A 112,960-nucleotide genomic window follows, 5' to 3' on the forward strand; every position below is an offset into this window, starting at 1 on the left:
GAGCGCCGAGCTGCGGAAGTGGACGGGCGGCACCCCGGCGGTCAGTCCCGTGGGCCAACTGCTGGACCGTCACTGGGAAGCGGCCTGCGCCTACGCCCGGCTGTGCACCGCCGGCCCGCATCCAGCGGGGATGCTCACCACCGCGGCCTTCACCCGCCTGTTCGGGCAGACCCTGCGGCAGTCCGGTCCGGCCGCCGCCTGGCGTCCCCAACTGCTGGTCACCGTGCGCCGGATAGCGGCCGAGTGGGCTGCCGACCACCGGCTGGAGATGCTCCACCCCGACCTCAGGACCGCGGCCGGCGAGGGCGGGCGGATCGCCGCGCGGCTGCTGCCGCAGACCGACCGGCGTCTGCTCTCCCAGGCGTTCCAGCGGCTGCCCGAGACGGCCCGCGCGCTGCTCTGGCACACCGAGGTGGAGGCGGAGCCGCTCGCGGCACCGGCCCGGCTGCTCGGTCTCGACGAGGAGGGCGCGCGCATCGAACTGCGGAGGGCCCGGGAGCGGCTGCGCGAGGAGTGCCTCCAGGTCCACCGCGAACTCGCCCCCGACCAGGACTGTCTGCGCTACTTCCGGCTGCTCGACGTCACCTACCGGCGCGGCGGCGTGGCCATGGACCCCGACCTCGCGCGGCACCTCGCCGGCTGCACGCACTGCCGTCACACCGCCGGCCAGCTGGGCCGGTTCAACGCCGACCTCGGCGGGGCACTGGCCGAGGGGGTGCTCGGCTGGGGCGCCCAGGCCTATCGCGAGTCCCGCCTGGGCACCCCCGAGGAGGCGCCGGCCGGGGAGGCGGGACCGGCCCCCGCCGCGACACCGGGCGGTGGCGGGACCTTCGTACCCTCGCCCCCGGCCCCACCCGCGGGTGGCGAGGTGTTCGGGTCCGCCCCCAGGGGTGTCCCCGTGGGCGGTGAGGACTTCGGCGGCGCGTCGTCCGTGCTGCCCGGCGGCGGTGGGGACTTGGGGGTTGCTTCGTCCGTGGGGCCCGGCGGCGGTGGGGACTTGGGGGTTGCTTCGTCCGCGGGGTTCGGCGGTGGCGGGGTCTTCGGGCCCGTGCCCCCGGGTGCGACCGGAGGCGGCGAGGCCTTCGCTTCCGCGTCCCTCGCGGCGTCCGCCGGTGGCGGAGGCGCGCCGTCGCCCAGGGCCGCCGGCCGCCCGTCCCGGCGGCCCGCCGCGCCGCGCCGCGGGGCGAGGGCGGCGGCCGGGTCGGCCGAGGTGCCCGTGCCCTCGGCGTCCTTTGCGGCCGATGCCGGACCCCGGACCGCGGGCCGCCGTTCGGCCCACAGGGCCGCCCGGCGCGCCGCCCGCCGGCGCAACCTCACCATCGCCGTGGCCACCGTGAGCGGCCTGGTCGTCCTGCCGCTCGTCCTGTGGTCCGCCCTGGGCTCCGGCGACGGCGGCGCCCCGGGCACGGACGCCCGGCCCTCCGACACCCCCTCCGACACCCCGTCAGCCGGGCCCTCGTGGGCCGGGGCCGGCCGGGCCGGGCAGACCACCCTGCGCGGACGGCTGCACAACGTGGCGTCCGGGCTGTGCGTCGGCCTGGTCGGCAAGAAGGCCGTCAAGGGCGCGGAGGCCGAGCTGGCGACCTGTTCCTCTACGCCGGGCCAGCAATGGATCTACGAGAGGGACGGGTTGCTGCGCAGCGCGGCCGCACCCGGCCTGTGCCTGGACTCCCACCTCGGCTACTCGGTCCAGCTGGCCCCCTGCGCGCAAGCCGGCGGGCCGGGCGCCAAGAACGTCCGCTACGACTTCACCCCGCGCGGCCTGCTCGTCCCGCGGTTCGACCGGGACCTCGCGCTGACCCCCGCGGCCACCGACGGCGCGGGCTCCCTCGTGCTCAAGACCCGCGCGGACAGCGAGGTCCAGCGCTGGGTGATCGACACCTCGCAGCCCGGCCTGCAGATGGCGGAGGTCGACTGGGACGCGGGCGGCCGCCCCTCCTCCACCCCGGCCGCCCCCGGGCCTTCGGCGTCGGGGAAGCCGACGGCCGCACCGGCTTCGTCCGCCCCGCCGACCGGGCCGAGCGGGCAGCCCACGCCCGCCGGCTGCTCCCCGTACCGTTGCCAGGGGGACGGCCGGTACGACCACGGGCACCGCTACGGACACGGCGACGGCTCCGGCTACGGATACGACAGCGGCTCAGGGTACGGATACGACGGCGGTTCCGGCTACGGATACGACGGCGGCTATGGCGGTTACGGCTACGGGGGCCGCTGAGCGGCCTCAGTGGTGGTGGGGCGGTGGCGAAGGCAGGGTCGCCAGGCCGGGCGCCGCCTCCGGCCACACCAGCAGCACCGGGCACGGCGCGTGGTCGACGACGAACCGCGCGGCCGGCCCCAGGCTGTGCGGGCCGAGCGTGGCCCGGTCGCCGTCGCGGGCCAGCACCAGCAGATCGGCGCCCTCGGCCGCCGCCACGACCTCGCGCTCGACCCGTCCGGTCCGCTCCGTCCGGGCGCACGGCCCGCCGAGCCGGGCGGCGGCCGCCTCCATCAGCTCGGCCGCCGACGTGCCGCCGAGGTCCGTCAGCCGGTCGCCCGGGTCGCTGCCCCAGCCCCTGGCCGGGGCGTGCCCCCGGGGACGGCCACGGCCGAGCAGCCCGGCGAACGCGCCGTGCGCCACGTCGGCCACCTCCGGCCCGCTCACATGCAGCAGCACCACGTCGGACGCCCCCGGCGCATGGGTGCGCGCGGCGTCCACGCACGCGGGCCAGGTGCCCTCGACGAGCCAGACGATCACGCGCATCAGGTCGGCCTCCTCCGGTCAGCCTCACAGAACGAGCAACGAACCCCACAGTGCCACCACGGCGGGAACGAGGGCGGCGGGCACGGCCAGCAGACCGAGCCGGGTGAACTCCCGCAGGTCGACGCCGTGTTCGTGCTGGTGCACGATCCGCCGCCACAGCAGCGTCGCCAGCGAGCCCGCGTAGGTGAGGTTCGGGCCGATGTTCACCCCGAGCAGCACGGCGAGCACGGCGCCGGGCCCGGTCGGGACGGTCAGCGGCAGCAGTACCAGCACGGCGGGCAGATTGTTGATCAGGTTGGCCAGGACGGCGGCCAGCACGGCGACGCCGAGCAGTGCGGGCAGTCCCGTGCCGTCGGGCAGTACATGCCCGAGCGCGTCGGCGAGCCCGTTGTCGACCACCGCGCGCACGACGACGCCGAGCGCCAGCACGAACGCCAGGAAGGACGGCGCCGCGGCCCGCACCACCGTCGACGGGGTCGCCTTCCGCCGCAGCAGCGCCCGTACGGCGAGGACGAGCGCGCCCGCCAGCGCCGCCCACGCCGGCTCGACGCCGAACGCGGAGGTCACCACGAACCCCGCGAGCGTGCACGCCACGGTGACGAGCGCGAACAGGGGAAGCTCCGGCCGCCCGGAGGCACGGCCCGGGGGCGCCGCGGCCGACAGGTCGCGGACGAAGAAGCGGCGGAAGACCACGTACTCGGCACCGATCGCCACCAGCCACGGCAGCGCCATCAGCGCCGCGAACCGGGTGAAGCTCAGTCCGCTCGCCGCGAACGCCAGAAGGTTGGTCAGATTGGAGACAGGCAGCAGCAGCGACGCCGTGTTCGACAGATGCGTGCAGGCGTACACGTGCGGCTTGGGGCGCACCCCGGTGCGCGCGGCCGTGGCGAACACCACCGGCGTCAGCAGCACGATCGTCGCGTCCAGGCTGAGCACGGCGGTGATCGCCGAGGCCAGTGCGAACACTGCCGTCAGCAGCCGCACCGGACTGCCCCCCGCCCGGCGGGCCATCCACGCCCCGCACGCCTGGAACAGCCCCTCCACGTCGCAGAAGTGAGCCAGCACCAGGACGGCCGCCAGGAACCCCACCACGGGCCCCAGCCGCTCGGCCTCCTCCCGGGCGTGGTCCAGGGAGATCGCGCCGGTGGCGATCGCGACGCCGGCGGCCGGGACCGCCATGACCGCCTCGGGCAGGCCGAAGGGGCGGACGACGGCCCACGCGAGCACGGCGACGAGCAGGACGACGGACAGGCTCTCGGCGAGCGGGCTGTTCAGGACTCGGTCCTCCGGACGCGATCAGGTGGTGCGCGCCCATCAAAGCAAACGAGCGGGGGAGAGGCGGCGCCCGTCCCCGGCCGGGGACGGAAGGTCAGGCGCCCGTCCCCGGGCTGAAGACCGTCAGGAACACCGAGGAGGCGTTGCCGCCCACCGGCACCCGGCCTCCCTTCCAGGTGACGGTGAGATGGTCGCGCTCGTCCGGCGGGGTGACGATCAGCGCGGCGGGCGTCGCCGTCCTCGCGCCGCTGATCTCGGGGTTGGAGAAGCTCAGTCCCGCCCAGGCGCTGCGGCCCGGCTTCAGGGTGACCGTCGTGGGGCTGCCTTCCGAGCGCTTGGGGTCCGGGCCGAGCTGCCGTCCGGAGGCGTCCACGAAGGCGGCCCCGGGGTAGCCGTGCAGGGTGCAGGTCCGGCCGGAGGCGTTGGTGAGGACGATCGGGAAGTTCTCCTGACCGGCGCCCGGGTTGTTGCGGCCCACCGACGCCCGCAGTTCGGAGGTGTGACAGCGGCTGCTCGCGGCGGCGGTGGCCTTGCCGGTGCCGGTGCTCCTTCCCGCGCCCGTCCGGGCGGCGGAAGGGCCGGTGGCGGCGGCGGTGGCCGTCCGGCCCGTGCCGACGTCGCCGCTCGGCTCGGCGGGGGTGGGCGCCGTGGCGGTCGTAGGGGCATCGGTCGCGGGCGCGGCGGTGCCCGACACCTTCTGCGGGGAGCCCGTCGCGCCGCCGTCGTTGCCGCAGGCGGTCAACAGGCCCAGCACGGCGGCCGCGCTCGCGAGCAGGGCCGCCCGGTGGCGAGTCGGGGACGTGTGCGCCATGTTCCACACTCCTGGAGGTTTCGCCGCACGCGTCCGTCGCGTGCGTCCGGCGCCTCGTGCGCCGTCATGAGTGTCCGATGCCGGGATCGTGCGAAAGGTTCGCGGTTCGCCGTGATTTTTCCCGAACATGGCCGGGTCCTCCCGTACGCGGGCGGGTGATCCCGTGGGCGGTCAGGTGACCCGGAGGGAGCGGAGTACGCGGTCCGTCGGGTCGGCGCCGTCGTGCCGGCGGATCTGCACGTACACCTGGGGCCGTGCCGGGCCGTCCGCCGGGACGAGCGCGCCCTCCGTGATCCCGCCCCCACCACCGCAGCGGCTCCACCGGCGGACGCGGCCGTGCCAGTGCGCGCCGGCCCAGGCGCGGTCGCCGTCGTAGTGGCAGCCCAGGTGGGACAGCGCGCCGACCCGGGCCGTGACGTCGCCGCTCTGGCTCAGGCCGACGAACACGCCGTCCACGGGAGACCCGACGTCCTGCCACCGCGCCAGGTCGTCGGCGACGGCGAGCCCGGGTTCGTGTCCGGCGCGCAGCCCGAGCGCCGCCGGATCCCAGCCGGAGTCCCGCAATTGGCGCGCCCAGGCGCCGGGCACCTGGACCGTGATCCGGCCGGTGGCGTCCCGCACCCGTACGTCGTGCGGTGCCCGGGCCGGCTGGATCGTCAGGGAGAACATGACCACGGCGGCGGCGACCACCGCCAGGGCGGCAGCCACGGCGGCGAGCGCGATCACCGCCTCCCGGCGCCGGCGGGGACCGGCGGCCGCGGGCGCCGACGCGGCCGGCTCGGCCGCGGCGACCGTCCGGGCCGGCTCCTCCCGCGCCTCTGCCTCCTCCGCCCCCGCCTGCCGCTCCCTCGGCTCGGGCAGCTCCGCCAGTTCCTCCAGCTTCTCCGCGAACGCCTGCGCGGTGGGCCAGCGTCGTTCGCGGTCCGGTTCCAGGGCGCGCAGCACGGCCCGCCGGACCGCGGCGTCCAGGCCCGGCCGCAGCCGCTCCGGTCGCTCGACCCGGCCAGGGATGCCGGGAACCGCGCCGGTGAGGAGCCGGTAACCGACCGCGCCCAGGCCGTAGACGTCGGCGCGCGCGTCGATCCCGGCGCCCGGCTCGGCCTGCTCCGGCGGTCGGTACCCGTCCGAACCCGCGGCCTGGGTCAGACCCGACGCCTGCGCCAGGCTCTTGGCCAGCCCGAGGTCGGCGAGCAGCACCCGCCGGCTGCCGTCCGGGGCCGTGCGCAGCAGGATGTTGCTCGGCTTGACGTCCCGGTGCACGATGCCCGCCTCGTGCAGCGCGTGCGCACAGCGGGCGGCCAGGGCGGTCAGCCGCAGCGCCTCGCGGACGGGGAGGGGTCCGGCGGCCGCCCGTTCGGCGAGGGTGCCGGCGTCCGCGTACTCCATCACGAAGTACGGCCTCCCGTCGGGCAGTTCACCGATGTCGTAGACCTGCACCACCCGCTCCGAGCCGGCCCTGCGCAGCAACCGCGCCTCGGCCAGGAACCGTTCGCGGATGTCGAGCCGGTGTGCCCAGTTCTCGGCGAGGACCTTGACGGCCACCGGGGCTTCGAGCTCATCGTCGTGGGCGAGCCACACCGTGCCGAACGCGCCGGTGCCCAGGCGCCGTTCGAGACGGTAGCGGCCGATCCGCTCGAGGGACTGCATGGCACTATCATGCCCGCCCTGAGATCGACTCCGAGGGAGACCCGGCGTGCTGAACGCGGCGCTGACCGAAGACCTCGCCCGCCGGGCCGCCGCGGGCGACCGGGCCGCGCTGGAGGAGCTGCTGCGGGAGGTGCGACCCGAAGTGCTGCGGCGCTGCGGGCGCTTCCTGCCCTGCCGCGAGGACGCGGAGGAGGCGGCGCAGGACGTCCTGCTGCGGATCGCGCGGAAGATCACCGGGTTCGAGGGCCGCAGCCGTTTCAGCACCTGGCTCCACACGGTCGTCGCCAACTGCTGCCGGCAGAAGTACCGCGAGCTCAGACGCCGGGCCGTCGAGCAGCCCGCCGTCGAGCCCGCCCAGCAGGCCGACCCGCGCACCACGAGCGTGATCGCCGGGTCCCGGGTCGACCTGCTGGAGGCGCTGGACCGGCTGGAGCGGGAGCATCCGCATCTGGTGGCGCCGCTGGTGTACCGGGACGTCTGCCGGCTGGAGTACACCGAGGCCGCCGAGCGGATCGGCATTCCGCTGGGCACGTTCAAGTCGCGGCTGCACGAGGCCCGACGCCGGGTCAGACCCTGGCTGACGGACGGAACCTGACGGCGCGCCCGGCGCCGCGCACAGCTCGTGCCGGCCCGCCTCGGCGTCCCGGCCGCCGCTCTCGACCAGCCCGTCGGTGCAGAAGGAGAGCAGGGTGCCCTCCCGCAGCTCGAACTCCGCCGACTCGAACGGCAGTCCGCCCAGGCCCAGCGCCGGGCCCTCCGGCAGTTCCAGCCGCCGGGGCGGTCCGTCGGGCGGGATCATCCGCCTTCACCAAGTCGGCCACCGCCCTGCTGCCCGCCTTCGCCGGCGCCCGTCCCGAGGACTGGATCTCCCTCGGCTGGGGCCGGCCGCGCACCGTCGGCCGGGTCGCGGTCTCGTTCACGGTGGACGCCACGCACACCCTGCCCGCCGCGGTCGACGTCGCCGTCCTCGACGGCCGGGCGTACGTGCCGGTGCGGGGTGCCCAAACCGGCTGGGCCGATACCTCCGACACCCCCACGGTTATCACCTTCGACGCGGTGCGCGGCTCGCGCCTCCGGCTCACCCTGACGAGCCGGTACCCGGGCGAGCCGCGGGCGCGGTCCGCATCAGCCGCCCGGAGGTGCCGGCCGGCCTGAGCGGGGCGCCGGCGTCCGGCCGCGGCCGACGTCGGCGTCCTCGGTCCGGAGGCGGCGCGGGCCCGGCCCGCGCCGCCTCCGGACGGGGCCCGCCCCGCGCCTCCCGTACCTGGCCGGAGCGGGTTTCCAGCCAGACTCCGGTACCACCCATCCGCAGCTGTGACCTGCGGATATTTACGGCCGAACCCCCTCGCGGTACCGTGAGGTCATGCCAGCCCTGAATGTGGAGTTCAGCGACCGCGAGCTGGAGGATCTGCGGCAGATCGCCAAGGAACGCGGTACGTCGATGAAGGCGCTCGTGCGCGAGGCGGCGGCGGCCGACATAGCCCGGCACCGGGCCCTGCAGGAGGGCGCCGAGGCCTTCCGTACGTTCTTCGCGGCCCACGCCGAGGAGTTCGCGGCCGCCTTTCCCGAGGACGAGCGGCCCAGCAGCGGCGAGGGGCGGGCCGCCTGACCGATGACTCCCGTCATCCACATCGACGTGCCCTGGCTGCTTCAGCGCCATGAGGAAGTCCTGCCCGACCAGCCCACGGTGAACGACTTCTCGGCACTGGTGGCCGCCGTGGCCCGCCACCGTGTCGACCCGCCCCGCCTCGGCGTGGACTCCGACCCCGCCTGGCGGGCCGCCGCGCTCCTGCACACCCTCGCCCTGCTCAAACCGCTGCCCTCGGCCAACGCCCGCTTCGCCTGCGCCACGGCGGTGGCGTACATGTTCGTCAGCGGAGTGGGCATCGACCCGCCCTACGGCGCCCTCGTCGACCTCGCACGCGACCTGCTGTCCGGGAAGTCCGACGTCTACGGCGCCGCCGACCGGTTGCGCTCCTGGCAGATCTGACACAGCGTCCCCCGCGGCCGCCGACCGAGGGCGGGAGGAACAAGGTCGGCGGCCTTCGCGCGCGGGAGAGCCGCCGTTCCGCGCCGGGCCTGATCCGAGGGGCCGACTCCAGTGGACTCCTTGGACCGGCGGGCCGGGAGCGTGCGTGACGCGCCGGCGCGTGCGCGGTTTTCACACGGGGCGCACGGTGGGGCGCGAGTCGAACGCCCGGGACAGGGGTCGCGCTGTGTCCCGACTTTCCGTCAAAGAGGCGGATGCCGCCCCGGGTGCCTTGTTGGCCGTCGTCCCGGTGTGGAAGGGTGAGCCACCTTGTGGGGGGCAACGGCCGTTTCCGCAGAGACAGTTGGGGGATTCGAGCCGATTCGCCGCCGGGCGGAGCCTGCCCCTCGCGCCCACACCTCCTGGTTACGCACCAAAGGAATCCGCTCCGTGCCCACCCCCCACCCCCCGCTTCCCCCCTACCCGCCGCCGGGCGGGGTCCCCGAGGAGTCCGACGAGTCGCTCGCCGCCCGGCTCAGAGGCAGTACGGACGACGAGGTCGCGCACTGCGTCGCCCTGCTGATCGCACGCCACTGGCAGCCCGTCCACGACTACGCCGTCATCTGCCTCGCCTCCTCCGCCCCGATCGCCGCCATGGTCACCTCGGCCGCATTCCACCACGCTCTCGACCGGCTGACGCTGGGCGAACCGGGCACGGCGCTGCGCCCCCGGCTACTGCTCGGCGTCCGCGACACCGTGCGGCAGTGGGCCGCCGAGGACCGCGTGTCCGATGTACTGCCCGCGCTGCGCAAACCCGCCGGCGGACGCGGTATGCGCGCGGCCGTGTCCCTGACGCCGGAGAACCGCCGACTCGCGCAGCGCTCCTTCGAGAGCCTTCCCGCGGTCGCCCGCTGCCTGTTGTGGCACACCGAGGTGGAGGCCGAGCCGCTCTCCGTCCCGGCCGCCCTGCTCGGGATGGACGCCGACACCGCCTCGTTCGCCCTGGAGCAGGCGCGGGAGCAGTTCCGCGAGGGCTGCGTCCGCGCCCACCGCGAACTCGCGCCGACCGACGACTGCCGCTTCTACAACCGTCTGCTGGACGTGCCGATCCGGCGGGGCGGCGCCCTGCTCCCGGACGTCCAGCGGCACTTGGCCGAGTGCCGCTACTGCCGGGACGCGGCGGAACAGCTCGGCCAGGTGGAGCGCGGGACGGGCGCCCTGCTCGCCGAGGCGGTGCTCGGCTGGGGCGCCCGCCGCTATCTGGACTCCCGCCCCGGCAGGACCCCGTGCCGGGCGCGGACCAGGGGCGCCGCCCGGCACGGCGCCGGCCGGCCGCCCGGCACCGGCCGCCACCGGGTGCTGTCCCGCTTCCCGGCCGCCGCGCGGTTCCTGCCCGCCGGTCCTTGGTCGTCCCGGGCGCTGCGCACCGGCGTCGGGCTGGCCTCTGCCGGACTGCTGGCCACCGTGCTCGGCGTCAGCCTGTGGTCGCACGACGACGGCGGCGCCCCGGCTCCGGGGGTGACCGGCGCACGGGGCACGGCACCCGGCCCCGGCTCCCCGACTCCGACCGCCGGTTCCCCGGCGCGGCCCGGCACGGCGGGGTTGCCCACCGCCGCCCGGCAGACGCGGTTGCGCAATGCCGCCGCCGGCCTGTGCCTCGACATCCGGGGCGAGCCGAAGGCCGGGGCGGACGTCCGACTCGCCCCGTGCTCCCCGGCGTGGACCCAGCTGTGGTCGCTGGAGAACGACGGGCTGCTGCGCAGCTTCGCCGATCCCGGCCTGTGCCTGGACTCGCACGCGGACGCCGGTGTCGTCATCCTCGGCACCTGCGCGGACGCGGACGCGCGGCGCGGCCCCGACGTGCGCTACGACCTCACCGTGCGGGGCGAGTTGCTCGCCCGGTGGGACGAGCGGCTCGCGCTCGCCCCCACCACCCGCACACAGGGCGCCGACATCGTCGTCAAGGTCCGCGACGGCTCCGACGACCAGCGCTGGCTGACCGACTCGCCGTCGGCGAGCCCCGGTTCGCTGTCGATCGCGGGGACGGGCGCGCCGTTCACCCACCCGGTGGAACTCTCCCGCACCACCACATGAACGGCCGTGGCCGCCTCCCGCGTCATGGGAGGCGGCCACGCGGAACCCGGACGGTGGTCAGGCGGCGTCCTCGACCAGGTCGCCGGGGCCCACAGTGTCCGGTCCCGCGTGCCCCGCCAGGGCGAGGGTGAGGTCGAACTCCGCGAGCAGGCAGCGGATCACGTGCTCCACGCCCGCCCGGCCGTCGAGGCCGAGCCCGTACACGTACGGCCGCCCCAGCAGCACGGCGGACGCACCGAGGGCGAGCGCCTTGAAGACGTCGTCGCCGGTGCGGACGCCGCTGTCGAACAGCACGGTCAGCCGGTCGCCGACCGCCCGCGCCACCCGGGGCAGCGCGTCGGCCGCCGCGACCGACCCGGCCACCTGGCGGCCGCCGTGGTTGGAGACGACCACTCCGTCCATCCCGGCGTCGGCTGCGAGACGGGCGTCGTCCGGGTGCAGGATGCCCTTGAGGACGATCGGCCCGTCCCAGTTCTCCCGCAGGAACGCCAGGTCGGGCCACGTCTTGCCGGGGTCGGCGAACATGCCGACGAAGCGCATCACCGCCGCGTTCGGGTCCTCGTGCACCGGCTTGGCCAGACCTGCCTGGAAGGCCGGGTCGGAGAAGTAGTTGGCGGTGCCCACGCCGTGCAGGAACGGCAGGTACGCCTGGTCGAGGTCGCGCGGCCGCCACGCCAGCAGCGGCGTGTCCAGCGTGACGACCAGGACGGAGAAGCCCGACGCCTTCGCCCGGTTCAGGAAACTCCGCGTCACCTCGCGGTCCTTGGCCCAGTAGAGCTGGAACCACCGCTCGGCGTCGCCCATCGCCTCCGCGACCTGCTCCATGGGCGTGCTGGACGCCGAGGACAGGATGTACGGCACGCCCTGCGCAGCGGCGGCCCGCGCGGCCGCCGGCTCGGCCTCCGGATGCATGATCGACAGCACCCCGACCGGGGCCAGCGCCAGCGGCGCGGGCAGGTCACGCCCCAGCACCCGCACCGACAGGTCACGTTCGTGCACGTCGCGGAGCATCCGCGGGACGATCCGGCGCCGGTCCAGGGCCGCCCGGTTGGCGCGCGCCGTGCTGCCGCTGCCCGCACTGCCCGCGACGTAGCCGACCGGGCCGGGGCCGAGCCGCTGCTCGGTCAGCTCTTCAAGACGGGTCAGATCGGTGGGCAGCCGGGGTACGGCGCCCGTCATCCCGTTGAGATAGATCTCGTACTGGAAGTCCGCCCAGTGCCGCGCCATCCGTCCGTCCCGCCTCTCGTCGCTGAGCCCGCGTAGCACCCCGACGATACTGGCGGGTAGGAGCCGTCCGGAGGTCAGCCCCCGGCCGCCGTGAGGAGGACCGCGGCCAGCTCGCGCGGCCGGGAGAACATCGGCCAGTGGCCGGTGTCCAGCTCGGCCGACTCCCACCGCTCGTCGCTGAGCAGCGCGGCCACGGCGGGCGGCGGTTCGGGGCCGTCCAGCAGGCACTTGACGTAGGTGGCAGGCAGCTCGCCGAGCGGACGGTTGAGCACGGCGGGCTCGGTGAGGGTGCCGCCCGGGTGGGGCGTGCCCTCGGTGACGATGCGGTCGATCTGCGGGCCGGTCAGTTCCTGTCCCGCGTAGTCCTCCGGGCCGAGGGGCGGCCAGACGCCGTCGTGCGCCGCGAGTGCCTGCCGGACGTGCTCGCTCGGGAAGCTCGCGAGGAACGACATCCCGTCGACCGGGACGTTGGCGTCGACGAACACCACGCGCCGGAGCCGGTCGCCGATCCGCTCGGCGGCCTGGCCCACCGGGATTCCGGAGTAGCTGTGCCCCACCAGCACGACGTCCCACAGCTCGAGGCGCTCGACGTGGTCGACGATGTCCCGCACATGGGTCTGCTGTCCGGCCGGCGCGCCCTTCTTCTCGGCCAGTCCGGTGAGGGTGAGGGGATGCGCGCCGTGCCCCGCCTCGCGCAGGACGGGGACGACATCGTCCCACGCCCACCCGCCGAGCCACGCGCCTGCCACCAGTACGAAGTCCGTCATGGCCCCAACGTAGCGGCCGGGTACGACAACGGGGCTCTGCGGCGGACCGGTCGTCCAAGGGCGCGCGCTCGGCGGCCGGGTCCCTCGGCCGTGCGCGGTTCCGGTATACGGCCGACGACGGGGATCTCCTCGCGCCCCACCGTCACGCCCACATGAACACAAGAGGTCGCGAAGCGGTCCGCCGAGAGCGCAACCGGAATGTTTCAGGACGATTAACGAACGTAAGGAATCGAGCCATCCGACCTGATTCGGCGATCCAAGGCCCCGCAGTTTGGGGGTTGGAACGTTCGAACTCTGTGACTTCACGCCACTGCTTCAACACGCAAGGTTACTGAAACACATGCCTTCGATGTGAGTTTCGGCGGCGGACTCGGCAGACTCCGGGGCGCCGGTCAGGCACCGACCGTGCCGGCTCCGGTATCTCTCATCGACAAAATCTCGAGCGGAAGGAAGCACACAATGCGGAACACCGCGCGCTGGGCAGCGACTCTCGGCCTGACGGCCACCGCCGTCTGCGGACCCCTCACCGGGGCCGCGCTTGCCACCCCGTCCAGCGCCCCCGCCTCGCTCTACGCCCCCTCGGCCCTGGTACTCACCGTGGGCCACGGCGAGAGCGCGGCGGCCGCGACCCCCGAGCGTGCCGTCACCCTGGGCTGCGCCCCCACGTCCTCGGGCACCCATCCGGCGCCGGCCCTGGCCTGCGCGGAACTGCGCGCCACCGGCGGGGACTTCGACGCCCTGACGGCCAAGCGGGACGTGCTGTGCACCAAGGAGTACAACCCGGTGGTCGTCACGGCCGCCGGCGTCTGGCAGGGCAAGCGCGTCTCCTACGAGCGCACCTTCGCCAACACGTGCGTGAAGGACGCCACCATGTCGAGCGTCTTCGCGTTCTAGAGACCGGGATCGCGCCGTCCTCGTGAAACAACTGAAGGGTCCCGTAGCTGGGGAGTGCGAGCCCCTGTCGCGGGGACCACGGCGATCTCGCACCAGGGGTCGGCCGGGCGGAGTGGGGCCGCCCGCCGACCCCTGGTATCACCTTCGCTCCGTATCCCGCCGGTCCACCGGCCGGACGCGGAGCGTTCTCGTTCCCGACGGCTCAGGCCCGGTCGCGGTGGCTGGTGTCGCACCACGGGTAGCGACGGCTGCGGCGGCAGGTGCACAGGGCGACCCGGAAGCGGTCGGAGGAGACGGTGGTGCCGTCCTCCAGTTCGACCTCTACGGGGCCGTCCACGAGGATCGGCCCGCGCCGCCGCATGGTGATCCGGCGGGGCTGGTCCGGACGGGGCGGCTCCGGGCGGGGGTCGTCAGAGGGGGCGTTCGGCACGGATGACCACCAACTCTTCCCTCTCGTCGGCCGCGGAGAGCAGACCGCGCTCCCGCAGCCAGCCCCGCCGGGCCCGCAGGACGGGCCCGAGGGCGATCCATCGGCGGCGCACCACGGCGGCCTTGAGCCCGGCCGCACGCAGCCGGTCCAGGGTGTGGCCGGGCCCGCTCAGCGCGGAATGGACGATCAGCAGGACGCCTCCGGGCCGCAGCAGGGCGGGCGCGTCCCGGCAGAGCCGGTCCAGCACGAGCCGTCCGTCGTGCCCCGCGTCCCAGGCACGGGACCTGCCCCGCGGCTCGCCTCGTGCGCCGGGCGCCGGCACATAGGGCGGGTTGGCGAGGATGAGGTCGAACGATCCGCCGCGCACCGGCCCGAAGAGGTTGCCGCGCCGGATGTGGACCGGCAGTCGGGCCAGCCACGCGTTGAGCCGCGCCGTCCACACCGCCCGGCGGGAGACGTCGACGGCGGTCACCTCGGCGCCCCGCCGGGCGGCCTCGAGTGCCAGCGCACCGCTGCCGGTGCCCACGTCGAGCACCCGCGCGCCCGGCGGGAGGGTTTCGCCGGCCAGCGCCTCGGCCAGCAGGGCGGTGTCGTCCTGAGGGGCGTAGACGCCCGGGAGTACCAGTGGATGCACAGAGCGCGGGTACCCAGACAATCAGGAAATATGGCTCAGAGGGGTGGGAAGCGGGGTGCGCAGCGAGGACCGGCCCGCCCGCCAGTCGGCGAGCAGCCGGGCGGCGAAGCGGCCCTCCAGGTGTTCGGTCGCGTCGATGCCGAACGCGATGTCGGCCGCCAGATGCGGCTCCTCGGCCAGCAGCCCGCCGATGACGTCGTGGCGCACCACCTGCTCGTGCACCGCGTCCGCCTCGACGTGCTCGTCGTAGAAGAACTCCGCGGCCGGTCCGGCGCCGGTGCGGCGCATCGCCTCGGCCAGCCGCCGCGAGCCGGGGGAGGAGGTGATCTCCACCGCGGCGAAGTGGCCGACCAGGGCACCCCGCAGTTCCCGGTGCAGGCCGAACAGGGACATCATGTTCACGATGGCCAGCAGTTCCGCCGAGGCCGCGTCCAGGTGGCGGCCGTACGCCGTGTCCAGGTCCAGGTCGCTCATCAGGTCCGCGAACAGGCGGGCGTGCACCCGGTCCGCGCGGCCACCGCCGAACTCGTCGTACTCCACCGCCGCCATCGCCGCCTTGGCCCGTCCCCACAGCCGCGGCAGCACCCAGGCGTGCGGGTCGGCCTCCTTGAGGTGGTACAGGGAGCGCTGGGCCGCGTACTCGCGCAGCTGCCACAGCTCGCCCTCGTCCCGCAGGTAGTGGGAGACGCCCGTGCCCTCGACCGGTTCGACGAGGAGCGCGGCGAGCGCGTCGTCGAGGCTGGCGTGCGCGGGCGTGTCGGCGCGCAGGGCGGACAGGAAGCGCTGTTCCAGCGCCGCCCGCACCCGCAGCAGGTCCGGGTCCCATTCGCGCTCCGGGGCGACGCCCGCGAACCCGCGGTAGTGCAGCTCGTAGCAGAGGTACAGGGCGAGCTGCAGGTCGTCACCGTACGCGTCCGCGCCGCCGGTCTCCTCGGCGCCGGGCAGCGGCCCGCGACCGAGCAGATACGCGACGACGGCGGCGGAGACCGGACCCCGCGCCGGAGGCAGCTCGGGTCCTCGGAGATCGTGGTTCATGGGGCTCGTGTACCCGGGAGGCGCGGGTGACACCCGGGGCGGGATGAGACGGGGCGTCCGGCGCTTCGGTCATGGGTGGCCGTTGGGGGCCCCGGCATGGGATCGGGTCCCCGGGACGGGGCGGGGCCCGGCGTGGAGGCCCCGGCGTGGGGGCCCCGGCATGGGCCCGAGCCCCCGAGCGAGGGGGCGGGCGCGGTGGCCGTGCGGGACGCTGGTGGCGTCGGAGCCGGTCGGGGGGCGGGGGCTCCCCGGCCCGGCATGGGGTCGAGTCCCCTGAGTGAGGGCGGGTCTCCGGCGTGGGGGTTGCCCGGTGTGGGGGTTGCCCGGTGTGGGGTCGAGCCCCCGGCGTGGGGTCGAGTCCCCTGAGTGAGGGTGGGTCTCCGGAGTGAGGGCGGGTCTCCGGCGTGGGGGTCGCCCGGTGTGGGGTCGAGCCCCCCGGCATGGGGCCGCCCCGGCGAGGGGCGGGTGCCGGTGGCCGTGCCGGACGCTGGTGGCGTCGGAGCCGGTCGGGGCGGACGCCTCCCCGGCGTGTCCCCTCTCAGTTCCTGGCGGTGGCGACGCGCAGGGGAAGCGGGTCGGGCGGGCCGACCTCCTCGCTGCGGCGGGACATCTCCGCCCACCAGCCCGGGCCGTCCTCGATGTGCCGCAGCAGCACCCCCTCGCGGATGGCCCAGGGACAGATGGTGACCGCCGAGATGCCGGTGAGCTTCATCGCCGTGTGCGCGACCACCGCGCCGGCCAGGCTCTGCGCGGCGCGCGGCGCGGAGATGCCCGGGAGCGCGGCGCGGGCGGTGGCGGGCAGGGCGGCCAGCCGGTCGATCGCGTCTCTCAGGTCCGCGCGGCGCAACGGACGCTCCACGAAGGGGCCGTAACGTCCGGGCGCGGCCCCGCACAGCCGCCCGAGCTGCTGGAAGGTGCGCGAGGTCGCCACCGCGGTGCGCGGCCCCTCCCAGCGGATCCGGGCAGCCGCGTCCCGCAGCTGATGCCGGACCTCGCGCCGCAGCGCCTTGAGCCGCTCCGGGGACGGCGGGTCCTCGGGTGCGAGGAACTGATGGGTCAGCCGCCCCGCGCCCAGCGGCAGCGAGGCCACGAAGTCCGGCAGCCGGCCACGTCCGAAGGCGACTTCGAGGGAACCGCCGCCGATGTCCAGCAGGGCGAGCGGACCCGAGCGCCAGCCCATCCAGCGCCGCGCCCCGAGGAACGTGAGCTCGGCCTCGACCTCTCCGGGCAGTGTGCACAGCGCGACCCCGGTCCGCGTCCGGACCGCCCGCAGCACCTCCAGCCGGTTCGGCGCGCCGCGCACCACGGCGGTGGCGAAGGCCAGCGGGCCGGACGCGCCCCACCGGGACGCCGTCGCACTCGCCTCGGCGACCGCCTCGACCAGCCGCTCCACGGCCTCCTTCGGGATGCGCTCCCCGGGCCTGACCTGTTCGGACAGGCGAAGACGCCACTTGGCGGTGTGGACGGGCAACGGCACCCCGCCCTCCGCGTCCGCCACCATCAGCCGGACGGTGTTCGACCCCACATCCACCACGCTTGTCCGCATGGGCCGGTGGCTACCCAGTCCAGGGGATTCGTACGCCGCTCCGGGGCGGACGACGCTTCTTGCGCCCGCATCTCGCCTGATCGGGTCCCGACGGAGGCCTCCGGGCCGGTGGGCCGCGTCTGTCGGGGGTGCCCGCGGCGCCCTGACGCGCGCCGCGGGTGTCGTAGCTCCGGGCGTCGCCGCCCTACAAGCCTGGCGGCAGCGCCGAGTACGGCCGAGGTGGCGCGCTCGTGGGCGGCGGGCCCGGCTGGTACGAGGCGAGCGACCGGCCCATCACACCCTCGAGCTCGCGGTGTATGTGCAGGGCCGCGTCACGGACTCGGGCGGGCACGTCGCCGCGCTCGGCGACCAGCCGGTGGTAGATGGGGGCGTCTTGGAACACGTTGCCTGGACCTTCCTGTCTGTGCTGTGGCTGCGTTGTGTCTGCGGTTTTCACGCCGTATGGCAGCGGGTGCCCACTGTAAGGGCAGACGCGGACATCGCCCACCGCGACCGGAAGTTGACGGACCGTCGCCCCCCGCTCGGTCCTCCTCCCCTCCGGGTTCGCCGCGTGACCGAGATCGCCGAACTCGTACGGGCCGCCGGCGAGGGGGCGGCCGCGGACCTGGTCCGCGGGCCCGCCAAGGTGACGGCGCATGCGGCCGGACTCGGGATGCGGGCCCTCGGCGGCGACGTCTCGCTCACGCCAGCTGGCGGCGGACCAGTTCGTGGAGACGTCCGCCGGTTTCGGCGAGCAGTTCGGCCGGTGCCCCCTGCTGGGCGACCCTGCCGTCCTCCATCACGATGACCCGGTCGGCGTCCAGCACCGTCGACAGGCGGTGCGCGATGACGATCCGCGTCGCGTTGAGCTTGCGGGTGCTCTCGATCACCGTGCGCTGCGTGTCGTTGTCCAGGGCGCTGGTCGCCTCGTCGAAGAAGAGGATCCGCGGGCGCCGCACCAGGGCCTGGGCGATCATCAGACGCTGCCGCTGCCCGCCGGAGACCGCCCCGCTGCCCGCGACGATGGTGTGCAGCCCCATCGGCATCCGCTTGATGTCCTCGGCGAGCCCCGCCATCTCGGCCGCCGCCATGGCCTCCTCCGGCGTGCACGGCTCGGTGCCCCGGATGACGTCCAGGATCGAGCCGTTGAAGGGCTGGGCGTGCTGGAGGACCACTCCGCACTGCCGCCGCACCGCCGACTGGTCGAGGGCCGCGAGGTCCTGGCCGTCGTACAGCACCCCGCCGGACACCGGACGGTCGAAGCCGATCAGCAGGCGCAGCAGAGTGGACTTGCCGCAGCCGCTCGGGCCGACGATCGCCACGAACTCGCCCGGCCGCACCTCGAACGACACGTCGTCCAGCACCAGCGGCCCGTCGTCGGCGTACCGGAACGACAGCCGACGCGCCTCGATCGCGCCGGACAGCGGCCCGGGCCGGGTGCTCGCCTCCCGCACCTCCGGCACAGCGTCCAGCACCGGCTTGATCTCCTCGTACAGCGGCAGCGCGGCCACGGCCGAGACGAAGGCTCCGGTCAACTGGGTGACGGACGTCAGCAGCATCGTCACCGACGTGTTGAAGGTGAGGAACGCGGCCGCCGACATCGACCCGCGCGCCGGGCCCGCCAGCAGCATGAACATCAGCAGGGTGCACACCGGCAGGTAGACCGCGCCCATCACCGTGGTGAGGTTCTTGATGCGGCCCACCTTCTGCTGCAGCTCACGGCTGCGCGCGAACTCCGACGCCCAGGCCGCGTACGCGTAGTTCTCCGCCGCCGCCACCCGCAGCTTCGGCAGCCCGCGCAGCGTCTGGAAGGCCCGGTTGTTCAGCTTGTTGCCGAGCGCCACCAGCCGCCGCTGCCAGCGCACCTGCCACAGCCCGAGCCCCAGGAACACGGCGGCGATGACGACGAGCATGCCGATCGCCGCCAGAGCCATGGACGCGCTGAACCAGAACAGCAGCACCAGGTTCATCACGCCCACGGTCACCGACTGGGCGACGACCGGGCCGACGCCCGCCAGCAGACGGCGGATCGCACTGATGCCCATGGCCGCGCTCGCCAGCTCGCCCGTGGAGCGCTCGGTGAAGAACTTCGTCGGAAGCCGCAACAGCCGGTCCCAGACCGCCGGTTGCAGCGTGGCCTCGATCCGGCCCTCCAGCCGCAGGATGGTCAGGTTCTCCAGCAGCATGAAGGCCGCCGCCACCACACTGCTGATCATCACCGCCAGGCAGACCTGCACGATGAGCCCCTGCTGGGCCTTCGGCACGTACTGCCCCAGCACCTTTCCGGTGGCGACCGGCACCAGGGCGCCGATGGCGACCGTCACCAGGCCGCTGAGCAGGAGGTTGAGCACATCGCTGCCGGTGCCGCGCAGGGTGAACCGCAGCAACCCGGCCGGGCTGAGCCCGCGGTCGGGCAGCGGGCGGTAGAACATCACCGCCCGCGGCTCGAACTCCTCCGCGTTCGCCTTCTCGATCGGCGTCTCCCGGCCGGTGGCCGGATGCACCGCGACGTACCCGCCGCGCCGCCACAGCAGGGCGACCGGCGCGCCCGACAGCGCCCGGTGCCCCACCAGCGGCCCGACGTTCTCCCGCCACCAGCGGCCGTACAGGCGTACGGCACGGGTGCGCACCCGGGAGGCCAGGGCGACCTGTTCGACGGGGTCGAGACGGTCGCTCTCCGTGCCGCTCTGCGCGGGTTCGGCGAGGGTGATCCCCGCCGCGCGCGCGACCAGCCTGCAGGCGGCGTAGGTGGCGTCGGCATCGGCGGCCGTGGTCCGCTGCGCCGAGGAGCGGCCGATGGACGCCAGCAGCGTCCGGTCGGCCTGCGCGCGGACCGCCTCGCCGGCCTTGATGCCCTCCGCCGTGCGGTTCTCGTGGGTGCGCTCCAGCTGCTCGATCCAGCGGTCAAGCGCGGTCAGCAGCCGGTACTGCTGGTCGACCATGCTCTGCCACAGCGCCGGGTCCATCAGCAGGTCCGCGGCCGCCTCCGCGCCGTACAGCGCCCCGTACTGGACACTGCCCGGCGGCACCTGCATCCAGAAGACGTCGTCGTCGGTGGGCGCGGCCACCCGCTCCTCGGCCATCGGCGCCTGGAACAGGACGGACAGGCTGCGGCCGACGCCGAGCGCGACGGCGTACTCCAGCGGGCTGGTCGCCGGCGGCACGTACTGCGGGTTGCCGTACTCGTCGTACGACCAGGTCTGCGTGTTGGCCGGCTGGTACAGCTCGCGCAGCTCGACGCGGCGCACCACGCAGTCCCGCAGGGGGCGCGCGATCAGCGTGTGCTGCGGGCCGGCGACCGGGCCGAGCAGCAGCGAGCCCGCCTCCAGACGGCCCAGGTGGTGCCAGTGGCCCTGCTGCACCTCGTCGACCGCGAACAGGTCCACCGCGCCGGCCGCGACCAGCCACAGCACCTGCGGGCCCTCCAGATCGAGCCGGTTGAACCCTGCGCAGTCGACCGGCGTGCCCAGGGACCCGAGCGCGCCCAGAACCAGGTCGCCCTGGTGACCCTCGTGAAGGGACGTCATCTCATCGCTCCCTGACCAGCGCGGCGTACGCTCCGCCGCGCGCCACCAGCTCCTCGTGCCGCCCGCGTTCGACGACCGTGCCGTGCTGGAGCACGACGATCTCGTCGCTGTCGCGCACGGTGCTGAGCCGGTGCGCGATCACCACGCAGGCGCAGCCGCGCCGCCGCAGGTTGTCCATCACCAGCTGCTCGGTCTCGGCGTCCAGGGCGCTGGTCACCTCGTCGAGCACGAGGATGCTCGGCCGGCGCACCAGCGCCCGGGCGATCTCCAGGCGCTGGCGCTGCCCGCCGGAGAAGTTGCGGCCGTCCTGCTCGACCCGGCTGTGGATGCCGCCGGGCCGTCGCACGACCACGTCGTACAGTGCCGCGTCCCTGAGCGCCTCCGTCACCGCGTCGTCCGGGATGGAGGGGTCCCACAGCGCCACGTTGTCGCGGACCGTACCCTCGAACAGGAACACCTCCTGGTCGACGAAGGACACCGAGGCCGCGAGCGCGCCGCGCGGGATGTCCTCCAGTCGCTGCCCGTCGATGCGGATCACGCCCTCCCAGGGCGCGTACAGGCCCGAGATCAGGCGGGAGACCGTGGACTTGCCGCTGCCGGAGCCGCCGACCAGGGCCACCTGCTGCCCCGGCCCCACGATCAGGTCGAAACCGGTGAGCAGCGGCTTGTCCAGGGGGCTGTAGCCGAAGGTGATGTTCTCCAGCTCCACATGGCCGTGCAGCCGGCGGGTGGACTCGCCGGTGCCGGCGCGGGCGTAGAGCGGGTCCGCCTGGAAGTTCTCCACGTCCTTGAGCCGGGCCACGTCCGCCGCGAAGTCCTGGATGCGGCCGGCGACCCCGTTGAGGCGGGTGAGGGGGGCGGTGAACCGGGTCACCAGCGCCTGGAAGGCGACCAGCAGACCGACCGAGATGTGGCCCTCGACCGCGCGCATCCCGCCGATCCACAGAATCAGCGCGCTGTTGAGCGTCGCCAGGGTCGGCGCGACCACGCCCAGCCAGGCGCTCGGCACGCCGAGGCGCTGCTGCTCCTCCAGGGTGGTGGCGTGCTGCCCCGCCCACTTGCGGAAGTAGCCGTCCTCCCCGCCGGTCGCCTTCATCGTCTCGATCAACTGCAGCCCGCTGTAGGCGGTGTTGGTGAGCCGGGCGGTGTCCGCGCGCAGCTTCGCCGTCCGCGTCGCGCGCAGCCGTACGACGAACCGCATCGCCACGACGTTCAGCAGCGCGACGCCGATGCCGACGAACGTCAGCTGCGGGTCGTAGGTGTAGAGCAGGATCGCGTACAGCACCACCACGACCGCGTCCACGCCCGCCGCCGCGAGGTCGCGGGCCAGGGTCTCGGCCACCTGGTCGTTGGACTGCAGACGCTGCACCAGGTCGGCGGGGCTGCGCTGGGCGAAGAACGTCACCGGCAGGCGCAGCAGATGGCGCAGGAAGCGGGCGCTGGAGAGGGTGGAGGAGATGATCCGGCCGTGCAGCAGGTTCGCCTGCTGCAGCCAGGTCAGCACCACCGTGAGCAGCACGCACGCGCCCATCGACGCGAACAGCACGCCCAGCAGCGAGGTCTGGCCGCCGATCAGGAACATGTCGATGTAGGTGCGGCTGAGCGCGGGCACCGCCGCGCCGACCGCCACCAGCAGCAGGCTCGCCAGCACGGCGGCGGGCATCGTGCCCGCGGTGCCGCGAAGCCGGGCCGGCATGGCGCCCAGGACCCCCGGCTTGCGGCCCCCGCGCTCGAAGTCCCGGCCCGGCTCCATGACCAGCACCACGCCGGTGAAGCTGCTGTCGAAGTCCTCCATGGGGACGAAACGGCGGCCCTTCGCGGGGTCGTTGATGTACACCCCGCGCCGGCCCAGGCGGCGGCCCATGCCGTCGTAGACGACGTAGTGGTTGAACTCCCAGAACAGGACGGCCGGTGCCTTCACCTCGGCGAGGGCGGCGGTGTCCATCTGCATGCCCTTGGCGGTCAGGCCGTAACTGCGCGCCGCCTTCAGCAGGTTGCTGGCGCGCGAGCCGTCCCGCGAGACACCGCAGGCGATGCGCAGCTCCTCCAGTGGGACATGGCGGCCGTAGTGGCCGAGCACCATCGCGAGCGAGGCGGCGCCGCACTCCACGGCCTCCATCTGGAGCACGCTGGGGGTACGGACGGTCTTCCCCCGGCCCTTGGGGACCGGGCGGCGCTTGGGCGGGGCGGCGCGGCGGCGGCCGCGGGTCTCCTGGGCGGTGGTCACGGCAGCAGCCAATCGAGCGGACGCTGGTCGGCCAGGCGGATGGAGGCCGTGGCCAGGGTCATGGAGTCCAGCCGGTACGGGGGGCCGTCCGCGGAGGACCAGCGGTAGCCGCTCTTCGTGGCGGACGACGGATCGAGCCGGACGAGGACGGCGACCGGACGGCCCTTCCTCGTGAACTGCTCGCCCAGCTGGGCGTCGCCGAGGAACGCGGCGATCCGCTGGGCCGACTCGGCGGTGCGGTCGACCGACTTCACATGGCCGCGCAGCACTCCGTACCGCTGTGTGGGCACCGAGGCGACGGTCAGGTCGACGGAGGCGTCGGCGGGGATGGCGGCGGCGTTCTCGGCGGGGACGTACACGGTCGCGTACAGCGGGTCCGAGGCGTGGGCGACCTTCTCGACGGCGGCGATGTTCGCGCCGGTCCGGACGATCTGGCCGATGGTGGCGGCGAGTGCGGTGACCCGGCCCGCGGCGACCGTGCGGACGATCTGGTCGCCCCGGCCCGTACGGACCTTCACCACGGGCGCGCCTGCGGGCAACGGTTGGCCCTCCTCGGCGAGGACCGCGGTGACCTGGCCGGCGACCGGGCTCTGCAGGAGGTAACTGCCCTGCCCGTGCGTGAGGATGGCCTGCGCGCCGACCGTGGAGGCCACGGAGCCCGTCACGGCCCAGACGGAGGCGGCGGCCATGGCGACCAGCGCGACGGACAGCACGAGCCACCCCTGGGGGCGGGCGAGCCGCACCGGAAGGTCGAGTTCCTCCGGCGACTGGAGCTTGGCGAGGGCCTGTTGGCGGAACTGCACGGAACTTCCCTCACCTGTGGGGACGTGCGGGACGGATCTATCACGGCACCCGAGAGTCCCGGAACCGGCATACGGCTCCGGGACTCAACGGCAACGAGGCGCGATCAGAGACCGGCGACCAGGTTGGCGGCGGGGGCCACGTTCAGGCCGGTGACACCCTGGACGGTGCCGACGGCCGTGTCGGCCAGGCCGGAGACCGGGGCGACGCTGTCCACCACGCCGGTGGCGGTGCCCAGGGCGTTCAGGGCCAGACCGCCGGAGACGTTGTCGAGCTCGGCGTCGGAGATCTCGACGGTCTCGACCTGGGGGGTGGAGTTCATGATGGAACTTCCCTTCGTATGGATATCTCTCACAAGGGGGAGCGGCCCCCTCTGGGGACAGACGGACGCCGCCTGCGCGGGTACCGCGGGCCCGTTCCCCGAGCCCGTTGCGATTCCCGCGATGTGAGGGATCAAAGCACGCGGCGGCGCGTCGCTTCCAATCAACCAGCCCTCTCACCTGGCGACTTGTTGCCGCGCGGCGGTCATCGGTGAGGGCGTCGGCACGAGTTGTCGGCGACTTCTTCACACGCGGCACCGCATCGGCGCGCCCGGATACTTGCGAGTGCGACGGCGAATCCGGCACTCCGCGCCAAAGGACTCGCCGGGGGCGCGCGGTTGTGCAGAACCGACGAGTCCGATGACTTCGTTGAGTATTCAATGTGCAGATTCGCTGAAGCCGGGATTCCGCGCGCCGTGGACGACTCAGAGAGATCGGCCGGTCGCGGAGCGTGTCAGCCGAGCAGGGCGTACACCGTGCTCGCCCGCGCCGCGAGCGCACCGGCGCCCTCGTCCGTGAGGGTGATGTCCGCGAACGCCATCCGGCGGCCCAGCTTGGTCAGGACCGCTTCGATCAGGACATCCGAGCCGGTCACCGCCCGCTGGAACGACGTCGACTGCTGCACCGTCGTCATCGGCACGTAGCAGCCGCGCCCGGCCGAGACCGCGATCACGGTCGCCGTGTCGGCGGCGGCCATCAGCGCCTGCCCGGACAGCGCCCCGCCCTCGCGGGCCAGCCGCGCCGACCAGGGCAGTCGCAGGATCGCGCGGTCCGGGCCCAACGCCTCCACGCCCAGGCCCAGTTCCAGGACCCAGGGGGCGAAGTTGTCGTCGAGGATCTTGCCGGCTTCGGCGGTGGTCATCGTCATGAGGGGATTGTTCCCGGCACCGCCGGGCCGGGCGCGGGAGTTGGCCGATTCGGCGTGCCGCCGGGAGGGGCCGACGAGCGGAGTTGAACGCCCCGCGTGCCCCCTGCGTACCAACAGCCATCCAGGCGCCCCCCAGCAGCTGCCGAACGGCGGCACAGACCCCGTCCCTTGGAGGTCGAGAAGTTTGAGTCACAAGCGAATTCCGAAGCGCAAGGCCGCGATAGCGGCAGGCAGCGTGGCGGCGCTCGGAGCGGCGGCTCTGCTGCTCCCGAACGCCAACGCGTCTCAGGACGGCGCGGCGGACAACGCCACCCCCAAGACGCTCAAGGCGACGGACGCCTCGGACCTCGCCTCGCAGCTCGCCAAGGCGCTCGGCGACTCCATCGCCGGGTCCTACTACGACGCCGACAAGCAGCAACTCGTCGTCAACGTGGTGAGCGGCGACAAGAACGTGATCGTCCAGGCGAAGAAGGCCGGGGCCGCCGTCCGCCAGGTGCAGAACACCACCGCCGAACTCAAGTCCGCCGCGCGGACCCTGAAGGCGAAGGCCACCATCCCCGGTACGGCCTGGGCCGTCGACCCGCGCACGAACAAGGTCGTCGTCACCGCCGACAAGACCGTCACCGGCGCCAAGTGGGACAGACTGCAGTCCACCGTCCAGGGCCTCGGCTCCGGGACGGCGACCCTGAAGAAGTCCGCCGGGGCCTTCAAGACCTTCGTCTCGGGCGGCGACGCCATCTTCGCCCAGGCGCAGGGCGGCGGGGTCCGCTGCTCGCTCGGCTTCAACGTCACGGCGAGCGACGGCAGTCCCGCGTTCCTGACGGCCGGTCACTGCGGCGTCGCGGCCAAGCAGTGGTCCGACTCCCAGAACGGCCAGCCGATCGCCACGGTGGACCAGGCCACCTTCCCCGGCAGCGACTTCTCCCTCGTCAAGTACGACGACCCCGCCACCCAGGCCCCGAGCGAGGTCAACGTCGGCAACGGGCAGACCGTGCAGATCGCGAAGGCGGCCGACGCCACCGTCGGCCAGCAGGTGTTCCGGATGGGCAGCACCACCGGCCTGCACAACGGCTCGGTCACCGGTCTCGACGCCACCGTCAACTTCCAGAGCGAGACCAACCCGGGCGGCGTCGACACCGTCAACGGCCTGATCCAGACCGACGTCTGCGCCGAGGCCGGCGACAGCGGCGGCTCCCTGTTCACCCAGGACGGCAGCGCGGTCGGCCTCACCTCGGGCGGCAGCGGCGACTGCACCGCGGGTGGCGAGACCTTCTTCCAGCCGGTCACCGCCGCCCTGCAGGCGACGGGCGCGACACTCGGCGCGGGCAACGGCGCGGGCGCGGGTGGCCAGGCGGACGGTGGCCAGCAGGCGGGCGGAGGCCAGCAGGCCGGTGGAGACCAGTCCGGAACGGCCGCCCCGGGCGACCAGTCGGGCACGGCCAACCCCGGTGACCAGTCGGGCACGGCCAACCCCGGTGACCAGTCGGGGACGGCCGCCCCGGGTGATCAGTCGGGGACGGCCGACCCCGGCGGCCAGTCCGGGACGGCGAACCCGGGTGATCAGTCGGGCGCGGCGAACCCGGGTGATCAGTCGGGCGCGGCGAACCCGGGCGACCAGTCCGGCGCCGGCGACGGCTCCGGCATCGCCCAGAGCCAGTGACCGGCCGCCCGGCCCGCTGATCGCCGGGCGGGACGACCCGGCGCCAAGCACCCCCCACAGGCCACTGACCGGCCTGCCCAGCGGTTCCGGTCGGCCAGTGGACCGGTCCGGCCCTCCGGCGGGAGGGTCGGACCGTTCGCGTGTCACCGCCGTTGCACGCCACCGGTCGCGGCCGGCCGCCCGCGTCTTCCCCCCCGGTCGTCGGCCCCCCGGAGGTCACCCCGCGTGCGCCCGCAGCAGCAGCAGCGCCACGTCGTCGATCCGCTCCCGCTCCGCCGCGCCGTGCAGGATCAGGAGGTCGGCCAGATCGTCCAGGGGCGCGTCCCCGGCCTCGGCGAGCCGCTGCCCCAGTTCCACGAGCGAGTCCTCGATGTCGGCACCCGGCGACTCGACCAGTCCGTCGGTGTAGAGGGCGAGCACCGAGCCGGGGGCGAAGTCGATCAGCGTCGTCGGATACGTCGCCGACGCGTCGATGCCCAGCAGCGGGCCCACCGCCAGGTCCAGCACGCGCACCCGGCCGTCCGGCCGCCGGATCAGCGGTGGCGGATGTCCCGCGCGTGACATCACGGCGCACCCGTTCGCCGGATCGAGCCGCAGGTACAGGCAGCTGGCGAACAGTTCCACGCCGAGGTCGATCAGCAGCCGGTTGGTGCTGCGCATGACCTCCTGCGGTTCCTGCCCCACCGTCGTGTACGCCCGGACCGCGGTGCGGATCTGCCCCATCAGCCCGGCCGCGGTCACGTTGTGCCCCTGCACGTCCCCGATCACGGCGGCCGCCAGCGGGCGCCTCGGCACCAGGTCGTAGAAGTCGCCGCCGATGTCCATGCCCTGCGTCGCGGGCAGATAACGCGCGGCCGCCTCGATGCCCGGCAGGCGCGGCAGCGAGTGGGGCAGCAGCGCCTGCTGCAGACCGTGCGCCAGCCGGTGCTTGGCGTCGTACAGCCGGGCCCGCTCCAGTGCCTGTGCGATCAGCCCGCCCAGGCTCGTCAGCACCGCCCGCTCGTCCGCCGGGAACGGATGCGGCTCGGCGTACGCGAGCACACAGGTGCCGACCGGGCGGCCCGAGGCGATGAGCGGCAGGTAGGCCCAGGCCTCGAAACCGTCCGGCGTCGCGGGTTGCGCCGGATACAGCCGCTCCAGCTGCTGCAGGGAGTCGAAGAAGGCGGGCACCCCGGTGCTCAGCACGTGCGCGCCCGGTGTCGGCGCGGTCAGCGGCATGCCGTGGAACCGCTCCACGGTGTGCGGATCCTCGTACCCGCGGTGCCCCAGCACGTGCAGCCGCCCGGACTGCGAACCGAGGACCACCAGGGCCTGGCTGCCGACCGCCGGGGCGATCTCGTCCGCGACCAGCTGGACCACGTCCTGCACCCCGACGGCCTCGGTCAGCGCGCCCGCCAGGCTCAGCACGTGCGAGATGGTCACCAGGCTGGAGGGCCCGTCGCCGGGCTCCGGCGCGGACCGGCCCATCTCCGCCACCGCCCGGGCCCGGCTGATCCGCACGCTCAGACCGGTGGTGCTCGGATACAGCCGGAACGACAGCCAGTCGCCGGGCGGGCGCAGCGCCACGAAGGAGGTGACGTGCTGGCTGATCAGCGCGGCCCGGTAACGGTCCTCGTACATCGGGTCGTTCAGCCACGGCACCGACGCCCACAGGCGGGTGCCGAGCAGTTCCCGGGTGGGCAGGCCGAGCAGGTCGGCGGCCGCGGCGTTCAGGTAGGAGATCCGGCCGTGCAGATCGAGCGAGGCGAGACCGTAGGGCAGCCGCGCCACCATGCGCACCGCCTCCACCGTGCCGAGCGTGCCGGCCGCCCCGCCGGCCGGGGGCACGGCGAGCAGATCGGGCTCCGGGCCCACCGGGTGCCGCTGCGCGGCGGCCCGCTCCAGCCGCAGCGCCAGCCGGTCGCAGGCAGCGGTCAGATGCTCGCGCTCCCAGTCGGACAGCATGGGAGGGTGCGAGGCCGGCCAGGTGACGAAGACGGCGCCGTACACGGTGGTCCGGGTCGCCACCGGCAGGGCGGCGAGCGCGAACGGGTACGGCAGGACCACCGCGATCCGCGGATAGCGCCGGGCCATCTCCTCCTCGCCGCCGACCCAGACCAGCCGCCGCTCGCGCACCGCCTGGGCGACAGGGATGGGGGCGCTCAGCCCCACCCGCTCCCAGGGGGCGACGAACGCCCGCGGCATCCCCCCCGCCACCGCCATCTCCAGCACCGGCTGGTTCGGCGACAGCAGGTACACCGCACCGGAATGCGCGTGGACCTCGTCCAGCAGGGAGGCCAGGGCCAGGGAGAGCAGTGGCCGGTCGACCCCGCGGCCACCGGCCGTCGGCCCCCGTCCGGGCGTCCGACCGTCGGGCACGCCGACCACCTCCTCGCACGGCCGCGCGACGGATCCCCGGATCAAGGCTCCCCCCGCGCGACCCCCGGCGCACGGCGAGCGGTCCCCTCCCAGTTGCATACCGGACGGACTGGTTCCGGAGTGTTGGCGCGCAGGAGTACCCGCGGCGCGGTCGAGGCGGCCGGGTACCCCCTCGCCCCCGCCCCATGCCCCCACACCCGAAGCACGGGGCGGGACGCCGGCGCCCCGCGTGCGCCCCCGCGCACCCTGATGGCCGATTCTTCGCGCCCGGGGACGGTGGGAGCCCCCAACAATGGGGCACGCGCTCAACACCATCGGGGGAATCCCCACCGAGGAAGACCACCGGCGAGGAAAAGCGCCACCGACGAAAACGTGCACGGCGAGCTGAAGGGGTGGCAGTGATCCGGGTACTTCTGGTGCACGACGCGTGTCTGGTGAGATCGGTGCTGGCGGAGTGGCTCCGGCGGGAGCCCGGCCTCGGGGTGTACGACACCCCGTGGCGCACCGCGCCGGGGCGGGTGCGCACCGTGCGCCCGGACATCTGCGCGGTCGACCTCGACTGCTCCGACACCTACGGGCTGCCACCGCTGGGTGAGCTGTGCCCCCGCGGACCGGGCGCCCCGCGCCCGCGATTACTCGTACTGGCGACGGCCGGCCGCCCCGGTCTGCTGAAGCGGGCCATCGAGGCCGGAGCCCTCGGCTACGTCGACAAGGCGAGCCCGCCGGACCGGCTGGTGCGCGGCATACGGCACGTCGCCGCTGGAGAGCGTTTCGTCGACGACTCCCTGGGCTTCGGCTTCCTCAAGGCCGCCGAGATGCCCCTCACCAGGCGCGAGCTGAGCGTGCTGTCACTGGCCGCCGAGGGCGCCTCCGTCGCGGAGATCGCGGGGAGCCTGCACCTGTCCCACGGGACCGTGCGCAACTACATGGCGGCCATCACCCGCAAGACCGGCGCCCGCAACCGCATCGACGCCATCCGCATCTCGCAGGGCGAGGGGTGGCTGTGACGCCGGACCGGCCCAGCCGCCGGCCAGATCGCGATAGAGCGGGGAGCCGCGCAGCAACTCCTCGTGCGTGCCGTACGCCGTCTCCCGGCCGTCCATGACCAGGATCCGGTCCGCGCGGCGGGCGGAGCTGATGCGGTGCGCCACGACCACCAGGGTGCCGCCGGGCCGTGCGGCGAAGGCGCGCTCCGCGCGGGCCTCCGCGTCCGGGTCCAGATGACAGGTCGCCTCGTCCAGTAGGGCGAGGGGGGCGGGCGACAGGTAGGCGCGGGTCAGCGCGATCAGCTGGCGTTCCCCGGCGGACAGTGCCGCCGGATCCACCAACGCCCGCGGCCCGCCGAGCGCGCGCAGCAGCGGGGCGAGCCCGACGGCCTCCGCGGCGGCGCACAGTTCCGGCTCCGGTACGGGGTCGGGGCGCAGGAGGGCGAGATTCTCGGCGAGGGTGCCGGTGACGACGTAGGCCTCCTGCGGAATCAGCACACGCCGCGCTACGGCCCGGCGGTCCCGCGCGGGCAGCCCGCACACCCGGATCTCGCCGCGCGCGGGCACCAGCAACCCGGCCACCAGGGCGGTGAGCGTCGACTTGCCGATCCCGCTCGGCCCGACCACCGCCAGGTGGGCCCCGTGCGGCAGGGCGAGGTCGAGATCGCGCAGGACGGGGTCGCTGTGAGGGCCGTAGGCGAAGGTCACGGAGGTGAGGGTCAGGGCGGCCGAGGGGGACGGATGCGGGGATGGGGGAGGAGAGGGAGAAGGGGCCGGGGAGGGCCGGGGGAACGCCGGCTTCTCATCGGGCGTCTCCGCCCTTGTCTGATCCTGCTCCTCAGGCGGGTTGAGGCGGCGCAGGACCACCGTGAGGCGGGAGCCGCTGGTGCCGAGGCCGTGGACGAGGTTCTGGAGGGCGGGCAGGAGCGCCTGGGTGACGTAGGCGAGGGCGCCGACCAGGGCGCCCGGGGTGACGTCGTGGGCCAGGAGCCACGGCGCGGCCGCGAGCAGCAGGACGACCGGCAGGTGGCCGCCGAGCGCGAGGGAGGCCACCCGGGCGACGCCCCACCGGGCCAGGGAATCCGCCGCGCGCCGCTCGGCGTCGACGCACTCGCCGACGTCGGCGGCGACCCGGGCCTCCGCACCGGCCGCCGTGACGTCCCGCAGGCCCGGACACACCGCGCCCAGCCGCTCGGCGAGCGCCTCGTCGGCGGCGAGATACGCCTCCTGGCGCCGCGCGAGCGGCCGCAGCGTCGCCGCGAACAGTCCCACCCCGGCGACCAGCGGGGGCGCGACCACCAGCAGGAGCAGGGGCGCCAGCGAGAAGAGGCCGAGCAGGGCGCCCGCGGCGGTGAACAGGAAGGAACGCGAGACCATCACCAGCCCGGCGAAGGTGTCGCGGGCGATCTCCACCTGCTGGGTGAGCCCGGACAGGGCGCCGCTGTCCGCCTCCCGCACCCCGCGCGCGACCACCCGCCGCACCAGCCGGTCCCTGAGCGGCTCCACCAGGGCCGCGACCGCCCGGTACACCCGCCCCGTCCCGTACGCGCCGACCAGCACCCCCACCCCTGCGACCGCCAGCCACCCGAGCCCGGCCCGCGCCCGCCCGGCCAGGAACCCCGCGTCCAGGGCGCGCGCCAGCGCGTGGCCGAGCAGAAAGGCCTGCCCCGCTTCCAGCAGCGACCATCCCCCCAGCCGCGCGACGTCCCGTCCCCACGCCCGCGGAGACCCCGGCCCCCACCGTCCCGGCGTCACGACACCACCGCCCGCGGCGTGCCACCCGTGCCCGGACGGTCCTCGTCCGGCCCCTCCTGCGCACCGTCCCCGACTGCGAACACCCGCCGGTAGCAGGCGTCCCGCCACAGTTCCGCGTGCGGGGCCACCGCGCGTACGCGCCCCTCGTCCAGCCAGGCCACGGCGTCCGCGTGGGCGGCCGTCGCGGCGCGGTGGGCGACGAGGAGGCGGGTGGTGGCGGTGGTGCCGGTGGTGAGGGCGCGGGTGATGTGGTGCTCCGTGACCGTGTCCAGGCTGGAGAGTGCGTCGTCGAGGATGAGCAGACGGCCGTCGTGCGCGAAGGCGCGGGCCAGGCCGAGGCGCTGTGACTCGCCGCCGGAGCGGGGCGCGTCGGCGCAGGCGGTGGCGTAGCCGTCGGGCAGGCGGCGTACGAAGGCGTCCGCGCGGGCCGTGCGCGCGGCCTGCCGGACGCGCTCGGGGGAGGGCGTGACCAGGCCGAAGCCGATCGCGTCCTCGACGGTCGTGCCCAGCAGGGCGGGCCGTGCGAAGGCGTGGCCGACCGCGCGCCGCAGGTCGTCGTGGGTCAGCTCGCGCAGCGGCACCCCGTCGAGCAGCACCTCTCCGGTGTCCGGGTCGGCCAGCCGTCCGGCCACGGCGGCCAGTAGCGACTTGCCGGAGCCGGACCGGCCGACCACGGCGAGCGTGGTGCCGCCGGGCACGACCAGGTCCACGCCGTCGAGGACGGTCCGGCCGCCGCGCCGGGCGGTCACCGCGCGCAGCTCCAGCCGCCCGGGGCCCGGCGGCAGCCGCCGGGTGCCGTGACCGGGCGCGGGCTCGGCCAGCACCTCGCCGAGGCGTCCGGCCGCGGCCCGGGCGCGCACCAGGGACGCGAGCTGCCCGACCAGCACACCGACGCCGGTCGCGAGCACCGCGTACCGGGACGCGGCGAGCACCTCGCCCACCGTGAGCCGGTGCCGGGTCAGCAGCAGGCCCGCCACCGCGACGACGCCCAGGTGCAGCAGCGGCCCTACGGCGACGGTCTGCGCGGCGGCCCGTCCCTGGGCGCGCCACATGAGGTGACCGGCCCGGGACAGTTCGGGCAGGGGTCGCAGGATCCGCGCCGTCTCCCGGTCCGCCGTGCCCGCCGCCCTGATCGTGCGGGCGCCCCCGACGGCCTCCGCGAGTGCCGAGGCGAGGTGCCCCTGGACCTGCTGGTAACGGGCGACGCAGTCCGAGGAGTCGCGCGCGAAGACCCGCAGCACCAGGACGAGGACCGGGGCACCGGCCAGGAGGACGACCGCGAGCAGGGGGTCGATCAGGCCGAGCGCGACCACGCCGCCCACCGGGCCGGCGAGGGCGGCGAGGCAGGCGGCGAGGGCCGTGGGCGCCGTCCCGGCCTGGGTGGCACTGCCGACGAGCCGGGCGACGAGGTCGCCGGAGCCGAAACGGGCGGTGGCCCGTGGGCCGAGGGCCAGGACGTGACCGGTGAGCCGCCGGCGCAGCCGGGCGGTGGTACGGGCGTTGGTGGTGCCGTCGAGCACGGTCTCGGTGCCCTCCAGCACCGCGAGCAGCAGGACCAGCCCCGCGGAGCAGAGGATCCAGCGGGCGGCCGGCGCGTGGGCGAGCAGCAGGTCCAGGGTCCGGCCCAGCACGGCCGGCAGCAGCAGCCCGGCGCCGGTCGCGGCGGTACCGGCCACACAGAGGACGGCACAACGCGCCCCACCGAACCGCACGGCCTCCCGGAGCACGCCCCGCGCCCGGGACACCCCGCTCTCGGCTTCGGCGCCGGTACCGGATCCGGCCTCGGTTCCGGCGCCCGCCACTGCGGCCCCGGCGGTCCCGGTCACCCCCTCGGCGCCGTTCCCGGCGGCCCCCGCCCCGGTCCCGGCGTCCTCGTCAGTGTCTCCGTCCCCGCCCCGGCCCCCGGAGAAGTCGTCGATCATGCGGCTGCGCCCTCGCATCCTGCCGTGATGGCGAGGCCCCGGACGGCCCCTCCCCGTGCAGGGGAGGAAGCCGCCCGGGGCCGTGGACTCGCGGTGTCGGTCAGAGGCAGAGCGTGACGCTCGCCGCGCTGAGGCAGGAGAGCAGGCTGAGCGTGCTGGCCCCACCACCTCCGGTGTGCTCGTCGGACTCCATCGTCTGCAGGTCGAGCAGTGCCATGTCATGTCCTTTTCGTTGATGGGACGGGTCCCTCGATGGGGACGGGGGTTGGGTCACGGCTCCGTCAGTTCGCGGGGCCGCGTTCGTGGGGCCGCCTGGGCGGCGTGAGGAACGGCAGTCCGGCGGCGCTCTCGCCGTCCAGGGCCGCCGCGAGCGCGAGCAGGCACCCTGCCGTTCCGGTGGCGAGGTCCATGGAAAGCCGCATCATCTGGTGTCCGGGGAAGGCCAGTTGACCCTCGTACGCCATCGCGTACCAGCCGAGCGCGCCCACCTGTTCGGCGAGCCGCCGCTCGGTCGGGCCCGGTGTGGTGGTCCGGCTGAGGTGCAGGATCATCCCGGCGCGCCCCTGGAACAGGCCGGGCTGCGCGTAGAAGCGGGAGGCGGCGGCGGTGAGGATGTCGGCGCGGGCCCGCTCGAACCGCTCGTCGTCCGCGTGCGCGAGGAAGTCGTCGAGGACCATGCCCACGCCCACGCTGCCGTCGCCCAGGTAGGGCAGGGTCCGCCAGCCCTCGTCGACCGCCAGGCCGCCGCCGTTGGGCTGGACGACGCAGCGGTCCAGGTCCCGGCGCAGCGCGGCGGCGGCCGCCTCGAGCAGTTCGCGCTCGCCGGTCCGCTCGTACTGCCGCAGCAGGAAGAGCGCGGGCCCACTGGCGCCCCGCAGTAGCCCCGCACGCCGGCGCGAGGTGTCCGGGGCGGGCTCGGCGAGCCGCTCCACCAGGAGGTGCGCGGCCTCGGCGGCCCGGTCCCGGAGCTCTCCCTCGCCGGTCGTGCGGGCCAGCTCGCCGAGGACCAGCCCCACCCCGGCCAGCCCGCCGTGCAGGTCGGAGGAGAGCCGCTGCCAGCGCTCCCGGAGGATCCCGTCGGCCAGGTCGAGCGCGCGCTGCCGGTGCCCGAGCCGGTCCAGGACGTGGGCGATGCCCGCGAGACCGTCGTACAGGCCGAGCGGGGTCCCGACCGGTGGCGGGGCGGTACGGGCGAGCAGCCAGCGTTCGCCCTCCTCGTACCGGTCGGCGCCCGTCCCGGCCAGCGCGTACAGCACCCCGGCCGCGCCGTGCGCCAGTCCCAGTCCGCCGCCGTCGGAGAACTGTGCGATGTCGCCGGGGAAGAGCCGGTCGTCGCGCTCGGGGGTGGCCGAGGCGAGGATCGCCTTGACCATCGAGTCGCGGCTGTAGGGCCAGTCGGCCGGATCGACGAGCGAGGCGGCGGCCGGGACCCGTGCGGCCCCGCCGGTCCCGGCCCCCACCGGCCGCGCCGCCTCGCGCGTGATCTCCGCGACCGCCTCGTCGAGGAAGTCCCGCGGCACGTCGGGGAACTGCCCGGCGATCACGTCCGCCAGATGCGCGGCCTTGCCGCGGTCGACCACGAACAGGGTGGTCACCGGCAGGAACAGGGCGAGCCGCAGACAGGCCAGCGCGTACCGGTCGACGTCGGCGCCGCGGCGGTCCGGCGGAGCGAAGAACCCGGGGTGGGCCACGACCTGCCGGCCGTCTTCCGAGGCCGGTGCCGCGGCCTCGAAGTCGATCAGGACGACCGACTCCTCGTCGGGCGCGACCATGATGTTGAAGACATGCAGGTCGTTGAAGACGATCCCGCGGGCGTGCACCGCTTCGACCGCCCGCTCCACCGCCCGGTGGATGCGCAGCGCCCATTCCGTGTAGGCGGCCACCGCCCCCGGCTCGGGGTCCGGGGTGAGCAGCGGGTGCTTTTCGGCGAAGAACGAGTTCAGCGGGCGTCCCTCGACGAAGTCCATGACCAGGAACCGGTGGTCGCCCAGGGTGAACCAGTCCCGCACCTCCGGTACGACCCCGGTCCCGGCGACCCGCTCCAGCGCCTGCCGCTCCCGCTCCAGCCGGGAGATCGCGTCCGCGCCGTCGGCCGCCAGGCCCGCGTGCGGCCGCCCTTCCTTGAGGACGACCTTGCGCCCGTCGCGGGTGTCGGTGCCCGCGTAGACCCCGCCGCCGTTGGAGAAGTGCAGGGCCTTCTCGATGCGGTACGGCAGCTCGCCGACCGTCGTGGTGTTGCGGGCCGCCAGATGCGGTTCCAGGAAGGACGGCAGGGTGACCCAGTCGGGGACCTGGAAGGACGGCGCCCGCCGGTCCGGCACGGCGCGGCCCGCCCCGTCGCGCACCGCCGGAACCAGCGTGCCGCGCTCGTCGACGACGAAGGCACGGGCGAAGGCGCCGTAGCGGACGTAGAGCGGGCCGGCGCCCCACCGCAGGTCGGTCAGGATGTACGGCCCCTCGAAACCCTCCAGCAGCGCGCCCAGCTCCCGCAGCACGAGGTGGAGCTGCTCCTCGTCGGCCGGGTAGACCGTGACGAACTTGCCGCTGGTGTCGCGGGCGGCGTACTTGGTGTTCCGCAGGTGCAGCAGATGCGGTCCGGGGACGAACTTGAAGGGGATGCGACGGGGCACGCAGTAGTCCCAGACGATCGCGGCGATCCGCTCGGCGTTCGCCCGGGTGGCGGAGGCGTGGATCTTCCAGCCCTGCGCAGGCCCCGGTGCCGGCCGTCCGTCGGCGCCGAGCGGCGTCAGGTTCAGCCAGTCGCCGATCCGGGCCGCCTCCCACCCCTCGGGCACCGCGCGCCGGGCCGCGGCGTACGCCGGTGCCGCCTCCGGCGCGCCCGCCGACAGCCGGTCGGGCGCGTCGTAGAAGTGCCGGTCGGTGAGCGCGTACACCTCGTAGCGCTGGTCCATGACGGTCCCCCTCCCTGATCGGCACCGAGCCTTCCAGCCGGGCCGGCCGCGCCGACAGTCACGCCTGTCACGAGACCACCGTGCGGAACGCACGGGTCAAGAAGTGTTCGGCCTGTTTCGAGCGGCGCCTCCTCGCTATGCCCACAGAACCGTCACAGGGGCTGCGCGAGCGGCCGATACGCGCTGTAATGGCCAACGTGGTCAGTGAGGGCGCTACGGCACGCAGAACGCGAAGTCCGCGGGTCGAACTTGCCCTTAAAACGATCACAACCGATCCCGCTTCCCGCGACCGGCTCCGCCGTGTCCTGGAACAGGCCCTGGTCTTCACCGGCTCCGCGTTCGCCGCCGTCTACGCCTTCGGCGGCGACGAGGGCGAGCTGCTGTGCCTGACCGAGTCCGCCGGCGTGCCGCGGAGCCTGTACGGGCTGCGCGACTCCTACCCCCTGGAGGGCCGGTCCCCGGCGGCCGAGGCCCGCCGCACCGGGCGGCCCGTGTGGCTCGGCCCCGAGGAACTCGCCGAGTGCGCCGACGCCCGGCGGATGCCGGCCGGGGACGTCTTCCTGGCGGTGCTGCCCCTGCGCGAGCAGGGCAGCGGCATCCTGCTGGCCGTCACCGAGAGCCCCGGCGGCTTCGACTCCGAGGACCGCGCGTGCCTGGAGCTGATCGCCGAGGCGGTCGCCTGCCCGTCCCCCGTCGAGGCCGCCCGCGCCGGGGAGCTCCCGGCCGGCGCGTTCAGCCTGGCGATGGACTCCGGCCGGGTCGAGGTCGGCGACGACATCCTCGGCCTGTTCGGCCTCGGCCGCACCGACTTCGACGGCAAGGTCGAGACACTGCTGGCACTGACCGTGCCCGAGGACCTGCCCTCCCTGATGTCCGTGGTCGAGGCAGACCACATGTCCATCGGCGAGCGGGAGCTGGAGTTCCGCGTCCTGCAGCCCACCGGCCCGCCGAAGTGGCTGCGGCTGCGCGGCCGGCTGCTGGCCGGGGGAGAGGGCCGCCCGGCCCGCCTGGTCGGCACCGTCGCCGACGCCTCCACCCTGCGTCCCGGGATCACCGACGTCGCCCGCGTCCAGCGGCTCGCCGCCGCCCTGGCCACCGCCGGCACCGTGAAGGACGTCAGCCAGGCCGTGGTCTCCGCGCTGTGCAAACCCCTGCAGGCCGACCGGATCGCCCTCGCCGAACTGGAGAACGACCGTCTGGTCGTCACCGTCCTCGACCCGCCCGAACCGGAGGCCTGGCCGGAGCTGTGGCGCCTGGAGTGGCGCACCGAGTGGCCCGACGCGCCGGTGCGTGCCATGCCCACCCTCGCCTCCGCCCTGCGCGAGGGCCGCCCCCAGATCTGGCCCGCCGGCACCGAACTGGAGCCCGCCCTCGCCGAGGTCGGCCCCGGCGGCCTGGCCGTGCTGCCGCTGCCCGGCGGCAGCCGGATGGTCGGCGCCTGCCTGATCGGCTGGGACGCCCCCCACGAGTTCGGCCCCGACGAGCGGGCCCTGCTGACCGCCTCGGCGACCCTGGCGGGCCAGGCCCTGATGCGGGCCCGCTCCTTCGACGCCGAGCACGAACTGGTCGGGATGCTGCAGCGCACCCTGCTGCCGCGCCGGCTGCCCAGGCTGCCCGGCGCTGAGGCGGTGGCCCGCTACCTGCCCGCCACGGCCGGCCTGGAGGTCGGCGGCGACTGGTACGACGTCATCCCGCTGGCCGACAACCACGTTGCCCTCGTCATCGGTGACGTGCAGGGCCACAGCACGGGAGCGGCCACGCTGATGGGCCAGATGCGCACCGCGCTGCGCGCCTACGCCGCCGAGGGCCATCCCCCGGACGTCGTCGTCTCGCACGCCAACCGCCTCCTGCTGGAGATGGAGACGGACCTGTTCGCCACCTGCGCCTACGTCGACGTCGACATGGAGGCGGGCTCCGCCTGGTGCGTCCGCGCCGGCCATCTGCCCCCCGTGCTGCGCCACCTCGACGGCGGCGTGGAGGTCGTGGAGTCGGAGGGCGGGCCCCCGCTCGGGGTGGTGACGCAGGCCGACTTCCCGATGACCCCGCTGCGGCTCCAGCCCGGCACCGTGCTCGCGCTGACCACGGACGGCCTGGTGGAGGCCGCCGGCACCGACATCGACGACGGCGTGGAACGCCTCGCCCACCACCTCTCCGCCTCCGACCCCGCCCACCTCGGGCTGATGGCCGACGCCCTGCTCGGGAACGCCGGGCGCAGCGACGACATCGCGCTCCTGCTCATGCGCTACGACGGCCTGGCCGTGCGCCCGCTGCGGGAGAGCTGGACGGTGTGGCGGGTGCCCGAGGCGGTCCGGCACGCCCGCCGCTTCACCCGGCGCACCCTGCGCGCCTGGGGGGTCACCGAGGAGACCGACGCCGCGCTCCTCGTCGTCTCCGAACTCGTCACCAACGCCCTGGTGCACACCGACGGCCAGGTCCGCATGGACCTCAGCCTCGTCAACAAGCGGCTGCGCGTCGCCGTCGCCGACGGTTCGCCCCGCTCCCCGGTCAAGCCGACCAGCATCGGCTGGGAGGCCACCGGCGGCCGCGGCATCCTCTTGGTCGAGGCCGTGTCGGCGGCCTGGGGGACGCTGCCGGTCAGCGGCGGCAAACAGGTGTGGAGCGAAATCGTGCTGGGGGAGTAAGACGTCCCCCGGGCACGTCCCGCGGGCGGGCGGCGAGGGTGCCGGTGGCGTCCCGCGTCCCGCCACACGGGTGCGCCGCGCACCGGTCCCGGCAGGTCGCAGCCGCCGCCCGCCGCCGGGGTGCTTAGGGTCCTGGGCTGTGTCACACACCTTCGAAGAGCTCGTGGAGAAGCAGCGCGCGGCCGGCCAGGCGCACGCCAGGGTCGTCGAGCTGCGGGAGAACTACGGGCCGCCCGCGCATGCGCGGTGGACCGGGAAGCAGACCGAGACCTACGAGACCGCGTGGCGGGCCTGGCGGGACCTGGCCCGTGATCTGCAGGCCGCGGTGAACGAGTACGCGAGCGTCGAGGGAAGGCCGCGGACCGAGGTCGAGGCGGACGTCGAACGTGCCGCCGGAATCGGGGGGGCCGGACCGGAGCACCCGCCGGACGGCGCGTGACCCGCCCCCGGCACGGTCGCCGACCGCGCCGTGGTGCCCGATCACCGTGCCCGGATTCGACGTGCTCGCCCGGGTTTGACATGCCCGATTCCGGTTACGCGGAGACTTCAGGGCGACGGCGGTTCGACGCAGAACCACCGGACGGTAGCCCACACAGACAGAAGGAAGATGAGGCGTCGTGACCGCGCGCACCAGTGACAAGCCCGTCATACCCCACTCCGAGACGGGGTGGGCGACCGCCCGCCGGCTGCGGAAGAGAGGCGTGCGCACCTGCATGCCGGCGGTCGAGGACCGGCCCGCCCGGCAGGTGGACCGCAGCCGACCGGAGTGGAACATCGTCCGCGGCGAGGACTGACCCCTACCGCCGGGGCGGCCGGCCGCGAGGTGCACGGCGGTACCGGAACATCGGTCCATGAACATCCTCGTCACCGGCGGCGCCGGCTTCGTCGGTTCCGCATACGTCCGCACGCTGCTCGCCACCGGCGCGCCCGACGCGCCGCACGTCACCGTGCTGGACAAGCTCACGTACGCCGGGACACCGGCGAACCTCGAACTCGGCCACCCGCGCCTGGAGTTCGTCCACGGCGACATCTGCGACGCCGGTCTGGTCGACACGCTGACGGCCGGGGCGGACCAAGTGGTGCACTTCGCGGCGGAGTCCCACGTGGACCGTTCCATCGCCGGGGCCGCCGAGTTCGTCCGCACCAACGTGCTGGGCACCGAGACCCTGCTGGACGCGGCCGTGCGCCACGGCGTCGGCCCGTTCGTGCACATCTCCACCGACGAGGTCTACGGCTCCCTCGCGTCCGGTTCCTGGGGGGAGGACCGCCCGCTCGCGCCCAACTCCCCCTACTCCGCGTCCAAGGCGTCCGCCGACCTGCTCGCCCTGGCCCACCACCGCACCCACGGCCTGGACGTCCGTATCACCCGCTGCTCCAACAACTACGGCCCGCGCCAGTTCCCGGAGAAGATCGTCCCGCTGTTCGTGACCAGCCTCCTCGACGGCGGGACGGTCCCGCTGTACGGCGACGGGCGCAACGTCCGCGACTGGCTGCACGTCGACGACCACTGCCACGGCGTCGAACTCGTTCGCACCCAGGGGCGGCCCGGCCGGGTGTACAACATCGGCGGCGGCACGGAACTGAGCAACCGCGAGCTCACCGGTCTGCTCCTCGACGCCTGCGGCGCCGGCTGGGACCGGGTCGAGTACGTCGAGGACCGCAAGGGCCACGACCTGCGCTACAGCGTCGACTGGAGCAGGGCCCGCGACGAACTGGGCTACCGTCCGCGCCGCGAGTTCACCGCCGGCCTCGCCGAGACCGTCGCCTGGTACCGCGACAACCGCGCCTGGTGGGAACCGCTGAAGCGGCGCGCCGGACTACCCGTGCCGGGCACAGCCTGAGGCGGCCGGCCGCCCCCCTTCACAACCCCCGTCAGCCGTGGGTCTTCTCCGGAACGCGGCCCGCCGGCGCGCGGGCCGCCGGGCACGGTGCCGGTGTGCCTCGGTATCACTGCCGGGGCAGCCGTTCCAGCAGGGCGAACGCCTCGACGAGTGTCTGCCGCTCGTCCTCGGTGTACCGGTCCGCCAGGGCCTGGTCCAGCCACTCCTCGCGCACCTGCCGGTGGTCCTCGATGCGCTCGCGGCCGGACTCGGTCAGGGCGACGAGCAGGCGCCGCCCGTCGGTGGGGTCGGGGCTGCGCCGGATGAGTCCGTGCTGTTCGAGCGCCGCGAGGACGGTGGCCATCGACTGGGGACGCACGCCCTCGGCGGAGGCCAGGGCGCTGGCCGTGGCGGCGCCGTGCTTGCCGACCAGGGGCAGCGCCGACACCTGCGACGGGGTGAGGTCCTCGTCCCGCGCCACGTCACGGATCCGGCGCCGCAGCCGGCTGAACACGACCCGCAGATCGCGCGCGGCCCGCGCGGCGGAGGCGATGCCGTCGGGCACCCCGGCGGGACAGGAGCCGGGGTCGCGGTCCATGGCGCCACGCCAGAACCGTCAGCCGAGACTGTCCAGTTTCAACTGAACAGTTTGGGCTGGTGATCTCGTCACATCGCCTCGGGGGGCCCGGCAGTACGCTGCCCCCGTGCGACTGCTCCTGATGTCCGACACCCATCTGCCCCGGCGCGCCAGGGAGCTGCCCCCGCCCCTCCTCGCCGAACTGCCGCGCGCCGACGTGGTGTTCCACGCCGGGGACTGGGTCGACGTCGCCACTCTCGACCTGCTGGAGAGCCGCAGCCGCCGGCTGGTCGGCGTGTACGGCAACAACGACGGGCCCGAGCTGCGCGCCCGCCTCCCCGAGGTGGCGTACGCCGAACTGGGCGGTCTGCGGTTCGGCGTGGTCCACGAGACCGGCCCCGCGCAGGGGCGCGAGGCCCGCTGTGCCGCCCGCTTCCCGGACCTCGACGTACTGGTCTTCGGTCACAGTCACATCCCCTGGGACACCACCGCCCCCTCCGGACTGCGCCTGCTCAACCCGGGCTCCCCGACGGACCGCCGCCGCCAGCCGTACTGCACCTATCTCACGGCCACCGTGGCCGGCGGCACCCTGGCCGACGTGGAGCTGCACCGGCTGCCGCCGCGCCGGGGCAGGTCCTGATCCCGTTTCGGCACTCCGTGCCCCGGGCACCCGGAACGCTCGAACAGCCGCGATGCCCCCGGCCACCACGACGGCCTCCTCGACCGCCGGGCCACCGGCATCGAAGCCGCGAAACCGCTAGGTGGGTGTGAGCCATGCAGCACGACGCATTCATCGGCCAGGTGCAGGCCCGGGCCCGGCTCGACAGCCGGGGCGCGGCCGAACGGGTCACCCGGGCCAGTCTGGAAACCCTCGGGGAGCGGGTGCCGTCCCCCGTCGCCGAGAAGGCCGCGGCCCAGCTCCCGCACGAGATCGGCGAACATCTGCGCCGGGTGGCCCACGCGCCCGACCACCGGCCGAGCGGCGAGCACATGACCCAGCACGACTTCTTCGCCCGCGTCGCCGAACGCGCCGGCGCCAAGTACCCCAAGGCCATATTCGAGGCCCGTTGCGTGGTCGAGATCGCCAACGAGGCCACGCACGGCGCCTTCGCCCACGACATCCGCCCCTCGCTCGACAGCGACCTCGAACGCATCCTGTTCGAGATCGGCGACCAGCGGAGCTGACCCTCGAGGCTCGGGGATGAGGGCTTTCGCGGTAGCCCACAGAGAAGGGCGGCCCGTTTCGAGGGGCCGCCCCGGGGTCACTCTTCCCTTTCTCGATCTCTCGAGGAGAGCCGAGCCGCTCCGTGCGTGGAAGCGGCCCGGACGCTGCGAGTGTGCGCTGTCACGGACCTCCTTCCAGAGGAGATGAGCTGCACATGTGCTGCGGAGGCCATGCATGCCTCATCCGTTGCTCCCGCGCGTACCCGTCTCCGCGCCCTCCACACCGTCCTTTTCGGTAAACCCCTGGCAAAGTCCGCGGTGGTGTGGTTCACCGGCGCCGGCGCCGGAGCCGCCGTACGCCCGCGATCGCCAGGACCACCACGGCCACCGCCCCGGCCACCACGGCGGCGCGCTTGGCGACGGGCGCCCCGGCCGTGCGCAGCAGGTCGAGCGGTTCCGCCTCCGGCTCCGTCGTCCGCCGCCCGGGCGCCTTCTCACCCGGCGCGCCCTCCCCGGTGGCCTCCTCACCGGGCGCCTCCGGCGTCGTCTCGGTGAGCCTGCGCGACAGGCACTGCGCGAACTGGCCCACCAGCCGGTCACCCACCTCCGCCAGCACCCCGCGCCCGAACTGCGCCGGACGGCCGGTCACCGTCAGATCGGTCCGCACCGACACCGTCGTACCGCCGTCCCTCTCCTCCAGCGTGCTCGTCACGGTGGCCCGGGCGGTGCCCGGCCCACGGGTCTCCCGCCCGTTCGCCAGCAGCACGATGCGGCGGTCCGCCTCGTCCTGCTCCTCGAACACGGCGGTCCCCTTGTACGTCACCGTCACCGGGCCGACCTTGACCTTCACCGTGCCGTTCACGGTCTTGCCGTCGTACGACTCCACGGTGGCGCCCGGCAGGCACGGGGCGATGCCCTCGATGTCGAGGAGCGCCCGCCAGGCGTCGTCGACCGGCACGGGGACGGTGAACTCGTGGTGCAGCTCCATGTCTTCCTCCTCGCTCAGGCGGAACCGGCCGCGTGGATGGCTCCGGAGGTCGCGGTCAGCGGCACCCCGCTGCCGCCCCAGCGCAGCGCGACGATCTCGGCGGCGACGGACACGGCCACCTCCTCCGGGGTACGGGCCCCGAGGTCGAGCCCGAGCGGGGAACGCAGCCGGGACAGCTCGGTCTCGTCGAGACCGGCCTCGACCAGCCGTTTCCTGCGGTCGTCGTGGGTACGGCGGCTGCCCATCGCCCCGATGTACGCGGCCGGCCGGCGCAGCGCCTCCTCCAGCAGCGGCACGTCGAACTTGGGGTCGTGGGTGAGGACGCAGATCACCGTCCGCTCGTCGGTCTCCGTGCCCCGCAGGTACCGGTGCGGCCAGTCCGCGACCACCTCGACGCCCTCGGGGAACCGCTTCGGCGTGGCGAACACCGGGCGGGCGTCGCAGACCGTGACCCGGTAGCCGAGGAAGGCGCCGATCCGGGCCACCGCGGCCGCGTAGTCGATCGCGCCGAACACCAGCATCCGCGGTGGCGGGGCGAACGAGTGCAGGAACACGCTGACGGAGTCCTCCCGCCGCTCCCCGTGCGGCCCGTAGTGCCGCAGGCCGGTGGCGCCGAGCGCGAGTTCGCCGCGCGCGTCGGCGGTGACCGCCACGTCCAGTCCGGGGTCGCCGAGCGAGCCCGCCACCGCCTCGGGCCACACCGCGAGGGCCGCCCCGCGCCGCGCGGGCCCGTCGACGACCGTGGCCACGGTCACCGGCTCGCCCGCGCCGACCGAGGCCGCGGCCGCGCCGAACGCGGGATCCGTCTCGGGCGTCACGGGGCGGACCAGCACGGTGATCTCACCGCCGCAGGTGAGCCCGACCGCGAACGCGTCCTCGTCGCTGTAGCCGAAGGTCGCGAGGCGGGCCTCGGACTCGGCCACGACCTCCTGGGCGAGGTCGAAGACCGCCCCCTCCACACAGCCGCCGGACACACTGCCGACGACCTCGTCGTCCGGTCCCACGGCCATGGCCGCCCCCGGTCCGCGCGGCGCGCTGCGGCTGACCGACACGACGGTGGCCAGACCGAACGGCACGCGCGCCGCATACCAGCGCTCCAGCACCGGAAGAAGATCACGCACGCTCCGCTCCTCTCCTCTCCCACGTCCCGAGGGCCCCGGTTGCCCCGCCGGGCGGGGTTTCGCCGGCGGCGGTCCCCGCCTGGTTCCCCGTTCCGGCGATTCCCGTCCGGCTTCCGGTTCCCCTGCCGGGCGGGGCCTCGCTCATGGTCCCCGCCTGGTTCCCCGTTCCGGCGGTTCCCGTCCGGCTTCCGGTTCCCCTGCCGGGCGGGGCCTCGCTCATGGTCCCCGCCTGGTTCCCCGTTCCGGCGGTCCCCGTCCGGCTTCCGGTCCCTCTGCCGGGCGGGGCCTCGCTGGCGGCGGTCCCTCTCTCGCTCCCCGCTCCGGCGGCCGTCGTCTCGCTCCCGTCTCCGGTGGTCCCCGCCGGACTCCCCGCTCCGGCGGCCGGGTCGTCGCCGCGCACGACCGCCGCCAGATGCTCCAGCGCGGCCAGACTGTGGCCCTCCACGAAGGCGTCCACGCTCGGCAGCGCCGCCGCCATCCCGGCGGCGAGCGGTGCGTAACCGGGCCGGGCCTTGCGGGGGTTGGCCCAGATCACCCGATGCGCCAGCCGGTGCAGGCGCCGCATCTGGGCGGCGAGCAGCTCGGGGTCGCCGCGCTCCCAGCCGTCGGACAGCAGCACCACGACCGCGCCGCGGGCCATGCCCCGCTGTCCCCAGCGGTCGAGGAACTCCCGCAGCAGCTCCCCGAGGCGGGTACCCCCGCGCCAGTCCGGCACCGCCTCGGCGACCGCGGCCATCGCCAGGTCCGGGTCGCGGTGCGACAGTTCACGGGTCACCCGCGTGAGCCGCGTGCCGACGGTGAACACCTCCGCGCGGCCGCCCCGGGCGGCCGCGTGCGCGAACCGCAGCAACGCGTCCGCGTACGGTGCCATGGAGCCGCTGATGTCGACGAGCAGCACCACCCGGCGCGGCCGTTCGGCCCGTGCCTGCCGCCGCAGCCGCGCGGGCTCACCGCCGCGCCGCAGCAACTCCCGCACGGTGCGGTGAGGATCGACGTCTCCGCGCCGGGCCGGGCGCCGCCTTGCGGTGCGCCGCGGCCGCCCGCTCAGCGCGAACGCGGCGAGCAGCCGCCGCACCTGCGCGCGCTCGGCGTCGTCGAGGCCGGCCACGTCCCGGTGCCGCAGCACCTCCGCGGTGCCGGCCAGCGTCGCGGTGGGCGGGCCCTGCCGGGTTCCGTCCGGCGGTCCGGTACGGGCTCCGGTGGGAGCGTCCCGCAGCACCGGCCGCAGCCGGGGCGGGGGAGCGGAGCTCGGGGCCCGGGCCGTGGCCTCGCCGGCGCCGAAGTACGCGGCGAACACCCGCTCGTACCGCTCCAGGTCGTCCCGGTCGCCGCAGAGCGTCAGCCGGCCCGCCCAGTACACGTCCGACCGTGCCGCCGGCCCCAGGACGTCGACCGCCCGCAGGAAGGCGTGCACCCGCTCCGAGCTCGCCGCCACACCGGCCGCCCGCAGCGCCCGCGCGAACCCGAGCAGCGCGGCGTCCGCACCGGGCGGCCCCGCCGTCCCACCGTCCGGCCGGACGCTCCCGGACCCCCGGGCGCCGGACGGGGCCCCCGCTGGTACGGCGCGTTCGCGGTCGGCGTCCGGCACGGTCGTCACGCTCCCCGGGCCGCGAGGACGGCGGTGAAGTCCAGGGTGCGGGCCCGTTCCGCGTCCTCGCGGTACTTCAGCACCGAGCCGAGGGTGGCGACCGCCAGTTCCGCGTTCACCTCGTCCGCGCCGAGCGCGTCCAGGGCGCGGGCCCAGTCGATCGTCTCGGCCACCCCCGGAGGTTTGACCAGGTCCTCGGCGCGCAGGGCCTGCACCAGGGTCGTCACCTGTTCCGTCAGCCGCGCGGACACCTCCGGCAACCGCCGCCGTACGATGGCGAGTTCACGGGCGAAGCCGGGATGGTCGAACCAGTGGTAGAGGCAGCGCCGTTTCAGCGCGTCGTGCACCTCGCGGGTCCGGTTCGAGGTCAGGACGACCACCGGCGGAACCTCGGCCCGCAGCGTGCCCAGCTCCGGAATGGTCACCTGGAACTCCGACAGCACCTCCAGCAGGAACGCCTCGAACTCGTCGTCCGCCCGGTCGATCTCGTCGACGAGCAGCACCGACGGCTGTGTCTGCAACGCCCGCAGCAGCGGCCGCGCCACCAGGAACCGCCGGTCGTACAGCTCCCGTTCGAGACGGTCGGCGTCCTTGACCCCGGCCGCCTCGGCGGCCCGCAGATGCAGCAGCTGACGGGGGAAGTCCCAGTCGTACAGCGCCTGCGATGCGTCGATGCCCTCGTGGCACTGCAGCCGGATCAGCGGGGCGTGCAGGGCCTCGGCGAGGGCGGAGGCGAGCGCGGTCTTGCCGACGCCCGCGTCACCCTCGCAGAAGATCGGCCGGTGCAGCCGCAGCGCCAGGAAGCAGGCGATCGCCAGCCCCTCGTCGACGAGGTACCCCGTCTCCTCCAGGCGGGCCCGCACCTGCTCCGGGCTGTCCATGGGCACGATCGGCGCTCACCCCATTCCGGCTGCGGCCAGCACGGCCCGCCTGGTCAGCACCCGCGCCAGATGCGCCCGGTACTCCGGCGAGGCCGAGGCGTCCCGCGACGGCCGGGTGCCCTCGGCGGCGGACTCCGCCGCCCGCGCCACGGCCCCGGGACCGCCGGCACCGGTCAGCGCGTCCTCGGCCGCGGCGGCCCGCAGCGGGGTCGCCCCCATGTTGGTCAGCCCCAGGCGCGCCTCGGCGACCCGCCCGTTCTCGCGCCGAACCAGTGCTGCCACGCCGACGATCGCCCACGACTGGGCCACCCGGTGGAACTTCTCGTAGTGGAATCCCCAGCCGTCCGTCTTCGGCACCCGCACCTCCACGAGGAGTTCGTCGGGCGCGAGCGAGGACTGGAGGTAGTCGACGAAGAACTCGCGCGCCGGGATCGTGCGCCGTCCGCCCGGCCCGGCGGCGACCAGTTCGCCGTCCAGGGCCAGCAGCACCGCGGGCAGGTCTCCGGCGGGATCGGCGTGCGCGAGGGAGCCGCCGAGGGTTCCCCGGTGCCGTACGGCCGGATCGGCCACCGTCCCGGTCGCCGCCGCCAGCAGCCCCGCGTACCGCCGCACCAGCGGGTCGCGCACCACGTCGTGGTGGGTGGTCAGCGCCCCGACGACGAGCGTGCCGCCCTCTTCGCGGACACCGCGCAGCTCCGGGATCCTCCCGACGTCGACGACGAGTTCCGGGAAGGCCAGCCGCAGCCTGAGCAGCGGCAGCAGGCTCTGCCCGCCGGCCAGCACCTTCGCCTCCTCGCCCGCGCCGGCCAGTGCGCGCACCGCCTCCTCGACGGTCGCCGGCCGGGTGTAGTCGAATGCCGGAGGAATCATGCCGAGGTCTCCTTCCGGGCCGAGCGCACCGCCTCCCACACCCGTTCGGGTGTGCAGGGCATCCGGACGTCGTGGACCCCCAGCGGACGCAGCGCGTCCACGACCGCGTTGACCACGGCCGGCGTCGAGGCGATCGTGCCCGCCTCGCCGACCCCCTTGGCCCCCAGCGGGTTGGAGACGGCGGGCGTCTCCGTCCGGTCCGTCACGAACTCGGGCAGGTCCGGCGCCGCCGGCACGAGGTAGTCGGCCATCGAGCCGGACAGCAGGTTGCCCTCGTCGTCGTACACGGCCTCCTCGTACAGCGCCTGCGCGATGCCCTGCGCGAGCCCGCCGTGCACCTGACCCTCCACGATCAGCGGGTTGATCACCCGGCCGACGTCGTCGACGCAGACGTAGGACCGGATCCGGGTGAAGCCGGTCTCGGTGTCCACCTCGACCGCGCACAGGTGGGTGCCGTGCGGATAGGAGAAGTTCTCCGGGTCGAGCAGGTACTCGGCGTTGATGGTGGGCTCCATGCCCTCGGGCACGTCGTGCGAGAGGAAGGTCTCGAAGGCGACCTCCTGGATGGTCTTGCGCGCCTCGGGCGATCCCTTGACGGAGAACACGCCGTGCGCGAAGTCCAGGTCGTCCTCGCTCGCCTCGAGCAGGTGCGCGGCGACCCTGCGCGCCTTCTCCACCACCTTCTCCGCCGCCCGGTGCACGGCCGCCCCGCCGACGACCAGGGACCGCGAGCCGTAGGTGTCCATGCCCTGCGGCGCGGTCAGCGTGTCGCCGTGGACCACCTCGACGTCGTCGAACGGCACGCCGAGCACGTCGGACGCGATCTGGCTCCAGCAGGTCACATGGCCCTGCCCGTGCGGGCTGGTGCCGGTGACCACCTCGACCTTGCCGGTCGGCAGCATCCGGATGCTCGCCGCCTCCCAGCCGCCCGCCGCGTACCTGAGGTCCCGCAGCACCCGGCTCGGCGCCAGGCCGCACATCTCCGTGAAGGTCGACACGCCGACGCCGAGCCGGACCCGGTCGCCCCGTTCGTTCCGCTTGTGCTGCTCGGCGCGGAGGTCGTCGTAGCCGAACAGGGCGAGGGCCCTGTCGGTCGCGGCCGCGTAGTCGCCGCTGTCGTAGGTGAGGCCCGCGACCGTGGTGTACGGGAACTCCTCGTGCCCGATCCAGTTCCGGCGCCGCAGCTCCACCGGGTCCACACCGAGCTCGGCCGCCAGCTCGTCCATGATCCGTTCGATCGCGAACGTCGCCTCCGGGCGTCCGGCGCCACGGTAGGCGTCGGTGGGGGTCCGGGTGGTGAACACACCGGTGCAGGTGAAGTCGTAGGCGTCCATCTTGTAGATCCCCGGGTACATGAACGCGCCCAGGATCGGGATGCCGGGGGTGACCAGCATCAGGTAGGCGCCCATGTCGGCCAGCAGGTCCACCTTCAGGCCGAGGAGCCGGCCGTCCCGGGTGGCCGCCATCTCGACGTCCTGGATCATGCCGCGGCCGTGATGGGTCGCCAGGTAGCCCTCGGAGCGGGACTCGGTCCACTTCACCGGCCGGCCCAGCCGCCGCGCGACGGCGAGGGCGAGGGCCTCCTCGCCGTACACCTGGAGCTTGGAGCCGAAGCCGCCGCCCACGTCCGGGGCGATCACGCGGAGCTTGTGCTCGGGGACGCCGGTGACGGCGGAGAGCATGATCCGCAGGATGTGCGGGATCTGGGTCGCCGAGTACACCGTGTACTCGCCGGATGCGGGGAGCGGAGTGACGACGACCGCGCGGGGCTCCATCGCGTTGGGGATCAGGCGCTGCTGGTGGAAGCGGCGCCGGACGACCACGTCGGCGCGCTCCCTCACCGCCGCGTAGTCCTCGCCCGTCTTCAGCGGCCAGACGTAGCAGCGGTTGGTGCCCTGGTCGGCGTGGACCAGCGGGGCGTCGTCGGCGAGCGCGGCCTCCAGGTCCAGGACCGGGGGCAGCGGCTCGTAGTCGACCTCGATCGCCTCCAGCGCGTCGGCGGCCGTGTACCGGTCGCGGGCCACCACGACCGCCACCGGGTCACCGGCGTGACGCACCTCGTCGACGGCGATGGGCGGGTGGTCCGGCAGCATGATGTCCTCGGTGACGGGCCAGCCGCAGGGCAGCGAGGCGAGGCCGTCGGCGAGGTCGCGGCCGCTGAAGGCGGCCACCACGCCGGGGCGTTCGAGCGCCGGGGAGACGTCGACACGCTCGATACGGGCGTGCGCCATGGGGCTGCGGAGGACGGCGAGGTGCAGCAGCCCGGTGACGGTGATGTTGTCGGTCCAGTTGGTCTGCCCGGTGATCAGACGGGCGTCCTCCTTGCGGAGCCGGGACCGGCCCACCTCACGTCCGACGGCCTGGTCGGTCATGCCGTGACCTCCTCGGACGGCGCGACGGCGGCCTTCCGGGCGGCGCCGTTCTCCTCGGCGGCGGCGAGCACCGCGCGGACGATGTTCTGGTAGCCGGTGCAGCGGCACAGATTGCCCTCGAGTGCCTGGCGGACCTCGTCCGAGGTGGGGTGGGGGTTCTCGCGCAGCAGATCGCGCGCGGCCATGATCATCCCGGGGGTGCAGTACCCGCACTGCAGGGCGTGCCGCTCGTGGAAGGCGCGCTGCAGAGGAGTCCACTCGCCGTCCCGGGCCAGTCCCTGGACGGTGGTCACCTCGCCGCCGTCCGCCTGTACGGCCAGCACCGAGCAGCTCTTGACGCTCGCGCCGTCCAGCTCGACGGTGCACGCCCCGCAGCTGGAGGTGTCGCACCCGATCGGGGTGCCGGTCAGGCCGAGGCGGTCGCGCAGGTAGTGGACCAGGAGAAGGCGGGGTTCCACGTCGTCCTCGTAGGCCGTGCCGTCCACCTTCACCGAGATACGGGTCATGTGCCCTCCCTGAGACCGTGCGGGCAGAAGTGAGGATCAGCTACCTTGCGTGATGCAAGTCACTCTATGGCCGGTCCCGAGGGGCGGCGAGTGCTGTGACACGCTTTTGTTGAGCGTTAATCCACTGCTGTCGGCGTCGGGCTCACCCCGCCGTCTCCGCAGCCCTGCGCGCCCCGCGACCGGCTCTCCTCGACGGTCGTCACGCACCGGCCGCCCGGGTGCCGCCGGCCGCCCGGCTCGCGGTCCCCGGGCGGCCGCGCACCGGTCTCAGCCCGAGGACGGGCCCGTCCAGTCCGACCGCACATGCCCCAGCCGCACGCGCTGCGGATGGTCGCCGACCGCGACGGACGTGACCTTCCGCCCGGTCGCGAAGTCCACGGCCGTGACCCGGTCGGCGCCGCTCTCGGAGACGACGCAGTCCCTTCCGTCGCCGCTGACCGTGGCCCAGTAGGGCTTGGACGCGGGGACGAGCGGGCCCTCCTCGAGGGTGGCGCGGTCGACCACCGTGGCGTAGTCGTCCATGGTGCCCGCGACACACAGCTTCGTGCCCGCGGGGTTCATCGAGAGGCCGTGGTGGCGCGAGTCGTTGACCCAGGTGGTGCGGTCCTCGCTGGTCGCCGGGTTCTTCGGCAGGGTCTTCAGCCGGGTGATCCGGTCGCCGACGACGTCGTACTCCAGGAAGCCGTTGAGGAACGAGACCTGGAAGTAGAGCTTGGACTCGTCGGGGGAGAAGACCGCGGGGCGGACGGCGTCGGAGAAGTCCCCGAGGCCGAAGGCGTCCAGCCGTTCCCGCATGTCGAGGGTCCTGACCCGCTTGTACGTCGTCGCGTCCACGACCGTGATGTGCCGGTCGCCCTTGGTCCAGTCCCAGGCCGGGTCGTCGAGGGCGGTGTTGACGTCCCCGATGGACATGTTCCAGATGTACTTGCCGTCCCGGGTGAAGATGTTCTCGTGCGGCTTGTCGCCGGTCGTGAACGAGCCGAGCTGCCTGCCGGTGCCGATGTCCAGCACGTGCACGGTGTCCGCGGTGGAGGCGGAGACCGCGACGCGGGTGCCGTCGGGTGAGACGGCCATGTGGTCCGCGCGGTAACCGGACACCGCGAAACGCCAGTTGATCCGTCCCGTGGCCAGGTCGATCGAGACCACGTCGGCGAAGCTCGGCCGGGAGACCACCACGGACGTCCCGTCCGGAGTGGAGTACATGTCGTCCACGAACTGGTCGTGTCCCTCGCCGACGCTGTCGCGGATGCCCAGGAAGTAGATCCACTTGATCGGGTCGGCGTGGATCTCCGCCATGCGCGCGTCCTTGTCGGGGACGACGTCGATCCGGCCGACCTTCGCGAAGTCGCCGGTGGACCTGATCACGTCCGCCGTGCCGTCCCAGTTGTTGCCGACGAACAGCACCTCGCGCAGGGCGGCGGAGCCGGTCGCGGTGTCGGCGGCGGTCGTGGCGGCGGCGAGGGTTGCGGTCGTGGCGGTGGCGGCGGTCGCGGGGGCGGCGACGGTCAGGGCGAGGGCGGCGGCCACGGAGCAAAGGTGCCTGGGTCCGAAGGCAGGCATGACTGCTCTCTCCTCTGTGAGGGGGGTCCCCGCGCGGGCATCGTGGGGGCAGGCCCGCGCGGGTCGGGAAATCTGAACACACGTGCTTTCACAGTGAACTTACTGCAAAGTAAGGAAGGGGCCGCCTTCTCCACAAGACTGCGTACACGACAAAATTGGCCGTCAGGTGGCGGAAGGAGGGGACGTGACGGGCAGACTGAGGGCGCCGACCGGCCGCTACGGCGGCAGGTCCGCCGCCGAGCGACAGGCCGAGCGGCGGCAGCGCTTCCTCGCCGCCGCGCTGCGGTTGTTCGGGGGCACGCCCGGCTTCCGCTCCACGACCGTCGCGGCACTCAGCGAGGCCGCCGGGTTGTCCACCCGCCAGTTCTACGAGGAGTTCCGCACTCTGGAGGACGTCCTCGCCGCCCTCCACCTCCAGGTCAACGACTGGGCCGAACAGGCCGTCCTGGACGCGCTCGCCGGCGCCGGTGACCTGCCGCTGCCCGAACGGGCCGCCGCCCTCTTCCACGCCTACGCCGCGAGCGTCACCGCCGACCCGCGCCGGATCCGCATCACCTTCGTCGAGATCATCGGCGTCAGCCCGCGCCTGGAGGAACAGCGCCTGGCCCGCCGGTCCCGCTGGGTGGACCTCATCTGCGCCGAGGCGCGGGCCGCCGCCGCCCGGGGGGACGCCGCGCCCCGGGACTACCGCCTCGCCGCCACGGCCTTCATCGGCAGCGTCAACGGCCTGCTCCACGACTGGAGCGCCGGATGGGTGGACGCGACCCTGGACGAGGTCGTCGACGAACTCGTCCGGCAACTGCTGGGCATTCTGAGACCGGCGGACCGGGGCGCGGCCGGGACGTAGCGGGAGGCCGCCGTCCGCTCGGGCCGGGCCGCCGGACAGGTCCTAGCCCGCGAGCCGGTCGAGTGCCGTCAGGACCGGGGTGACGCCGTCCTCCGCGCGAATGAGGGCGCCCAGGGACCTGGCACGCTCGCGGTGGACGGGCTCGCGGGTGGCCCGGACGAGAGCCTCGGCCAGCATCCCGGCGGTGAGGCCGCGCAGCGGGACCGCGCACGGGGCCACGCCCAGGCCGACGAGCCGGTCCGCCCAGAAACCCTCGTCGAACTGGACCGGCACCGGCACGGCGGGCACACCGGCGCGCAGCCCCGCCCCGGTCGTTCCCGCCCCGGCGTGGTGCACCACGGCGGCCGTGCGCCCGAACAGCGCGGAGTGCGGGACCTCGTCGACGGTCAGCATGTCCTCGCCGGTCGCCTCCAGCCCGCTCCAGCCCCGCTGGATCACCCCGCGAAGCCCGGCCCGGCGCAGCGCCCGCACGATCACCTCGCTGAGCCCCCCGGGGTCGGGCACCGTGGCGCTGCCGAGCCCGACGAACACCGGCGCGGGACCGGCGTCCAGGAACTCCTCCAGCGCGGTCGGGAGCCGGCCGTCACGGTCGTACGGCCACCAGTAGCCGCACACCTCAAGGCCCGGCCGCCAGTCGCGCGGCCGGGGCACCACCAGCGGGCTGAAACCGTGCTGCACCGGCCGGCGCAGCCCCGCACGGATGCGCCGGCCGGTGCCCGCGCGGGCGGACGCCAGCCCGAGCCGGGTCCGTACGGCGGGGACGGCCGCCGAGAAGACCCGCTCCACGGCCAGGTTCACACCGTGCCCGGCGAGACGGTTCGCGGCCGCCCCCCAGTGGCCGCCGCCCAGGAGAGGAGGCGCGAACTCACGGGTGGGGAAGAGCGGTTGAAGGTGGGCGCCCATGCTCGGCAGCGACAGGGCCTCCGCGATGGCGTGTCCCACCGGACTCAGCGAACCGGAGAGCAGCAGCGCGTCGCTCTTCTCGGCGGCCGCGATCAGGTCGTCGGTCATCCGCGCGATCGCCGCCCGCGCCATCCCGACCGCCCGCGTCATCTTGCCCACGCCGGTCGCGCTGCGGTGCAGACCCCGCCCGCGCGAGGACTCCAACTCGGCCCGCGGGTCGACCGGCAGCGGATGGAAGGCCAGGCCCGAGCCCACGACCAGCGGCGCGAAGCACCCGTGCGTCACCAGGGTGACCTCGTGCCCCGCCCGGGCCAGGCCGTCCCCGAGTCCGGTGAAAGGGGCCACGTCACCCCGGGATCCCGCCGTCATGATCGCAACGCGCACGACGGTCAGTATCACCTCGCTCCAGGTCGCAGCCCCGGAGCGACCCGGCCGGGCAGGCGGCCTTCACCCGCGCCGCGAACGCGGACGGCACCGTCCCGGCCAGCCGGCCAGCCGGCCAGCCGGCCGGACGCGCCCGCGGACAGGGCGCATCCACGGCCCGAACCCGCCCGCGGACCGGACGCGCCCGCGGACAGGGCCCGCCCACGGCCCGAGCCCGCCCGCGGACAGGGCGCGGCCATGGCCCCCTGTGGAGCGGCCCCTCTACGGGCGATGCGGCCTGCCTGCGGAGAGGCGCGTCCAGGGGATCGGCTACGGTGCGGCCGGTCTGCACGGCCCGGCGCAGCTACGGGTCGGCGGGCCTACGGGGCGGCGCGCCTATGGATCGGGTCTGCCTGTCCAGGACCGTCGGGTCTGCCTGTCCAGGACCGGGCTGCCTGCGGACGGAGCCTGCCTAAGGACGGGATCTGCCTGGGGACGGGGCCTGCCTGCGGACGGGGCCTGCCCAGGGTCGGGATCTGCTTGCGGACCGGGCGGGCTCGCCCACGGGCCTGGACGCCGGTGGTGCGGCTCACCTGTGCCGGGCGTGCCGCATCGGCAGCGGCCGGGGGACGCGTTGTCGCCGAAGGCGCTGGCCCGGCCGCGCCCCGCGGCGCGCGGCGCGGGGCACGGCGGCGGAGACCAGTCGCCGTGCCGCCGAGGCCCTGTGCCGCCGCCGGAGCGCAAGGCGCGGCCGGCCCAGCGCCGCGCGGGCCGAGAAGGTCCAGGTCAGCCGGGAACCGACCTGGACCTTCGCCGCTCTCCTCCCTATTCGTCCCATGCCTGGATCATGATCTGCTCGGCGATCTTGCCGTCGCGCAGCGAGATCATGGACTCGGCGAGGACACGGACCCCGTCCGCGTACTCGCAGGACTCCACGTAAGCGGCCCGGTCGCCCTGGACGACGCACTGTTCGAGCCTGTGCGTCATGTCGCGGCTGTAGACGTCGTCGAGCATCGCCCCGATCTCCTCGCGGCCGTGCAGGATCTTGGGGTGACTGGGCTGTGCGCTGTGGTCCACGATGCGTATCTCCGCGTCGTCCGCGTAGAGCGACAGCAGCGTGGACGCCGTCTGTCCTTCGATGCCCCGGCGCAGTGCCGCGGTGTCGAAGGCGGGGTTTGCCGTGGTTGCCATGCCGACCTCCTCCGGGGACACGGCCCGGCGGGTGGCGGGCCGGGGCGCGCCTCACCTTCGAGGCTCCTCCGCCCCGGCGGACCCGGCAAGCGCAAACGGGGCGCTCGACCTGAAGGGCGAGCGGTGGTGCGAGTCCGCGTCCGGGCGGGCCGCGAAGCCGTTGCGCAGGACATGATCTCCACTCGACGTGTCGTCGCCGTCGGCCCTCCCGCACCCCTCCGCCCGCCCGGCCCCAGGACCCTTCCCGCATCGGGCGGGCACGCCCTCCGCGCCCCGGCGCGGCACAGACGTACGAACCAGGCGCGCCCACCGAGCCGTTGGCGCCAGACCGCGGGCCCGCGACGGCCGCGCCGGCCGCACGCCCACGCCGGCCGTGCCGGTCCGCTCCCGTTCCGTTTCATTTCGCCTCGCGCCGGTCCGTGCCCGTTCCCCCCAGCGGTCGTTGCTCCCCGGGCCGCCCCGCCCCGCGGCCGTACCGCCCGGCCCCGCGCCACACCCCTGCCCCCGAGGCCTTCCACCCCGTTACGGATCAGTTACGCGTAGGGTCGGAGGGACGGACACCGGTCGACGGAAGGACCAGCACCATGGCGCAGGAAGTGCGCGGCGTGATCGCACCCGGGAAGAACGAGCCCGTGCGGGTCGAGACGATCGTCGTGCCGGACCCGGGACCCGGCGAGGCCGTGGTCCGTGTCCAGGCCTGCGGCGTCTGCCACACCGACCTGCACTACAAGCAGGGGGGCATCAACGACGAGTTCCCCTTCCTGCTCGGCCACGAGGCCGCCGGCGTGGTCGAGTCGGTGGGCGAGGGCGTCGACGACGTAGCACCCGGTGACTTCGTGATCCTCAACTGGCGTGCCGTGTGCGGGAAGTGCCGCGCCTGTCTGCGCGGACGGCCCTGGTACTGCTTCGACACCCACAACGCCCGGCAGAAGATGACCCTGACCGACGGCACCGAACTCTCCCCGGCCCTCGGCATCGGCGCCTTCGCGGAGAAGACGCTGGTCGCGGCCGGCCAGTGCACCAAGGTCGACCCGGCGGTCTCCCCGGCCGCGGCCGGGCTGCTCGGCTGCGGCGTGATGGCCGGCCTCGGCGCCGCGATCAACACCGGGAACGTGGGCCGCGGAGACTCGGTCGCCGTCATCGGCTGCGGCGGCGTCGGTGACGCGGCCGTCGCGGGGGCCCACCTGGCCGGTGCCGCGAAGATCATCGCGGTCGACATCGACGACCGCAAGCTGCGGACCGCCCGCACGATGGGCGCCACCCACACCGTCAACTCCCGTGAGACCGACCCGGTCGAGGCGATCCGCGAGCTGACCGGCGGCTTCGGCGCCGACGTCGTCATCGACGCCGTCGGCCGCCCGGAGACGTACCAGCAGGCGTTCTACGCCCGCGACCTGGCCGGCACGGTCGTCCTGGTCGGCGTGCCCACCCCGGAGATGAAGCTCGAGATGCCCCTGCTCGACTTCTTCGGCCGGGGCGGCGCGCTGAAGTCCTCCTGGTACGGCGACTGCCTGCCCTCGCGGGACTTCCCGATGCTGGTCGACCTGCATCTGCAAGGGCGGCTTCCGCTGGACAAGTTCGTCAGCGAGACCATCCAACTCGACGAGGTGGAGAAGGCCTTCGAGCGGATGCACCACGGCGACGTGCTGCGCTCGGTGGTGGTGTTCTGATGACCGCCCGCATCGAACGCCTCGTCACCTCCGGTCAGTTCACCCTGGACGGCGGCACCTGGGACGTGGACAACAACGTCTGGATCGTCGGCGACGACCACGAGGCGATCGTCATCGACGCCGCCCACGACGCCGAGGCCATCGCCGCGGCCGTCGGCGACCGGCGCCTGACCGCCATCGTGTGCACCCACGCCCACAACGACCACGTCAACGCCGCCCCCGCGCTCGCGGACCTGACCGGCGCGACGATCTGGCTGCACCCCGACGACCTGGGCCTGTGGAAGATGACCCACCCGGACCGGGACCCCGACGAGCATCTGGCCGACGGCCAGGTGATCGAGGCGGCGGGCGCCGACCTGACCGTCATCCACACCCCCGGCCACGCGCCCGGCGCGGTCTGCCTCTACGACCCGGGGCTCGCCACCGTCTTCACCGGCGACACCCTCTTCCAGGGCGGCCCGGGCGCCACCGGCCGCTCCTACTCCCACTTCCCGACGATCATCGACTCGATCCGCGGCCGGCTCCTGACGCTGCCGCCCGAGACCAAGGTCTTCACCGGTCATGGCGACTCGACCACGATCGGCGCGGAGGCCCCGCACCTGGAGGAGTGGATCGCCCGCGGGCACTGACACCCCGGGCGACGACGCCGACCCGGCGCCGAAAAAGGACGACAGACGATGTCCGGCTTCCACCGCACCCCCGATGACTACATCGACGCGATGACGGCATCGACGGGGCCCGCACGGGGGGCCGGACATGCCGGGACCGCTGGAAGGCAAGGTCGCGCAGGTCGCGGGCGCGACACGGGGCGCGGGGCGGGGTGTCGCCGTGGAACTCGGCACGGCCCGCGCCACCCCTCGGCCGACACGGCCGGTCACCGGTGACCCTCACACCGGCGGCGGGGAAGGCAGCGGCCACCGCGACGAGTGGCCCGGCGGCAGTGCCAGATCCGTGCGTACGGCCGTGCAGTAGCCCTCGCGGGCGGCACGCTGCCGCTCCAGCAGCGTCCGCCATGCCTCCGGGTCCCGCCGCCCCTCGCGCAGGAACCGCTCCATCTCCATGACCGCGACGACCCACTCCCGGGCCTTCTCCACCACCTCCGTACTGCCCAGCATGATCAGTGCCTCCCCGGACGGGTCCCGGGCGACGGCCGCGTCGGCCAGCGCCGGCTCCGCCTCCGCGAGGCTCAGGGGATGCGGATTCGGGTCGTTGCCCAGGTGGGCGGCGACCCGGTAGGTCAGCGTGACCGACTTCTTCGGCGAGCGCGCGTAGTCGGCGTACACCGCGAGCCGCCGCTCGTCCCAGCGCGCCGCCCGCTCCCGCCGGAACCGGGCCCGGTCGCCCCGCACGACGGCGAGATACGAACCGAGGGCGCCGATCACGACGCCTGTGAGCGCGGGGAGTTGCTGGAGGAATGCGGACATGGGCGCACGCTGTCCGCCCGGCCGGTCGTTCCGGCACCGGGTTTCGGCGGACGGCTCGGCTCACAGCAGGGGTCCGCACCGACCAGGGTGGTGAGGGCACCTTCACACGTCCGCCGCCGCGTGCCACCGTTCTTGTCACCGTTTCGTCTCAGGCCGGCCGGACCTACAACCACCGCCGCCCGGCGGTTGTCCAGTAATCGGAGAGCAGTGGGCCGCACGAAGGGGGATCAGGAACATGAGGGGCATGTCCAGGCGGGGAGTCGTCGCGCTCGGCGTGACGGGGCTCGTCGCGCCGCTCGGTCTGGCGCTCGGCGCCGCGCCGGCGCAGGCCGCGAGCTGCACGACGCGGACCGGGCCGTACCAGAAGCAGGTGGAGAAGTTCCTCGGCCGGCCGGTCGACGGCCGCCAGTCGGCCGCGGACTGCAAGGCCATCCAGGCGTTCCAGACCAAGCACGGCATCACGCCGAACATCGGGTATGCCGGGCCCATCACCTGGGGCGTGATGGACCTGATGAACAAGCAGAAGGCGGTCGGCAGCAACCCGAACAGGGACGGCAAGTGCCCGGTCAACAAGGGCCGTATCGCCTGCGTCAACCTCACCCTCCAGCTCAGCTGGATCCAGGACGGCAGCCGGCTCGTGTACGGTCCGGTCCCGGTGCGCACCGGCCGTGACGGGTACGAGACCCGCACCGGCCTGAAGAAGATCTACTGGCGGGACATCGACCACGTGTCGACGATCTACCACGTGCCGATGCCCTACAGCCAGTTCTTCGACGGCGGTCAGGCCTTCCACTCGGTCGGCCTGAGCATGTGGAACCCGCCGGGCTCGCACGGCTGCGTCAACATGACGACGACGGACGCCAAGAAGTACTGGTCGCTGCTGAAGCAGGGCGACGACGTCTTCGTCTACGGCCGCAAGCCGGGCACCTGACGGAGAGCCGGACGTGAGGTGTTCCTCACACGCGTCGGGAGGCGAACTCGCGTTTTCCTCCCGGCGGATGGACGTGATGAGGGACACGGTCCGATATGTCCGTATGGCTAGCACTTACTCACGGCGCCTTCACGTCGATCGGCATATGCTTCACAACATGTCCACCACTGTTGAACCCGTCTCCGAGCGATCGGCCGCGGAGGTCAACGAGGAGATCCGGGCCCTGTGGCTCCGGTCGGGCGGGACACTGACCACCGAGCAGCGCGAGGAGTACCAGCGGCTCGTGCTGGAGTGGGCTGCGGCCGCTCCAGACCCGGTCAGGGCGGCCTGAGCGCCACCGCCGGCAACGGACCACACCCTCCGGGGCACCCCTGAGCGCACGGGTGCCCGTTCCACACCCTCCTCGGCCGTCCCTCCCACGGCGCCCGTCCCGCGGCCCTCGGCCGCCCGTCCCACGGCCCGGTTGTGCGCCCCTCTCAGCCCCAGGTCGCCGAGTAGTACCGCTGGTAGGCCTTGCGGTCCTGTTCCGCGCGGATGTAGCGCGTGGCGACCAGCGCGATCAGACTGCCCGCGATGACCAGCAGTCCCGGGCCGACGTTGCGCGGGTCGGTCAGCCTGGCCACCAGCGTGGAGCCGTTCGCGCCGCCCGCCACCGGCGCCGAGGACCCCGGCGAGACGGCACCGGGCGCGATGGCGCTGTGGGTGGCCGACGCGGACGGAGCGGCGGAGGGCGCCGCACCCCCGCCCTGGGGCGCCGAGACGATCAGCCGCACACCGAGCGCGGACAGCGCCTTGGTCACCGGCTGGAAGAACGTGGTACCGCCCGTCTTGCAGTCGCCGCTGCCGCCCGAGGTCACCCCCAGCGCGACCCCCTCGGAGAACAGCGGCCCGCCGCTGTCGCCCGGCTCGGCGCACACCGTGGTCTGGATCAGTCCGGTCACGGTGCCCTCCGGGTAGTTCACCGTCGCGTTCAGCCCCGTCACCTGGCCGTCGCGCAGCCCGCTCGTGCTGCCGCTGCGGAACACCCGCTGCCCCACGGCCGGATCGGCCGCGCCCGTGATCCGCACGCCCTTGTTGCCGCCGATCGCCACGACGTCGGCGCCGTCACCGGCGCGGCCGGAGGCGTACTGCACCAGGGAGAAGTCGCTGCCGGGGAAGGAACCGGCGACCGTCCGGCCCAGCTGCTGGTTGCCCTGGTTGTCGGCGAACCAGGTCGACCCCGTGGGCCCGCAGTGCCCTGCCGTCAGGATGAAGTCGCCGCGTCCGTCCGTGACGTTGAATCCCGCCGAGCAGCGGCCGCTGGTCGACAAAATGGGCTGCGCCCCGTTGAGCCGGGTGGTGAACCTGCCCTGGGCGCGTTCCATGTGCACGAAAGTGCCGAGGCGGCCGGCGACGCGGGTGAGCCGGGCCCAGTCGCCGGAGGAGACCGAGCTGTCGCCCTGGACGACGACCCGGTTGGTCCGGTAGTCCAGCGCCCACGCCGTGCCGGCCACCCGGGGCGCGGCCCGCAGGCCGGCCGCGGCCGCCTTCAGCTCGTTCATGCTGTGCCGGACGACCTTCGGCTCGGCCCCCGCCCGCCGCACCTCGGCGGCGGCCCCCTCGTCGGTGACGGCGACGACCGGGCGTCCGTCGGCGCCGATCCAGCTGCCCGCCGTACGTGCGGTGCCGAGCCGTGACGCCAGGTCCGCGCCCATGCCGGCGGCCGACGGCGCGGCGGCCCGGAGCGGGACGGCGGACGTGCCGGGAGCCTCACTGGCCATCGCCGCCTGCGTGACCATCGCTCCTCCCAGGAGCAGTCCCGCGACGGCCGTCAGCCGTGTCACTCGCCGGACGACCCTTCGTCGTGCGTGCCTCATGCGTGGCTCCCGAACCCCGAACACACGGTTGCAACACCGCCGGGACGCTCCGGTAGTTGAGCGGCCCTCCTCTCCATACGGGGCGCGGGACACGGGCGTTCAGCACCCCGGCGAGATCGGGAAGACAGGCCCTAGACTGCGCGTATGAACGACACCGTGGTGGAGCGGCTCGCGGCCGGCAAGTACGTGCTGATCACTAGCTACCGCAAGAACGGCACCCCGGTCGCCACCCCGGTGTGGGTGGTCAGGGACGGCGACGCGCTCGGCGTGTGGACGGCCGCCGACTCCTGGAAGGTCAAGCGGATCCGCAACCGGCCCGATGTGCTGGTCGGCCCGTGCGACGTGCGCGGCAATCCGACCGGCGACCAGCGCCCGGCGACCGCGGAGATCTGCGATCCGGCCACCAGCGCCCGCTACCGCGGCCTGGTCGCCCGCAAGTACGGCCTGCTCGGCCGGCTCACCCTGCTCGGCAGCCGGCTGCGCCGGGGCGAGCAGGGCTCGGTCGGCATCCGGGTGATTCCGAAGGCCACCACCTGACGGCACCTCAAGAGCCGTTGGGGTCACGCACGTCGGCCGCGCGGCCCCATGAGGGAGCCGCGCGGCCTGCCGCTCCGGCCCGCGAGACCGCCACGGCCGCGCGGACCGGCTACGACGCGTCGAGCACCGTGCCGGTCAGCTCCGGCCCGCCGTCCTGCGGCCGGCCCTCGTCGTCGGTCAGCCGGAAGCGGACCGACTCGGCGGGCTCCGCGACCCGGTCCCTCACCGTCGGCACCGTGACCTCCGCGCTCAGCCGGCCCGCCGGGACGGACGCCCACAGGGACAGGCCCTTCACCCGGGACAGGGGCCGCTCCGGGTCGGGTGACGCGCCGGTGCTCTCCCGGAGCCATCGCGGATCGACGTCCTTGGTGGACAACTCCGGCCCCCGCTCCACCGGTTGTACGGCGAACAGCGCGGACATCTCCGTATCGGCGGCCGCGGACAGGGTCAGCCGCCACTTCAGCGGCTGTCCCTCGGTGACCCGGCCGGCGAGCGGAGTGACCCTGAACGTGGGCCTCGGGTCGTCGTTCCCGACCGTCACCCCGCCCCGGTAGGAGCCGATCACGGAGGTGTGCACCGCCTTCACCAGCACGTCGTGGGACACGTCCTGCCCGAACCGGGTGTTGCCCTCCACCTTTACCGGTACGTCGATGTCGTGGCCGCCCGGCCGCACGGTCACCAGCCGGTCCGTGGCCCCGCCGGTCGCCGGGTCCACGACGTACAGGCGCACCTGCCCGTTGCCGTGCCCGGAGACCCGCACCGGCACCCGGTAGGTGCGCACGCCCGAGTCGCCCTCCTCGACGGTCAGCCGCCCGATGTCGATCCGGGGCAGCGCGGCCGCACGGACCGCGGGGGTGCCCGGGCGCCGGCCCCAGGCGTCGATCAGCCAGGCGCGGCCGGAGCGGGTGCGCGGGGTCAGTTCGAGAGTCGTGACCCGGCGCAGGTCGACACCGGCGCGGGTGGCGGGGGTGAGCGGGACGCGCAGTTCGCGCGCCCAGTAGGACGCGGTCCGCTCGGTGCCGGGCAGTCCGTCGACGCGGACCCGGCCGAGCGTCGCACGGCGTCCGGAGGCGTCGGTGACGGACACGTCCAGCCGGGTGCCGACGGTGTTCGGCGGCACGATCACGCGCAGCGCCAGGCCCTCGGCGCCGCCGAGGGAGACCGGGGCGGCGGGCCGCACCCGCACCGGGCTCCCGGCGGCGGACCAGCGCAGCGCCACCGCGCGGCGGCCGGTCTCCCGGGTGGTCTCCCACGGCGCGAAGTGCGGGGACGCCCCCCTCGCGCCGGGGCCGAGGCAGGCGACGGACGGGCTGGGGTCGACCGCCGAACACAGCCGGCCGCCGGTCACCGACACCGGGCCGTCCGGCAGGAAGGCGCCGGTGCGGCCGGCGCCGACGGCATGGGTGAGCACCCGGGCCGGGTCCGCCGACGGCGCCCGCACGCCCGAGCCGTCGAGCAGCGGGCGCACCCGGTCGTCACCGGCGACGAACAGGCGGGCCGCGGCGGCGATGTAGGTGGTGCCGGCCCGGTGCTGCCGGTCCGCGGTCAGCCGGGTGTTGGTGCCCGGCGAGCACACCGGGTCGCGGTGGCCGGGGTCGTTCCAGAAGTCGTCTTCGGCGGGCGCCTGCGCCGTGCCCGGCGTCCACTCGGTGTTGAAGAAGTTGTGGTTGGCGCCGACGACGTAGACGGCGCTGTGCAGCGCGGCGCCCCGGCTGACGCCTCGGGTCCCGTCGACGTAGAGCTCGCCCTGCAGGTCGGAGACGTCGCCGTCGCAGCCCGGCAGAATCGTGGCCGACGGCACGTCGGCGACGGGATTCTGGCCGAAGGCCGTCGGTCCGATGAGGACCGTGCCGCGGATGTGCCAGCGGACCGGGCCGTGGTAGCCGTCCTGGCCGGCGGGCGGCGGGTAGAGGCTGTCCATGGCGGCGCGGTTGACGCCCTCGCCGCCGCGGGAGTGCCCGACCAGCAGCACCCGGGAGAGGTCGGCCCGGGGCGCGTCGCGTACGACGTCCGGCGCCGAGGACGGACGGGCGGCCCAGCCGGCCCAGCGGGCCAGGTGCAGGCGCACCAGTGAGGAGCGGGCCTGCGCCCCGCCGTCCTCCGCCGCCCAGTCCTGGCCGTTGATGCCGTCGGCCGCGATCGACACCGTCACGTAGCCCTGCGAGGCCAGCAGCCTCTGGTCCCGCAGATAGCCCCGGTGGCTGGGGATCGGCCTGGTCCCGGACGGGCAGGGCCAGTCGCCGGTGACGGCGCCGTGCGGCTTGTAGCAGGTGGCGTGGCGGCCGTGCAGGAACAGGGCCAGCGGCCGGCGGCCGGTGGCGCCCCGGGGAGCGACCACCACGGCCCGCATCTCGACCGGCGCCGGAAGGCCGGGCAGCCGGACGGAGTCGAGGCGGTACTCGCCGGTGGCGGTGCGATAGGGACCCGGCCTGCCCGGGTCGACGCCGTTCGCCGGGAGGCGCGCGGGCGGAGCGGCCGCGGCCACGGAGTTCCGGCCCGGCGCGGGCGCGGTGGTGCCCGGCCCGTCCAACCGCCTTCCGGACGCGCGTACGTGCAGCCCGTTCAGGCTGCCGGCGCGCGCCCGGTCCAGGGCGAGCCGGAACGTGTGCCCGTCCCGGTCGGGCTGCGGCCGGCCGAGCAGCCTGCCGCCCGCGTAGAACTCCACACGCGCGTCACCCATGGGTACCGGGGTGTTCGACCGCCACACCAACTGCCGGGCGGCCCCCTCGCCGGTGACGCGCCAGCCCGGCGGAAGCCCGCCGTCGCCGTCGGCCGTGATGGCCGACGCCCGGGGGCCGGAGGGCGGCGGGGCGGCCTGCGCCGACACGGGCGCGGCCGAGAGCAGGGCGAGCACCGCCACGGCGGTCACCCCTGTGCGCCGGACACGGATCAATGGTTCCTCCTGGCAACCGATGCGCGGGCGCCCCGTCGGTCCCGGGGGCCTCTCGCGCTCCGGAGGACGGGAGGCGAGTGCGGCGGGTTGCCTGCGCCAAGCGGAGGGCTGAATCCCAACGGCGCTATCCAGCCGCCCGGTTGATAGCTCTTCGGCCCAGGTGCAGCCTCGGTGACGGGGACCCGGTCCGGCGGGCCCCGGCCGGCCCGGCTCTTGGGCATCGGCCGTGAGGAAAGGCGTGCTGAACGGTCGTCGTCCGCGTGGTGGTGATCGGGCCCGCTGCGCGCTGGGCTAGGCTGCGGTCCGCGTGCATATGACGGGGCTGGTGCGGGTGAGAACGATCGGGACCGGGTGCCGGAGGATCGGCGAGTGGCTCACCCGGCATGCCGGCTGGTGCCTGGCCATCTCACTGACGGCGCACGTCCTGGCCGTCGTCACGCATCCGACCGAGCCGCTGGACCTGCGCGTCTACCACGGGGCCGCGCCGCACGTGCTCTCCGGCGGCCTGTACGACTTCGCGGTGCACACCGGGCCGCCCATCCCGTTGCTGCCCTTCACCTACCCGCCTTTCGCGGCGCTGGTGTTCCTCCCGCTGTCCCGCCTGCCCTGGACGGCGACGGTCGTACTCTGGCAGGCGGTCTCGGTCGCCGCTCTGCTGGTGATCGTGGCGTGCGCCCTCCGGCTGCTCCCCGCGCGCGCCGACGGGCGCGGCAGGGCGCGTGTCCTGCTGTGGACCGCCGTGGGGCTGTGGCTGGAACCGGTGCGACACACCCTGGACCAGGGGCAGGTGAACCTGCTGCTGGGCGCCGTGGTGCTGGCCGGTCTGGCGTCCCCCTGGGGAGCGGGGCGCCGGGGAGCGGGACCCGAGCCGGGAGACGCCGGGGGAGGAGCCTCTGGGGCAGGAGCGTCCGGGGCAGGGGAGTCCACGCGAGGAGCGGTGTGGCGGGGCGCGGCCGTGGGTCTGGCGGCGGCGGTGAAACTGACCCCGGCCGTGGGCGGGTTGTACCTGCTGGCGACCCGGCAGTGGCGCGCGGCGCTGTGGGCCGTCGTCGCCGGGGCCACGGCCACGGCGGTGGCCTGGGGCGTGGCTCCGGAGGAGTCGGCGCGTTACTGGTCGGTGCTCGTGACGCGGACCCAGCGCGTCGGCCCGCTCTGGTCGGTGCGCAACCAGTCCCTGCGCGGGGCGGTCGCCCGGCTGGTCGGCCAGGACGGGGCCGCCGTCGCCCCGGTCTGGTGGACGGCGCTCGCCCTGGCGACGGGGGCGGCTGCCTGGGCGCTGTGGGCGGCGGTGCGGCGAGGCGACCGGCTCGGCATCCTGGTCGCCGTGGAGCTGTACGGGCTGCTGGTGTGCCCCGTCTCCTGGAGCCACCACTGGATCTGGTGCCTGCCCGCCATGATCTGGCTGGCCCACGGTCCGCTCCGGCGGCGCCCGTTCGCCCGGCTCGCGCTCGCCGTGTGGGCACTGGCGGCCGGTGCCCGACTCGTCCCGCTGCTCATCCGGGCGGAGGACCACCTGGCGCACCCCAGCCCCTACCCGGCCCTGCTCGCCTGGCCCGGTTGCGTCTACGCCGTGTGCGCCCTGCTGACCTTCCTGGCCCTCGCCGTCGGCCCCGCCGAGGGCCGGGCGCGCTCCGGCGCGTCCGGGGCGGGGCGGCCGGGGGAGCGGACGGGACGGCCGGCGCAGGAGGCTCAGGGGGCCCCACCGTCCCGCCGGTGAGCTGACGGACCGCGGCAGCCCGTCAGACCTCCGTCCGTCAGGTCCAGGCTCGGTACTCGTCCAGCAGCTGGAAGACCGGCTCGCCGCGCACGGGGTCCTTCGCCGTGGACAGCCGGACCCGGTCGCCGCTGTGGATGCCGATGGGCGGGCCCATCACACGCCCCCGGACGACGAAGCCCTCGGCCATCTCGATCAGCGACACATTGCGCGCGGCCGGGGTGTTGCGGTGCACCACCGTCGAGTGGCGGACGGTGCCGCTGCCCTCGCTGCGCTCCGTCCGCAGTTCGCTGCCCCGGCAGACCGGACACAGCAGCCGGTGGTACATGGCGCTGCCGCACCAGACGCAGCGCTGGAAGTAGAGCGCCTCCGGCTCGCGGGCCCCGGGTTCCAGGAGACCCGTGGCGGAGCCGGTTGCCAAATGAGCGACATTTCCTGAGGGGTGGTACACGCTGGTCAGCTCCCTGCGCTCGGCCGGAATCCCGCGTGCCGGGTCGCCCGCGCACGCCCGTGCGCGGCCGCCCGTGCCACCGTGCACGGGCACAGCGTATGGCACTCAGTGCCACTCGTAAAGGCACTGCGTACCCTCAATCTGCGGAACCGGGGCTCAGCTCCGGCCGAGCGCCGACTCGATCTCCTGCACGACCCGCCACAGCGGCGCCCCCCGCCGCGAGACGACCACGACCACGTCCTCCCGCTCCTCCTGGGCGCGGTGGCCGGCCGCGGCGGCGGCGGGCGCGTCGCCGAAGGCGGACTGCACGTAGCCGAGCGCGTGGTCCACGGCCTCGCCCGCGTCGCCCTGCCCGTCGGAACGCAGCCAGGAGCGCAGCGCGTTGTTGTGCGCGGCGACCACGGCGGCCGCGACCACGTCGGCCCGCAGCGTCCCGTCGCGCCGTCCTGCGAACCGGGTGCGCAGGTAGTCGGCGAGCGCGCGCTCGTAGCGCCACACCACCGACAGCTCGTACGCCCGCAGCCCGGGCACCTGCTTGGTGAGCCGGTAGCGCTGCACGGAGAACGTCGGGTTCTCGGCGTACATCCGCAGCACCAGCCGGGCCGCGTCGCACACCCGCTGCACCGGCTCGTCCTCGTCGCCGCCGGCGGCCAGGAACGCCGTCATGTCGGCCAGGCAGCGCTCGTGGTCGGGGAAGACCACGTCCTCCTTCGAGGGGAAGTAGCGGAAGAAGGACCGCCGCCCGACCCCTGCGAGCGCCACGATGTCGTCGATGGTGGTCTGCTCGTACCCCCGCTCCAGGAACAGCCGGAACGCCGCCGCCACCAGGGCGTCCCGCATGGGCGGCTTCGCGGCGGCCGCCTCCGTCCTCTCGCCGCGACGGGCGGCCGCGCTGCTGGAGCTCATGGACGGGAACGTAGCATCCGGCCGGGCAGGAATGGCACTCAGTGCGCTCTCCGGAGGGAACTGAGTGCCCAAGCGGGGGTGCCGAGCAGGGGAAGTAACCTTTCTCCGCCCCCGCCCGCCCCGCGTCACGCCCGAGCGCAGGCCCGCTCGGCCCCCCGCCCCACCCAGGAGCCCCGTATGCCGTCCGCCCGACCCCGCCTCCTCTACGTCACCGACCTGGCGTACCCGGCCCGCGGGCGCCGCTACTGCGACGAGGACATCCACCTGACCTCGCGTCTGCGCGAGGACTTCGACCTGGCCCTGTGCCATCCGCGGGAGGCGACCGCGCTGATGGACGCCTTCGACGCCGTCGTGGTCCGCAACAGCGGGCCCGTCCTGGAGTACCCGGCGGCCTACGAGGACTTCCGGGCGAGGGCGCTCGCCCGCGGGACCCGGGTCTACAACCCGCTCACCGGCAGGGCGGACATGGCGGGCAAGCAGTACCTGCTCGAGCTGACCGCCGCGGGATTCCCGGTCATCCCCACCGTCGACCGGCTCGACGACCTGCACCGGCTGCCCGCCGCGGACCGCTACGTGGTGAAGCCGAGGCTGGGCGCCGACTCCATAGGACTCAGGACCGTCCCCGCCGACGTGCTGCCCGGCCTGGTCGACGGCGGCGTCCTCGTCCAGCCGCACATCGACTTCGTGTACGAGGTCTCGTTCTACTTCGTCGACGACGACCTCCAGTACGCCCTGTACGCGCCGGACCCCGCGCGGCGCTGGGACCTGCGGCCGTACCGGCCCAGCCGCGAGGACCTGGAGTTCGCCCGGCGCTTCGTCGACTGGAACGCGCTCGGCCACGGCATTCAGCGGGTGGACGCCTGCCGCGCGCCGGGCGGCGGACTGCTCCTGGTGGAGCTGGAGGACCTCAACCCGTACCTGTCCCTGGACGTTCTCGACGACCCGGGCAGGGACGCGTTCGTCACCGCGATGAAGACCTCCCTGCACCGATTTCTCGCCGCCGCCGGCTGAACCGGGCCGGCCGTGTGAACCCACGGGGCGGCGGCCACGTATCACTCCTCGGGATGGGGTCCGTGCGCAGGGACGGAAGGAGTGCAGTGTGTCGACACCGCGCGGAGGCGGGCAGCCGCACGGCGGGCCGCCCCTCGAACCGGTCCGCGTCATACGGCCCCGGCGGACCGACGCCCTCGCGGAGCTCATGCGGGAGTTCCAGGAACGTCGAACCGGGAACCTCGCCGGCGAGGGCGTCCGGCCCGGGGGCGGCGGAGCGGAGCGTGGCCGCAGCGGGGACGGGAGCGTCGAGGACGCCGCCGTCGTCGAGGACGCCACGGAGGAACTGCCGCCGGTACCGGCCGGCGGACCCGCGCCCCGCGGCGCGCCGCGCACCCGCCCGACCGCGGGGGAGGCCGGCTGGTTCACCCGGGACAGCGGCCCAGCCGCCCGGGAGACAGGTGCAGCCGTCCGAGACGCGGGCCCGAGTGCCCATGGCTCCGGGCCGGGCGCTCGTGACACCGGCCCGGTCAGGCCGAAGAAGGCGGCCCCCGTCGGGCGGGACGCGGTCCCCGGTGCGCCGGGGCGTGGATTGCGTCGCGCCGCCGTCGTGGTCGCCGTCGCCGCGGCCGCCCTGACCGGCTTCGGGTGCGCCCTGGTGCTGCCCGGCAGGGGTGGGGCCGCCGGTGCCGCAGCGGCCCCGTCACCCCACCCGTCCGCGAGCGTCTCCACCGCCCCCGCTCCCGTTCCCACGGCCGCGACCGGCCCGCACGGTGGGACCGACCCCGACGGCCCCGGGACCCTGCGCGAGGGCGACAGCGGCCCGGAGGTCGCCGAGCTGCAGGAGCGCCTGCTGCGCATCCCGGACGTGTACCGCGACGGCTCCATCGGCGGCACCTACGACGCCGTGCTCAGGGAGGCCGTGGCCCGCTTCCAGCTCTGGTACGGCATCAGCGGCGACGAGACCGGCGTCTACGGCGACGACACCCGCCGGTCGCTGGAGTCCCGTACGGCGGTTGACGGCGGGTGAGGCGGGCAGACGCCGACGTGAAGAGGTGAGCCGGCGCGCCGCGCGCGGGCGTACGGGCGGGGCGTACGCAGGGCGGCGGCGCACGGCGCGCGCGGCGGTACGGAGCGGCAGGAGCACGGCGGACATGGCAGGCACGGACGCATTCACCCAGCGGCTGGATCCCGACATGTACCTGGTCACGGCCGCTGCCGACGGGGAGCGGGCCGGCTGCCTGGTCGGCTTCGCCGCCCAGTGCTCCATCCGGCCCACGCGGTTCATGGTGTGGCTCTCCAAGGCCAACCGGACCTTCCGGGTCGCCGAGCGGGCCGACCGTCTCGGCGTGCACCTGTTGACCCGGGAACAGCACGCGCTGGCCGCCCTGTTCGGCGGCCGCACCGCCGACGACGGAGTGGACAAGTTCGCCGAGGCCGACTGGACGCGGGCGGGGAGCGGTGCCGTCGTCCTGCCGGACACGCCGGCGTGGTTCGTCGGCCGGATGGTGCGCCGCCTCGACGCGGGGGATCACGTGGGCTTCGAGCTCGACCCGGTGGAGTCGGGCGGCCGGGAGGACCTCGGCGGCCCGTTGCTGCGGCTCTCTGACTGCCTCGACATCACGCCCGGCCACCCGGCGGACTGACCCCCGACGGCCCGACCGGCACGCTCGACGGGCCCGACCGGGCCGACGAGGCGGGCTAGGCCGGTTCCGTCGGCACCCGGACGTCCACCACGCAGACGTCGTCGCGCCGCTCGCCCGCCAGCATCGAGCCCAGCAGCGGACCGAGGGAGCCGAACCCGTCCGCGCGGTGCGCGGCGGCCGACCGGGCGAGCCGGTCCAGACCCAGTTCGATGCACTCGCCGGGGCGTTCGACCAGGCCGTCGGTGTAGAACAGCAGCCGGTCGCCGGGCTCCAGAAGGTACTCCGCCTCCTCGTAGACGGGAGAGCGGGTGGCTCCCAGCAGGATCCCGCGCGGGCGCTCCAGGAAGCGGGGCTCGCCCCCGCGCAGCAGCAGCGGCGGCGGATGACCCGCCTGGGCCCACCTCAGACACCGCTCGCGCGGGTCATAGCGGGCCAGCACCATCGTGGCGGTGCCGTGCTGGTCGCCGGAGTGCAGCAGCAGGGTGTTGAGCCGGGTGAGCGCCCCGGTCAGCGAGGAACCCGTGATGATCATGCCCTTGGCGGTGAAGCGCAGCTGGGCCATGGTGGCCACCGCGTCGAGGCCGTGCCCGGCGACGTCACCGACCACGAACAGGGCGTCCTCGTTGGGCAGTTCGATCGCGCTGAACCAGTCGCCGCCGACGTGGAGCCCGGACTGGGCGGGCAGATAGGCGACGTCCACCAGCAGCCCGGCCAGCTGCACCGGCCGCCGCGGCAGGGGCAGCAGCGCGTGCTGGAGCCGTCCCGCCACGGTCCGCTCGGTGCGCAGCACCCCGTGCTGGGCCAGGATCGCCCGCTCGCTCTCGACCAGGGCCAGCTCCGCGCTGCGCTGCGCGGTGAGGTCCTGCACGAAGCCGTGGACCTGGACGGGCGTACCAGCGGCGTCCGGCATTGCCTCGGCGACGGCCCGCAGATGGCGCACCCCGCTCGCCGTCCTGATCCGGAACGAGACGTCGAACGGCTTGCCCTCGGCGGTGAGCTCGCGCACGGCGCGGGCGAGCACGGGGCCGTCCTCGGGCAGCGCGAGGTCCGGCAGTTCGCCCAGCCGGACCGCTCCGCGCGCCGGGTCGCGGTCGAACAGGGCGAAGACCTGGGACGACCAGGCCGCCTCCTGGGTGACCAGGTTCCAGGTGGCCCAGCCGAGCCTGCCGAGCCGCTGCAGGTCGGCCAGGCGCAGTTCCTGCCGGTCCGAGGAGTCGTGCCGCAGCCAGGTGACCATCAAGCCGTGTCCCAGGCGGGCGGCGCGCACCGAGTACGTGGACAACTCCTGGCGCCCCGCCACGAGTTCCTGCTGCGCGAACGGCTCACCCACATACGGCTCCCCGGTGGCGAGCGTGCTCTGCCAGCCCTGCCACAGCGGCTCCTCGGCCACGGTCGGCCAGCACTCGAGGACCCGCAGGCCCACCAGCTCGCGTCCGCCGCGGCCGATCACGTCGACGGTGCCGGAGGTGGCCGCGGCGATCCGGTAGTCCTCGACGTCCCCCGAGGCGGACCGCAGCGGAGTCAGCAGTACGGTCATGCCGGGCAGGGCGTCGAACAGGGGCTGCACGGCGTCCTCGGGCCCGTCCGCGCCGTGCTCCGGGCGGTCGTCGAAGGCGCGCAGCCGGCCCGCGCACAGCCGGGCGACGCCGCGCAGCAGTTCCCGGGTGCGCGGGGCGAACGGTCCTTCGCGGTCGCGCAGCACACCGATGACCACCTCCGCCGTGCCGCCGCTCACCACGGGCAGCCAGGCGCGCGAGCGCCACCGGTCCGGGGCGTCGTCGATCAGGGAGTACCGCTTGCGGTCCTCGGCGACGTCCTCCAGCCAGCGCGCCTCCCGGGCGGTGAGGGCGTCCAGCGCGGCGATGCCGCGCAGCGGGGGGACGTGACGCCACTGCCCGGCCGTCGTGTCGCCGATGCCGGCGTGGCCGACCAGCTCCAGCCCGCCGCCGGTCAGCCGCCGGTAGATCATCACCGCGTCGGCGCCCACGGGCGCGGCGAGCTTCTCCCGCAGGCGCCGGGCCAGGTCCTGAGGGGTTTCGACCCGGACCAGGTCCCGGCCGAGACCGGCGAGGACGGCGGCGTCGGCGGCCCGGTCCGCGGCGGTCGTCCGGGCGCGCTCGGGAAGCGGCCCGGCGGACGTCTCCGCGCCGACGGCAGCGGAATCGGCGGGCGCGGGCTCGGCGGCAGCGGAATCGGGGACCGCGGACGCGGTGGCGGAGGGCAGCGGGGGCGTCTGGCCGGCGACGTGGGCCGAGGGGGGCATCAGGGTGCCCAGCGTGATCCAGCACTCTTCCATCAGCGTGCGGTCCGCCGCCTCGGCCCGCTGGAGCAGCTCCTCGTGCGCGGACTCCGGGGAGCAGCCGGTCAGCGCCATCAGCGCCCCCTTGGCCCGCTCCACGACGGCCGAGGTGGCCGCCAGGTTCTGCAGCCGGTCCATCTCGGCCCGCTGCCGGGCCACGACCTTGGCCAACGCCACCATGTCGGGTACGGCGTCGGACTCCCCGGGGAAGGCGGGCTCGCTGCTCACGCGATGAGCATCGCACATGCCACCCGGTCCGATCACAGGGTTGTACGTCCGGATTCTCGCCGGGGCCCTCCGTCTCCCCGAGCGGATCGCCGCGGACGCGCGGCGGGGCGGCTTGTGCCGCCGGGTGCCGCGGGGGCGTCCCGGCCGGTGGCCCGGCGATGTCTCGGCGGCGTCCCCGTCCTCCCAGCGGTGTCCCAGCGGTGGCGACGGTGTATCAGCGGGTGGTGCCGCGCTCCACCAGTGCCTCGGTCACCGCCCGCACGCTGCGCGCGATGTGCTGCAACTGCATGACCTCCGCCGCGTACAGCTTGATCGTGTGCTCGATGACCGACTCGGGCATGCCCAGCCGTGGCAGGTCGGCGCGCGCGGTCTGCAGGGCGGTCCGGGCCACCCGTATCTCCTGCTGGACCTGGAGCTGGGCGTGACGGGCGAGCAGCACGGGGTGGCGGATCAGCGCGGGGTAGCTGGCGTAGCGCGCGGGCACCAGTTCGCGCAGCCACTTGGCCGCCGAGCGCTCCCAGTCGTAGGTGCCGGGCGTCTTGACCTGGCAGGGCCAGTCCGTGCTGATGCGCGAGGTCGTCAGGGGCATGATCTTCGCTTCCGGGTGTGCGGCGTCGTGAAGGGTGGTCCGACGAGGGTGAGGCGGCCCCGGCCTAGGGGATGACCGGGGCCGCCGCGACGGGCGCTCGCGCAGGCGAGGCCCGATCGAACATCCCGTGCGCCGACGCGGGTAGGAGACGGCGGCGCGGGATGCCCGTGCGGGAGCCCGGGAGGCGGACGGTGCCCGTGCGAGGGGTGGTGCGGGGTGCGCATGGACGGTCCGTCGGCTTTCTCGGGCGTGCGGGTGGTGAGTTCTGGGGTGCGGAACGTGCCTGGAGTGGGCCGGGCAGCGATCCGTGAGCAGTATTTATATATGCCGTTCGCTTTGCAAGACGTATGAAAACATTCATGCCTGCTTTGAATGTATGACTCCCGTCCCCGCACTACGGGAGATACGGGCCGGGGGAGCGGCCGTGCTCAGTCCTTGAGGAAGAACTGGTGCTGGTCGGCGATCTGCTCGTAGTCCTCCAGGCGGCCCTGGGTCCGCTCGGGGTCTGCGTCGGTCATCGCCTGAAGCAGCGCCGCGCACATCACGTTGGAGGCCGCGTAGGAGTCGAACACCAGGCGGGAGCCGGTGCCGGTGGCGAAGGTGACGTCGGCCTCGTCGGCCACCGGGCCGAGCGCCAGATCGGTGATCAGGGCGACCTTCAGCCCGGCGCTGCGCGCCACCCGGACCGCCGTGAGCGTCTCGTGCGCGTGCCGGGGCATGGAGAACGCCAGCACCCAGGTGCCCCCGGCCTCCCGGGACTGCAGCAGCGCGTCGTAGGCGACGCTGCCGCCGAGCGTGACCAGCCGCACGTCCGGGTGGATGCGCCGGGCGGCGTACGCGAAGTACTCGGCGAGCGACACCGAGATGCGCAGCCCCAGCACCGTCAGCGGGGTGGAGGCGGACAGCTTGCGGCCGATGTCGATCACACGGTCGGGGTCGGCGAAGTCGCGGCGCAGGTTCTCCAGGTTGGCGATCTCGGCGTCCACGGCGGCCTGGAGCTCGTTGCTCCGGTCTTCCTCCGCCGCGCCCGGACCGCCCGCGAGGGTGCGCAGCGCGATGGACTGGAGCTTCTCGCGCAGGGCGGGATAGCCGGTGAAGCCCATCGCGGCGGCGAAGCGCGTCACCGACGGCTGGCTGACGCCGACCCGTTCCGCGAGGTCCGTGATGGACAGGAACGCCGCCTCGGCGATGTTCTCGATGAGGTACTGGGCGATGCGGCGCTGGCCGGGAGACAGGTGGGGTCCGTCGAAGAGTGCCCTGAGCTGGGACGTCGGCGCGGCCTCCGCCTCGGGAACCGTCTTGCCCGAAGTGATCGCTGATGCCTGTGCACGGGCCTGCTGCGGCGATGACACCGAAGCGCCTCCTTTGTCTCCCACAGGGGTTCAACATAGCTCACTCACCGTTGTGACCAGGGCTTGTACGGGGGCATCGGGCCGGCGGCCGGGGGACACGGCCCGTCGTGCGGGGGCAGGCCGCCGGGCGGCCGGAGGGATAGGCGCGTGCCGTGCGGGCACCCGCCCGGTCCGACCCCGACGACTTTCGGCAGGTGGACATCCTCATGAGCACCCTGAGCGCGCTGGAACAGGCCCTGGAGAACCGGTGGGGGGCGCTCTGGGCCCGGATCGCCGGCAAGGAGCCGGTGGAGCTCCTCGACGCGCTGCGCCGCGAGTGCGACGCCCACGCCGTCGTGTGCAGCGACCAACTGGTCATCGTGCCCAACGCCTTCGACGTCGAACTCGCCGACACGGTGCACGACGAGCTGACCCGCCGCGGCAGCCGCGTCGGACAGGTGCTCACCGACAGTCTCGCCCGGCACGCCGAACGGCGCGGCTACGCGTGGGCCGGCCCGCTGACGGTCCACATCGTCCGCTCCGACCGCGTGCCCAACGGCCGCTACCGGGTGGCCAGCCGGGTCATGCAGCACGTCAGCGCCGCGGGGTTCCAGCAGCAGCCGAACCCGGCCTGAGCGCCGCCCGTCCCGCGCGGCGCCCGGCCGCTTGCCCGGGTCGGCGGGTCAGCGCCGGTACAGCGTGATCGAGTGGCCCACCTCGTCGACCGGCCGGCTGCTGTCGATCAGCGCGGCCAGCCGTCCCGTCGCCTTGGCCGCCGCCGAGTCGGACACCACGAGCAGCCCGCGCACCCGCCGCGGAGGCACCTTGCGCGGATCGGCCGCGTGGATGCCGTAGTACGCCGGGACGCCGCTGCCCTTGTAGACCAGCCAGATCCGCTCGCGCGGATACCGGGAGCGCAGCCGCTCGGCCAGTCGGCCCAGGTCCTGCCCCCAGTCGACATTGGCGTCGTGCAGCAGCTCGTGGGTCCGGGCCGGACCGCCGAAAGCCTCGTTGGCGTACGGCAGGTAGTACGGGTACGTCCGCAGGGAACTGACCGCGACGAACGCCAGCAGCGCCCCGGCCGCGCCCCGCACCCACCCGCGCCGCACCACGGCCACGCAGGCCGCGGCCACCGCCAGGAACATCGGCAGGAACAGGGCGTACCGGGTGCCGAAGTCCCGGGAGGAGTGCATCGCCGCGGCCAGCAGCACCGCCGGGGGCACGAGCACGTACGGCGCCGCCGCCCGCAGTCGCCGCACCGCGACCAGAAGGGCGGCCCCGGCCACCCACAGGGCGATCATGCCGAGCGGGGTCTTCACCGCCAGCGCCACCGGCAGGTAGTACCAGCGCGCGCCCGTGTACACCTGCCCGAACAGGAAGCCCTGCCACGGACGGCCCTCCAGCCCGAACTGGATCCGCATGCCGTCGCGGTACGCCTCGGGCAGGGGCAGCAGACCGGTGAGCGTCCCGCGCAGCCCGTGCACCGCGGGCACCGGCTCCACGGACGTCCAGCGCAGCCGCGGGTCCACCGCCAGGTACGCGGCCCAGACGACGGCGATCGCGGCCGCGGCCGTGGCGGCGGCCCAGCCGGTGCCCAGCGCGAGCGCCCGGGCCCGCGCGGCGCGGCCAGCGGGGCGCCGGGCCGCCCACACCGACAGCACGGCGAGCGCCCCGACCACCGGCGCCGCGGGCAGCGTGCTCATCTTGGTCGCCAGGGCCGCGCCGAGCGCCGCACCGGCGGGCGGCAGATACAGCCTGGGCCTTCGCCGGGCCCGCCACAGCAGCCATACCGAGGTGAGCACGAAGCCGGCCGCGGGCACGTCCAGCGTGGCCAGGGAGCCGTGCGCGATCAGGTCGGGCGAGAAGGCGTACAGGGCCAGGGCCGCGAGGCCGCCCGCGGTGCCCGCAAGGTCCCGGGCGAACGCGAACGCCACCAGCCCGAAGAGCAGCGTCAGCACGATCACCGGCAGCCGGGCCCACCGCATCAGCCGCCACGGGTCGTTGCCGGACTCGTACAGCAGGTGCCGCCCGAGCCGCCCCTGGTCGCCGGTGAACGAAGGATCGACGTGCGGATCGGCGACGGCGACCCCGGCGGCGATCAACAGCTTGCCCAGCGGCGGGTGTTCGGGGTTGTAGGCCAGGCTGTGCTCGCGCAGGTAGACGGCCGCCGTGCCCACGTACACGGGCTCGTCGATGGTCGGCGTCTGCTCGGCCGCGGCGGTGACCATGGCGGCGGTCATCTGGGCGAGCAGCAGCACCACGACGAGCGGCACCAGCCATCGCCGGTGCCGCCGCAGCCGGCCGCCCCCCGGTCCCGCCGCGTCGTGCCCGTCGCCCGGCTCCCCGGCCCGCGACTCGTCGTTTCCCGGCCTTCCGGACGCCGTCTCCCCGGCTCCCGGCTCCCCGGGCATGGTGCCGGGGCCGGGAGCCGGAACCGTGTGCTGTTCGCGCGTCATCATCCGCCCCGCGGCGCCGTTCCGCGGAGGTGAGGCGGCGGCGAGCGGGAGCCCCTTCGTGCCCGCCCCGCCGTCGTTCCGGCTCCCCCGCGCGGGCGGCACCGCTGCACGCGTCGTACCGGCGGACCCTCCGCCGTGCCCAGGGGTACGGCTCGCGGGCGCGGGGAGTTCAGCGAGGGCCGGGCGCGGCGGGCGGGTTCGGTGCCGGGACCGGCACTACCGTTGCGGGCACGATCAGGTCCGCCCGGTCCCGGGTGGCGGCGATCAGGTCGGCGTTGCGCCGGTCGGTGCCCAGCACCCAGGCGACCGCCTCCTCGTGGCCCTTGCCGAACTCCTCGTGCCGGGCGACGAGACGGCGGACCCGCTCCGGCTCGTCCAGTTCGCAGAACCACACCTCGTCCAGCCGGGCCCGGACCCGCGCCCAGGGGCCGGTGTCCAGCAGCAGGTAGTTGCCCTCGGTCACCACCAGACGGGCCGACGGCGGCACGGGGATCGCGCCCGCCAGCGGCTGCTCCAAAACCCGTTCGAAGCCGGGCGCGTACACCGTCTCGCCGTCGTGCTCCTCCCGCAGACGTCCGAGCAGCGCCGCGTAACCCGTCGCGTCGAAGGTGTCCGGCGCCCCCTTGCGGTCCCGGCGGCCGAGCCGGTCCAGCTCGGCGTCGGCGAGGTGGAAACCGTCCATCGGGACGTGCGCCGCCCATGGCTCCCCCGATCCGTTCAGCTCCCGCACCAGGTGCGCGGCCAGGGTCGACTTGCCCGTGCCGGGACTGCCCGCGATGCCGAGCAGCGCGCGGTGCCCGCCCCGGGCCAGGCGGCGGGCGCGGGCGAGAAGGTCGTCGAAGGTCGGCGGCACACCGGACAGTGTGTCACCCGCGGGGCGGCATCGAATGCTCCCATGTGGCACTCGACACTCTCTCGACACCGCCGCACGGGGAAAGGTGCCTGTATGACAGAGCTCGGTCTGCCCGAAGAAATCGTGGCCTGCCTCTTCGACCTCGACGGGGTCGTCACCAAGACGGCCGTGGTGCACGCGGCCGCCTGGAAGGAGACGTTCGACGCGTTCCTGCGCGAGCGGGACGGCGCGCACTTCACTCCGTTCGACCCGGCCGCCGACTACGACGAGTACGTCGACGGACGGCCGCGCGCCGACGGAGTGCGCACCTTCCTGGCCTCCCGCGGCATCGAACTGCCCGAGGGGTCCCCGGACGACCCGCCGGACGCGGCGACCGTCAACGGCGTCGGCAACCGCAAGAACGAACTTCTGCTGCGCAGGATCCGCACCGAGGGCGTGGAGGCGTACGACGGCACGCTGCGCTACATCGACGCGGTCCGCGCCAAGGGCCTGCGCACGGCGATCGTCTCCTCCAGCGCCAACACCCTCGACGTGCTGCGCTCGATCGACGCCGAGCACCTCTTCGACGTCCGTATCGACGGCGTGGTGGCCCGCGAGCGGGGGCTGCCCGGCAAGCCCCGCCCCGACACCTTCGAGGCCGCCGCCCGGGACCTCGGCGTCGGCGTCGGGCAGGCCGCCGTCTTCGAGGACGCGCTGGCCGGCATGGAGGCGGGCCGCGCGGGCCGCTTCGGATACGTCGTGGGCGTCGATCGCGTCGGCCAGCGCGAGGCCCTCTACGCGCACGGCGCCAGCGTCGTCGTGAAGGACCTCGCCGACCTCCTCGACGGCCGGGGAGGCGCCGCGTGATCACCCACCGTTCGTACGCCGTCGAGCCCTGGACGGTGCGCGAGACCGAACTCAGCCTGGACGTCCTGGCCCAGAGCGAGTCCGTCTTCGCCCTGTCCAACGGCCATGTCGGCTGGCGCGGCAACCTCGACGAGGGCGAACCCCACGGCCTGCCCGGCTCCTACCTCAACGGCGTCCACGAGGTGCACCCGCTGCCGTACGCGGAGGCCGGTTACGGCTACCCGGAGTCGGGTCAGACCGTCATCAACGTCACCAACGGCAAGATCCTGCGGCTGCTCGTCGACGACGAGCCGTTCGACCTGCGTTACGGCCGTCTCGTCTCCCACGAGCGCACCCTCGACCTGCGCACCGGCCTCATGGAGCGCGTCTGCGAGTGGGTCTCCCCGGCCGGCTCCACGGTCCGGGTGCGCTCCACCCGGCTGGTCTCGCTCACCCAGCGGGCGGTGGCCGCGGTGGCGTACGAGGTGGAGGCCGTGGGCAGCCAGGCCCGCGTGGTGATCCAGTCGGAGCTCGTCGCCAACGAGCAGCTCCCGGAGGCGGACGGCGACCCGCGGGCGGCGATGGCCCTGCAGGCGTGCCTGGAGCCGGAGGAGGACTTCTCCTCCGGCAACCGGCTGCGTTTGGTCCACCGCACCCGGAACAGCGGTCTGCGGGTGGCGGTGGCCGCCGACCACGTCGTCACCGGCCCCGAGCGCACGACGACCGGCAGCGAGAGCCACCCGGACATCGCCCGGATGACGGTCACCTCGGTCCTGGAGCCGGGGCAGCGACTGCGGGTGGAGAAGTTCGTCGCGCACGGCTGGTCCGGCGTCCGCTCCCTGCCCGCGATGAGCGACCAGGTCGACGCGGCGCTCGCGGCCGCCGCGCACAGCGGCTGGACGGGCCTGGCGGACGCGCAGCGGGCGTATCTGGACGACTTCTGGGCGCGCGCCGACGTCGAGGTGGACGGCGACGAGGAGATCCAGCAGGCCGTCCGGTTCGCCCTCTTCCACGTGCTGCAGGGCGGCGCCCGGGCCGAGCAGCGGGCGATCCCCGCCAAGGGGCTGACCGGATCCGGCTACGACGGGCACGCGTTCTGGGACACCGAGATGTTCGTGCTGCCCGTGCTCACCTACACCTCGCCGGGTGCCGTGGCGGAGGCGCTGCGCTGGCGGCAGAGCACCCTGCCGGCCGCCCGGGAGCGCGCGGCCCAGCTCGGGCTGCGCGGCGCCTCGTTCCCCTGGCGGACCATCGAGGGGCAGGAGGGTTCCGCGTACTGGCCCGCCGGCACGGCCGCCTTCCACGTGAACGCCGACATCGCGCACGCGGTGGTGCGGTACGTGGCGGCCACCGGCGACGAGGACTTCGAGCGGGACACGGGACTGGAGCTGCTGGTGGAGACGGCCCGCCTGTGGCGGTCGCTCGGCCACCACGACCATCACGGCGCCTTCCACATCGACGGCGTCACCGGCCCCGACGAGTACAGCGCCGTCGCCGACGACAACACCTACACCAACCTCATGGCCCGGGCGAACCTGCTGGCCGCCGCCGACGTCGTGGAACGCCACCCGAAGCACGCCGACCGGCTCGGCGCCGACGACGAGGAGGCCGCCGCCTGGCGGGACGCCGCCGAGGCCATGCACCTGCCGTACAACGACGAGCTGCGGGTGCACGAGCAGCACGCGGGCTTCACCCGCTACCAGCGCTGGGACTTCGCCGGGACCCGTCCCGACCAGTACCCGCTGCTGCTGCACTTCCCCTACTTCGACCTCTACCGCAAGCAGGTCGTCAAGCAGGCGGACCTGGTGCTGGCGATGTACACCTGCGGGAACGAGTTCGACGAGGAGCACATCGCCCGCAACTTCGCCTACTACGAGCCGCTGACCGTACGGGACTCCTCGCTGTCGGCCTGCGTCCAGGCGGTCATCGCCGCCCAGGCGGGCCATCTGCGCCTCGCCTACGACTACGCGGCCGAGGCGGCGCTGATGGACCTGGAGGACCTGGAGCACAACACGCGCGACGGGCTGCACATCGCCTCGCTGGCCGGTACCTGGATGGCGCTGGTGGCGGGCTTCGGCGGCACCCGCCGGGCGGGCGACGCGCTGGAGTTCGCGCCCCGGCTGCCGGAGAAGTTCAGCCGGCTGGCCTTCTCGCTGCTCTTCCGCGGCCGGAGGCTGCGCGTGGAGGTCGGCCAGGAGAGCGCGACGTACCGCCTGCTCGCGGGACCGGCGCTGACCATCCGGCACCACGGCACCCCGGTCACGGTGCGCCCGGACGCCCCCACGGCCTGCCCGGTGCCGCCGCTGCGCCACCTCCCGGCACCCGAGCAGCCCCCGCACCGCCGCCCGAACGTGCGCTGAACCGCGCCGCGCCCGCCCCGGCCGTCCTGGTGGGGCGGGCGTCCCGGGCGGGGACCCGTGCGGACGGGCCGTCCGCGGGCGACTGGCCGGCCGTCCTCCGCGCGACGACCGCGACGGTACGGAGTCGCTCGGCACGCCCGCCCCGGTCTCCGTCGTGTCCACTGACCGATCCGTCGCGGGGCGCCCTGTCCACTCCGGACCGAGGTGCCGGATCGGGGCGGTCCCGGCCGGGGCAAGGCGCCGGCGGAAGATCCTCGTCGCAGGGACCGCCGGGTCGGCGGCCGTCGAGGGCAGCACCGACGGAGCCCCCTTGATACGAACTGACATTTCATGCAAATATTGTCAGCATGTTGGAGGACGAGCGGCTCAAGCTGATCCTGGACGCGGCGTACACGTGTTTCACCCGGCACGGGGTCAGGCGCACGACCATGGACGACATCGCCCGCGAGGCCGGTCTGTCCCGCCCCGGGGTCTACCAGTACGTACGCAACAAGGAGGACGCGTTCCGCCGCCTGGCGGCGCGTCTGCTCGCCGACGCTCTGGCCGGGGCCCACGACGCGGTCGACGCCCGGGGAGACCTGTGCACCCGCCTGGCCGCGGCGCTGGAGGCGAAACTGGGGCTGGCGGTACGGCTGTGGCGTGACAGTCCCGCCCACGCGGCCGAGCTGCTGGGCGTCGATACCCGGATCTCGGCCGAGCAGGTCGAGGCGTACAACACCGCCATGCGTGATCTGGTCGCCGCTGCCGTCGCCGCCGACCACCCGGACACGGACGCCACCGAAGTGGCCGAACTCCTGCTGGCCTTCACACGCGGCCTGGAGGCCGACCTCTCCGACCCCGACGCTCCGGCCCGGCGCCTGCGCCAGGGAGTGGCACTGATCGTGGCCGGTCTCGACCGCACGAAGAACCGCCCTCACACACCCCGCAAGGAACCGTCATGACCACCTCCGTACTGATCACCGGAACCTCCTCGGGCATCGGTCGTGTCACCGCCCTGCGTCTGGCCCGCCGCCCGGAGCTGAGCGTCTACGCCACCGCCCGCCGCCCCGAGACCCTGGCCGACCTGGCCGCCGCGGGAGCCCGCGTCCTCGAACTGGACGTGACCGACGAGGCGTCCATGGCCCGTGCCGTGGCGGCCGTGGAGGCGGAGCACGGCTCGGTGGGCGTCCTCGTCAACAACGCCGGCTACGGCGAGTACGGCACCATCGAGGAGACCGGCCTGGACGGCGTACGCCGTCAGTTCGAGACCAACGTCTTCGGTCTTGCCCGCATGACCCAGCTCGTCCTGCCGGGCATGCGCCGCGCGTCCCGGGGGCGGATCGTCAACGTCGGGTCCATGGGCGGGCGGATCGTCTTCCCGGTCGGCGGCTACTACCACGCCAGCAAGTACGCCGTGGAGGCCCTCACCGACGCCCTGCGCTTCGAAGCCGCGCCCTTCGGTGTCAAGGTCAGCCTGATCGAGCCCGGTCTGATCCGCACCTCCTTCGGCGACACCGCGGCCCGCACCCTGTCCGGCTCCGCCGCCCCGGCCGGCCCCTACGCCGCGCTGAACACCGCAGCCGACCAGCAGATGGCGCAGTCCTACCGCTCGACGATCCTTTCCGCGCCGCCCGAGACCGTCGCCAAGGCCATCGAGCACGCCGCCACCGCCGCCCGGCCGAGGACCCGCTACGTGGTCACGCCCGCGGCGAAGGCGCTCGTTCACACCCGGCGCCTGCTGGGCGCCCGCGTCTTCGACGCCCTTCTGCGTGCGCAGTTCAAAGGCGCCGCGTGAACACCAGGGCCTCTCTGTCGGCTGCACTCACCCGACCCCGCTCGGGCACCTCGGAAGGCACCGTCGCCCGGAGCCGGCCCGATCCGGAAGAAGGCTCCTAGGCGAGGACGTTCGTCAGCAGGCGCAGCAGGTCGTCCGTGGCGTCGGCGGCGCCGAGGGCCGGGAGCAGGCCGAGGGCGAGGACGGCCGCCGCGACGGACCACAGGTGCGGGGGCGGGGCCGACTGGAGGGCCGCGATACGGCGGGTGACCGCCCGGTCGGTGAAGCCCAGCGCGCACGACGGCTTCGCATGCCCGGCGGTGAGCGCCGCCCGGGCCAGCGCGCGGGCGGTGGCGGTGCGGTCGCCCACCGCGTCCGCGGCCCGCTCGTCCGCCCAGCGCTCGACGAGGAAGGCGACCGTGCTGCGTACCGGTGTGAGCAGTGGGTTGGCGCGGGCCGCCAGGTTCGCGGCGGTCATCAGCAGCGCGTGCCGGTGGTTCAGATGGGCGCGCTCGTGGGCGAGCAGCACCCGCCGCTCGACCGGGTCCAGTGCGCCGAGCATGGCGGAGGTGACCACGATGTGGCCGGGGCTGCCGGGGACGGCGAACGCCTGCGGCACCGGCGAGGCGACGACGATCAGTTCGGTGTCCCCGGGCTGCGCGGCGCAAAGCCGGCGCAGCGCCCGGCGGGTGCCGTACTCGGCGCGGACGGCGCGCCACAGCCGATGGGCCACCACGGTCAGGGCCAGGCAGGCGGCGAGGCCGACGGCCTCCGGCACCGGCGCGGCGAGCCGCTGCCCGTGCGCCCGGGCGTGCGCGACCACGGGCGGCGCGTCGTCGAGCAGGGTGGCCGTGAGCAGGACGAGGGACCAGACGGTCGCCGCGGCCGTCACCGCGGAGGCGGCGGTCAGCACCCGCGCGGCGAGCGCGGGCGCCACCCGCCGTCCGACCACGGGGCTGATCGCGGCGAGCAGCAGGGACAGCAGCAGCGGGACGTAGACGTCGAGCCTCACGCCGCGCCTCCGTTGAGCAGTTCGCGCAGCGCCCGCTCCTCCTCCGGGCTCAGCCCGGTGACGAACTGCTGGAGGGCGGCGATCGGATCGGGGCCGCGGTCCAGGGCCTCGTGCATCGCCTGGGCGGTCAGCTCCGCCGCGTTCTTCGCCGGCCGGTACGCGCCGCGCCGCCCGTCGACCTCGCGCAGCACCAGCCCCTTGTCGAAGAGCCGCTTCAGGATGGTGTGCACGGTGTTGTAGGCCAGGTTTCCGCCGATTTCCGACTGGATCTCGACGGGCGTCAGCGGCCGTTCGGTGGCCCACAGTGCCGCGAGGACCTCGCTCTCCAGCTCTCCCGAGCTGCGTCGTTCCGTCCTGCCGTGAGGCACCGTGCCAGCCATGCCCGCAACCTTACAGCGCGTAGGGGGTGTCAGGCGGGTGGCGGTATCGCGCCTGCGTGCCCGACCGACGCGGGTTACTTTGTCCATGATCTTTCCGGAAATCCCGCCCGACTCCCGCTCACGGTCCGGCAGACTGTGGCGTCGACAGAACCCTACATCCTGTAGGGGCGAGAGAGGGAGATGACCGACATCAGCCACGTCATACTCGCCGGGCCCCGCCGCTCCGGACCCGAAGGCGCGTCGCGCCGGGTCCCGCGACTGCGCGGCGACGGTCTCCTCGCCGCGGTCGCGGCGGCCTTCACGCTCGCCCAACTCCTCCTCGTCCGGCCCCCCATGGGCCTCGGCTGGGACGAGACCGTCTACATCAGCCAGGTCAGCCCGCACGCCCCAGCGGCCTTCTTCAGCGCCCCGCGCGCCCGCGGCGTGCCGCTGCTCGTGGCGCCCGTCGCCGCCTGGTCCACGTCCACCTCGCTGCTGCGCGTCTACCTCGCCCTGCTGTCCGGCCTCGCCCTGTACCTGGCCCTGCGGGTCTGGCGTGACCTGTTCCCCCCGCGCGTCCTCGCCCTCGCCGGGGCCCTGTTCGCCTCCCTGTGGGTGACGCTCTTCTACGGCCCGCAGGCCATGCCCAACTACTGGGTCGCCGTCGGCGCCCTCGTCTGCGCGGGCTGCTTCCTGCGCGCCCGGGCACGCCCCGGCGACCGCGCCGCGCTGTGGGGCCTGGTCGCGGGGACGGCGCTCATGGCGTGGATGCGCCCCATGGACGCGGTGTGGGTGATCCTTCCGCTGCTCGTCCTCGCCGCGGTGCGACGGCACGGGCGGCCCCTCCTCGCGCTGCTCGCCGGACTGGCCTCCGGGTCCGCCGAGTGGGTGGTCGAGGCCTACGTCTCGTACGGGGGCCTGCTCCAGCGGCTGTCCGACGGCTCGGCCATCCAGGGCGGCCTGGGCTGGCACCTCGCCGTCGCCGACCAGTTACGCAGCCTGGACGGACGGACCCTGTGCCGCCCGTGCACCGGCCCCCTGCCCGAACCGGTGCTCGTCGGCTGGTGGTTCGTCCTGCCGCTGCTCGCCCTGCTGGGCCTCGTGGTCGCCCGGCGCGCCCGGCGGACCGCCCCCACACTCGTCGCGCTGGCCTGCGCCGCCACGGCCGCCTTCCCGTACCTGTTCATGATCGGCTACGCGGCCCCCCGCTTCCTGCTGCCCGCCTACGCCCTGCTGGCGGTACCGGTCGCCGACGCCCTCGTCCACCTCGTCACGGCACCGGGCCGGGCCGGGCGGCCGGTGGCCGTGACCCTGGTCGCCCTCGCGCTCGCCGGGCATCTCGCCGTCCAGTACGCCGTCCTCGCCCACACCGTGGACCGCACGACCGCCGACCGCCGCGCCTGGGACCGCACCGTCGCCGAACTGCACCGCCTCGGGGTACGTCCGCCCTGCGCGCTCACCGGCGAGGAGGCCGTGCCCCTCGCCTTCTACGCGGGCTGCTCCTCCCTGGCGACCGGGGGCCACAACGCCAACATCACCTCGGACGGCCTCGTGCGCACCGCACAGCGGATCCCCGTCGCCGTCCTCACGCTCCCGGGCGACCGGCCACCGGCCTACGCCCGGTCCTGGCCCGCCCACCGGTCCGGCGCCCTGCGCCTGTACGTCGCACCGAGTGCGCACCGGGCCGCGGGCTCCTGAGGTACCGGCCCGCCGGGCGTCACCGGGCCCTGCGGCTCCCGCCGGGCCGGTGGCGGCGCGGTGCGTCACGCCCGGGGTGCGCGGCCCGGACCGTCGCCGGGGTCCTCCTCCACCGGCGCTCCGGACGCCGGCCCCAGGCCGGCCACCAGGCGGGAGGGCAGCCACCGGGCCGCCACGCCCAGGCAGACGCCGAGCCAGCCGAGGGCGAACAGCCAGCCGCCGGCCACGTCGGTGAACCAGTGCACGCCGAGATACACCCGGGTCAGCCCCACCAGCACGGCCCAGCACCCCGCGACCAGGCAGAACGCCGTACGTCCCCGGGGGGCGCGCAGGCAGACCGCCGCGATCACCAGCCCGGCGGCCAGCGCCGACGTGGTGGTGTGCCCGGACGGGAACGCCCAGCCCGAGGCGTGCGTGTCCCAGTCCTGCCGCGGCGGCCGGGGACGGGCGGCCAGCTCCATCACGCCGTAGCGCAGGGCCTGGCCCGCGGCGAGGCAGGCGACGCCCAGGCCCGCGGTGAGCACCCGCTGCCGGCGCGCGCGCCCGAGGAGGAGACCGGCCAGCGCCACCAGCGCGTAGGGCACGACCCCGGTCCCGGTGGCGGTCAGCCCCCGGGCCGCGGCCACCGCCACCACCGGTCGGTGGGCCACGGACCAGGACAACAGCCCGGTGTCCACGGCCGGCGGAGCGCCGGAACCGGCGACGAACAGGCCGAGCACGGTGAACGCCGCCCACGCGCCGAGCCCGACGCTGCCCGCCAGGTCGGCGGTCTCCCTGCGCCTCATCCGGTCACCCCGCGCCTCGTACGGCGCCCTTCCCGGCGACGGGCCCGCCCAGCAGCGGCCTCAGCGGAGTCGCGGCGACGCACCGGGCCGGCGCGTCCGGCCGGCGCCGCAGCGCCCGCATCGCGGCGAGGGCCGCGACTGAGCCGAGCAGCAGCCCGGCCAGCACGTCGTGCGGATAGTGCGCGCCGACCCACACCCGGGATACGGCCATCGCGGCGGCCGCCACGGCCGCCACGGCGCCGAGCCGGCGGGAGACGAAGAAGAGGGCCACCGCGGCCGCCGCGGCGATCGCCGCGTGGTTGCTGGGGAAGGACCAGTCCGTGCGGGCCGGACAGGCCTCCAGCGTCACCAGGCGCAGGGTCCGGCAGGGGCGCACCTCCCGCACACCGAGCTTCACCAGCGCGTCGACGGCGTAGGCGGCGACCACGACGACCGGCACCCCCAGCGCCGTCACCGCGGCCTCGGGACTCACCCGGCGCGCCCGCCACCAGCCCACGAGCATCAGCACCGCGAACACGGCCAGCCCGTACGCCGACCACGCCGAGACCGTGTCGTCGAACCAGGCGGGGGAGTGGCGGGCCAGGTCCACCACGTAGGTGTAGGCGGATCCGTCGAGCGAGGCGGCCCTGAGCGCCGGCCTCATCCGCGCGCCTCCCCGGCCTTCGCGGCCCGGCGGGAGCGGAGCACCTCGACGGCCAGCGGGATCAGCGACACGATCACGATCAGCGCGATCACGGGGAGCAGGTACTTGTCGACGTTCGGGATCGACGAGCCCAGCGCGTATCCCGCGAGCACGAGGCCGACGCTCCAGACGAGACCGCCCAAGACCTGCCACAGGGTGAAGGTGCGGGCGGGCACGCCGAGGGCGCCGGCCATCGGGTTGAGCACCGTGCGCACCACCGGCACGAAGCGGGCCAGCACGATCGCCTTGGCGTGTCCGTAGCGGTCCAGCAGCTCCTCGGCGCGCCGCGCACCCTCGTGCAGGCGCTCCGAGCGGCTGCGGGCGAGCAGCGCGCCGCCCGCCCGGCGGCCCAGCAGATAGCCGCACTGCGAGCCGGCCAGCGCGCCCACCACCGCCGCGACCAGCAGCGGAGCCAACGCCAGCCGCACTCCCCGGTCGGCCCCGCCGGTGCACAGCAGCCCCGCCGTGAACAGCAGCGAGTCGCCCGGCAGGAAGAAGCCGATCAGCAGCCCGGTCTCGGCGAACATGACCACGCCGACACCCAGCACGCCGAAGGCGGCCAGCAGGGACTGGGCGTCGAGCACATTGACGGCGAGCTGCGACGCCAGGTGCGGGGGTGGGATCATCGGCGCGCCCTTTCGCTGCGGATGTCTACACTTCTGTAGACCGTCTACTGAACTGTAGACGATAGCGGGTCCCGTATCGTTCCCGTGATCGGCGCGGCCGTGCGCGGCGCGTTCGACCCCGCGTCGGCGGAGCGCGCCGACCGGCGCGGACACGGCCCGCCGGTCCGGCGGCCCGACCGCGTCCTCGCCTCGCCCACGCCCCCGCGCCGGCCGCCCGTCACGGCCCGAGCCCCGCCTCCCTGCGCACCCGCTCCAGTTGCTTGACCGGATCGCCGGTGTACGACCACGGGGTGCGGCTGGCCCGGCGGCCGAGCAACCGCAGCGCCCCGGCGGCGACATCGTCGACTCCCGCGTAACAGGCGGCGTGCGCCAGGTAGTTGAGGTCACGCAGCTCGACGGGGGTCACCGCGGAGTCCGCGCGGCCCAGCACCCAGCGCTCCCAGGTGCGCCGTACGTCGCTGACGGCCCCGTCGTGGTCCCAGTGCTGCCCGGAGCCCACGGCGGAGCGCCGGCCCTGCGCGCAGTCCAGCACGTACCGGAACTCCTCGACCCGCGCGTACTGGACCAGCACCGGCAGCGCGCAGCCGGGCGGCGCCGCTCCGGCGGCCTCGCGGGCGAAGTCGTACATCATGCCGTGCGTGCCGTGCCAGCGCGCGGAGTAGTAGTGGAGCACCTGCAGGTGGCCCTCGACGCTGAAGGGATCGCGCCGGTGCACCTCGTCCCACCACTGCGCCAGATCCCCCCGCCGGACACCGCCCGGGTGCAGCCGGGCGACGGAGATCAGCGAGATCCACGGCGTGGGGTCCGCCGGGTACGCCTCGGCGGCCCGCAGACAGGCCAGCACCGCGGCGTCGATGCGGTCCCGCTCGATGGGCACGCCCCGGCCCGCCGCGATGGCCAGCTGAAAGGCCCGTGCCGTCTCCGTCGCCGCCCGCAGCACCAGCGCGTCGGCGCCGCGCGGCTCGGCGGCCAGCCAGGACTCCACGGTCGAACTGCTCGCGCACGCCTGCGCCAGCAGCCGGATCCGGTGGCCCCGCAGGGCCCAGTCGGCGCCGGTGTCCCGCAGCAGGTCCCGCACCCCCTGCCAGCGGCCGATGACGATGTCGTGGCGGGCGGAGGTGAGGGGCGCGTCCCCGCAGTCGGGGTCGAAGTCGGGGGCGTGGCGGTCTCGCGCCATCGGGATCTCCCTCAGAAGTCGGTGGGGAGACCCTCGTACAGCCGGACCTGCTCGCCCGGATGCCCGCGGTCGGGGACGTAGTCGAACGTGACGGCGCGGGCGGCGTCCAGCTTGGCCGGGCGGTAGTAGTCACTGCCCTGACGCCAGTACCACAGCATCGGCACCAGCCCGGCGGCGAGGCCGCCGAGCCCGATCGCCACGGCGGCCGGGCTCAGCTCGCCCAGCGACTCGAGGAAGACCCAGAACATGAACAGGGCGCCCAGCAGCGGCCACAGTCCGCCGAGGACGAAGTGGGCCACCGACTTGAGCAGCATCCTGCGGTAGGCGACGACGACCGCGAGACCCGCCAGTCCGTAGTACAGGGCGATCTGAAGGCCGATGGCCGAGATGGCGGCGGAGAGGATGTCGCCCACCGTGCCCAGCGCGTTGGACGCGATGAACATCGCCAGTGCCACCGCGCCGACCACGGCGATGGCGACCCACGGGGTGTTCCAGGTGCGGTGCACCCGGCCCAGCGCGGACGGCATGGTCCGGTCCCGGCCCATCGCGAACAGCGAGCGCGTGACCTGGATGAGCGTCGTCTCCAGGGTGGCGATGGTGGACAGCATCACGGAGACGGTGAGCAGCTTGCCGCCCCATCCCGGCCAGACCTCCTCGCCGAGCACGGCCAGCACGTTGGCGGCGTTGCCCTGGATCTGCCGCGACGTCAGGATGACGTTCACCGCGATGGTGAACACCTCGAACAGCAGGAACACGATGCCCACGCCGATCAGTCCGGCGAGCCCGGTCGTACGGCGGCTGTTGCGGGTCTCCTCGCTGAGGTTGCTGGTGACGTCCCAGCCCCAGTAGTAGAACGCGGCGATCAGCGCCCCCGAGGCGAACCCGGCCACTCCGTCGAAATGGCTGAAGCCCAGCCAGGACCAGTCGAAGACACGGGCGTTGTCGGTGTGGAAGAGGGCGAGCACGGCGAACAGCGCGAGCAGGACCAGTTCCACGCCGGACATCAGCAGCTGCGCCCGCACGGTGAGTCGGGCGCCGCCGAGCACCACGAGCAGCATCACCAGGAACCAGGCCGCTCCGACGACGGTCGACAGGGCCGTGTCGTCGGCGAGTTCGGGAGCGAAGAGGGCGAGTGTCATCGACCCGGCCGGCAGCGACCCGGCCACCATGAAGATGGTCGCGGAGATCACCAGCGCCCAGCCGCTGGCGAAGCCGAGGAAGGGGTGCAGGGTCCGCCCCACCCAGGAGTAACTGGCGCCCGCGTTGACATCGATCCGGCTGAGGTAGCTGAAGGCCAGCGCGATGCCCAGCATGGGTATCGCGCAGTACAGCAGTGCCGCCGGACTGGCCAGCCCCACCGCCCCGACCAGGACCGCGCTGGTCGCCGCCAGCGAGTACGCGGGGGCACTGCCCGCCACGGCCATCACCACGGTGTCGAACGTGCCGAGGGCGTCGGCCTGCAACCCTCGGCCGCTGCTCTTGCTCATGGATGCGCTGCTTTCCGTCGTGCACGACGCCAGGGGTGGGGCGCCCGGGCGGCGTAAGGGGGGTGGGGGGTGGCCGGCGCGGGTCCGTCCGGAGGAGGGCCCCGGGCCGGGCAGCCGGAGAAACAAGGGGCCTGCCCCGTTCGGCCGCTGCGTCGCCGGACGGTCACACCGTGTGTGGCAGTGATGATAGCCGTGCTGGTTGCCCGTTCAAGATTGACCGGAGGGTAATTCTCCACTCGCTGTCCGAAGTTCAACCTGTGTCCCTGCCACGCACTTTGATTGGGACCGGCCCACCGGGAAACGCGGACCAGGACGTCCCGCGGGAGCCGCCCGCGCGGAGCCCGCGGAGGCGGGACACGGAGAAGCCGAGGAGAAGGAGAGGCCCGTGAGCACGGATCCGATGGCCGACGACGCCTACCAGCCCACCGGGAGCAACGAGGAGCAGCAGGACGCCGCGCCGCTGGATCTGGAGGACGCGCTCGACGAGCGGTCCTACGACGACCTCCTCGACGAGGGTTACTCCCCGCCCGAGAAGCCGCTCGGCGTCACCAAGTACGGCACGACGGCCGCCGAGCAGCAGGCGGGCGAGACGCTCGACCAGCGCCTGGCACAGGAGGTGCCCGAGGTCGGGGAGCCGGAGGGCGACGGCGTGGGCGACCTCCCCGGCGGCGAGGGCGAGCCGGTCGACCGGGAGGTGGGGGAGGAGCGTTCCGGCCGCCTGGTGGCCCCGGACGAGGGCGCGCACGCCGACACCGAGAAGGACGAGATCGCCGCCGACGTGGGCATCGACGCGGGCGCGGCCGGGGCCGAGGAGGCCGCCGTCCACATCGTCCGTGACGACACGCCGCCGCTGGACGACGACCCCCTGCCACCGGACGTCACCCGGCCGTGAGCCCGTGGACGGCGCCCGGCCGTGAGCCCGGCGGACGGCGCTCGGCCGTCGGCCCGCCGGGGGGCGCCCGACCGTGAGCCCGCCGGATGTCACCCCGCCGTGAGCCCGGCGGAGGGACCCGGCCCTGGGCGCCGCGGTGCCCGGGCGCGTCAGCCGTCCAGCCGGTCGATCTGGCGCAGCCGGTTCGTGGCGTCCAGGGCGGCGACCTTGTAGGACTCCGCGAGGGTGGGGTAGTTGAACACCGCGTTGACCAGGTAGTCGACGGTGCCGCCGCAGCCCATCACGGTCTGTCCGATGTGGATCAGCTCGGTCGCGCCGGTGCCGAAGCAGTGCACTCCCAGCAGGGTCCGGTCCCCGGGCGAGACCAGCAGCTTCAGCATGCCGTGCGAGTCGCCGATGATCTGCCCGCGGGCCAGTTCTCGGTAGCGTGAGATCCCCACCTCGAACGGGACCCGGTCCTCGGTGAGTTGGTCCTCCGTCCGCCCGACGAAGCTGATCTCCGGAATCGTGTAGATGCCGATCGGCTGGAGCCGGTGCATCCGCCCGACGGGCTCCCCGCAGGCGTGGTACGCCGCCGCGCGCCCCTGCTCCATCGAGGTCGCCGCCAGCGCGGGGAAGCCGATGACGTCGCCGACCGCGTAGATGTGCGGCACCTCGGTGCGGTAGTGCTCGTCCACCGCGATACGGCCCCGCGCGTCGGCGGTCAACCCGGCCTTGTGCAGGTCCAGTTCGTCGGTGAGACCTTGCCGGCCCGCCGAGTACATCACGGTGTCGGCGGGTATCTTCTTGCCGCTCTCCAGCACGGTCAGCGTGCCGCCCGGATGGCGCTCGACCGCGGCGACGGTCTCCCCGAACCGGAACGTCACGGCGAGATCCCGCAGGTGGTAGCGGAGCGACTCCACGACCTCGGCGTCGCACATGTCCAGCATCCCCGCGCGCTTCTCGACCACCGTCACCCTGCTGCCGAGCGCGGCGAACATGGAGGCGTACTCCATGCCGATCACCCCGGCGCCGACGATGACCATCGACCGGGGGACCCCTTCGAGGGTGAGCACGTTGTCGGAGTCCATGATGGTCCGCCCGTCGAACTCCACGCTGTCCGGCCGCGCCGGGCGCGTGCCGGTGGCGACCACGATGTGCTCGGCGCTCAACCGCCGCTCGTCGCCGGTCACTTCCCGCAGGGCGACGGTGTGGTCGTCGACGAAGCGGCCGGTCCCGGCGAACAGGGACACGTGATTGCGGGAGAGCTGGCTGCGGATGACGTCGACCTCGCGGCCGACCACGTGCTGGGTGCGCGCGGTCAGGTCGGCGACGGTGATGTCCTCCTTGAGCCGGTAGCTCTGCCCGTACAGGTCGCGCTGGGTGAGCCCGGTGAGGTACAGCACCGCCTCGCGCAGCGTCTTGGACGGGATGGTGCCGGTGTGGATGGAGACCCCGCCGACCATGTCGGGGCGGTCGACGACGGCGACCCGGCGGCCCAGCTTGGCCGCGGCGATGGCGGCCTTCTGGCCGCCCGGTCCGGATCCGATCACGAGCATGTCGAAGTCGGGCACCCTTGGGAGTCTGACAGCACGAGGGCGCCCTCGGGAAGGGACCGGAGCACGACTCCGGCCCCGGATCCGGACCGGAGCACGACTCCGGCCCCGGATCCGCCCCCGCCCCGGCGGGCGGGGGCATCGCCCCGGTTCCTAAGGCAGCAGCTTGTCGAGGGCCGCCGGTCCTTCCGCCTCCAGCTTGCGCTTGGCCCACTCGAGGTTCTTGGGAGTGATGTCCCGGCCGGTCGCCAGCACCAGGTCCTCCGGTGAGACCTCGGTGCCGGTTCGGGTGTGGAGCAGGTTGTCCGGGGTGGCACGGTCCCCGGGCGGGCGGGATGCATCGGGCTGTGACGTCGACATGTCTCTCCTCCTCGGGCCCGGGTCCTGTGGGGCCGGACTGCCGCAGTGGCGCCGTGCCGCGGGACCGGGGCTTTCTCCACCATTGCCCGCCCGGCCGCGCCCTGCATCCGGAAGCGGCACGACGGGCCGCCGCGGTGACCCACCGCACGCGACCGGCTCCACTGCGCGGACCCCGGCCGGGCCTGTGGCAGGGGTACCTCTCCGCCGTCCCGGGAAACCCCCGAACGCCGCCGCCCCCACCTAAGCTGGAAGCAGCCCGCGGGCGCCAGGCAGCCCGCGCGTTCCCGGACAGGGAGGCCGCCGCCATGGCCGAGACCCCGGGCCGCCAGACCGCCCCGGACACCTTCACGGGCATCCCCCGCTATGTGCCGATCGCCGAACACGGTCTGATCGGCGACCTGCGCAGCGTCGCCCTCGTCGGCAGCAACGGCACGATCGACTGGTACTGCTGCCCCTCCTTCGACGACCCCAGCGTCTTCGCCGCGATCCTGGACGCCGAGCGGGGCGGCCGCTTCGAACTCGGCGCCGCCGAGGGGGCACGGACCAAGCAGTTCTACTTCCCCGACACCAACGTGCTGATCACCCGCTTCTTCACCGAGGACGGCGTCGGCGAGGTACAGGACTTCATGCCGGTCACCGGGGACCCGGCCGGCTCCGCCGAGTCCGACCGGCACCGGCTCATCCGGCGCGTGCTGTGCGTGCGCGGCACCCTGCCGTTCCGGGCCCGGGTGGCCCCCCGCTTCAACTACGGCCTCGACCCGCACACCGTCCGCACGGTCGGCGGCACCGCCCTGTTCGAGTCCGCGGACCGGGCCCTCGCCCTGACCGCCACCGTGCCCGTGGAGGCCCACGGCCCGGACGTGCTGGCCGACTTCAAGCTCGCCGAGGGCGAGTCCGCCGTCTTCGCCCTCGACCAGGTCGGCGGTGGGGTCACACCGCGCCGGTGCGCCTGTGCCGAGGCCGAGGAACAGTTCGCGGCCACCGTCTCCTACTGGCGGAACTGGCTGTCCGCCTCCCGCTACCGCGGACGCTGGCGGGAGATGGTCCACCGCTCCGCCCTCACCCTGAAGCTGCTCACCTACGCGCCGACCGGCGCCATCGTCGCCGCGCCCACCACCAGCCTGCCCGAGCAGATCGGCGGCGAGCGGAACTGGGACTACCGCTACGTCTGGGTCCGGGACGCCGCCTTCTGCGTCTACGCGCTGCTGCGGCTCGGCTTCTCGGGCGAGGCCGAGGCGTTCATGCGCTTCCTCACCCGGCACATCAGCCCGGGCGACGGCAGGGCGACGGGACCGCTGCAGATCATGTACGGCATCGACGGCCGCACCGAGCTCCCCGAACGCGAACTGGGCCATCTGGAGGGGCATCAGGGCTCCGCCCCGGTCCGCGTCGGCAACGCCGCCGCCGACCAGCTCCAGCTCGACATCTACGGCGCCCTGGTCGACTCCGTCTACCTCTACGACAAGTGGGCGCAGCCCATCTCCAGCGACCAGTGGGACGACGTGAGCGCCCTGGTGGACTGGGTCTGCGACCACTGGGACCAGCCAGACGAGGGCGTGTGGGAGACCCGCGGCGGCCGCCGGAACTTCCTGTACTCGCGCCTGATGTGCTGGGTGGCCATCGAACGCGCCATCCGGCTGGCGAACCGCCGAGGGCTCCCCGCCGACCTGCCCCGCTGGCTGCAGTGCCGCGACACCATCTACCGCCGCATCATGGGCCGCGGCTGGTCCGCCGAGCGGCGTGCCTTCGTCCAGTGCGAGGACGGCGACGTGCTGGACGCGGCCGTGCTGATGATGCCGCTGGCGAAGTTCATCGCCCCCACCGACCCGAAGTGGCTCTCCACCCTCGACGCGCTGACCGAGGACCTGGTCTCCGACTCCCTCGTCTACCGCTACGACCCCCAGGCCGGCTCCGACGGGCTGCGCGGAGACGAGGGAACCTTCTCCATCTGCTCCTTCTGGTACGTCGAGGCCCTCACCCGGGCGGGCCGGCTGGACGAGGCCCGGCTGGCCTTCGAGAAGATGCTCACCTACGCCAACCATCTCGGCCTGTACGCCGAGGAGATCGGCCGCACCGGCGAGCAACAGGGCAACTTCCCGCAGGCCTTCACCCACCTGTCCCTGATCAGCGCCGCCTACAACCTCGACCGCGCCCTCGGCTGACCGGGCGGGCGTGTCAGCCGAGGTGGTACCCGTACCCGTACACCTGCCAGTCCAGCGGCGGGGCCAGGCCGAGGTTGTGCCGGTCCAGGAAGACCCGCTGCCCGGTGTCGACCCTGCTGGTGTCGCGGGGGCGGGGGTCGCGTCGTGGTACGTGAACAGCCCGAGGGCGCGCAGCCCGTCCGCCTTGCCCTGCCGGTCAGTGCCTCAGGGCAGGGGCTGCTCGGACCAGATGACCTTGCCGGTCGCGGTGTAGCGGGTCCCCCAGCGCTCGGAGAGCTGCGCGACGAGGAACAGCCCGCGTCCGCCCTCGTCCGTGGTGGCCGCGTAGCGCAGGTGCGGCGAGGTGTCGCTGGAGTCGAAGACCTCGCAGATCAGGGACCGGTCCCGCAGCACGCGGACACGGATGGGCGCACTGCCGTAGCGGATCGCGTTGGTGACGAGCTCGCTGAGGATCAGCTCGGTCGTGAACGTGAGCTCGTCCAGGCCCCACTCCGCCAGCCGGCGCGTCACCGCCGCGCGGATCCCGCCGACGGCCGCCGGGTCCGCCGGGACGGGCCATTCGGCCACTCGCTCGGCGCCGAGGGCCCGGGTGCGGGCCACTATCAGCGCGATGTCGTCGCCCGCCCGGGACGGCAGCCGGCCGTCGAGCACCGCCCGGCACGTCTCCTCCGGCGACGCGCCCGCCGTCTCCAGGGCCGCCCGCAGCTCCTCCAGCCCGGTGTCGACGTCCCGCTCCCGGTCCTCGATCAATCCGTCCGTGTAGAGCACCAGCCGGCTGCCCTCGTCCAGCACGAGCTCCGCCGTCTCGAACGGCAGGCCGCCCAGGCCCAGCGGGGGGCCGGCGGGCACCTCGGGGAAGCCGACGCTGCCGTCCGGCCGGATCACGGCCGGCGGCGGATGCCCGGCCCGGGCCAGGACGCACGTCCGGGAGACCGGATCGTAGACCGCGTACAGACAGGTGGCGCCGGTGACCGGGGCGGTGCCGCCGGCCGCGGTCTCGTCCTGGTCGATCCGGGCCACCAGCTCGTCCAGCAGCCCCAGCAGCTCGTCGGGCGGCAGGTCCAGCGCGGAGAAGTTGTGCACCGCCGTCCGCAGCCGCCCCATGGTCGCCGCGGCGTGCAGCCCGTGGCCCACCACGTCCCCGACGACGAGCGCGACCCGCGCGCCCGACAGGGGCAGCACGTCGAACCAGTCCCCGCCCACCCCGGCCTGCGCGGGCAGGTACCGGGAGGCGAGGTCGAGCGCGCTCTGCTCTGGCAGGCTGCGCGGCAGCAGACTGCGCTGCAGGGTCACGGCCATGCCGTGCTCGCGCGTGTAGCGGCGGGCGTTGTCGATGGAGACGGCGGCCCGGGCGACCAGCTCCTCCGCGAGGGCCAGCTCCTCGGTGTCGAACGGCTCGGCCTTCTCGGAGCGCCAGAAGTCGACCACCCCCAGCACCTGGGCGCCGGCCCGGACGGGCACGGTGATCAGCGAGTGGATGCCGTACGCCACCACCCGCTCGGCCCGCTCCGGGTCCTGGGCCCGCCAGCCCGGGGCGCCCTCCAGCCGGGGCTCCAGGACCGGGCGGCCGGTGCGCAGGCTGTGCGCCTGTGGCGACGCGGCGACGAAGCGGATCCGCTCGCCCCGCGGGAACAGGGGAGCGTCCTCACGGACCCCGCTGGAGGCGGTCCGGCGCAGCGCGGAGGCCGGGTCGGGGTCCTCGCCGTCCAGCACCGGTTCGTACAGGTCCACGGTGGCGTAGTCGGCGAACCGCGGCACGGACACCTCCGCCAGCTCCTCGGCGGTCCGGACCACGTCCAGGGTGGTGCCGACACCCATCCCGGCGTCGTAGAGCAGGGTGAGGCGCTCCCTGGCCTCCTCCGCCCGCCCGGACAGGGCGCGCAGCTCGGTGGAGTCGCGCAGGGTGGCCACGGTGCCCGACGGGCCGCCCTCCAGGTCCGTGGACCGCTGGTTGATCGCCAGCAGCCGGTCGCCGACCAGGTGCACCTCGTCGGTGGCGATCCGCCCGGAGGCCAGCAGGTCGGCGGTCTCGGGGTCGAGACCGAGATCCAGGACGTGGCGCCGCTCGGCGTCCCGGGGCAGGCCGAGCAGGCGGTGCGCCTCGTCGTTGGCGAGCAGCAGGTCGCCCTCGTCGCTGACGATGATCACCCCCTCCCGGACCGAGTGCAGCACCGCGTCGTGGTGCTCGTACATCCGGGTCATCTCGCGCGGTCCGAGCCCGTGGGTCTGGCGCAGCAGCCGTCTGCTCACCAGTGCCGTGCCCGCGGTGGCCAGCGCGAGACCGGCGGCCGCGGCGCCGAGGACGACCGGCAGCTGCCGGTTCGCCACACCGCCGACGTTCGAGGTGGTGATCCCGGCCGACACCAGGCCCACCACCGTGCCGTCGGGCGCCTTGACCGGCACGACGGCCTGCACCAGCCGTCCGATGGTCCCGTCGACCTCCTCGACCACGACGCCGCCGGCCAGCGCGGGCCGGATGGTGCCGACGAACTTCTTGCCGATGCGGTCCGGCTTGGGGTGCGTGTAGCGGATCCCGTCGGTGTTCATCACGACGACGAAGTCGACCCCGGTCGCCCGGCGGGCGGCCTCGGCCCGCGGTTGCAGGACGGCCGTCGGATCCGGCGCGGTGAGCGCCGCCCGGGTCCCCGGGGCGTTGGCGAACGCCTGCGCGACGGCGAGGGACCGGTTGCGGGCCTCCTGGGCGCTGTCGTGCCGCACCTGGAGTACCAGCGCGACCACCGCCGCCACGACCAGCAGCAGCACCACGACGACCTGGAGCACGAACACCTGTCCGGCGACGCTCCGCCCGCCCAGGGCGGCCCTCAGTCCGGTGGGCGGGGTCCCGGGCGTCCCGCCCCCGTCCGGCCGCTCCGGCGATCGCCGAGCGGGGCCGGGCGCCGTAGGGGCGCGCCGACCGGCGTGAGGAGGGGCCGACCGCGTGCCGGTGCGACCCGGGAGCCGGACCATGTGCCATGTCTACACTGCCGGGCCGCGCCCGGGCGAGGGCCGGGAACAGGGTGGAAAGGGACGGGGGCACGTGCAGGGGCACGTGCAGGGGCACGTCCGGGGGCACGTGCGGGGCGGGCGCCGGGGGTGTGTTCGGGGCAGGCGCTGGGGGCGCGTCCGGGGCGCCGGGGGCGCTCAGTTCACCGGCCGGGGAGCGGGACGGCGCATCGCCAGCAGGAGGGCGATGTCGTCGGGCCGGTCGGCGGTGTGCCGGGCCGTCGCCGTGAGCCGGTCGGCCACGCTCGTCAGGGACTGCCCGTCCACCCGGGCGGCCATCGCCCCGGCCTCCGCCAGCGCCACGCGCAGCGCCTCGACACCGAGGTCGATGTCGAGGCCGAGCCGTTCGACGAGCCCGTCGGTGTACAGGGCCAGGACGGCGCCGCGCTCCATGCGCAGTTCCGTCACGGGGTAGTGGGCGAGCCGGTCCACTCCGAGGAGGACACCGCCCGCCACGTCGCAGACCTCCGTACGTCCGTCGCGAGTGCGCAGCAGCGGCAGCGGGTGCCCCGCCCGGGCCACCCGGACCACCCCCGTGGCGGGATCCAGCCGGAGGTAGCAGCAGCTCGCGAACTGGCCCGGGTCGAGATCGATCAGCAGCCGGTTGGTGCCGCTCATCACCTCGTCCGGCGGATGGTCCCCGAGCGTGAACGCCCTCACCGCGCTGCGCAGCTGGCCCATGGTGGCCGCCGCCTGCACCCCGTGGCCCTGGACGTCCCCGATGACCAGCGCCAGACCGTCCCCGGTGGCCAGGACGTCGTACCAGTCCCCGCCCACCTCCATGCCCTCGGTGCCCGGCAGATAGCATCCGGCCGTCTCCACCTCCGGGTGCTCCGGCAGGAGCCGGGGCAGCAGCGCCTGCTGGAGTCCGCGGGCCAGGGCGGACTCGGTGTCGTAGCGCTGGGCCTTCTCCATGGCGTGCGCGATCAGCCCGGCGAGCGCGGTCAGGACCGTACGCTCGTCGCCGCTGAAGCTGTGCGGACGGTCGAAGCCGAGGATGCAGGAGCCCACCGGGCGGCCCGAGGCGATCAGCGGCAGGAACGCCCGGGAACCCTCCGCCGCGTCCAGCGGGACGCCGGGGTAGGTGGCCGCGAGCTGTGCCATGGAGTCGAAGAAGAGAGGGCGCCCGGTGGTGAGCGTCTCCACCCCGGGCAGGTGCACGTCGAGGCCCACGCCCTCGAAGGGGACCAGGAAGCCCTTCGGGAAGCCGGTTTCCCAGGCCAGATAGAGGTGTCTTTCCTGCAGCAGGTAGATGGCGAGCCGGTTCCCGCCGAACGCGGGCAGCAGCTCCTGCATGACCACGGCCGACACCTGGCGGGCGGTGACGGCCTCGGACAGCGCGATGGCCAGCACGATCGGGCGGTACAGGTGGGCCGCCGAGTCGGCGCCGGGTGCCGGTGCGCCGGCCACGGCGGACACGCGGGCCGCCGGGGTGAGGGCGGTGGTGTCCGCGATCCGGGGTGGGGTGGGCACGGCGTCGAGCTCGGAGGACGTGCCCGCCACGTGGTCGGCGGGGCGGACGGTGCAGGTGAGCAGGTCGGGGCCCGGGTGCACGGACAGCGCCAGCCAGTGGCTCTCGCGGCGCTCCGGGGACGGTGCCCGGCTGTCGGCGGGTGGCCGGCGGACGTGGAAGTGCACCGGGTCCGGCGCCAGCAGCGCCGCGCGCAGATGGTCCTCGCAGATCGGCTGGTCCAGCCAGGGCACGACCTCCCACAGCGGCCGGCCGACGAGGGCGTGGCGCGAGGGGCCCAGAAGCTGCGCGGCGCGCGGATTGGCGTAGACGACGAGGCCCAGCCGGTCCAGGCAGAAGACCCCGTCGGGCAGCAGATCGGCCGCCGCGTCCCCCAGGGGGCCGGGCCCCGGGTCCCGTATGGTGCCGCTGACCTGCCGGATCCCGGGCGGGGCGGCCGCGGGGGAGGACCAGAGCTCGATCAGCCGCAGCGCGCCGTCTCCGGTCCGCACGGGCAGCGGCAGCGCGGGCGGGCGGCCCGCCGCCGTGTCCCGCAGCGCGGTCAGCACATGGTGGCCGTCGTCCGCGGTCACGGCGCCCGCGAGGGCCTGACCGGTGGCGGGACACGTGGCACCGGTCGTGCCCAGCAGCGCCCCGCAGCGGTCGTCGGACGTGACGGCGTCGGTCGCCGGATCCCAGGAGAACTGCCCGACCCGCCCCTCGAAGGCGCGCGTCGCCGGAGGGCGCAGGCACATCGGCTCGCCGTCCCAGACGACTTCCACCCCCCGTCGCTCGCGTGCCGCCAGCGCGGCGCCCAGGTCGCCGGCCAGTCGTCCGAGCCGGTCCGCGGCGGCCTCCACCGCGGAGGCGTCCGGGGCGGAGGGGCGCAGAACGGTGAGGACGCCGTAGGTCGCCGAGGCGCCGACGACGGGGACGTGCAGGGAGCCGAACTGGAACGGCAGTGCGGCGGCGAACTGCGGGTAGCGGCGCATGGTCTCGGTGGCGTTCGGGAGGATCACCGGCACACCGAGGCGGTGGGTGTCGGTGACCGGGGAGCGCGCGTCGACGTGCAGCCGCCACCAGGGCTGGAAGAGGCGGCCCGGCAGCCCCGCGAGCGTGGCCAGCCGCAGCAGGCCGGGCGTGGCGGACCGCAGGTGGACCCCGCCCACGTGGCCGCCGGCCGCGCCGATCGCCTCCGTCGAGACGTCGGCCAGCAGCGCGGCCAGCCGTACGGCTGTCCGGTCCGCTCCCTCGGCTCTGCCCGTCATCGGTCCTACCCCTGCTCCGCCACGAGGACGACACAGCAAGAATGCGTCAGGAGGCACCCGGAGCGCACCCGGCGTCGATCCGGAGCGCGTCCCGAAACGCACCCGGAGCACGTCCGAAGCGCGCCCGGGTCACGTCCTGAGCGCGTCCGCAGCGCGCCCGCGTCACGTCCCGTGCGCCCCCGATGCGCCACGCGGCCGGGGTGCCGGTCCCGGTCGCCCCGTGCCCGTCAGGGCTTCTTCGGCCCGTCGCCGCGGATGTTCTGGGCGACGTCGCGCAGCTTGATGTTGTGGTGCTGCGAGATACGGCGCAGCACCGCGAAGGCGTCGTCCTCGCTGAGCCGGTGGCGCTCCCGCAGGATGCCCATGGCCTCGCCGATGGCGTGGCGGGTCTCCAGCGCGTGCTCCAGCTGGTCCACGGTCCGGGCGCCGGCCAGCGCCACGGCGGCGTGCGAGGCGAGCAGCCAGCCGGCCGTCTCGCTCTCCGGGGTGAACACGCCGGGCCGCCGGGAGTAGAGGTCCAGCGCGCCGAAGTCCTCGTCGCGGGTGTACAGCAGGAAGCCCATCATGCTGCCGATGCCCAGGCCCCGGGCGGCGGGCGCGTACCGGGGCCAGCCCGGCGCCTCGCGCAGGTCGGCGATACGGAAGGAACGGGCGCCGTTGGCGGCGCGGGCCGCGTCGAAACAGGGCCCCTCGCCCAGTTCTCCCTGGAGCCGGTCGGACTCCTCGACCATGTCCCCGTGCGCGGCGAGCGTCACGGCACGCCCCTTGCGCACGGCCAGGACGCCCGACGCGTCGCACCCGTCGATCAGCTCCACCGCCGCCGAGACGATCTCGTCCAGGGTCGCCTGCGGCGATTCCTGGGCGAGCAGGCGGCGGGACAGCTCGGCCATCTGCTCGGCGAACCCACGCCAGTCCATCCGCACCACCCTTCTCCCAGCCGGGCGGACACACACGGGAGTGCCGCCGCCCGAAGACCCTCAGATGGGCAGCCTACCTAGCGCGGGCGCGGGACCGGACACGCCGACGCCCCGGCCGTGGGAGCCGGGGCGTCGGAAAGGCCCGCAGGGCCTGCGGGACGGCGCAACCGTGGGATCAGGCGCCCCAGGTGCCCTGACTGACCGCGCAGTTCCAGCCGGAGCCGTGCAGGGTGAACTTCAGCTTGTAGCTGTGGGTGTTCAGCAGATGCGTACGGACCTTGAAGCCGAGGCTCGCCTTGCCCTTGAACGTCGAGGTGTAGACCGAGACGGTCTGCGACGTGCGGTGGGTGATCTTGCCACCCTTGGGCGTGGCCGTGCCGAAGCGCAGGTTCTTCACGTTGGTGACCGTGAAGGTGACCTTCTTGAAGCTCTTGCTGGTCTTGCTCTTGATGCCGAAGTACAGGCCCCCGTTGGTCACCCAGCCGTTGTGGTCCACATAGAACCGGGACGGGTAGACGATGTTGATCGGGCAGCCGGAGCTCTGCGGCGCGGCGGTCGCCGCGGAGGCGGCCCCGGCCAGACCGAGCTGGGCGGCGGTGACGACCCCGGCCGCGGCCAGGGCCGCGACGGTCGTGCGGGTGCGGTTCACTGCGGTGCTACCTCTTCCCCCTGTGGCCCGTTGGGGCCGGAACGACATGACACGCGGCGCCCCGTGGGACGCCGCATGTCTGTGACGCCGTATTTCTTAGCACGCGGACCGACATGGACGGACAACGGCGAAGACGTTTGGGTGACTTGGTGATAGAATCGCGACATCTCGCAGGCAACCTGCGTACTCTCACGCCCCCGTGCTCAATGACCCGTACGCGTGGGACGCGCGCACGCGCGGCCGGGCGGTGGGCGCGGTACGTTGCCGTCATGTACGCCACGACCGTCGCACGGCGCGTGCAGGCGCCGCCCTCGTCCGTGTACCGGGCGCTCCTCGACCCGGACGCGGTGGCCGCCTGGCGCGTCCCCGCCGGCATGACCGCCCGGGTGCACGAGTTCGACCCCCGCGAGGGCGGCAGGTTCCGGGTGTCCCTCACCTACGACGATGCCGGGCGACCCGGAAAGTCGGGTGCCCGCACGGACACCTACCGGGGTCACTTCGCGCGGCTCGTCCCGGACGAACTCGTCGTCGAGGTGGTCGAGTTCGAGACCGGGGACGAGGCCCTGGGCGGCGCGATGACGATGACGACGTCCCTCACCCCGGTGGACGGCGGGACGGAGGCCGGGACGGGGGGCGGGACGGATGTCGTGATCCGGCACGAGGGCGTCCCCGACGCCGTGCCGCGCGAGGACAACGAAAGGGGCACGCGCATGGCCCTGGACAACCTGGCACGGCTGGTGGAGGGCACCGGCTAGCAGGGACGACTCAGGCGACTCTGGCGACTCGGGCGACTCGGGCGGACGGCACGGACGCGTGACGCGGGCGTACGGCACCGATGCACGACGGAGTCGTACGACACCGGGCGGACGGGACTGGCCGGCGGGACCGGCGGGCGGGACGGCGGACCGCACCGGCGGACGACCGGGGGCCGGTCGCCAAGACGGGGCGCCGCACCGGCGGACGGTCGGGGCCGGTCGCCGGGACGGGCGCGGGGGTCATGAGGTGGCGCTCCGGGCCGCCGCCACCGCCCGGTCGGCGTAGCCGCGTCCGAACAGCACCGTGTGGACCAGCAGCGGGAAGAGCTGGTGCAGCCCGATCCGGTCCCGCCAGCCGTCGGCGAGCGGCGCCGCGTCCTGGTAGCCGTCCAGCACCCGGTCCAGATGGGGGCAGCCGAACAGGTGGAGCATCGCCAGGTCGGTCTCCCGGTGCCCGCCGTGCGCTGCCGGGTCGATCAGCCAGACCTCTCCGTCGGCGCTCCACAGCACGTTGCCGTTCCACAGGTCGCCGTGCAGCCGCGCCGGTGGCTCGGCGGGGCCGGCCGGACCGGGCAGGCGCTCCAGCGCACGCTCGATCACCGCCGCCTCGGCGGGACGCAGGGTGCCGTCGTCCACGGCCCGGCGCAGATACGGCAGCACCCGGTGCTCGGCGTACCAGCTCGGCCAGTCGTCACCGGGCGCGTTGCGCAGGGGGGCCAGGCCGATGTACGCCTCCTCGGGTCCGCCGGGCGGCGGCGATCCGAAGGCCGGTGCCCCCGCGGCGTGCAGGGCGGCCAGGTCGCGGCTGAACCGGGTCGCGGCGCCCGCGCTCGGCCGGCCGGGCGGGACCAGGTCGGTCACCAGCCGGAGCCGGTCGTGTCCGTGCACGGCGGGGATCCGGACCGCGCCCGCCTCGGCGAGCCAGCGCAGCCCCGCGGCCTCGGCCCGTACGGCACGGGGTTCGGGACCGCGCTTGACCATGACCACCCGGCCGTCGTCCAGCGTCACCTCGGTGAGCGTCGCGGACAGCCGCCGTTCACCGGTCACGGAGCGTCCGGTGAGGCGGGCGGCCGCGGGCTCCGGTCCCTCGTCGTCGGCGGCCGCCGGACGGGCGGTCATGCCGCGAGCCGCCCGCGCACCCAGGTGAGCAGGCCCGGCACCGCGGCCTCGATCATGGCCAGCACCTCCTCGAACCCCTCCGGGCCGCCGTAGTACGGGTCCGGCACGTCGAGGTCGCCGGTCGCGTCCGGATCGAAGGAGCGCAGCAGGCGCACCCGGGACGGATCGTCCACCAAGCGGCGCAGCGCCTTGTCGTGCCCCCGGTCCAGGGCCAGGAACAGGTCGGCGTCCAGGTGCTCGGAGCCGACCTGCGCGGCGACGTGCTCGACCGGATAGCCGTGCCGGAGCAGCGCCTCACCGGCCCGCTCGTCGATGGCCTCCCCGGCATGCCAGGGCCCGATCCCGGCGCTGGTGACCCGCACCACCTCGTCCAGACCGGTACGGCGCAGATGCTCCCCGAACACCAGCGCGGCGGACGGGGACCGGCAGATGTTGCCGCTGCAGACGAAACAGATGTGCACGGGGCCCAGGGTACGAGCCCCGCGGGGGTGGCGCGGTGGTCCTCCCGCACGGGGCCCCGCGCCCCGCCGGGACAGGCCCCTGCCCTGCGCCCGATCCATGGCCCCGCGCCGCGCCACCCCGACCGACCACGGCCTCGCGCCCGCCCGTGCCCTGCGCCCGACCCCACCCGGGGGTGGAGAAACCGGCCCCGTGAAATCCACCCGGTTCTCCGCTCAGGGGTTGATCACCGAGGCGGCCGCCGCCCCTAGCCTCGCACCATGAACACGATTCGGACGATCGCCGCGCCCCGCACCACGAACCCCGCCTCGGGCGTCCGCCCCGGACTCCGCCGATCCGGCCGCACCCGCCCCGGCCGTCTGGACCTCCTGCTGGACCTCGGCCTGTCACCCGGCGTCTTCTACGGGGCGCAGGCACTCCGGGCGGGGCTCACCGCCTCGCTCCTTGCCGCCACCGTGGCCGCGGGCGCCCGGCTGGCGTGGACCACGGCCCGTACGCGCCGGATCGACGGCCTGAACGCGCTCATGCTCGGCACCTACGCCCTCATGCTGCTCATCGCCCTCGTCGCCAGGGACGAGCGGATCCTGCTCGCCCGCGACCCGGCCACCAGCGCCCTGGCCGGCCTGGTCTTCCTGGCCAGTTGCGCGACGCCGACGCCCGCGCTCGCCCATCTCGCCCGGCGGTTCCGTCCGCGCCCGGGAACCGACTGCCGCCACGCTCACGCCGTGTTACGCCGGCAGACCGCTGTCTGGGGCATCGCCCTCACCGCCGAGGCGGCCGCACGGTTCGTCCTGCTCTTCACCTTCCCGACCGAGGTGGTGCCAGGACTGTCGACGGCCCTCGAACTCGCCGTGGTGGCAACGCTGTTCCTCTGGACGACGTGGGATCGCCGTCGTCTCCGCTCGGCGGCGGTGGCCGCGCCCACCGGGGACGCCGCCGAGCAGCCCTCCGGCGCCCGGTGAGAGCGGTGAGACCGGTGAGGTTCATCCGCCCGAAGAGGCCCGCGTATGCGGGCGCTTCCCGGACCGGGCCGGCGAGACCGGACTCGGCCTTGGTGGGCGCGCCGCCGGTCACGCCGGCGTGCGCAGGGTCCGCTTGGCGAGTTCGTAGGCGGGCACCATCTGTTCGTGCTCCTCGGTGTCCAGGCCCCCGAGGTGCAGGACGACCGGCCCCTCGGTGGTGGTCACGGCGAGAGCGCGCTCCTTCTTCGTCTCGTCCAGCAGCCGGCTGGTGAAGAGGTACTCGACCTCGACGCCGCTCACCCGGGCCGTGCGGAACGGGCGGTACCTCTCCCGGCTCGTGTCGCCCTCGGCCGTCACGAAGGCCTCCAGGACCGCGCGGGCGTCCGTGTCGGCCGGTTCGCCGGTCCAGACGCGGAGGAAGCCGATGTTCCCGGCCGGTTTGGCGTCGATCTCGCACACGGCGGTCACCGGGCCCTGGCGGAGCAGTGCGTCGGCGACCTCCTCGGAGAGCGAGGGGCCGTCCGGGCCGCCGTCGGCCGCGCTTCCCGCCGTGCCGGAGTCGACTGCCTCGGCCTTCCAGTCCTCGGCGATGTCGAAGGTGACCGGGAGCTCGCAGGCCGAGCCCTGGGCGCCGATGGTGCCGCCGGACGCGGCGGCGGCCGTGCCGGGCGCGCCCGGTGCCGTGGTCGCCGACGAGCGTGCCGTCGGCCGTGTGCTCTCCTCCGCCGCACCGGAGCAGCTCGTCAGGGCCCCGCCCAGCACCAGGGCGGGGACCAGTCCCCGCCACACCGTCCCCGTCCCGACCCGCACCGCGTCTCTCCCCTCGCCGCAGGCGGATCACTGTAATGGAGGCCCATGCCCTCGCCCGTGCCGCGCTGTGGCCGAGACCACGTTCTGGAAGAGACCTGGGCCATGCCGCCGCCCTCTGCGGGCGGGCTACCTTTCCGGGCAGCCCCCCTTTCCCTGCGACAGTGCGAACGGTCCGGCACGTGCCCGAAGAACTCTCCCCTCTCATCGCGGCGACCGCCCAGTGGCTGACCGGCGCCTACCCGGCGTCCGGCGGAGCCCTGGCCAACGTCCTGTGCGAAATGCAGGCGCGCCAGGCCGTCACGGTCGCGGCGTGGCTGCGCTACCCGACGCCGATGGACGCCGCGCTGGTCGGCATGGCCGGGCCCGGTGGCTCGGCCCGCCTGGACTGGATCACGGGCGCGGACGGCGTCCAGGGCGGCGACCCGGACTCCTCCGCGTGGCGCTCCTGGGTGGACGAGGTGGTGGCCAGTTGGGCCGCCTGTCTGCTCACCGACCCGGAGCTGGCCGGCCGGGCGGTGACCGCCGTGGTCGCGGGCGAGCACGTGACGGGTGCGCCGGCCGAGTTCCGGCGCCTGGTCACGCCGGACGAGAACGACCGCCGGGCGGCCGCTCTGCTGCGCCACCCCGACCTCGTGGGCCCGGTGGCCGCCCTGCACCGCGCCCAGCTCCGGGACCGTCTGGAGCCCGGCCCGGCCCAGGCCGCCTGACACTCCGCCCGCCGGGAGCCGCGACCGCTCCATCCGCCTCCGCCGAACGACGGGCTCTGCGTCCTCGCCGGTCCCGTCACACGGCCAAGTAGCCCATCGCCTCACGCGCCGCCTTCAGAGCCGTGGCCCGGTCGTCCGGGACGAGGCCGATGCGAGTGCGGCGGTCGAGGAGGTCGGCCTCGTCGAGGGCGCCCTCGTGGCGTACGGCCCAGACGAGTTCGGCGCGGGTGACGGGGTGGCCCTCCAGGACAGGTTCGCGCAGGTCCGGGTTCTCGGCGCCCAGGGCGTGGACGGCGGGGGCCTCGCTGCCGTAGCGCCGGATCAGGTGCCGGGGGGCGGGGAGCGCGGCGAGGCGGTGCGGGGGCGCGGCGCCGACCAGGGGGACGGACGTGGTGGGGGAGGGGCCCGCCCCGAGACGATGGGTGGCGACGGCGGAGTCGACGGCGTCCTCGGCCATCCGCCGGTAGGTGGTCAGCTTGCCGCCGACGACGGTCGTCACGCCGTCGGGCGAGGTGAGCACCGCATGCCTGCGGGAGATGTCGGCGGTCCTGGGCGCGGCGCCGGAGCCCGTCGCCGGCGTGGTGTCCAGCAGTGGACGGAGACCGGCGAAGGCCCCGACCACGTCGTCGCGGTGGACCGGCACGTCCAGGGCGGTGCCCAGCACGTCGAGCAGGAAGCCGATGTCGGTCTCGGGGACCTCCGGGACGTCGGGGATGTCGCCGTCCACGGGTTCGTCGGTGAGGCCGACGTAGACCCGGCCGTCGCCCTGCGGCAGGACGAGGACGAAGCGGTTCGTCTCCCCGGGGACCGGGACGTGCAGCCCGGCGGGCAGCGGGCCGAGGCGCTCGGACCGCAGGACCAGGTGGGTGCCGCGGGAGGGCCGGATCCGGATGCCGTCCACCAGGCCGCCCGCCCACACCCCCGAGGCGTTGATCACGGCACGGGCGCGGATGTCGCCCTCCTCGCCGGTGAGTTCGTCGCGTATCCGGGCGCCGGAGCCGGTGAGTTCCAGGGCCCGCACCCGGGTCAGGATCCGCGCGCCGCGCGCCGCGGCGGTCCGGGCGATCGCGGTGACCAGGCGGGCGTCGTCGGTGAGGCGGCCGTCCCAGGAAAGCAGGCCCCCGCGGAGCCCGGTCGGCCGCAGCGCGGGAGCGAGGTGGCGGGTCTCCACGGCCGACAGCCTGCGCGGCGCAGGCAGCGTGGCGCGGGCTGTGCGCGCCGCCAGGCGCAGCCCGTCCCCGGCGCGGAACCCGGCCCAGGCCAGGGCGCCCTGACCGCGGGAGACCAGCGGCGTCAGCGGCAGGACGAACGGCTGGGCGCGGACCAGATGCGGAGCCGTGCGCTCCATCAGCACCCCCCGCTCGACCGCGCTCTCGTGGGCGACGTCGAGCTGCGCCGAGGCGAGGTAGCGCAGCCCGCCGTGGACGAGCTTGGAGCTCCAGCGGGAGGTGCCGAAGGCCAGGTCGTGCGCGTCGACCGCGGCGACGGTGAGTCCGCGGGCCGCCGCGTCGAGGGCGACTCCGGCGCCCGTCGCGCCGAGGCCGACGACCAGGACGTCCACGGCCGGGCCGCCGACGGTGCGGGCCAGTTCCCGGGCGCGCCGGGCCGCGGTCAGGGAGGAACCGGGGGCCGGGTGCGCCGCGCCGACCGGGCTGGGGGTGGAGGTCATGGCGTCAGGGTCCTCTCCAGGATGGTGCGCAGTTCCCCGAGGAAGGCCTCGGAGGTCAGGTCGGGGTCGTCCGCCTCCGTCATGGTGCGCAGCGACAGGGTGAAGGACTGGACGACCAGCAGCAGGGCGCGGGCCTGCCGCTCGGCAGGGCCGGGACGGACCGAACCGTCGGCGTGGGCCTCGCGCAGGGCGTCGGCGAGCAGGCCGAGAAGGGCCTCCTGGCTGGCGCCGCGCCGGTCCAGCACATAGGGGAGGAGCAGCTCGGGGTCCACGTCGACGATCTTGCGGAAGAGCGGATGGGCGCGGAACGCCTCCACTCCCCCCACGAGGCCGTCGACGATCAGCGTGCGGGTGTCCGTCCCCGGCCGGCGCTCCGGCATGGACCGGGTGGCCACATCGACCCACTCCCGGGTCATCAGGTCCCCGACCAGGGACCGCACGTCGGGCCAGCGCCGGTAGAGCGTCATCCGGGAGACGCCCGCACGGCGGGCCACGTCGGTCAGCGTGGTGCGGCGGACCCCGACGGCCAGGACACAGTCGCGCACGGCGTCGAGCACGGGATCGCTGTCCGAACCGTTGTGACGAATAGGCGTCATGTGTCACAGTGTAACGCGCCCCGGGCGCCGCAGGGCAAGGCGCGGCACGCCCGGGCGGAGCACGGCACGACTCGACACGACCGGTGAGGACAACCCCATGGACATGCTGTGGAGCGGCTGGGGCGACCCGGCCAAGGCCGCACCGCTGCCCGACACGGTGGTCGGGCTGCTGCGCGACCTGCTCGGGGTCAAGCCCGGCGACGCCGCACCGGCCGGCCTCGAAGACATCGCCGTACCCGAGTCGCCGCTCGGCCCCGCCGCCCGCCGGGCCCTGGTCGACGCCGTCGGGGACGAGGCGCACGTCCGTACCGACGCGGAGTCCCGGATCCGGCACACCCGCGGCAAGTCCACGCCCGACCTGCTGCGCATCCGCCGCGGCGACGTCGACGACGTCCCGGCAGCCGTGGTGCTCCCCGCGGGCCACGACGACGTGCTCGCGGTCCTGAAGGCATGCGCCGAACACGGTCTGGCCCTCGTCCCGTTCGGCGGCGGCACCTCCGTGGTCGGCGGCCTCGCCCCCGAACGGCGGCGCCCGTTCGTCGCCCTGGACCTGCGCCGGATGGACGGTCTCCTCGCGCTCGACCCCGTCTCCCGCACCGCCACCCTGCAACCCGGGCTGCGGGCCCCGCAGGCCGAGGCGCTGCTGGCCCAACACGGCTTCACCCTCGGCCACTTCCCGCAGTCGTACGAGTGGGCGACCATCGGCGGATTCGCCGCCGCCCGCTCCAGCGGACAGGCGTCCGCCGGATACGGCCGCTTCGACGAGATGGTGCTCGGCCTCACCCTCGCCACCCCCGAGGGCACGCTGGACATCGGCCGCGCCCCCCGCTCGGCGGCCGGCCCCGACCTGCGCCAGCTCGTCCTGGGTTCCGAGGGGGCGTTCGGTGTCATCACCTCGGTGACCCTGCGCCTGCGCCCCCTGCCGCACACCCGGGTCTACGAGGGCTGGCACTTCGCCTCGTTCGAGGAGGGGGCCGCCGCCCTGCGCCGCCTCGCCCAGGACGGACCGCGGCCGACCGTGCTGCGCCTGTCCGACGAGACCGAGACGCTGATCGGCCTCGCCCAGCCCGACGCCATCGGCTCGGCGGACGCGCCGCAGTCCGCCGGATGCATGGCGATCGCCGGTTACGAGGGCACCGTGGAGGACACCACCCACCGCAGGGAGCACGCCGCGGCCGTCCTGCGCGAGTGCGGCGGCCGATACGTCGGCGAGGAGCCCGGCGAGCGCTGGGCGCACGGCCGCTACTCGGCGCCCTATCTGCGCGACTCGCTCCTCGACGCCGGCGCGTTCGCCGAGACGCTGGAGACCGCGGCCTTCTGGTCCCGTATCCCCGAGCTGTACGCCGCCGTCCGCACCGCGCTCACCATGGCCCTCACCGAGGCCGGCACCCCGCCCCTGGTGATGTGCCACATCTCCCACGTCTACGAGAACGGCGCCTCGCTGTACTTCACCGTCGTCTCGGCCCAGGGCGACGACCCCGTGGCCCACTGGACGCCCGCCAAGCACGCCGCGAACGAGGCGATCCTCGCGGCGGGCGGCACCATCAGCCACCACCACGGCGTGGGCACCGACCACCGCGACTGGTACGTCCGGGAGGCCGGACCGCTCGGCATCGAGGCCCTGCGGGCCGTCAAGCGACGGCTGGACCCCGAGGGCCTGCTCAACCCCGGGGTCCTGCTGCCCCTCGACTGACAGGCCTGTCACACTGCCGCACCATCGGACCGCTTCACGGTGCAACCGCTCGGCCGAACCGCTCAAGCGCCCGACCGCTCGACCTCTTCATCGCTTCGTCGTTTCATCGACAAGGCGTCGCACCCCCCAGCCCGCTGCCCGCCGCCCCCCGGCTCCCGCCACCGACCCGCACCGCCCCGGAGGCCCACCGATGCGACAGTTCACCGCCATCGTCAACCCCACCGCGGGCGGATCCAGTGGCGCCGCGGCGCTCCTGCGGGTGGGACGGCTGCTCCGGGAGGCGGGGGCGGAGCTGGAGACCGAGTACAGCCGCAGCCTCGTCCATGCGCAGGAGCTCGCCCGGGAGGCCGGAGCGCGGCAACGTGTCGTCCTCGCCGTGGGCGGCGACGGCATCGCGGGCGGCATCGGCGGCGCGCTCAGCGGCACCGGCGCGCTCCTCGGCCTGGTACCGGCCGGCCGCGGCAACGACTTCGCCCGCGCCCTCGAACTCCCCACGGACCCGCCCGCGCTGGCCCGGATCCTGCTCGACGGGTCCCCGCGTCTGGTCGACACCATCGAGGTGGAGTCGGCGGTCCACCCGCGCACCGTCGTGCTCGGCAGTGTCTACGCGGGCGTCGATGCGCTCGCCAACCTCCACGC

Annotated in this window: 97 protein-coding genes and 4 pseudogenes (2 of these 101 running past the window's edge); 39 read left to right on the forward strand and 62 right to left on the reverse strand. The window is 74.5% G+C overall.

What is annotated here, in order from left to right; translation table 11 throughout:
* A protein-coding gene (locus tag ACF1A5_RS06730) for a ricin-type beta-trefoil lectin domain protein (protein WP_392191752.1) crosses the window boundary here: on the forward strand, window positions 1–2,215 show its 3' portion. Its footprint begins 68 nt before the window's first position; the window shows 2,215 of its 2,283 coding nt (coding positions 69–2,283); the start codon falls outside the window, past its left edge; its stop codon occupies window positions 2,213–2,215.
* A 6-nt stretch (window positions 2,216–2,221) separates the two neighbouring features.
* On the opposite strand, the gene ACF1A5_RS06735 is transcribed toward ACF1A5_RS06730, so the two are convergent.
* The 4 genes from ACF1A5_RS06735 to ACF1A5_RS06750 all read right to left on the reverse strand — a co-directional run bounded on the left by ACF1A5_RS06735 (window position 2,222) and on the right by ACF1A5_RS06750 (window position 6,473).
* The gene (locus tag ACF1A5_RS06735) at window positions 2,222–2,740 is read right to left on the reverse strand and encodes a universal stress protein (RefSeq protein ID WP_392191753.1); all 519 of its coding nucleotides are present in this window, start codon (window positions 2,738–2,740) and stop codon (window positions 2,222–2,224) included.
* Between the two features lie 24 nt (window positions 2,741–2,764).
* Window positions 2,765–4,015 carry an arsenic transporter gene (locus ACF1A5_RS06740; protein ID WP_392192095.1) on the reverse strand — a complete coding sequence of 417 codons (1,251 nt, stop codon included), beginning with the start codon at window positions 4,013–4,015 and terminating at the stop codon, window positions 2,765–2,767.
* A gap of 94 nt (window positions 4,016–4,109) precedes the next feature.
* Window positions 4,110–4,826, reverse strand: coding sequence for a DUF4232 domain-containing protein (locus ACF1A5_RS06745; protein ID WP_392191754.1), 717 nt, complete (start codon window positions 4,824–4,826; stop codon window positions 4,110–4,112).
* 171 nt (window positions 4,827–4,997) lie between these two features.
* Window positions 4,998–6,473 (reverse strand): serine/threonine-protein kinase, encoded by a 1,476-nt coding sequence (locus tag ACF1A5_RS06750; RefSeq protein WP_392191755.1) that lies wholly within the window; start codon window positions 6,471–6,473, stop codon window positions 4,998–5,000.
* 46 nt (window positions 6,474–6,519) lie between these two features.
* On the opposite strand from ACF1A5_RS06750, the gene ACF1A5_RS06755 reads away from it, so the two are divergent.
* Window positions 6,520–7,068, forward strand: coding sequence for an RNA polymerase sigma factor (locus ACF1A5_RS06755; protein ID WP_392191756.1), 549 nt, complete (start codon window positions 6,520–6,522; stop codon window positions 7,066–7,068).
* A gap of 75 nt (window positions 7,069–7,143) precedes the next feature.
* Here the strand turns inward: ACF1A5_RS06755 and ACF1A5_RS06760 are convergent.
* A pseudogene (locus tag ACF1A5_RS06760) lies at window positions 7,144–7,272 on the reverse strand (hypothetical protein); the annotation flags it as partial.
* Window positions 7,273–7,394: 122 nt separating this feature from the next.
* Here ACF1A5_RS06760 and ACF1A5_RS06765 point away from each other — a divergent pair.
* The 4 genes from ACF1A5_RS06765 to ACF1A5_RS06780 all read left to right on the forward strand — a co-directional run bounded on the left by ACF1A5_RS06765 (window position 7,395) and on the right by ACF1A5_RS06780 (window position 10,536).
* A complete protein-coding gene (locus ACF1A5_RS06765; protein WP_392191757.1) occupies window positions 7,395–7,628 on the forward strand; it encodes a hypothetical protein in 234 nt (77 codons plus the stop codon).
* 208 nt (window positions 7,629–7,836) lie between these two features.
* The gene (locus ACF1A5_RS06770; RefSeq protein WP_392191758.1) at window positions 7,837–8,082 is read left to right on the forward strand and encodes a hypothetical protein; all 246 of its coding nucleotides are present in this window, start codon (window positions 7,837–7,839) and stop codon (window positions 8,080–8,082) included.
* 3 nt (window positions 8,083–8,085) lie between these two features.
* Entirely contained in the window at window positions 8,086–8,463 is a 378-nt protein-coding gene (locus ACF1A5_RS06775) for a toxin Doc (RefSeq protein WP_392191759.1), read from the forward strand.
* Window positions 8,464–8,892: 429 nt separating this feature from the next.
* On the forward strand, window positions 8,893–10,536 hold the full coding sequence (locus tag ACF1A5_RS06780; protein WP_392191760.1) for an RICIN domain-containing protein: 1,644 nt from the start codon (window positions 8,893–8,895) through the stop codon (window positions 10,534–10,536).
* Window positions 10,537–10,593: 57 nt separating this feature from the next.
* Here the strand turns inward: ACF1A5_RS06780 and ACF1A5_RS06785 are convergent, their stop codons facing one another.
* Both ACF1A5_RS06785 and ACF1A5_RS06790 read right to left on the reverse strand, forming a co-directional pair.
* Window positions 10,594–11,763 carry a lactate 2-monooxygenase gene (locus ACF1A5_RS06785; protein ID WP_392191761.1) on the reverse strand — a complete coding sequence of 390 codons (1,170 nt, stop codon included), beginning with the start codon at window positions 11,761–11,763 and terminating at the stop codon, window positions 10,594–10,596.
* Window positions 11,764–11,837: 74 nt separating this feature from the next.
* Window positions 11,838–12,530: an alpha/beta fold hydrolase gene (locus ACF1A5_RS06790; RefSeq protein ID WP_392191762.1), complete on the reverse strand. Its 693-nt coding sequence runs from the start codon at window positions 12,528–12,530 to the stop codon at window positions 11,838–11,840.
* A gap of 459 nt (window positions 12,531–12,989) precedes the next feature.
* Between ACF1A5_RS06790 and ACF1A5_RS06795 the strand changes: the two genes are divergently transcribed.
* The gene (locus ACF1A5_RS06795) at window positions 12,990–13,424 is read left to right on the forward strand and encodes a protease inhibitor (protein ID WP_392191763.1); all 435 of its coding nucleotides are present in this window, start codon (window positions 12,990–12,992) and stop codon (window positions 13,422–13,424) included.
* Window positions 13,425–13,626: 202 nt separating this feature from the next.
* Here ACF1A5_RS06795 and ACF1A5_RS06800 read toward each other — a convergent pair whose 3' ends face one another.
* From ACF1A5_RS06800 to ACF1A5_RS06845, 10 genes are all read right to left on the reverse strand, one after another.
* Complete coding sequence (locus ACF1A5_RS06800) at window positions 13,627–13,854, reverse strand: CDGSH iron-sulfur domain-containing protein (RefSeq protein ID WP_392191764.1); 228 nt, start codon at window positions 13,852–13,854, stop codon at window positions 13,627–13,629.
* Window positions 13,835–14,488 (reverse strand): HemK2/MTQ2 family protein methyltransferase, encoded by a 654-nt coding sequence (locus ACF1A5_RS06805; RefSeq protein ID WP_392191765.1) that lies wholly within the window; start codon window positions 14,486–14,488, stop codon window positions 13,835–13,837. Before ACF1A5_RS06805 ends, ACF1A5_RS06800 begins: the two co-directional genes overlap by 20 nt.
* 21 nt (window positions 14,489–14,509) lie before the next feature.
* Window positions 14,510–15,523 carry an iron-containing redox enzyme family protein gene (locus ACF1A5_RS06810; protein WP_392191766.1) on the reverse strand — a complete coding sequence of 338 codons (1,014 nt, stop codon included), beginning with the start codon at window positions 15,521–15,523 and terminating at the stop codon, window positions 14,510–14,512.
* A gap of 538 nt (window positions 15,524–16,061) precedes the next feature.
* Window positions 16,062–17,069 (reverse strand): Ppx/GppA family phosphatase, encoded by a 1,008-nt coding sequence (locus tag ACF1A5_RS06815; protein WP_392191767.1) that lies wholly within the window; start codon window positions 17,067–17,069, stop codon window positions 16,062–16,064.
* A 184-nt stretch (window positions 17,070–17,253) separates the two neighbouring features.
* Complete coding sequence (locus ACF1A5_RS06820; RefSeq protein ID WP_356182141.1) at window positions 17,254–17,451, reverse strand: hypothetical protein; 198 nt, start codon at window positions 17,449–17,451, stop codon at window positions 17,254–17,256.
* A gap of 298 nt (window positions 17,452–17,749) precedes the next feature.
* Complete coding sequence (locus tag ACF1A5_RS06825; protein ID WP_392191768.1) at window positions 17,750–20,575, reverse strand: NHLP bacteriocin export ABC transporter permease/ATPase subunit; 2,826 nt, start codon at window positions 20,573–20,575, stop codon at window positions 17,750–17,752.
* A gap of 1 nt (window position 20,576) precedes the next feature.
* A complete protein-coding gene (locus ACF1A5_RS06830; protein WP_392191769.1) occupies window positions 20,577–22,802 on the reverse strand; it encodes an NHLP family bacteriocin export ABC transporter peptidase/permease/ATPase subunit in 2,226 nt (741 codons plus the stop codon).
* On the reverse strand, window positions 22,799–23,605 hold the full coding sequence (locus ACF1A5_RS06835) for an HlyD family efflux transporter periplasmic adaptor subunit (protein ID WP_392191770.1): 807 nt from the start codon (window positions 23,603–23,605) through the stop codon (window positions 22,799–22,801). Before ACF1A5_RS06835 ends, ACF1A5_RS06830 begins: the two co-directional genes overlap by 4 nt.
* A gap of 104 nt (window positions 23,606–23,709) precedes the next feature.
* Complete coding sequence (locus ACF1A5_RS06840; RefSeq protein ID WP_392191771.1) at window positions 23,710–23,925, reverse strand: type A2 lantipeptide; 216 nt, start codon at window positions 23,923–23,925, stop codon at window positions 23,710–23,712.
* A gap of 452 nt (window positions 23,926–24,377) precedes the next feature.
* Window positions 24,378–24,791, reverse strand: coding sequence for a PaaI family thioesterase (locus tag ACF1A5_RS06845; RefSeq protein WP_392191772.1), 414 nt, complete (start codon window positions 24,789–24,791; stop codon window positions 24,378–24,380).
* Window positions 24,792–24,975: 184 nt separating this feature from the next.
* Between ACF1A5_RS06845 and ACF1A5_RS06850 the strand changes: the two genes are divergently transcribed.
* Window positions 24,976–26,451 carry a S1 family peptidase gene (locus ACF1A5_RS06850; RefSeq protein WP_392191773.1) on the forward strand — a complete coding sequence of 492 codons (1,476 nt, stop codon included), beginning with the start codon at window positions 24,976–24,978 and terminating at the stop codon, window positions 26,449–26,451.
* 216 nt (window positions 26,452–26,667) lie between these two features.
* Here the strand turns inward: ACF1A5_RS06850 and ACF1A5_RS06855 are convergent, their stop codons facing one another.
* Window positions 26,668–28,818 (reverse strand): SpoIIE family protein phosphatase, encoded by a 2,151-nt coding sequence (locus tag ACF1A5_RS06855; RefSeq protein ID WP_392192096.1) that lies wholly within the window; start codon window positions 28,816–28,818, stop codon window positions 26,668–26,670.
* A 176-nt stretch (window positions 28,819–28,994) separates the two neighbouring features.
* Here ACF1A5_RS06855 and ACF1A5_RS06860 point away from each other — a divergent pair.
* Window positions 28,995–29,732, forward strand: a pseudogene (locus ACF1A5_RS06860) (LuxR C-terminal-related transcriptional regulator); the annotation flags it as partial.
* Here the strand turns inward: ACF1A5_RS06860 and ACF1A5_RS06865 are convergent.
* The 4 genes from ACF1A5_RS06865 to lanKC all read right to left on the reverse strand — a co-directional run bounded on the left by ACF1A5_RS06865 (window position 29,658) and on the right by lanKC (window position 36,384).
* Window positions 29,658–31,550 (reverse strand): ATP-binding cassette domain-containing protein, encoded by a 1,893-nt coding sequence (locus ACF1A5_RS06865; protein ID WP_392191774.1) that lies wholly within the window; start codon window positions 31,548–31,550, stop codon window positions 29,658–29,660. The pseudogene ACF1A5_RS06860 and the gene ACF1A5_RS06865 overlap by 75 nt on opposite strands.
* A complete protein-coding gene (locus ACF1A5_RS06870) occupies window positions 31,547–33,490 on the reverse strand; it encodes an ABC transporter ATP-binding protein (RefSeq protein WP_392191775.1) in 1,944 nt (647 codons plus the stop codon). The genes ACF1A5_RS06865 and ACF1A5_RS06870 overlap by 4 nt, the downstream gene beginning before the upstream one ends.
* A gap of 82 nt (window positions 33,491–33,572) precedes the next feature.
* A complete protein-coding gene (locus ACF1A5_RS06875; RefSeq protein WP_392191776.1) occupies window positions 33,573–33,689 on the reverse strand; it encodes a SapB/AmfS family lanthipeptide in 117 nt (38 codons plus the stop codon).
* A gap of 64 nt (window positions 33,690–33,753) precedes the next feature.
* Window positions 33,754–36,384, reverse strand: coding sequence for a class III lanthionine synthetase LanKC (gene lanKC / locus ACF1A5_RS06880; protein WP_392191777.1), 2,631 nt, complete (start codon window positions 36,382–36,384; stop codon window positions 33,754–33,756).
* 188 nt (window positions 36,385–36,572) lie between these two features.
* On the opposite strand from lanKC, the gene ACF1A5_RS06885 reads away from it, so the two are divergent.
* From ACF1A5_RS06885 to rfbB, 4 genes are all read left to right on the forward strand, one after another.
* Complete coding sequence (locus tag ACF1A5_RS06885; protein WP_392191778.1) at window positions 36,573–39,026, forward strand: SpoIIE family protein phosphatase; 2,454 nt, start codon at window positions 36,573–36,575, stop codon at window positions 39,024–39,026.
* Between the two features lie 139 nt (window positions 39,027–39,165).
* Window positions 39,166–39,465 (forward strand): hypothetical protein, encoded by a 300-nt coding sequence (locus ACF1A5_RS06890; RefSeq protein ID WP_392191779.1) that lies wholly within the window; start codon window positions 39,166–39,168, stop codon window positions 39,463–39,465.
* 178 nt (window positions 39,466–39,643) lie between these two features.
* Entirely contained in the window at window positions 39,644–39,820 is a 177-nt protein-coding gene (locus ACF1A5_RS06895) for a hypothetical protein (protein WP_392191780.1), read from the forward strand.
* A 57-nt stretch (window positions 39,821–39,877) separates the two neighbouring features.
* On the forward strand, window positions 39,878–40,867 hold the full coding sequence (gene rfbB, locus ACF1A5_RS06900) for a dTDP-glucose 4,6-dehydratase (RefSeq protein WP_392191781.1): 990 nt from the start codon (window positions 39,878–39,880) through the stop codon (window positions 40,865–40,867).
* 106 nt (window positions 40,868–40,973) lie between these two features.
* Here the strand turns inward: rfbB and ACF1A5_RS06905 are convergent, their stop codons facing one another.
* Window positions 40,974–41,444 carry a MarR family winged helix-turn-helix transcriptional regulator gene (locus ACF1A5_RS06905; protein WP_392191782.1) on the reverse strand — a complete coding sequence of 157 codons (471 nt, stop codon included), beginning with the start codon at window positions 41,442–41,444 and terminating at the stop codon, window positions 40,974–40,976.
* 106 nt (window positions 41,445–41,550) lie between these two features.
* Between ACF1A5_RS06905 and ACF1A5_RS06910 the strand changes: the two genes are divergently transcribed.
* Together ACF1A5_RS06910 and ACF1A5_RS06915 are read left to right on the forward strand one after the other, a co-directional pair.
* Complete coding sequence (locus ACF1A5_RS06910) at window positions 41,551–42,063, forward strand: metallophosphoesterase family protein (RefSeq protein ID WP_392191783.1); 513 nt, start codon at window positions 41,551–41,553, stop codon at window positions 42,061–42,063.
* A gap of 134 nt (window positions 42,064–42,197) precedes the next feature.
* Window positions 42,198–42,608, forward strand: a complete 411-nt coding sequence (locus ACF1A5_RS06915) for a DUF2267 domain-containing protein (protein WP_392191784.1) — start codon at window positions 42,198–42,200, stop codon at window positions 42,606–42,608.
* Between the two features lie 307 nt (window positions 42,609–42,915).
* Here ACF1A5_RS06915 and ACF1A5_RS06920 read toward each other — a convergent pair whose 3' ends face one another.
* The 8 genes from ACF1A5_RS06920 to ACF1A5_RS06955 all read right to left on the reverse strand — a co-directional run bounded on the left by ACF1A5_RS06920 (window position 42,916) and on the right by ACF1A5_RS06955 (window position 52,473).
* A complete protein-coding gene (locus ACF1A5_RS06920) occupies window positions 42,916–43,575 on the reverse strand; it encodes an SRPBCC family protein (protein ID WP_392191785.1) in 660 nt (219 codons plus the stop codon).
* A gap of 14 nt (window positions 43,576–43,589) precedes the next feature.
* A complete protein-coding gene (locus ACF1A5_RS06925; RefSeq protein WP_392191786.1) occupies window positions 43,590–44,696 on the reverse strand; it encodes an XdhC family protein in 1,107 nt (368 codons plus the stop codon).
* Window positions 44,689–46,293, reverse strand: a complete 1,605-nt coding sequence (locus ACF1A5_RS06930; RefSeq protein ID WP_392191787.1) for a VWA domain-containing protein — start codon at window positions 46,291–46,293, stop codon at window positions 44,689–44,691. The genes ACF1A5_RS06925 and ACF1A5_RS06930 overlap by 8 nt, the downstream gene beginning before the upstream one ends.
* Window positions 46,290–47,165, reverse strand: coding sequence for an AAA family ATPase (locus ACF1A5_RS06935; protein ID WP_392192097.1), 876 nt, complete (start codon window positions 47,163–47,165; stop codon window positions 46,290–46,292). The genes ACF1A5_RS06930 and ACF1A5_RS06935 overlap by 4 nt, the downstream gene beginning before the upstream one ends.
* 15 nt (window positions 47,166–47,180) lie before the next feature.
* Window positions 47,181–48,035, reverse strand: coding sequence for an FAD binding domain-containing protein (locus tag ACF1A5_RS06940; RefSeq protein WP_392191788.1), 855 nt, complete (start codon window positions 48,033–48,035; stop codon window positions 47,181–47,183).
* The gene (locus ACF1A5_RS06945; RefSeq protein WP_392191789.1) at window positions 48,032–50,407 is read right to left on the reverse strand and encodes a xanthine dehydrogenase family protein molybdopterin-binding subunit; all 2,376 of its coding nucleotides are present in this window, start codon (window positions 50,405–50,407) and stop codon (window positions 48,032–48,034) included. Before ACF1A5_RS06945 ends, ACF1A5_RS06940 begins: the two co-directional genes overlap by 4 nt.
* A complete protein-coding gene (locus ACF1A5_RS06950; RefSeq protein WP_392191790.1) occupies window positions 50,404–50,913 on the reverse strand; it encodes a (2Fe-2S)-binding protein in 510 nt (169 codons plus the stop codon). The genes ACF1A5_RS06945 and ACF1A5_RS06950 overlap by 4 nt, the downstream gene beginning before the upstream one ends.
* A gap of 267 nt (window positions 50,914–51,180) precedes the next feature.
* Window positions 51,181–52,473 (reverse strand): YncE family protein, encoded by a 1,293-nt coding sequence (locus tag ACF1A5_RS06955; protein ID WP_392191791.1) that lies wholly within the window; start codon window positions 52,471–52,473, stop codon window positions 51,181–51,183.
* Between the two features lie 184 nt (window positions 52,474–52,657).
* Here ACF1A5_RS06955 and ACF1A5_RS06960 point away from each other — a divergent pair, with 184 nt between their 5' ends.
* On the forward strand, window positions 52,658–53,320 hold the full coding sequence (locus tag ACF1A5_RS06960; protein WP_392191792.1) for a TetR/AcrR family transcriptional regulator: 663 nt from the start codon (window positions 52,658–52,660) through the stop codon (window positions 53,318–53,320).
* A 42-nt stretch (window positions 53,321–53,362) separates the two neighbouring features.
* Here ACF1A5_RS06960 and ACF1A5_RS06965 read toward each other — a convergent pair whose 3' ends face one another.
* Window positions 53,363–54,592, reverse strand: coding sequence for a glycosyltransferase (locus ACF1A5_RS06965; protein ID WP_392192098.1), 1,230 nt, complete (start codon window positions 54,590–54,592; stop codon window positions 53,363–53,365).
* A gap of 819 nt (window positions 54,593–55,411) precedes the next feature.
* The gene (locus ACF1A5_RS06970) at window positions 55,412–55,777 is read right to left on the reverse strand and encodes a nuclear transport factor 2 family protein (protein WP_392191793.1); all 366 of its coding nucleotides are present in this window, start codon (window positions 55,775–55,777) and stop codon (window positions 55,412–55,414) included.
* Between the two features lie 584 nt (window positions 55,778–56,361).
* Here ACF1A5_RS06970 and ACF1A5_RS06975 point away from each other — a divergent pair.
* The 3 genes and pseudogenes from ACF1A5_RS06975 to ACF1A5_RS06985 form a co-directional block, all read left to right on the forward strand.
* Window positions 56,362–57,447 carry an S-(hydroxymethyl)mycothiol dehydrogenase gene (locus tag ACF1A5_RS06975; protein ID WP_392191794.1) on the forward strand — a complete coding sequence of 362 codons (1,086 nt, stop codon included), beginning with the start codon at window positions 56,362–56,364 and terminating at the stop codon, window positions 57,445–57,447.
* Complete coding sequence (locus tag ACF1A5_RS06980; RefSeq protein ID WP_392191795.1) at window positions 57,447–58,076, forward strand: MBL fold metallo-hydrolase; 630 nt, start codon at window positions 57,447–57,449, stop codon at window positions 58,074–58,076. Before ACF1A5_RS06975 ends, ACF1A5_RS06980 begins: the two co-directional genes overlap by 1 nt.
* A 127-nt stretch (window positions 58,077–58,203) precedes the next feature.
* A pseudogene (locus tag ACF1A5_RS06985) lies at window positions 58,204–58,302 on the forward strand (short-chain dehydrogenase); the annotation flags it as partial.
* A 32-nt stretch (window positions 58,303–58,334) separates the two neighbouring features.
* On the opposite strand, the gene ACF1A5_RS06990 reads toward ACF1A5_RS06985, so the two are convergent.
* On the reverse strand, window positions 58,335–58,871 hold the full coding sequence (locus ACF1A5_RS06990) for a hypothetical protein (RefSeq protein ID WP_392191796.1): 537 nt from the start codon (window positions 58,869–58,871) through the stop codon (window positions 58,335–58,337).
* A 235-nt stretch (window positions 58,872–59,106) separates the two neighbouring features.
* On the opposite strand from ACF1A5_RS06990, the gene ACF1A5_RS06995 reads away from it, so the two are divergent.
* Both ACF1A5_RS06995 and ACF1A5_RS07000 read left to right on the forward strand, forming a co-directional pair.
* Window positions 59,107–59,802: a L,D-transpeptidase family protein gene (locus ACF1A5_RS06995; protein ID WP_392191797.1), complete on the forward strand. Its 696-nt coding sequence runs from the start codon at window positions 59,107–59,109 to the stop codon at window positions 59,800–59,802.
* A 145-nt stretch (window positions 59,803–59,947) separates the two neighbouring features.
* The gene (locus ACF1A5_RS07000; protein WP_392191798.1) at window positions 59,948–60,133 is read left to right on the forward strand and encodes a hypothetical protein; all 186 of its coding nucleotides are present in this window, start codon (window positions 59,948–59,950) and stop codon (window positions 60,131–60,133) included.
* A gap of 145 nt (window positions 60,134–60,278) precedes the next feature.
* On the opposite strand, the gene ACF1A5_RS07005 is transcribed toward ACF1A5_RS07000, so the two are convergent.
* Window positions 60,279–61,658, reverse strand: a complete 1,380-nt coding sequence (locus ACF1A5_RS07005) for a S1 family peptidase (RefSeq protein ID WP_392191799.1) — start codon at window positions 61,656–61,658, stop codon at window positions 60,279–60,281.
* Window positions 61,659–61,802: 144 nt separating this feature from the next.
* On the opposite strand from ACF1A5_RS07005, the gene ACF1A5_RS07010 reads away from it, so the two are divergent.
* Window positions 61,803–62,195: a PPOX class F420-dependent oxidoreductase gene (locus ACF1A5_RS07010; RefSeq protein ID WP_392191800.1), complete on the forward strand. Its 393-nt coding sequence runs from the start codon at window positions 61,803–61,805 to the stop codon at window positions 62,193–62,195.
* 109 nt (window positions 62,196–62,304) lie between these two features.
* Here ACF1A5_RS07010 and ACF1A5_RS07015 read toward each other — a convergent pair whose 3' ends face one another.
* Window positions 62,305–65,088 carry a hypothetical protein gene (locus ACF1A5_RS07015; protein ID WP_392191801.1) on the reverse strand — a complete coding sequence of 928 codons (2,784 nt, stop codon included), beginning with the start codon at window positions 65,086–65,088 and terminating at the stop codon, window positions 62,305–62,307.
* Window positions 65,089–65,413: 325 nt separating this feature from the next.
* Between ACF1A5_RS07015 and ACF1A5_RS07020 the strand changes: the two genes are divergently transcribed.
* Window positions 65,414–66,805, forward strand: coding sequence for a glycosyltransferase 87 family protein (locus ACF1A5_RS07020; RefSeq protein WP_392191802.1), 1,392 nt, complete (start codon window positions 65,414–65,416; stop codon window positions 66,803–66,805).
* 37 nt (window positions 66,806–66,842) lie between these two features.
* Here the strand turns inward: ACF1A5_RS07020 and ACF1A5_RS07025 are convergent, their stop codons facing one another.
* Both ACF1A5_RS07025 and ACF1A5_RS07030 read right to left on the reverse strand, forming a co-directional pair.
* A complete protein-coding gene (locus ACF1A5_RS07025; protein ID WP_392192099.1) occupies window positions 66,843–67,253 on the reverse strand; it encodes a Zn-ribbon domain-containing OB-fold protein in 411 nt (136 codons plus the stop codon).
* Between the two features lie 156 nt (window positions 67,254–67,409).
* Window positions 67,410–68,159 carry a TetR family transcriptional regulator gene (locus ACF1A5_RS07030; RefSeq protein WP_392191803.1) on the reverse strand — a complete coding sequence of 250 codons (750 nt, stop codon included), beginning with the start codon at window positions 68,157–68,159 and terminating at the stop codon, window positions 67,410–67,412.
* A 177-nt stretch (window positions 68,160–68,336) separates the two neighbouring features.
* Here ACF1A5_RS07030 and ACF1A5_RS07035 point away from each other — a divergent pair, with 177 nt between their 5' ends.
* The 3 genes from ACF1A5_RS07035 to ACF1A5_RS07045 all read left to right on the forward strand — a co-directional run bounded on the left by ACF1A5_RS07035 (window position 68,337) and on the right by ACF1A5_RS07045 (window position 70,795).
* Entirely contained in the window at window positions 68,337–69,170 is an 834-nt protein-coding gene (locus ACF1A5_RS07035; protein ID WP_392191804.1) for a hypothetical protein, read from the forward strand.
* An 88-nt stretch (window positions 69,171–69,258) separates the two neighbouring features.
* Window positions 69,259–70,179 (forward strand): peptidoglycan-binding protein, encoded by a 921-nt coding sequence (locus tag ACF1A5_RS07040; RefSeq protein WP_392191805.1) that lies wholly within the window; start codon window positions 69,259–69,261, stop codon window positions 70,177–70,179.
* A gap of 124 nt (window positions 70,180–70,303) precedes the next feature.
* Window positions 70,304–70,795 (forward strand): flavin reductase family protein, encoded by a 492-nt coding sequence (locus ACF1A5_RS07045; protein WP_392191806.1) that lies wholly within the window; start codon window positions 70,304–70,306, stop codon window positions 70,793–70,795.
* Between the two features lie 55 nt (window positions 70,796–70,850).
* Here the strand turns inward: ACF1A5_RS07045 and ACF1A5_RS07050 are convergent, their stop codons facing one another.
* The 3 genes from ACF1A5_RS07050 to ACF1A5_RS07060 form a co-directional block, all read right to left on the reverse strand.
* On the reverse strand, window positions 70,851–73,274 hold the full coding sequence (locus ACF1A5_RS07050; RefSeq protein ID WP_392192100.1) for a SpoIIE family protein phosphatase: 2,424 nt from the start codon (window positions 73,272–73,274) through the stop codon (window positions 70,851–70,853).
* A gap of 262 nt (window positions 73,275–73,536) precedes the next feature.
* Window positions 73,537–73,911: a hypothetical protein gene (locus ACF1A5_RS07055; RefSeq protein WP_392191807.1), complete on the reverse strand. Its 375-nt coding sequence runs from the start codon at window positions 73,909–73,911 to the stop codon at window positions 73,537–73,539.
* A gap of 428 nt (window positions 73,912–74,339) precedes the next feature.
* On the reverse strand, window positions 74,340–75,263 hold the full coding sequence (locus tag ACF1A5_RS07060) for a MurR/RpiR family transcriptional regulator (protein ID WP_392191808.1): 924 nt from the start codon (window positions 75,261–75,263) through the stop codon (window positions 74,340–74,342).
* Between the two features lie 206 nt (window positions 75,264–75,469).
* On the opposite strand from ACF1A5_RS07060, the gene ACF1A5_RS07065 reads away from it, so the two are divergent.
* Entirely contained in the window at window positions 75,470–75,877 is a 408-nt protein-coding gene (locus ACF1A5_RS07065) for a DUF3662 domain-containing protein (protein ID WP_392191809.1), read from the forward strand.
* A gap of 48 nt (window positions 75,878–75,925) precedes the next feature.
* Here the strand turns inward: ACF1A5_RS07065 and ACF1A5_RS07070 are convergent, their stop codons facing one another.
* Both ACF1A5_RS07070 and ACF1A5_RS07075 read right to left on the reverse strand, forming a co-directional pair.
* Window positions 75,926–77,701: a phospholipid carrier-dependent glycosyltransferase gene (locus ACF1A5_RS07070; RefSeq protein ID WP_392191810.1), complete on the reverse strand. Its 1,776-nt coding sequence runs from the start codon at window positions 77,699–77,701 to the stop codon at window positions 75,926–75,928.
* Window positions 77,702–77,867: 166 nt separating this feature from the next.
* Complete coding sequence (locus ACF1A5_RS07075) at window positions 77,868–78,551, reverse strand: nucleoside/nucleotide kinase family protein (RefSeq protein ID WP_392191811.1); 684 nt, start codon at window positions 78,549–78,551, stop codon at window positions 77,868–77,870.
* A 93-nt stretch (window positions 78,552–78,644) separates the two neighbouring features.
* On the opposite strand from ACF1A5_RS07075, the gene ACF1A5_RS07080 reads away from it, so the two are divergent.
* The 4 genes from ACF1A5_RS07080 to ACF1A5_RS07095 all read left to right on the forward strand — a co-directional run bounded on the left by ACF1A5_RS07080 (window position 78,645) and on the right by ACF1A5_RS07095 (window position 83,510).
* The gene (locus ACF1A5_RS07080; RefSeq protein WP_392191812.1) at window positions 78,645–79,397 is read left to right on the forward strand and encodes an HAD family hydrolase; all 753 of its coding nucleotides are present in this window, start codon (window positions 78,645–78,647) and stop codon (window positions 79,395–79,397) included.
* On the forward strand, window positions 79,394–81,736 hold the full coding sequence (locus ACF1A5_RS07085) for a glycoside hydrolase family 65 protein (protein WP_392191813.1): 2,343 nt from the start codon (window positions 79,394–79,396) through the stop codon (window positions 81,734–81,736). The genes ACF1A5_RS07080 and ACF1A5_RS07085 overlap by 4 nt, the downstream gene beginning before the upstream one ends.
* Window positions 81,737–82,083: 347 nt before the next feature.
* Window positions 82,084–82,677: a helix-turn-helix domain-containing protein gene (locus ACF1A5_RS07090; RefSeq protein WP_392191814.1), complete on the forward strand. Its 594-nt coding sequence runs from the start codon at window positions 82,084–82,086 to the stop codon at window positions 82,675–82,677.
* Window positions 82,674–83,510, forward strand: coding sequence for an oxidoreductase (locus ACF1A5_RS07095; RefSeq protein WP_392191815.1), 837 nt, complete (start codon window positions 82,674–82,676; stop codon window positions 83,508–83,510). The genes ACF1A5_RS07090 and ACF1A5_RS07095 overlap by 4 nt, the downstream gene beginning before the upstream one ends.
* 97 nt (window positions 83,511–83,607) lie before the next feature.
* On the opposite strand, the gene ACF1A5_RS07100 is transcribed toward ACF1A5_RS07095, so the two are convergent.
* On the reverse strand, window positions 83,608–84,501 hold the full coding sequence (locus ACF1A5_RS07100) for a M56 family metallopeptidase (protein WP_392191816.1): 894 nt from the start codon (window positions 84,499–84,501) through the stop codon (window positions 83,608–83,610).
* Window positions 84,498–84,881, reverse strand: a complete 384-nt coding sequence (locus ACF1A5_RS07105) for a BlaI/MecI/CopY family transcriptional regulator (protein WP_392191817.1) — start codon at window positions 84,879–84,881, stop codon at window positions 84,498–84,500. The genes ACF1A5_RS07100 and ACF1A5_RS07105 overlap by 4 nt, the downstream gene beginning before the upstream one ends.
* A gap of 180 nt (window positions 84,882–85,061) precedes the next feature.
* Here ACF1A5_RS07105 and ACF1A5_RS07110 point away from each other — a divergent pair, with 180 nt between their 5' ends.
* A complete protein-coding gene (locus ACF1A5_RS07110) occupies window positions 85,062–86,558 on the forward strand; it encodes a hypothetical protein (RefSeq protein ID WP_392191818.1) in 1,497 nt (498 codons plus the stop codon).
* A gap of 65 nt (window positions 86,559–86,623) precedes the next feature.
* On the opposite strand, the gene ACF1A5_RS07115 is transcribed toward ACF1A5_RS07110, so the two are convergent.
* From ACF1A5_RS07115 to ACF1A5_RS07135, 5 genes are all read right to left on the reverse strand, one after another.
* Entirely contained in the window at window positions 86,624–87,343 is a 720-nt protein-coding gene (locus tag ACF1A5_RS07115; RefSeq protein ID WP_392191819.1) for a phosphatase PAP2 family protein, read from the reverse strand.
* Window positions 87,344–87,347: 4 nt separating this feature from the next.
* A complete protein-coding gene (locus tag ACF1A5_RS07120; RefSeq protein WP_392191820.1) occupies window positions 87,348–87,986 on the reverse strand; it encodes a phosphatase PAP2 family protein in 639 nt (212 codons plus the stop codon).
* Window positions 87,983–88,651, reverse strand: a complete 669-nt coding sequence (locus ACF1A5_RS07125; protein WP_392191821.1) for a DedA family protein — start codon at window positions 88,649–88,651, stop codon at window positions 87,983–87,985. The genes ACF1A5_RS07120 and ACF1A5_RS07125 overlap by 4 nt, the downstream gene beginning before the upstream one ends.
* 217 nt (window positions 88,652–88,868) lie before the next feature.
* Window positions 88,869–89,828: a hypothetical protein gene (locus ACF1A5_RS07130; protein WP_392191822.1), complete on the reverse strand. Its 960-nt coding sequence runs from the start codon at window positions 89,826–89,828 to the stop codon at window positions 88,869–88,871.
* 11 nt (window positions 89,829–89,839) lie between these two features.
* Window positions 89,840–91,315, reverse strand: coding sequence for an APC family permease (locus ACF1A5_RS07135; protein ID WP_392191823.1), 1,476 nt, complete (start codon window positions 91,313–91,315; stop codon window positions 89,840–89,842).
* A gap of 385 nt (window positions 91,316–91,700) precedes the next feature.
* Here ACF1A5_RS07135 and ACF1A5_RS07140 point away from each other — a divergent pair, with 385 nt between their 5' ends.
* Window positions 91,701–92,207: a DUF5709 domain-containing protein gene (locus tag ACF1A5_RS07140; protein ID WP_392191824.1), complete on the forward strand. Its 507-nt coding sequence runs from the start codon at window positions 91,701–91,703 to the stop codon at window positions 92,205–92,207.
* 149 nt (window positions 92,208–92,356) lie between these two features.
* Here ACF1A5_RS07140 and sthA read toward each other — a convergent pair whose 3' ends face one another.
* Window positions 92,357–93,760: a Si-specific NAD(P)(+) transhydrogenase gene (sthA, locus tag ACF1A5_RS07145; protein ID WP_392191825.1), complete on the reverse strand. Its 1,404-nt coding sequence runs from the start codon at window positions 93,758–93,760 to the stop codon at window positions 92,357–92,359.
* 135 nt (window positions 93,761–93,895) lie between these two features.
* Window positions 93,896–94,102: a hypothetical protein gene (locus ACF1A5_RS07150; RefSeq protein ID WP_392191826.1), complete on the reverse strand. Its 207-nt coding sequence runs from the start codon at window positions 94,100–94,102 to the stop codon at window positions 93,896–93,898.
* 305 nt (window positions 94,103–94,407) lie between these two features.
* On the opposite strand from ACF1A5_RS07150, the gene ACF1A5_RS07155 reads away from it, so the two are divergent.
* The gene (locus tag ACF1A5_RS07155) at window positions 94,408–96,264 is read left to right on the forward strand and encodes a glycoside hydrolase family 15 protein (RefSeq protein WP_392191827.1); all 1,857 of its coding nucleotides are present in this window, start codon (window positions 94,408–94,410) and stop codon (window positions 96,262–96,264) included.
* A gap of 13 nt (window positions 96,265–96,277) precedes the next feature.
* Here the strand turns inward: ACF1A5_RS07155 and ACF1A5_RS07160 are convergent.
* The 5 genes and pseudogenes from ACF1A5_RS07160 to ACF1A5_RS07180 all read right to left on the reverse strand — a co-directional run.
* Window positions 96,278–96,391, reverse strand: a pseudogene (locus ACF1A5_RS07160) (chitosanase); the annotation flags it as partial.
* 77 nt (window positions 96,392–96,468) lie between these two features.
* Window positions 96,469–99,231: a SpoIIE family protein phosphatase gene (locus ACF1A5_RS07165; protein WP_392191828.1), complete on the reverse strand. Its 2,763-nt coding sequence runs from the start codon at window positions 99,229–99,231 to the stop codon at window positions 96,469–96,471.
* 174 nt (window positions 99,232–99,405) lie between these two features.
* Entirely contained in the window at window positions 99,406–101,985 is a 2,580-nt protein-coding gene (locus tag ACF1A5_RS07170; RefSeq protein WP_392191829.1) for a SpoIIE family protein phosphatase, read from the reverse strand.
* 227 nt (window positions 101,986–102,212) lie between these two features.
* On the reverse strand, window positions 102,213–102,902 hold the full coding sequence (locus ACF1A5_RS07175; RefSeq protein WP_392191830.1) for a GAF and ANTAR domain-containing protein: 690 nt from the start codon (window positions 102,900–102,902) through the stop codon (window positions 102,213–102,215).
* 175 nt (window positions 102,903–103,077) lie between these two features.
* Window positions 103,078–103,551 (reverse strand): hypothetical protein, encoded by a 474-nt coding sequence (locus ACF1A5_RS07180; protein ID WP_392191831.1) that lies wholly within the window; start codon window positions 103,549–103,551, stop codon window positions 103,078–103,080.
* Between the two features lie 269 nt (window positions 103,552–103,820).
* On the opposite strand from ACF1A5_RS07180, the gene ACF1A5_RS07185 reads away from it, so the two are divergent.
* Window positions 103,821–104,306 (forward strand): SRPBCC domain-containing protein, encoded by a 486-nt coding sequence (locus ACF1A5_RS07185; RefSeq protein ID WP_392191832.1) that lies wholly within the window; start codon window positions 103,821–103,823, stop codon window positions 104,304–104,306.
* 240 nt (window positions 104,307–104,546) lie between these two features.
* Here ACF1A5_RS07185 and ACF1A5_RS07190 read toward each other — a convergent pair whose 3' ends face one another.
* Window positions 104,547–105,425 carry a fructosamine kinase family protein gene (locus ACF1A5_RS07190; protein WP_392191833.1) on the reverse strand — a complete coding sequence of 293 codons (879 nt, stop codon included), beginning with the start codon at window positions 105,423–105,425 and terminating at the stop codon, window positions 104,547–104,549.
* Window positions 105,422–105,886, reverse strand: a complete 465-nt coding sequence (locus tag ACF1A5_RS07195; RefSeq protein WP_392191834.1) for a low molecular weight protein-tyrosine-phosphatase — start codon at window positions 105,884–105,886, stop codon at window positions 105,422–105,424. Before ACF1A5_RS07195 ends, ACF1A5_RS07190 begins: the two co-directional genes overlap by 4 nt.
* 258 nt (window positions 105,887–106,144) lie before the next feature.
* Between ACF1A5_RS07195 and ACF1A5_RS07200 the strand changes: the two genes are divergently transcribed.
* Window positions 106,145–106,846, forward strand: a complete 702-nt coding sequence (locus tag ACF1A5_RS07200) for a VC0807 family protein (protein ID WP_392191835.1) — start codon at window positions 106,145–106,147, stop codon at window positions 106,844–106,846.
* A gap of 108 nt (window positions 106,847–106,954) precedes the next feature.
* Here ACF1A5_RS07200 and ACF1A5_RS07205 read toward each other — a convergent pair whose 3' ends face one another.
* Window positions 106,955–107,656: a lipoprotein gene (locus ACF1A5_RS07205; RefSeq protein WP_392191836.1), complete on the reverse strand. Its 702-nt coding sequence runs from the start codon at window positions 107,654–107,656 to the stop codon at window positions 106,955–106,957.
* Between the two features lie 179 nt (window positions 107,657–107,835).
* Here ACF1A5_RS07205 and ACF1A5_RS07210 point away from each other — a divergent pair, with 179 nt between their 5' ends.
* Complete coding sequence (locus ACF1A5_RS07210; RefSeq protein WP_392191837.1) at window positions 107,836–108,363, forward strand: hypothetical protein; 528 nt, start codon at window positions 107,836–107,838, stop codon at window positions 108,361–108,363.
* Window positions 108,364–108,439: 76 nt separating this feature from the next.
* Here ACF1A5_RS07210 and ACF1A5_RS07215 read toward each other — a convergent pair whose 3' ends face one another.
* Both ACF1A5_RS07215 and ACF1A5_RS07220 read right to left on the reverse strand, forming a co-directional pair.
* Window positions 108,440–110,032, reverse strand: coding sequence for a glycerol-3-phosphate dehydrogenase/oxidase (locus ACF1A5_RS07215; protein ID WP_392191838.1), 1,593 nt, complete (start codon window positions 110,030–110,032; stop codon window positions 108,440–108,442).
* Window positions 110,029–110,628 carry a TetR/AcrR family transcriptional regulator gene (locus ACF1A5_RS07220; RefSeq protein ID WP_392191839.1) on the reverse strand — a complete coding sequence of 200 codons (600 nt, stop codon included), beginning with the start codon at window positions 110,626–110,628 and terminating at the stop codon, window positions 110,029–110,031. The genes ACF1A5_RS07215 and ACF1A5_RS07220 overlap by 4 nt, the downstream gene beginning before the upstream one ends.
* A 97-nt stretch (window positions 110,629–110,725) precedes the next feature.
* Between ACF1A5_RS07220 and ACF1A5_RS07225 the strand changes: the two genes are divergently transcribed.
* Together ACF1A5_RS07225 and ACF1A5_RS07230 are read left to right on the forward strand one after the other, a co-directional pair.
* Window positions 110,726–112,321 carry an FAD-binding oxidoreductase gene (locus tag ACF1A5_RS07225; RefSeq protein ID WP_392191840.1) on the forward strand — a complete coding sequence of 532 codons (1,596 nt, stop codon included), beginning with the start codon at window positions 110,726–110,728 and terminating at the stop codon, window positions 112,319–112,321.
* Between the two features lie 190 nt (window positions 112,322–112,511).
* Window positions 112,512–112,960, forward strand: the 5' portion of a protein-coding gene (locus ACF1A5_RS07230; protein WP_392191841.1) for a YegS/Rv2252/BmrU family lipid kinase. Its footprint extends 433 nt past the window's final position; only the first 449 of its 882 coding nucleotides appear in the window; it begins with the start codon at window positions 112,512–112,514; its stop codon lies beyond the right edge, outside the window.

This window comes from Streptomyces sp. NPDC014864, from assembly GCF_043081525.1.
In the GTDB taxonomy this organism is placed as follows: Bacteria; Actinomycetota; Actinomycetes; order Streptomycetales; family Streptomycetaceae; genus Streptomyces.

Bases quoted from the DNA above. Each gene is read 5' to 3' on its own strand.
- ACF1A5_RS06735 (WP_392191753.1), bottom strand. From the start codon at position 2,740: ATGCGCGTGATCGTCTGGCTCGTCGAGGGCACCTGGCCCGCGTGCGTG.
- ACF1A5_RS06745 (WP_392191754.1), bottom strand. From the start codon at position 4,826: ATGGCGCACACGTCCCCGACTCGCCACCGGGCGGCCCTGCTCGCGAGC.
- ACF1A5_RS06750 (WP_392191755.1), bottom strand. From the start codon at position 6,473: ATGCAGTCCCTCGAGCGGATCGGCCGCTACCGTCTCGAACGGCGCCTG.
- ACF1A5_RS06770 (WP_392191758.1), top strand. From the start codon at position 7,837: ATGCCAGCCCTGAATGTGGAGTTCAGCGACCGCGAGCTGGAGGATCTG.
- ACF1A5_RS06775 (WP_392191759.1), top strand. From the start codon at position 8,086: ATGACTCCCGTCATCCACATCGACGTGCCCTGGCTGCTTCAGCGCCAT.
- ACF1A5_RS06785 (WP_392191761.1), bottom strand. From the start codon at position 11,763: ATGGCGCGGCACTGGGCGGACTTCCAGTACGAGATCTATCTCAACGGG.
- ACF1A5_RS06790 (WP_392191762.1), bottom strand. From the start codon at position 12,530: ATGACGGACTTCGTACTGGTGGCAGGCGCGTGGCTCGGCGGGTGGGCG.
- ACF1A5_RS06795 (WP_392191763.1), top strand. From the start codon at position 12,990: ATGCGGAACACCGCGCGCTGGGCAGCGACTCTCGGCCTGACGGCCACC.
- ACF1A5_RS06810 (WP_392191766.1), bottom strand. From the start codon at position 15,523: ATGAACCACGATCTCCGAGGACCCGAGCTGCCTCCGGCGCGGGGTCCG.
- ACF1A5_RS06815 (WP_392191767.1), bottom strand. From the start codon at position 17,069: ATGCGGACAAGCGTGGTGGATGTGGGGTCGAACACCGTCCGGCTGATG.
- ACF1A5_RS06825 (WP_392191768.1), bottom strand. From the start codon at position 20,575: ATGACGTCCCTTCACGAGGGTCACCAGGGCGACCTGGTTCTGGGCGCG.
- ACF1A5_RS06840 (WP_392191771.1), bottom strand. From the start codon at position 23,925: ATGAACTCCACCCCCCAGGTCGAGACCGTCGAGATCTCCGACGCCGAG.
- ACF1A5_RS06845 (WP_392191772.1), bottom strand. From the start codon at position 24,791: ATGACGATGACCACCGCCGAAGCCGGCAAGATCCTCGACGACAACTTC.
- ACF1A5_RS06870 (WP_392191775.1), bottom strand. From the start codon at position 33,490: ATGCGAGGGCGCAGCCGCATGATCGACGACTTCTCCGGGGGCCGGGGC.
- ACF1A5_RS06875 (WP_392191776.1), bottom strand. From the start codon at position 33,689: ATGGCACTGCTCGACCTGCAGACGATGGAGTCCGACGAGCACACCGGA.
- lanKC (WP_392191777.1), bottom strand. From the start codon at position 36,384: ATGGACCAGCGCTACGAGGTGTACGCGCTCACCGACCGGCACTTCTAC.
- ACF1A5_RS06885 (WP_392191778.1), top strand. From the start codon at position 36,573: ATGGCCAACGTGGTCAGTGAGGGCGCTACGGCACGCAGAACGCGAAGT.
- rfbB (WP_392191781.1), top strand. From the start codon at position 39,878: ATGAACATCCTCGTCACCGGCGGCGCCGGCTTCGTCGGTTCCGCATAC.
- ACF1A5_RS06905 (WP_392191782.1), bottom strand. From the start codon at position 41,444: ATGGACCGCGACCCCGGCTCCTGTCCCGCCGGGGTGCCCGACGGCATC.
- ACF1A5_RS06915 (WP_392191784.1), top strand. From the start codon at position 42,198: ATGCAGCACGACGCATTCATCGGCCAGGTGCAGGCCCGGGCCCGGCTC.
- ACF1A5_RS06920 (WP_392191785.1), bottom strand. From the start codon at position 43,575: ATGGAGCTGCACCACGAGTTCACCGTCCCCGTGCCGGTCGACGACGCC.
- ACF1A5_RS06935 (WP_392192097.1), bottom strand. From the start codon at position 47,165: ATGGACAGCCCGGAGCAGGTGCGGGCCCGCCTGGAGGAGACGGGGTAC.
- ACF1A5_RS06940 (WP_392191788.1), bottom strand. From the start codon at position 48,035: ATGATTCCTCCGGCATTCGACTACACCCGGCCGGCGACCGTCGAGGAG.
- ACF1A5_RS06945 (WP_392191789.1), bottom strand. From the start codon at position 50,407: ATGACCGACCAGGCCGTCGGACGTGAGGTGGGCCGGTCCCGGCTCCGC.
- ACF1A5_RS06950 (WP_392191790.1), bottom strand. From the start codon at position 50,913: ATGACCCGTATCTCGGTGAAGGTGGACGGCACGGCCTACGAGGACGAC.
- ACF1A5_RS06955 (WP_392191791.1), bottom strand. From the start codon at position 52,473: ATGCCTGCCTTCGGACCCAGGCACCTTTGCTCCGTGGCCGCCGCCCTC.
- ACF1A5_RS06965 (WP_392192098.1), bottom strand. From the start codon at position 54,592: ATGACGGCGGGATCCCGGGGTGACGTGGCCCCTTTCACCGGACTCGGG.
- ACF1A5_RS06970 (WP_392191793.1), bottom strand. From the start codon at position 55,777: ATGGCAACCACGGCAAACCCCGCCTTCGACACCGCGGCACTGCGCCGG.
- ACF1A5_RS06975 (WP_392191794.1), top strand. From the start codon at position 56,362: ATGGCGCAGGAAGTGCGCGGCGTGATCGCACCCGGGAAGAACGAGCCC.
- ACF1A5_RS06980 (WP_392191795.1), top strand. From the start codon at position 57,447: ATGACCGCCCGCATCGAACGCCTCGTCACCTCCGGTCAGTTCACCCTG.
- ACF1A5_RS06990 (WP_392191796.1), bottom strand. From the start codon at position 58,871: ATGTCCGCATTCCTCCAGCAACTCCCCGCGCTCACAGGCGTCGTGATC.
- ACF1A5_RS06995 (WP_392191797.1), top strand. From the start codon at position 59,107: ATGAGGGGCATGTCCAGGCGGGGAGTCGTCGCGCTCGGCGTGACGGGG.
- ACF1A5_RS07000 (WP_392191798.1), top strand. From the start codon at position 59,948: ATGCTTCACAACATGTCCACCACTGTTGAACCCGTCTCCGAGCGATCG.
- ACF1A5_RS07005 (WP_392191799.1), bottom strand. From the start codon at position 61,658: ATGAGGCACGCACGACGAAGGGTCGTCCGGCGAGTGACACGGCTGACG.
- ACF1A5_RS07010 (WP_392191800.1), top strand. From the start codon at position 61,803: ATGAACGACACCGTGGTGGAGCGGCTCGCGGCCGGCAAGTACGTGCTG.
- ACF1A5_RS07030 (WP_392191803.1), bottom strand. From the start codon at position 68,159: ATGAGCTCCAGCAGCGCGGCCGCCCGTCGCGGCGAGAGGACGGAGGCG.
- ACF1A5_RS07035 (WP_392191804.1), top strand. From the start codon at position 68,337: ATGCCGTCCGCCCGACCCCGCCTCCTCTACGTCACCGACCTGGCGTAC.
- ACF1A5_RS07045 (WP_392191806.1), top strand. From the start codon at position 70,304: ATGGCAGGCACGGACGCATTCACCCAGCGGCTGGATCCCGACATGTAC.
- ACF1A5_RS07050 (WP_392192100.1), bottom strand. From the start codon at position 73,274: ATGGTGGCGTTGGCCAAGGTCGTGGCCCGGCAGCGGGCCGAGATGGAC.
- ACF1A5_RS07055 (WP_392191807.1), bottom strand. From the start codon at position 73,911: ATGCCCCTGACGACCTCGCGCATCAGCACGGACTGGCCCTGCCAGGTC.
- ACF1A5_RS07065 (WP_392191809.1), top strand. From the start codon at position 75,470: ATGAGCACCCTGAGCGCGCTGGAACAGGCCCTGGAGAACCGGTGGGGG.
- ACF1A5_RS07070 (WP_392191810.1), bottom strand. From the start codon at position 77,701: ATGATGACGCGCGAACAGCACACGGTTCCGGCTCCCGGCCCCGGCACC.
- ACF1A5_RS07080 (WP_392191812.1), top strand. From the start codon at position 78,645: ATGACAGAGCTCGGTCTGCCCGAAGAAATCGTGGCCTGCCTCTTCGAC.
- ACF1A5_RS07090 (WP_392191814.1), top strand. From the start codon at position 82,084: ATGTTGGAGGACGAGCGGCTCAAGCTGATCCTGGACGCGGCGTACACG.
- ACF1A5_RS07095 (WP_392191815.1), top strand. From the start codon at position 82,674: ATGACCACCTCCGTACTGATCACCGGAACCTCCTCGGGCATCGGTCGT.
- ACF1A5_RS07105 (WP_392191817.1), bottom strand. From the start codon at position 84,881: ATGGCTGGCACGGTGCCTCACGGCAGGACGGAACGACGCAGCTCGGGA.
- ACF1A5_RS07110 (WP_392191818.1), top strand. From the start codon at position 85,062: ATGACCGACATCAGCCACGTCATACTCGCCGGGCCCCGCCGCTCCGGA.
- ACF1A5_RS07115 (WP_392191819.1), bottom strand. From the start codon at position 87,343: ATGAGGCGCAGGGAGACCGCCGACCTGGCGGGCAGCGTCGGGCTCGGC.
- ACF1A5_RS07120 (WP_392191820.1), bottom strand. From the start codon at position 87,986: ATGAGGCCGGCGCTCAGGGCCGCCTCGCTCGACGGATCCGCCTACACC.
- ACF1A5_RS07125 (WP_392191821.1), bottom strand. From the start codon at position 88,651: ATGATCCCACCCCCGCACCTGGCGTCGCAGCTCGCCGTCAATGTGCTC.
- ACF1A5_RS07130 (WP_392191822.1), bottom strand. From the start codon at position 89,828: ATGGCGCGAGACCGCCACGCCCCCGACTTCGACCCCGACTGCGGGGAC.
- ACF1A5_RS07135 (WP_392191823.1), bottom strand. From the start codon at position 91,315: ATGAGCAAGAGCAGCGGCCGAGGGTTGCAGGCCGACGCCCTCGGCACG.
- ACF1A5_RS07150 (WP_392191826.1), bottom strand. From the start codon at position 94,102: ATGTCGACGTCACAGCCCGATGCATCCCGCCCGCCCGGGGACCGTGCC.
- ACF1A5_RS07155 (WP_392191827.1), top strand. From the start codon at position 94,408: ATGGCCGAGACCCCGGGCCGCCAGACCGCCCCGGACACCTTCACGGGC.
- ACF1A5_RS07165 (WP_392191828.1), bottom strand. From the start codon at position 99,231: ATGGTCCGGCTCCCGGGTCGCACCGGCACGCGGTCGGCCCCTCCTCAC.
- ACF1A5_RS07170 (WP_392191829.1), bottom strand. From the start codon at position 101,985: ATGACGGGCAGAGCCGAGGGAGCGGACCGGACAGCCGTACGGCTGGCC.
- ACF1A5_RS07175 (WP_392191830.1), bottom strand. From the start codon at position 102,902: ATGGACTGGCGTGGGTTCGCCGAGCAGATGGCCGAGCTGTCCCGCCGC.
- ACF1A5_RS07185 (WP_392191832.1), top strand. From the start codon at position 103,821: ATGTACGCCACGACCGTCGCACGGCGCGTGCAGGCGCCGCCCTCGTCC.
- ACF1A5_RS07190 (WP_392191833.1), bottom strand. From the start codon at position 105,425: ATGACCGCCCGTCCGGCGGCCGCCGACGACGAGGGACCGGAGCCCGCG.
- ACF1A5_RS07200 (WP_392191835.1), top strand. From the start codon at position 106,145: ATGAACACGATTCGGACGATCGCCGCGCCCCGCACCACGAACCCCGCC.
- ACF1A5_RS07215 (WP_392191838.1), bottom strand. From the start codon at position 110,032: ATGACCTCCACCCCCAGCCCGGTCGGCGCGGCGCACCCGGCCCCCGGT.
- ACF1A5_RS07220 (WP_392191839.1), bottom strand. From the start codon at position 110,628: ATGACGCCTATTCGTCACAACGGTTCGGACAGCGATCCCGTGCTCGAC.
- ACF1A5_RS07225 (WP_392191840.1), top strand. From the start codon at position 110,726: ATGGACATGCTGTGGAGCGGCTGGGGCGACCCGGCCAAGGCCGCACCG.